The sequence below is a fragment of the Amycolatopsis methanolica 239 genome (genome assembly GCF_000739085.1).
GTDB classification, from domain to species: Bacteria; Actinomycetota; Actinomycetes; order Mycobacteriales; family Pseudonocardiaceae; genus Amycolatopsis_E; species Amycolatopsis_E methanolica.
Genome location: NZ_CP009110.1, coordinates 386971 through 498404, shown reverse-complemented (window position 1 = coordinate 498404; position 111434 = coordinate 386971). Strand labels below are relative to the sequence as shown.

The 111434-nt window shown below is 71.2% G+C and carries 118 protein-coding genes, 1 pseudogene and 1 riboswitch (2 of these 120 only partly in view); of the genes and pseudogenes, 31 read left to right on the top strand and 88 right to left on the bottom strand.

The window, feature by feature from the left end; genetic code table 11:
* From AMETH_RS02550 to ddaH, 9 genes are all read right to left on the bottom strand, one after another.
* Window positions 1-941, bottom strand: partial view of a polysaccharide pyruvyl transferase family protein gene (locus AMETH_RS02550; RefSeq protein ID WP_017986472.1) — the 5' portion only. Its footprint begins 238 nt before the window's first position; only the first 941 of its 1179 coding nucleotides appear in the window; its start codon is at window positions 939-941; its stop codon lies beyond the left edge, outside the window.
* Complete coding sequence (locus tag AMETH_RS02545; protein ID WP_017986471.1) at window positions 938-1795, bottom strand: glycosyltransferase family 2 protein; 858 nt, start codon at window positions 1793-1795, stop codon at window positions 938-940. The genes AMETH_RS02550 and AMETH_RS02545 overlap by 4 nt, the downstream gene beginning before the upstream one ends.
* Window positions 1792-3078 carry an MATE family efflux transporter gene (locus tag AMETH_RS02540; RefSeq protein WP_017986470.1) on the bottom strand — a complete coding sequence of 429 codons (1287 nt, stop codon included), beginning with the start codon at window positions 3076-3078 and terminating at the stop codon, window positions 1792-1794. Before AMETH_RS02540 ends, AMETH_RS02545 begins: the two co-directional genes overlap by 4 nt.
* Window positions 3079-3082: 4 nt before the next feature.
* Entirely contained in the window at window positions 3083-4336 is a 1254-nt protein-coding gene (locus tag AMETH_RS02535) for a DUF4910 domain-containing protein (RefSeq protein ID WP_020486761.1), read from the bottom strand.
* Window positions 4336-5358 (bottom strand): NAD-dependent epimerase/dehydratase family protein, encoded by a 1023-nt coding sequence (locus AMETH_RS02530; protein WP_017986468.1) that lies wholly within the window; start codon window positions 5356-5358, stop codon window positions 4336-4338. Before AMETH_RS02530 ends, AMETH_RS02535 begins: the two co-directional genes overlap by 1 nt.
* A 3-nt stretch (window positions 5359-5361) precedes the next feature.
* A complete protein-coding gene (locus AMETH_RS02525) occupies window positions 5362-6003 on the bottom strand; it encodes a PIG-L deacetylase family protein (protein WP_017986467.1) in 642 nt (213 codons plus the stop codon).
* Complete coding sequence (locus AMETH_RS02520; protein ID WP_017986466.1) at window positions 6000-6788, bottom strand: sugar phosphate nucleotidyltransferase; 789 nt, start codon at window positions 6786-6788, stop codon at window positions 6000-6002. The genes AMETH_RS02525 and AMETH_RS02520 overlap by 4 nt, the downstream gene beginning before the upstream one ends.
* On the bottom strand, window positions 6785-8023 hold the full coding sequence (locus AMETH_RS02515; RefSeq protein WP_026153733.1) for a class I SAM-dependent methyltransferase: 1239 nt from the start codon (window positions 8021-8023) through the stop codon (window positions 6785-6787). Before AMETH_RS02515 ends, AMETH_RS02520 begins: the two co-directional genes overlap by 4 nt.
* 84 nt (window positions 8024-8107) lie before the next feature.
* Window positions 8108-8938, bottom strand: coding sequence for a dimethylargininase (gene ddaH, locus AMETH_RS02510; protein WP_017986464.1), 831 nt, complete (start codon window positions 8936-8938; stop codon window positions 8108-8110).
* Between the two features lie 73 nt (window positions 8939-9011).
* On the opposite strand from ddaH, the gene AMETH_RS02505 reads away from it, so the two are divergent.
* From AMETH_RS02505 to AMETH_RS02490, 4 genes are all read left to right on the top strand, one after another.
* Complete coding sequence (locus AMETH_RS02505; RefSeq protein WP_020417436.1) at window positions 9012-9458, top strand: Lrp/AsnC family transcriptional regulator; 447 nt, start codon at window positions 9012-9014, stop codon at window positions 9456-9458.
* Window positions 9459-9466: 8 nt separating this feature from the next.
* A complete protein-coding gene (locus AMETH_RS02500) occupies window positions 9467-10231 on the top strand; it encodes an enoyl-CoA hydratase (protein ID WP_017986462.1) in 765 nt (254 codons plus the stop codon).
* Between the two features lie 148 nt (window positions 10232-10379).
* Window positions 10380-12281 (top strand): 2-oxoacid:acceptor oxidoreductase subunit alpha, encoded by a 1902-nt coding sequence (locus AMETH_RS02495; RefSeq protein WP_017986461.1) that lies wholly within the window; start codon window positions 10380-10382, stop codon window positions 12279-12281.
* Window positions 12278-13342 carry a 2-oxoacid:ferredoxin oxidoreductase subunit beta gene (locus AMETH_RS02490; protein WP_017986460.1) on the top strand — a complete coding sequence of 355 codons (1065 nt, stop codon included), beginning with the start codon at window positions 12278-12280 and terminating at the stop codon, window positions 13340-13342. Before AMETH_RS02495 ends, AMETH_RS02490 begins: the two co-directional genes overlap by 4 nt.
* Window positions 13343-13394: 52 nt before the next feature.
* On the opposite strand, the gene AMETH_RS39580 is transcribed toward AMETH_RS02490, so the two are convergent.
* Together AMETH_RS39580 and AMETH_RS02480 are read right to left on the bottom strand one after the other, a co-directional pair.
* The gene (locus tag AMETH_RS39580; RefSeq protein WP_017986459.1) at window positions 13395-14885 is read right to left on the bottom strand and encodes a sunset domain-containing protein; all 1491 of its coding nucleotides are present in this window, start codon (window positions 14883-14885) and stop codon (window positions 13395-13397) included.
* Between the two features lie 76 nt (window positions 14886-14961).
* Window positions 14962-15981, bottom strand: a complete 1020-nt coding sequence (locus tag AMETH_RS02480) for a polyprenyl synthetase family protein (RefSeq protein WP_017986458.1) — start codon at window positions 15979-15981, stop codon at window positions 14962-14964.
* 178 nt (window positions 15982-16159) lie between these two features.
* Here AMETH_RS02480 and AMETH_RS02475 point away from each other — a divergent pair, with 178 nt between their 5' ends.
* Together AMETH_RS02475 and AMETH_RS02470 are read left to right on the top strand one after the other, a co-directional pair.
* A complete protein-coding gene (locus AMETH_RS02475) occupies window positions 16160-18070 on the top strand; it encodes an MDR family MFS transporter (protein WP_017986457.1) in 1911 nt (636 codons plus the stop codon).
* A 151-nt stretch (window positions 18071-18221) separates the two neighbouring features.
* Window positions 18222-18425 (top strand): hypothetical protein, encoded by a 204-nt coding sequence (locus AMETH_RS02470; RefSeq protein ID WP_017986456.1) that lies wholly within the window; start codon window positions 18222-18224, stop codon window positions 18423-18425.
* Between the two features lie 62 nt (window positions 18426-18487).
* On the opposite strand, the gene nuoN is transcribed toward AMETH_RS02470, so the two are convergent.
* The 19 genes from nuoN to AMETH_RS02375 form a co-directional block, all read right to left on the bottom strand.
* Window positions 18488-20050 (bottom strand): NADH-quinone oxidoreductase subunit NuoN, encoded by a 1563-nt coding sequence (gene nuoN / locus AMETH_RS02465; RefSeq protein WP_017986455.1) that lies wholly within the window; start codon window positions 20048-20050, stop codon window positions 18488-18490.
* 1 nt (window position 20051) lies between these two features.
* Window positions 20052-21602 carry an NADH-quinone oxidoreductase subunit M gene (locus AMETH_RS02460; protein WP_017986454.1) on the bottom strand — a complete coding sequence of 517 codons (1551 nt, stop codon included), beginning with the start codon at window positions 21600-21602 and terminating at the stop codon, window positions 20052-20054.
* Window positions 21599-23494, bottom strand: coding sequence for an NADH-quinone oxidoreductase subunit L (nuoL, locus tag AMETH_RS02455; RefSeq protein ID WP_017986453.1), 1896 nt, complete (start codon window positions 23492-23494; stop codon window positions 21599-21601). The genes AMETH_RS02460 and nuoL overlap by 4 nt, the downstream gene beginning before the upstream one ends.
* Before the next feature lie 66 nt (window positions 23495-23560).
* Window positions 23561-23860 (bottom strand): NADH-quinone oxidoreductase subunit NuoK, encoded by a 300-nt coding sequence (nuoK, locus tag AMETH_RS02450; protein ID WP_017986452.1) that lies wholly within the window; start codon window positions 23858-23860, stop codon window positions 23561-23563.
* Window positions 23857-24654, bottom strand: coding sequence for an NADH-quinone oxidoreductase subunit J (locus AMETH_RS02445; RefSeq protein WP_017986451.1), 798 nt, complete (start codon window positions 24652-24654; stop codon window positions 23857-23859). The genes nuoK and AMETH_RS02445 overlap by 4 nt, the downstream gene beginning before the upstream one ends.
* 201 nt (window positions 24655-24855) lie before the next feature.
* Window positions 24856-25422: an NADH-quinone oxidoreductase subunit NuoI gene (gene nuoI / locus AMETH_RS02440; protein ID WP_017986450.1), complete on the bottom strand. Its 567-nt coding sequence runs from the start codon at window positions 25420-25422 to the stop codon at window positions 24856-24858.
* Window positions 25409-26749: an NADH-quinone oxidoreductase subunit NuoH gene (nuoH, locus tag AMETH_RS02435; RefSeq protein WP_017986449.1), complete on the bottom strand. Its 1341-nt coding sequence runs from the start codon at window positions 26747-26749 to the stop codon at window positions 25409-25411. The genes nuoI and nuoH overlap by 14 nt, the downstream gene beginning before the upstream one ends.
* Window positions 26746-29214 carry an NADH-quinone oxidoreductase subunit G gene (locus AMETH_RS02430; RefSeq protein ID WP_017986448.1) on the bottom strand — a complete coding sequence of 823 codons (2469 nt, stop codon included), beginning with the start codon at window positions 29212-29214 and terminating at the stop codon, window positions 26746-26748. The genes nuoH and AMETH_RS02430 overlap by 4 nt, the downstream gene beginning before the upstream one ends.
* On the bottom strand, window positions 29211-30503 hold the full coding sequence (gene nuoF / locus AMETH_RS02425; RefSeq protein WP_017986447.1) for an NADH-quinone oxidoreductase subunit NuoF: 1293 nt from the start codon (window positions 30501-30503) through the stop codon (window positions 29211-29213). The genes AMETH_RS02430 and nuoF overlap by 4 nt, the downstream gene beginning before the upstream one ends.
* On the bottom strand, window positions 30503-31237 hold the full coding sequence (nuoE, locus tag AMETH_RS02420; RefSeq protein ID WP_017986446.1) for an NADH-quinone oxidoreductase subunit NuoE: 735 nt from the start codon (window positions 31235-31237) through the stop codon (window positions 30503-30505). The genes nuoF and nuoE overlap by 1 nt, the downstream gene beginning before the upstream one ends.
* Complete coding sequence (locus AMETH_RS02415) at window positions 31234-32604, bottom strand: NADH-quinone oxidoreductase subunit D (RefSeq protein WP_017986445.1); 1371 nt, start codon at window positions 32602-32604, stop codon at window positions 31234-31236. Before AMETH_RS02415 ends, nuoE begins: the two co-directional genes overlap by 4 nt.
* Window positions 32601-33353, bottom strand: a complete 753-nt coding sequence (locus tag AMETH_RS02410) for an NADH-quinone oxidoreductase subunit C (RefSeq protein ID WP_017986444.1) — start codon at window positions 33351-33353, stop codon at window positions 32601-32603. Before AMETH_RS02410 ends, AMETH_RS02415 begins: the two co-directional genes overlap by 4 nt.
* 7 nt (window positions 33354-33360) lie before the next feature.
* Complete coding sequence (locus tag AMETH_RS02405) at window positions 33361-33903, bottom strand: NuoB/complex I 20 kDa subunit family protein (RefSeq protein WP_017986443.1); 543 nt, start codon at window positions 33901-33903, stop codon at window positions 33361-33363.
* 12 nt (window positions 33904-33915) lie between these two features.
* On the bottom strand, window positions 33916-34320 hold the full coding sequence (locus AMETH_RS02400) for an NADH-quinone oxidoreductase subunit A (protein ID WP_051079579.1): 405 nt from the start codon (window positions 34318-34320) through the stop codon (window positions 33916-33918).
* Window positions 34321-34766: 446 nt separating this feature from the next.
* Window positions 34767-35777 carry a fatty acid desaturase family protein gene (locus tag AMETH_RS02395; protein WP_017986441.1) on the bottom strand — a complete coding sequence of 337 codons (1011 nt, stop codon included), beginning with the start codon at window positions 35775-35777 and terminating at the stop codon, window positions 34767-34769.
* A gap of 75 nt (window positions 35778-35852) precedes the next feature.
* Window positions 35853-37124, bottom strand: a complete 1272-nt coding sequence (locus AMETH_RS02390; RefSeq protein ID WP_017986440.1) for a geranylgeranyl reductase family protein — start codon at window positions 37122-37124, stop codon at window positions 35853-35855.
* 42 nt (window positions 37125-37166) lie between these two features.
* Window positions 37167-37877, bottom strand: a complete 711-nt coding sequence (locus AMETH_RS02385) for a demethylmenaquinone methyltransferase (RefSeq protein ID WP_026153730.1) — start codon at window positions 37875-37877, stop codon at window positions 37167-37169.
* A gap of 1 nt (window position 37878) precedes the next feature.
* Window positions 37879-38985 carry a glycosyltransferase gene (locus AMETH_RS02380; RefSeq protein WP_017986438.1) on the bottom strand — a complete coding sequence of 369 codons (1107 nt, stop codon included), beginning with the start codon at window positions 38983-38985 and terminating at the stop codon, window positions 37879-37881.
* A 4-nt stretch (window positions 38986-38989) separates the two neighbouring features.
* Window positions 38990-40111: a glycosyltransferase family 4 protein gene (locus tag AMETH_RS02375; RefSeq protein ID WP_209436842.1), complete on the bottom strand. Its 1122-nt coding sequence runs from the start codon at window positions 40109-40111 to the stop codon at window positions 38990-38992.
* 143 nt (window positions 40112-40254) lie between these two features.
* Here AMETH_RS02375 and AMETH_RS02370 point away from each other — a divergent pair, with 143 nt between their 5' ends.
* Both AMETH_RS02370 and AMETH_RS02365 read left to right on the top strand, forming a co-directional pair.
* Entirely contained in the window at window positions 40255-41100 is an 846-nt protein-coding gene (locus AMETH_RS02370; RefSeq protein ID WP_026153729.1) for an inositol monophosphatase family protein, read from the top strand.
* 35 nt (window positions 41101-41135) lie between these two features.
* Window positions 41136-41489, top strand: a complete 354-nt coding sequence (locus AMETH_RS02365; RefSeq protein WP_017986435.1) for a zinc-ribbon domain-containing protein — start codon at window positions 41136-41138, stop codon at window positions 41487-41489.
* Here AMETH_RS02365 and AMETH_RS02360 read toward each other — a convergent pair.
* The 4 genes from AMETH_RS02360 to menD form a co-directional block, all read right to left on the bottom strand.
* Window positions 41486-42049: a dihydrofolate reductase family protein gene (locus AMETH_RS02360; protein ID WP_017986434.1), complete on the bottom strand. Its 564-nt coding sequence runs from the start codon at window positions 42047-42049 to the stop codon at window positions 41486-41488. The two genes, AMETH_RS02365 and AMETH_RS02360, sit on opposite strands and share 4 nt — an antisense overlap.
* A 22-nt stretch (window positions 42050-42071) precedes the next feature.
* Window positions 42072-42557, bottom strand: a complete 486-nt coding sequence (locus AMETH_RS02355; RefSeq protein ID WP_223843039.1) for a DUF3592 domain-containing protein — start codon at window positions 42555-42557, stop codon at window positions 42072-42074.
* 24 nt (window positions 42558-42581) lie between these two features.
* Window positions 42582-44081 carry a M1 family metallopeptidase gene (locus tag AMETH_RS02350; RefSeq protein WP_026153728.1) on the bottom strand — a complete coding sequence of 500 codons (1500 nt, stop codon included), beginning with the start codon at window positions 44079-44081 and terminating at the stop codon, window positions 42582-42584.
* Window positions 44082-44325: 244 nt separating this feature from the next.
* A complete protein-coding gene (gene menD, locus AMETH_RS02345; protein WP_017986431.1) occupies window positions 44326-45990 on the bottom strand; it encodes a 2-succinyl-5-enolpyruvyl-6-hydroxy-3-cyclohexene-1-carboxylic-acid synthase in 1665 nt (554 codons plus the stop codon).
* Between the two features lie 57 nt (window positions 45991-46047).
* Here menD and AMETH_RS02340 point away from each other — a divergent pair, with 57 nt between their 5' ends.
* From AMETH_RS02340 to AMETH_RS02330, 4 genes are read left to right on the top strand one after another with little or no spacing between them, the layout of a single operon-like run.
* Window positions 46048-46971 (top strand): 1,4-dihydroxy-2-naphthoyl-CoA synthase, encoded by a 924-nt coding sequence (locus AMETH_RS02340; RefSeq protein ID WP_017986430.1) that lies wholly within the window; start codon window positions 46048-46050, stop codon window positions 46969-46971.
* 7 nt (window positions 46972-46978) lie between these two features.
* A complete protein-coding gene (gene menE, locus AMETH_RS02335) occupies window positions 46979-48127 on the top strand; it encodes an o-succinylbenzoate--CoA ligase (protein ID WP_017986429.1) in 1149 nt (382 codons plus the stop codon).
* A gap of 31 nt (window positions 48128-48158) precedes the next feature.
* Window positions 48159-48299 carry a hypothetical protein gene (locus AMETH_RS38530; protein WP_017986428.1) on the top strand — a complete coding sequence of 47 codons (141 nt, stop codon included), beginning with the start codon at window positions 48159-48161 and terminating at the stop codon, window positions 48297-48299.
* Between the two features lie 23 nt (window positions 48300-48322).
* Window positions 48323-49195, top strand: coding sequence for a 1,4-dihydroxy-2-naphthoate polyprenyltransferase (locus tag AMETH_RS02330; protein ID WP_017986427.1), 873 nt, complete (start codon window positions 48323-48325; stop codon window positions 49193-49195).
* A 107-nt stretch (window positions 49196-49302) separates the two neighbouring features.
* On the opposite strand, the gene cds1 is transcribed toward AMETH_RS02330, so the two are convergent.
* Genes cds1 through AMETH_RS02315 form a run of 3 tightly spaced genes read right to left on the bottom strand, consistent with a single transcriptional unit; the run spans window position 49303 to window position 51126 of the window.
* Entirely contained in the window at window positions 49303-50376 is a 1074-nt protein-coding gene (cds1, locus tag AMETH_RS02325) for an L-cysteine desulfhydrase Cds1 (protein WP_038531812.1), read from the bottom strand.
* Window positions 50360-50641, bottom strand: coding sequence for a DUF4229 domain-containing protein (locus AMETH_RS02320; protein WP_017986425.1), 282 nt, complete (start codon window positions 50639-50641; stop codon window positions 50360-50362). Before AMETH_RS02320 ends, cds1 begins: the two co-directional genes overlap by 17 nt.
* A gap of 11 nt (window positions 50642-50652) precedes the next feature.
* Entirely contained in the window at window positions 50653-51126 is a 474-nt protein-coding gene (locus AMETH_RS02315) for an Lrp/AsnC family transcriptional regulator (protein WP_017986424.1), read from the bottom strand.
* Between the two features lie 212 nt (window positions 51127-51338).
* Here AMETH_RS02315 and AMETH_RS02310 point away from each other — a divergent pair, with 212 nt between their 5' ends.
* Window positions 51339-51548 (top strand): BldC family transcriptional regulator, encoded by a 210-nt coding sequence (locus tag AMETH_RS02310; RefSeq protein ID WP_017986423.1) that lies wholly within the window; start codon window positions 51339-51341, stop codon window positions 51546-51548.
* Between the two features lie 131 nt (window positions 51549-51679).
* The gene (locus tag AMETH_RS38525) at window positions 51680-51853 is read left to right on the top strand and encodes a hypothetical protein (RefSeq protein ID WP_017986422.1); all 174 of its coding nucleotides are present in this window, start codon (window positions 51680-51682) and stop codon (window positions 51851-51853) included.
* Window position 51854: 1 nt separating this feature from the next.
* Here the strand turns inward: AMETH_RS38525 and AMETH_RS02305 are convergent, their stop codons facing one another.
* The 4 genes from AMETH_RS02305 to AMETH_RS02290 are packed head-to-tail and all read right to left on the bottom strand — an operon-like array spanning window position 51855 to window position 56319.
* Window positions 51855-52955 (bottom strand): MinD/ParA family ATP-binding protein, encoded by a 1101-nt coding sequence (locus AMETH_RS02305; RefSeq protein ID WP_017986421.1) that lies wholly within the window; start codon window positions 52953-52955, stop codon window positions 51855-51857.
* On the bottom strand, window positions 52955-53944 hold the full coding sequence (ccsB, locus tag AMETH_RS02300; RefSeq protein ID WP_017986420.1) for a c-type cytochrome biogenesis protein CcsB: 990 nt from the start codon (window positions 53942-53944) through the stop codon (window positions 52955-52957). The genes AMETH_RS02305 and ccsB overlap by 1 nt, the downstream gene beginning before the upstream one ends.
* A 3-nt stretch (window positions 53945-53947) precedes the next feature.
* Complete coding sequence (gene resB / locus AMETH_RS02295) at window positions 53948-55549, bottom strand: cytochrome c biogenesis protein ResB (protein WP_017986419.1); 1602 nt, start codon at window positions 55547-55549, stop codon at window positions 53948-53950.
* Window positions 55546-56319 (bottom strand): cytochrome c biogenesis CcdA family protein, encoded by a 774-nt coding sequence (locus tag AMETH_RS02290; RefSeq protein ID WP_017986418.1) that lies wholly within the window; start codon window positions 56317-56319, stop codon window positions 55546-55548. Before AMETH_RS02290 ends, resB begins: the two co-directional genes overlap by 4 nt.
* Window positions 56320-56440: 121 nt before the next feature.
* Here AMETH_RS02290 and AMETH_RS02285 point away from each other — a divergent pair, with 121 nt between their 5' ends.
* Window positions 56441-57007: a hypothetical protein gene (locus tag AMETH_RS02285; protein ID WP_017986417.1), complete on the top strand. Its 567-nt coding sequence runs from the start codon at window positions 56441-56443 to the stop codon at window positions 57005-57007.
* Here the strand turns inward: AMETH_RS02285 and AMETH_RS02280 are convergent.
* The 14 genes from AMETH_RS02280 to AMETH_RS02215 all read right to left on the bottom strand — a co-directional run bounded on the left by AMETH_RS02280 (window position 56944) and on the right by AMETH_RS02215 (window position 69934).
* Complete coding sequence (locus AMETH_RS02280; protein WP_017986416.1) at window positions 56944-57519, bottom strand: TlpA family protein disulfide reductase; 576 nt, start codon at window positions 57517-57519, stop codon at window positions 56944-56946. The genes AMETH_RS02285 and AMETH_RS02280 overlap by 64 nt on opposite strands.
* Window positions 57516-58142 (bottom strand): histidine phosphatase family protein, encoded by a 627-nt coding sequence (locus tag AMETH_RS02275; protein WP_017986415.1) that lies wholly within the window; start codon window positions 58140-58142, stop codon window positions 57516-57518. Before AMETH_RS02275 ends, AMETH_RS02280 begins: the two co-directional genes overlap by 4 nt.
* Window positions 58139-59440 (bottom strand): glutamate-1-semialdehyde 2,1-aminomutase, encoded by a 1302-nt coding sequence (gene hemL / locus AMETH_RS02270; protein WP_026153727.1) that lies wholly within the window; start codon window positions 59438-59440, stop codon window positions 58139-58141. The genes AMETH_RS02275 and hemL overlap by 4 nt, the downstream gene beginning before the upstream one ends.
* Window positions 59441-59465: 25 nt before the next feature.
* Window positions 59466-59810: a hypothetical protein gene (locus AMETH_RS02265; RefSeq protein ID WP_017986413.1), complete on the bottom strand. Its 345-nt coding sequence runs from the start codon at window positions 59808-59810 to the stop codon at window positions 59466-59468.
* Window positions 59811-59822: 12 nt separating this feature from the next.
* Window positions 59823-60245: a DUF3093 family protein gene (locus AMETH_RS02260; RefSeq protein ID WP_017986412.1), complete on the bottom strand. Its 423-nt coding sequence runs from the start codon at window positions 60243-60245 to the stop codon at window positions 59823-59825.
* Window positions 60246-60248: 3 nt separating this feature from the next.
* The gene (locus tag AMETH_RS02255; protein WP_017986411.1) at window positions 60249-60710 is read right to left on the bottom strand and encodes a hypothetical protein; all 462 of its coding nucleotides are present in this window, start codon (window positions 60708-60710) and stop codon (window positions 60249-60251) included.
* Window positions 60711-60765: 55 nt separating this feature from the next.
* Window positions 60766-61737, bottom strand: coding sequence for a porphobilinogen synthase (hemB, locus tag AMETH_RS02250; RefSeq protein ID WP_081617648.1), 972 nt, complete (start codon window positions 61735-61737; stop codon window positions 60766-60768).
* Between the two features lie 79 nt (window positions 61738-61816).
* The gene (locus AMETH_RS02245) at window positions 61817-63352 is read right to left on the bottom strand and encodes a bifunctional uroporphyrinogen-III C-methyltransferase/uroporphyrinogen-III synthase (protein ID WP_017986409.1); all 1536 of its coding nucleotides are present in this window, start codon (window positions 63350-63352) and stop codon (window positions 61817-61819) included.
* Between the two features lie 55 nt (window positions 63353-63407).
* The gene (hemC, locus tag AMETH_RS02240; RefSeq protein WP_017986408.1) at window positions 63408-64364 is read right to left on the bottom strand and encodes a hydroxymethylbilane synthase; all 957 of its coding nucleotides are present in this window, start codon (window positions 64362-64364) and stop codon (window positions 63408-63410) included.
* Window positions 64361-65686, bottom strand: coding sequence for a glutamyl-tRNA reductase (locus tag AMETH_RS02235; protein ID WP_017986407.1), 1326 nt, complete (start codon window positions 65684-65686; stop codon window positions 64361-64363). Before AMETH_RS02235 ends, hemC begins: the two co-directional genes overlap by 4 nt.
* Window positions 65687-66469, bottom strand: a complete 783-nt coding sequence (locus tag AMETH_RS02230; protein ID WP_017986406.1) for a redox-sensing transcriptional repressor Rex — start codon at window positions 66467-66469, stop codon at window positions 65687-65689.
* Window positions 66470-66634: 165 nt separating this feature from the next.
* Window positions 66635-68149, bottom strand: coding sequence for a molybdopterin-dependent oxidoreductase (locus tag AMETH_RS02225; RefSeq protein WP_017986405.1), 1515 nt, complete (start codon window positions 68147-68149; stop codon window positions 66635-66637).
* A gap of 47 nt (window positions 68150-68196) precedes the next feature.
* Window positions 68197-68433 carry a glutaredoxin family protein gene (locus AMETH_RS02220; RefSeq protein ID WP_017986404.1) on the bottom strand — a complete coding sequence of 79 codons (237 nt, stop codon included), beginning with the start codon at window positions 68431-68433 and terminating at the stop codon, window positions 68197-68199.
* Between the two features lie 7 nt (window positions 68434-68440).
* On the bottom strand, window positions 68441-69934 hold the full coding sequence (locus tag AMETH_RS02215) for an AMP-binding protein (protein WP_017986403.1): 1494 nt from the start codon (window positions 69932-69934) through the stop codon (window positions 68441-68443).
* 212 nt (window positions 69935-70146) lie between these two features.
* On the opposite strand from AMETH_RS02215, the gene AMETH_RS02210 reads away from it, so the two are divergent.
* Both AMETH_RS02210 and AMETH_RS02205 read left to right on the top strand, forming a co-directional pair.
* Window positions 70147-70737 carry a sigma-70 family RNA polymerase sigma factor gene (locus AMETH_RS02210; protein WP_223843284.1) on the top strand — a complete coding sequence of 197 codons (591 nt, stop codon included), beginning with the start codon at window positions 70147-70149 and terminating at the stop codon, window positions 70735-70737.
* A gap of 39 nt (window positions 70738-70776) precedes the next feature.
* Window positions 70777-71775, top strand: coding sequence for a DUF5667 domain-containing protein (locus tag AMETH_RS02205; protein ID WP_017986401.1), 999 nt, complete (start codon window positions 70777-70779; stop codon window positions 71773-71775).
* Here the strand turns inward: AMETH_RS02205 and AMETH_RS02200 are convergent.
* Window positions 71772-72086 (bottom strand): DMT family transporter, encoded by a 315-nt coding sequence (locus AMETH_RS02200; RefSeq protein WP_017986400.1) that lies wholly within the window; start codon window positions 72084-72086, stop codon window positions 71772-71774. The two genes, AMETH_RS02205 and AMETH_RS02200, sit on opposite strands and share 4 nt — an antisense overlap.
* A 32-nt stretch (window positions 72087-72118) precedes the next feature.
* Window positions 72119-72181, bottom strand: a riboswitch (guanidine-III (ykkC-III) riboswitch).
* 466 nt (window positions 72182-72647) lie between these two features.
* Between AMETH_RS02200 and AMETH_RS02195 the strand changes: the two genes are divergently transcribed.
* Window positions 72648-73484, top strand: a complete 837-nt coding sequence (locus AMETH_RS02195; RefSeq protein ID WP_223843283.1) for an HAD family hydrolase — start codon at window positions 72648-72650, stop codon at window positions 73482-73484.
* Between the two features lie 80 nt (window positions 73485-73564).
* Here the strand turns inward: AMETH_RS02195 and AMETH_RS41285 are convergent, their stop codons facing one another.
* From AMETH_RS41285 to AMETH_RS02135, 14 genes are all read right to left on the bottom strand, one after another.
* A complete protein-coding gene (locus AMETH_RS41285; protein WP_017986397.1) occupies window positions 73565-73696 on the bottom strand; it encodes a hypothetical protein in 132 nt (43 codons plus the stop codon).
* Window positions 73697-73720: 24 nt separating this feature from the next.
* Window positions 73721-74713 (bottom strand): lysophospholipid acyltransferase family protein, encoded by a 993-nt coding sequence (locus tag AMETH_RS02190; protein ID WP_017986396.1) that lies wholly within the window; start codon window positions 74711-74713, stop codon window positions 73721-73723.
* Window positions 74714-74741: 28 nt separating this feature from the next.
* Entirely contained in the window at window positions 74742-75767 is a 1026-nt protein-coding gene (locus AMETH_RS02185; protein WP_017986395.1) for an NAD-dependent epimerase/dehydratase family protein, read from the bottom strand.
* Window positions 75768-75958: 191 nt separating this feature from the next.
* Window positions 75959-76060: a 30S ribosomal protein bS22 gene (locus AMETH_RS36295; RefSeq protein ID WP_017986394.1), complete on the bottom strand. Its 102-nt coding sequence runs from the start codon at window positions 76058-76060 to the stop codon at window positions 75959-75961.
* Between the two features lie 317 nt (window positions 76061-76377).
* Window positions 76378-76590: a helix-turn-helix domain-containing protein gene (locus AMETH_RS02180; protein ID WP_017986393.1), complete on the bottom strand. Its 213-nt coding sequence runs from the start codon at window positions 76588-76590 to the stop codon at window positions 76378-76380.
* A gap of 189 nt (window positions 76591-76779) precedes the next feature.
* Window positions 76780-77586, bottom strand: a complete 807-nt coding sequence (proC, locus tag AMETH_RS02175; protein ID WP_017986392.1) for a pyrroline-5-carboxylate reductase — start codon at window positions 77584-77586, stop codon at window positions 76780-76782.
* A 23-nt stretch (window positions 77587-77609) separates the two neighbouring features.
* The gene (locus tag AMETH_RS02170) at window positions 77610-78434 is read right to left on the bottom strand and encodes a thioesterase family protein (protein WP_017986391.1); all 825 of its coding nucleotides are present in this window, start codon (window positions 78432-78434) and stop codon (window positions 77610-77612) included.
* On the bottom strand, window positions 78431-79357 hold the full coding sequence (locus tag AMETH_RS02165; protein ID WP_017986390.1) for a proline dehydrogenase family protein: 927 nt from the start codon (window positions 79355-79357) through the stop codon (window positions 78431-78433). Before AMETH_RS02165 ends, AMETH_RS02170 begins: the two co-directional genes overlap by 4 nt.
* Window positions 79358-79440: 83 nt before the next feature.
* The gene (locus AMETH_RS02160; RefSeq protein ID WP_017986389.1) at window positions 79441-80214 is read right to left on the bottom strand and encodes a sugar phosphate isomerase/epimerase family protein; all 774 of its coding nucleotides are present in this window, start codon (window positions 80212-80214) and stop codon (window positions 79441-79443) included.
* 25 nt (window positions 80215-80239) lie between these two features.
* Window positions 80240-81916 carry a hypothetical protein gene (locus AMETH_RS02155; protein WP_026153725.1) on the bottom strand — a complete coding sequence of 559 codons (1677 nt, stop codon included), beginning with the start codon at window positions 81914-81916 and terminating at the stop codon, window positions 80240-80242.
* An 88-nt stretch (window positions 81917-82004) separates the two neighbouring features.
* Window positions 82005-83012 (bottom strand): Ppx/GppA family phosphatase, encoded by a 1008-nt coding sequence (locus AMETH_RS02150; RefSeq protein ID WP_017986388.1) that lies wholly within the window; start codon window positions 83010-83012, stop codon window positions 82005-82007.
* A 67-nt stretch (window positions 83013-83079) separates the two neighbouring features.
* Window positions 83080-83769, bottom strand: a complete 690-nt coding sequence (locus tag AMETH_RS02145) for a response regulator transcription factor (RefSeq protein WP_026153724.1) — start codon at window positions 83767-83769, stop codon at window positions 83080-83082.
* Entirely contained in the window at window positions 83769-84989 is a 1221-nt protein-coding gene (locus AMETH_RS02140; protein WP_017986386.1) for a sensor histidine kinase, read from the bottom strand. Before AMETH_RS02140 ends, AMETH_RS02145 begins: the two co-directional genes overlap by 1 nt.
* A gap of 107 nt (window positions 84990-85096) precedes the next feature.
* Window positions 85097-85987, bottom strand: coding sequence for an oxidoreductase (locus tag AMETH_RS02135; RefSeq protein ID WP_017986385.1), 891 nt, complete (start codon window positions 85985-85987; stop codon window positions 85097-85099).
* A gap of 67 nt (window positions 85988-86054) precedes the next feature.
* Between AMETH_RS02135 and AMETH_RS02130 the strand changes: the two genes are divergently transcribed.
* Window positions 86055-86684 (top strand): helix-turn-helix transcriptional regulator, encoded by a 630-nt coding sequence (locus AMETH_RS02130; RefSeq protein ID WP_017986384.1) that lies wholly within the window; start codon window positions 86055-86057, stop codon window positions 86682-86684.
* Here AMETH_RS02130 and AMETH_RS02125 read toward each other — a convergent pair.
* The gene (locus tag AMETH_RS02125; RefSeq protein WP_017986383.1) at window positions 86670-87269 is read right to left on the bottom strand and encodes a TetR/AcrR family transcriptional regulator; all 600 of its coding nucleotides are present in this window, start codon (window positions 87267-87269) and stop codon (window positions 86670-86672) included. The two genes, AMETH_RS02130 and AMETH_RS02125, sit on opposite strands and share 15 nt — an antisense overlap.
* 66 nt (window positions 87270-87335) lie before the next feature.
* Here AMETH_RS02125 and AMETH_RS02120 point away from each other — a divergent pair, with 66 nt between their 5' ends.
* A complete protein-coding gene (locus AMETH_RS02120) occupies window positions 87336-87515 on the top strand; it encodes a hypothetical protein (protein ID WP_017986382.1) in 180 nt (59 codons plus the stop codon).
* 51 nt (window positions 87516-87566) lie between these two features.
* On the opposite strand, the gene AMETH_RS02115 is transcribed toward AMETH_RS02120, so the two are convergent.
* The 4 genes from AMETH_RS02115 to AMETH_RS02100 form a co-directional block, all read right to left on the bottom strand.
* Window positions 87567-88307, bottom strand: a complete 741-nt coding sequence (locus tag AMETH_RS02115; RefSeq protein ID WP_017986381.1) for a phosphoglyceromutase — start codon at window positions 88305-88307, stop codon at window positions 87567-87569.
* Between the two features lie 556 nt (window positions 88308-88863).
* A complete protein-coding gene (locus AMETH_RS02110) occupies window positions 88864-89376 on the bottom strand; it encodes a type III secretion system chaperone family protein (RefSeq protein ID WP_017986380.1) in 513 nt (170 codons plus the stop codon).
* Window positions 89373-90668, bottom strand: a complete 1296-nt coding sequence (gene mshA, locus AMETH_RS02105) for a D-inositol-3-phosphate glycosyltransferase (RefSeq protein ID WP_223843282.1) — start codon at window positions 90666-90668, stop codon at window positions 89373-89375. The genes AMETH_RS02110 and mshA overlap by 4 nt, the downstream gene beginning before the upstream one ends.
* A 111-nt stretch (window positions 90669-90779) precedes the next feature.
* Window positions 90780-91949, bottom strand: coding sequence for a L,D-transpeptidase (locus tag AMETH_RS02100; protein WP_017986378.1), 1170 nt, complete (start codon window positions 91947-91949; stop codon window positions 90780-90782).
* Between the two features lie 94 nt (window positions 91950-92043).
* Between AMETH_RS02100 and AMETH_RS02095 the strand changes: the two genes are divergently transcribed.
* The gene (locus AMETH_RS02095) at window positions 92044-92778 is read left to right on the top strand and encodes an SDR family oxidoreductase (RefSeq protein WP_017986377.1); all 735 of its coding nucleotides are present in this window, start codon (window positions 92044-92046) and stop codon (window positions 92776-92778) included.
* On the opposite strand, the gene AMETH_RS02090 is transcribed toward AMETH_RS02095, so the two are convergent.
* On the bottom strand, window positions 92779-93801 hold the full coding sequence (locus AMETH_RS02090; protein WP_017986376.1) for a UDP-N-acetylmuramate dehydrogenase: 1023 nt from the start codon (window positions 93799-93801) through the stop codon (window positions 92779-92781).
* Between the two features lie 26 nt (window positions 93802-93827).
* On the opposite strand from AMETH_RS02090, the gene AMETH_RS02085 reads away from it, so the two are divergent.
* The 7 genes and pseudogenes from AMETH_RS02085 to purU all read left to right on the top strand — a co-directional run bounded on the left by AMETH_RS02085 (window position 93828) and on the right by purU (window position 98918).
* Window positions 93828-94331 (top strand): DUF2505 domain-containing protein, encoded by a 504-nt coding sequence (locus tag AMETH_RS02085; RefSeq protein ID WP_017986375.1) that lies wholly within the window; start codon window positions 93828-93830, stop codon window positions 94329-94331.
* Window positions 94307-95107, top strand: a complete 801-nt coding sequence (locus AMETH_RS02080; protein WP_017986374.1) for a class I SAM-dependent methyltransferase — start codon at window positions 94307-94309, stop codon at window positions 95105-95107. The genes AMETH_RS02085 and AMETH_RS02080 overlap by 25 nt, the downstream gene beginning before the upstream one ends.
* A gap of 112 nt (window positions 95108-95219) precedes the next feature.
* The gene (locus AMETH_RS02075) at window positions 95220-95942 is read left to right on the top strand and encodes a GNAT family N-acetyltransferase (RefSeq protein WP_017986373.1); all 723 of its coding nucleotides are present in this window, start codon (window positions 95220-95222) and stop codon (window positions 95940-95942) included.
* Window positions 95943-96019: 77 nt separating this feature from the next.
* A complete protein-coding gene (locus tag AMETH_RS02070) occupies window positions 96020-96703 on the top strand; it encodes a lysophospholipid acyltransferase family protein (protein ID WP_017986372.1) in 684 nt (227 codons plus the stop codon).
* Window positions 96696-97166, top strand: a pseudogene (locus AMETH_RS39575) (DedA family protein); the annotation flags it as partial. The gene AMETH_RS02070 and the pseudogene AMETH_RS39575, both read left to right, overlap by 8 nt.
* 124 nt (window positions 97167-97290) lie before the next feature.
* Window positions 97291-98031, top strand: a complete 741-nt coding sequence (locus AMETH_RS02060; RefSeq protein ID WP_323806979.1) for a maleylpyruvate isomerase family mycothiol-dependent enzyme — start codon at window positions 97291-97293, stop codon at window positions 98029-98031.
* Between the two features lie 26 nt (window positions 98032-98057).
* Window positions 98058-98918: a formyltetrahydrofolate deformylase gene (purU, locus tag AMETH_RS02055; protein WP_037322690.1), complete on the top strand. Its 861-nt coding sequence runs from the start codon at window positions 98058-98060 to the stop codon at window positions 98916-98918.
* 22 nt (window positions 98919-98940) lie between these two features.
* Here the strand turns inward: purU and AMETH_RS36290 are convergent, their stop codons facing one another.
* The 4 genes from AMETH_RS36290 to AMETH_RS02040 all read right to left on the bottom strand — a co-directional run bounded on the left by AMETH_RS36290 (window position 98941) and on the right by AMETH_RS02040 (window position 102129).
* Window positions 98941-99546, bottom strand: a complete 606-nt coding sequence (locus AMETH_RS36290) for a hypothetical protein (protein WP_223843038.1) — start codon at window positions 99544-99546, stop codon at window positions 98941-98943.
* 76 nt (window positions 99547-99622) lie between these two features.
* Window positions 99623-100630, bottom strand: a complete 1008-nt coding sequence (locus tag AMETH_RS02050; protein WP_017986367.1) for an NADP-dependent oxidoreductase — start codon at window positions 100628-100630, stop codon at window positions 99623-99625.
* 100 nt (window positions 100631-100730) lie between these two features.
* Complete coding sequence (locus tag AMETH_RS02045; protein ID WP_017986366.1) at window positions 100731-101165, bottom strand: SRPBCC family protein; 435 nt, start codon at window positions 101163-101165, stop codon at window positions 100731-100733.
* Window positions 101166-101211: 46 nt separating this feature from the next.
* Entirely contained in the window at window positions 101212-102129 is a 918-nt protein-coding gene (locus tag AMETH_RS02040) for an ABC transporter substrate-binding protein (RefSeq protein WP_017986365.1), read from the bottom strand.
* A 118-nt stretch (window positions 102130-102247) separates the two neighbouring features.
* Between AMETH_RS02040 and AMETH_RS02035 the strand changes: the two genes are divergently transcribed.
* Window positions 102248-102934 (top strand): ABC transporter permease, encoded by a 687-nt coding sequence (locus AMETH_RS02035; protein WP_017986364.1) that lies wholly within the window; start codon window positions 102248-102250, stop codon window positions 102932-102934.
* The gene (locus tag AMETH_RS02030; protein ID WP_017986363.1) at window positions 102907-103656 is read left to right on the top strand and encodes an ABC transporter permease; all 750 of its coding nucleotides are present in this window, start codon (window positions 102907-102909) and stop codon (window positions 103654-103656) included. Before AMETH_RS02035 ends, AMETH_RS02030 begins: the two co-directional genes overlap by 28 nt.
* Here the strand turns inward: AMETH_RS02030 and AMETH_RS02025 are convergent.
* The 4 genes from AMETH_RS02025 to AMETH_RS02010 all read right to left on the bottom strand — a co-directional run bounded on the left by AMETH_RS02025 (window position 103640) and on the right by AMETH_RS02010 (window position 106206).
* Window positions 103640-104191 (bottom strand): YbaK/EbsC family protein, encoded by a 552-nt coding sequence (locus tag AMETH_RS02025; protein ID WP_017986362.1) that lies wholly within the window; start codon window positions 104189-104191, stop codon window positions 103640-103642. The genes AMETH_RS02030 and AMETH_RS02025 overlap by 17 nt on opposite strands.
* A gap of 25 nt (window positions 104192-104216) precedes the next feature.
* Window positions 104217-104513: a DUF2516 family protein gene (locus AMETH_RS02020; RefSeq protein WP_017986361.1), complete on the bottom strand. Its 297-nt coding sequence runs from the start codon at window positions 104511-104513 to the stop codon at window positions 104217-104219.
* Between the two features lie 635 nt (window positions 104514-105148).
* The gene (locus tag AMETH_RS02015; protein ID WP_017986360.1) at window positions 105149-105769 is read right to left on the bottom strand and encodes a membrane protein; all 621 of its coding nucleotides are present in this window, start codon (window positions 105767-105769) and stop codon (window positions 105149-105151) included.
* A gap of 5 nt (window positions 105770-105774) precedes the next feature.
* Window positions 105775-106206 (bottom strand): helix-turn-helix domain-containing protein, encoded by a 432-nt coding sequence (locus AMETH_RS02010; RefSeq protein ID WP_017986359.1) that lies wholly within the window; start codon window positions 106204-106206, stop codon window positions 105775-105777.
* 111 nt (window positions 106207-106317) lie between these two features.
* On the opposite strand from AMETH_RS02010, the gene AMETH_RS02005 reads away from it, so the two are divergent.
* Window positions 106318-107451 carry a methyltransferase domain-containing protein gene (locus AMETH_RS02005; RefSeq protein ID WP_017986358.1) on the top strand — a complete coding sequence of 378 codons (1134 nt, stop codon included), beginning with the start codon at window positions 106318-106320 and terminating at the stop codon, window positions 107449-107451.
* 448 nt (window positions 107452-107899) lie between these two features.
* On the opposite strand, the gene AMETH_RS02000 is transcribed toward AMETH_RS02005, so the two are convergent.
* The 4 genes in view from AMETH_RS02000 to AMETH_RS01985 are tightly spaced (at most 49 nt apart) and all read right to left on the bottom strand, a layout consistent with a single transcriptional unit that may run on beyond the window.
* Window positions 107900-108523 carry an AAA family ATPase gene (locus AMETH_RS02000; RefSeq protein WP_026153720.1) on the bottom strand — a complete coding sequence of 208 codons (624 nt, stop codon included), beginning with the start codon at window positions 108521-108523 and terminating at the stop codon, window positions 107900-107902.
* A 15-nt stretch (window positions 108524-108538) separates the two neighbouring features.
* Entirely contained in the window at window positions 108539-108940 is a 402-nt protein-coding gene (locus AMETH_RS01995) for a TFIIB-type zinc ribbon-containing protein (protein ID WP_081617646.1), read from the bottom strand.
* A 49-nt stretch (window positions 108941-108989) separates the two neighbouring features.
* A complete protein-coding gene (locus tag AMETH_RS01990) occupies window positions 108990-111224 on the bottom strand; it encodes an FtsX-like permease family protein (RefSeq protein ID WP_017986355.1) in 2235 nt (744 codons plus the stop codon).
* A protein-coding gene (locus tag AMETH_RS01985) for an ABC transporter ATP-binding protein (RefSeq protein WP_017986354.1) crosses the window boundary here: on the bottom strand, window positions 111221-111434 show its final stretch. The gene runs 461 nt beyond the window's last position; only the last 214 of its 675 coding nucleotides appear in the window; its start codon lies beyond the right edge, outside the window; its stop codon occupies window positions 111221-111223. The genes AMETH_RS01990 and AMETH_RS01985 overlap by 4 nt, the downstream gene beginning before the upstream one ends.

Here is a 111434-nt window from a genome sequence, read left to right as displayed (position 1 = left end):
ATCGTCGGCTTCGCGGTCTTCAGTGCGCACAACACGTTGTGGTAGCGGGTGGCGACGACGACGTCGACCTCGGCCATCCGGCGCATGAGGTCCTGCAGCGAGGTCAGCGGTTCGGCGGTGATGTCCGCCCCCGGCACCGCGGCGATGATCTCCGCGGGCACGTCGTCGTCGGCGACGTCACCGGTGAACAGCCGGATCGGACGGCCCTCGTCGGCCAGCAGGCGCACGAACCGCTTCACCGTCGACAGGTACGCGCGGTTGATCTCGTCCGCGTGGGCCCGGTCGTCGTTGCCGCCGTGGAAGGCCATCACCCCGACCCCGACGGCCCCGGTCGAGGACCGCGGCTCCGGATCGGCCAGCCCGAACGCGAGGTCGGGGAAGACGGCGTCCGCGCTCACGTCGACACCCATGCGCGCCATGGCCTGGCGCGAGTGCTCATCCCGGTAGGAGCGGTAGTGCGCCAGCCGCGCGGCGCGCGTGATGACCCACCGGGTGGCGCGTTTGCGCACCACGTCGGCGCCGGCGCTGACAAGCGCGACCCTGGTGCCGGTGAGCCGCGCGGTGGCGCCGAGCCAGAACAGCGAGTACGGCAGTGCCCACGGCCGCAGCGGCAGCGTCGCCTCCAGCACGCCCATCCCGGGCACGATCACCACGTCGTAGTTCCGCACCCAGGCCAGGGTCCGGAACGGGTCCAGCAGCTTGCCCAGCACCTTCAGCCCCGCGGCCCGCAGCCCGGTCGCGTCACCCGCGTGCGGCTCGTACCACTGCAGGTGCGTCGCCGGCGCGCCGTACCGCGCGGTGAGCTGCTCGGGGCCCATCGCCAGGAAACCCAGCTCCGCGTCGGGATATCGCTCTCGCACGTGACTCAATACGGCGTCGAGCGACCCGTCGTTGCCCAGGTTGCCCGAACCGAGGATGCCGAAGAACCCGATACGCGTCACGAAAGCAGACCCACCTTCCGCAATGGCTTGCCACCAAGCCACTCGCCGAGCACGCCGTAGCAGCGCAGCCGCTCGCTCGACGACAGCGGCGCGCGCCGGATCGCGGTGACGTACCCGGCCAGGTATTCGGCGAACAACCGCGCCTTCGACTGCCCCGTGCGGCGCGGGTCCAGGTTCGCGCAGACCTTCTGCACCGAGCCCAGGTTGTCGCCGCGGCCGGGGTGCTCGCGACGGAAGAACATGACCTCCGGGACCTGCACGAACGTGCCGTGCAGGGCGAGTTCGCCGACCAGCTTCCGGCCGGCGTTGTGGTAACTCTCGTGCGGGGCGATCCGCCGCATCACCGAGGTGCGGATCACACCGTAGAAGTCGTCGCCGCCCTCGGTGAACATCAGGCTGCGGAACCGGACCGCCGCGTCCGGCGAATCGGTCGCCAGGCCGTAGTCGTAGTTCTCGATGACCTCACCCCGCTCGTCCACGATCGCCATGTACGAGTGCGCGAGCGCCGCTTCCGGGTGCCGGTCGAGCGCCTGGACGCACTTGGCCAGCAGCTCCGGCGCGAACAGGTCGTCGTGCGCCGCCCACTTGAAGAACTCGCCCCGCGCCGCCTGCACCACGAAGTTGTGGTTGGGCGCGGCGCCGATGTTGCGCGGCTGCCGCAGGTAGCGGATGCGCTCGTCCTTCGATGCGTACTTCTCGCAGATCTCCTGGGTGCCGTCCGTGGAGGCGTTGTCGGAGATGATCAGCTCGAAGTCGGCGAAGGTCTGGGCGAGCAGGTTGTCGACGGCTTCGGCGACGTAGTTCTCCCCGTTGTAGACGGGCAGGCCGATGCTCAGTCTCGGTGCGGTCGTCATGGGGTCCTCGCTTCCTCGGGAACGTGCTCGCGGACGGCGACGTGCAACTGGCTCCACCACACGAACGCACCGGCGAAGGTGGCGCACGCGACGCCCCAGCCGGACCCGACGGCGCCGCCGATCGCCGCGCCGGACAGGCCGCCGATCACGTAGAGCGTGGACGCCACGAGCTGGCACCGCATGCTGCGCTTGGCCGCGCCGAGCGCCCGCAGGCCGGTCGCGGCGCCGGTGATGAAGCTCGCGTTGAAGACGGACAGGGTGGCCGGGATGATCATCGCCTCGGCGGTGTGCCAGACGTCGCCGAGCAGGAGCTCGCCCAGCCGGTCGTTCAGCACGAGCAGCAGCGCACCGCCCCACAGCAATGCGGCGAGTGCCTGGCTCCCGCCCAGGACCAGGCAGAACGTCCTCAGCCGCCGCACGTTGCGGCGCACCACCCTGGCCGCCTCGGGCACCGCGACGAACGCCAGACCCATCAGCACCGCGAGGAACGGGCCGAGCAGCAGCTCGCCACCGCGCACGGTGCCGACCGCCGCCACCCCGGCGATCGCGCCGAGCCCGTACATCCGGATCTGCGAGCCACCGCTGTTGCTGACGTTCTCCACCAGGTAGCGCGGGCCGAGGTCACGCTGGTCGTGCAGCCACGACCGCACCCCGTCGAGGCTCGGCCGCAGACCCGTCTGCAGGTAGCCGTACCCGGCGGCGACCGCGGCCGCGCCGCCCCAGGCCAGCAGGAACGCGACGACGCTGCCGTGCAGGTCGGCCAGCACCATCGCGGGGATCAGCGCGACGCCCCACAGTGTGTCGTTGACGAACGCCTTCCGCCCCTCGCCGGAGGCGAAGAACGCGAACCGCCAGCTGTCCTGCAGCAGCAGCGCGGGCAGGATGACGCCGAGCGCGACGAACGCGGGCCCGAGGCTCCCGCGCACCACGATCCCGAACACCACGCTCAGCAGGCCCGCCAGCGCGCCCACGGCCAGCGCGGTCGCTGACGACCGGGCCACCGCCGCCCGCCACACGCCGGTGCCGACACCGCTGAAGCGCACCATCAGCGGATCGGTCGCCAAACCACGGGAGATGTTGATCAGCACGCCGTAGGTGACCCAGGCGAGGCTGAAGATGCCGAACGCCGTGACGCCCAGCTCGCGCGCGACGTAGATGCCGACCGCGAAGTTCGTCAGGCTCGACACGGCCTGGTCGCCAAGGCCCCAGGACAGCCGCCCGGCCATCGCGCGCAGCCCGGAAGGCTTCGCGCCGGATTTGCGGTGACGGCCGGTGGTCGTCATGCGATCACCCCGCCACCAGGCCGGCGTCCCGGAGGGCGTCGGCCGCCGCGGCGACGGCGTCGAACTCCAGGCCGGATCGGCGGGTGATGTCGAGCAGGTCGTGGTCGCCGTCGGAGAGGTTCAGCACCCACAGCATCGCCATCTGGGCCTGCTTGGCGTCGCTGCGGCCGCCGAGCGAGTCGTAGAGCCCGCGTTTGCCCAGCTGCGGCTCGCCGTACGGGCTCAGGTTCGTGTAACGGCGGTTGCGGTCCAGCACGGCGAACGCCTCGCGCAGCACGGCGAGCGTGTCCTCCATCGCCGCCGGTGACACGAAGTCCGGGTTGTCCGCCGACGTGTGGTACTCCGGGTAGCCGGCGTACGGGGTCCGGGTGAGCGAGCCGACGCCGAGGTTGAACCCGGGCGAGCAGAACTGGCGCTCGTCGTAGCCGTACGGCGAGAAGTCCAAGATCCGGTGTGGACGGTCCCGCAGCACGTGCTCCAGCACGCGGTCGATCTCCGCGTCGCCCCGGCGGCTGCGCTTGTACGTCAGGTCGCCCCGGTCGCCCGCGCAGGCGAGCACGACCCCGTGCTCGACCCGGTCGACGTCGTCGCGCGCCAGCCAGGTGATCGCGCCGATCGTGCCCGGCATGAACAGGAACCGGTAGGTGTACCAGGGGTTCACCAGCGCCTTGGCGACCGCGATCGCGACCGCGACGCCGGCCAGGTTGTCGTTGGCCAGCGACGGGTGGCAGATGTGGCAGGACACGATCACCTCGTCGGCGACCTGCCCCGGCACCACGTGCTCGCCGTAGCTGAGGTGCCCGTCGGCCAGCGTGGAGTCGATCCGGACCTCGTAGTCGCCCTCCGGCAGCGCGTCCAGCGTCTCCTGCGCGAGGCAGAAACCCCAGGCCGGCGAGTAGTAGCTGGTGCGGTACGGGACCCAGGACGGGCGATCCGGCAGGGTGTGCAGGTGCGGCCGCAGCTCCGCCAGGCTCATCGTCGCCGAGACCGGCACGCTGTAACCGACGACGTGCAGGTTCGACTCGGCGAAGTCGACCACGCGCTTGCCGTCGGCGTCGGCGATCCAGGCGTCCCGGATGTTCCACTCCTGCGGCACGGTCCAGTCGAAGACCTGCGTGCCGGTGGGCACCTCGTGCCGGTCCAGCGCGATGTGCTCGCCGATGATGTCCAGCGTGGCGCGGACGCCGTCGCCCGTGATGCTGCGGCAGAGCGGGTACAACCGCTCCACCAGCGCGTGCATCCAGGCTCCGTCGTGCATCACACGAACCGCAGGGTGTCGTCGACCGCGCCGGCCTCGCGGTGCTGCTTGAGCCGGGCGAGCCGGGTGAAGCTCTGCTCGAACGAGCGGTGGGTGAGCCCGTGCCGCTGGTAGGCCTCGACCAGCTCGACCGCGCCGGCCTTGACCGACCACTCGCAGGTGAAGCCGGGGACAGCCGCACGGAAGCGAGAGAAGTCGACCCGGTAGGAGCGCGGGTCGGCGCCGGCCTCGCCGGTGATCCGCGACCGCGAGCCGGGCACGGCCTCGACGACCTGCTCGGCGATCTCCGCGACGGTCACGTTGTTCAGCTCGGTGCCGATGTTGAAGGCCTTGTCGTGCACGGCTTCCCGGGGCGCGACGAGCGCGGCGGCGAAGGCCCGCGCGATGTCCTTCGCGTGCACCAGGGGCCGCCACGGCGTGCCGTCGGAGAGCACCAGCACCTCACCGGACAGGCACGCGTGCCCGACCAGGTTGTTCAGCACGATGTCCGCGCGCAACCGCGGGGAGAAGCCGAACGCGGTGGCGTTGCGCAGGTACACCGGGGAGAAGTCGTCGTCGGCCAGCTCGTGCAGGTCGTCCTCGACCAGCACCTTCGACTCCGCGTACGGCGTCACCGGCCGCAGCGGCGCGTCCTCGTTCACCAGGTCCGCGCCGCCGGAGGCGCCGTACACCGAGCAGGTCGACGCGTACAGGAAGCGGGACACCCCGGCGTCCTTCGCGAGCCGCGCCAGCCGGACGGCCGCCTTGTGGTTGATCTCGTAGGTCAGCTCGGGGGCGAGCGCGCCCAGCGGGTCGTTGGACAGCGCCGCCAGGTGGATCACAGCGTCCACACCGGACACCTGCGCGGGTGTGACGTCCCGCAGGTCCACCCGGTGCCCTGGCGGGTCCTGAGGCTTCGGGCCGAGCACGCACTCGTCGAACAGACCGGAGTCGAGCCCGGTCACCTCGTGACCCGCGGCGGTGAGCACCGGCGCCATCACCGTGCCCAGATACCCCTTGTGCCCGGTCAGCAGCACACGCATGACTCAACCCTCCACCCGGAGACACAGCTTCCTGACGTGGAAGGCCTCCGCGTACCGCGCCTGGCATTCGATCCCCCGAATGCGGGCCAGCCCGAGGAACGCCTCCCGGTCGTACCAAGGACGATGTCGCTGCGAGGCGTAGTGCTGTTGCAGCAATTCCACTTTTTTCTCGGCGAGTTCGTCACGCAGCGGGACGTAGGCCGACGGCGTGGTCAGGTCGCCGTCCCACTTGACGATCTCGTAGCCGAGGGTGAGGTGCCCGCGGAACGCGGTGGTCACGAGCTCGGCAAGGCCGCGGTGGTCCTGGTGGGCGTCGTCGGTGCGCGGCGCGAGGATCAGGTCCGGATCGGTGCGCGCCCGCAGCTCCTCCAGCGCGTTCTTGGCCTCGTCCCAGTGCGCGGGCAGCCGCCCGTCCGGCATCTTCAGCACGGTCACGTCGAGGTCCGCGCCGGGGCAGAACGCCGCGAGCGCTGCCCGTTCCTCGTCCTCGCGCTCGGTGCCGCCGCCGGAGAGCACCAGCGCGTCCACCCGCAGCCCGGGGCGGCTCAGCGTGAGCAGCGTGCCGCCCGCGCCGATCGCGATGTCGTCGCAGTGGGCGCCGAGCACCACGATCCGCTCGAGCCGTTCCGGAACCAGTCCGATCACGCCGGCACTCGGTCCTTCTCCCACAGCGCCCACGGGCGCACCCCGCGCGTGTAGGCCTCGTCCAGCGCGTAGCGCTCCTTGACGGTGTCCGTCGGCTTCCAGAAGCCGCGGTACGGGTAGGCCAGCAGGCGGCCGCGCTTGGCCAGTTCGGCGCACCCGTCGGCGACCAGGTCCCCGTTCTCCGGGATGTGGTCGAACACCTCCTGGCGCAGCACGAAGTAGCCGCCGTTCTCCCACAGCGGCATCTCGCTCACCGCGGTGATCGAACCGACCAGGCCGCCCTCGTCCATCTCCACGCAGTGGAACGACGACTGCGGCGGCACGACCATCATCGACGCGCCGGCCTCGGACTTCGCGAACCGCTCGATCATCGACGGCAGCGGCGCGTCGGTGAGCACGTCGGCGTAGTTGGCGAGGAACATCTCGTCACCGTCGAGGTGCTCGCGCACGCGGCGCAGCCGTTCCCCGATCGGGGACTCGATCCCGGTCTGCACGAACGAAATCGTCCAGTCGGCGATGTCGGTGGAGAGCAGTTCCGCCTTGCCGCCGCGCAGCACGAAGTCGTTGGACGTGGTCTCCTCGTAGTTGAGGAAGAAGTCCTTGATGTGGTGGGCGCCGTAGCCGAGGCACAGGATGAACTCGGTGTGCCCGAAGTGCGCGTAGTAGCGCATGACGTGCCAGATCAGGGGCCGGGGACCGACCATGGCCATGGGCTTGGGCACGTCGGAAGCGGTGCCGTTGCGCATCCGCATCCCGTACCCGCCGCAGAACAGGACGACCTTCACGTTGGGTTCACCTCGACGATTTCCAGGCGGGGGATGGGGAAGACGAGCTTGCCGCCCCACTCCCCGACGTAGGACAGCTGCTGGGTCAGTTCGTCCCGCAGGTTCCACGGCAGGACCAGTACGTAGTCGGGCCGGTCCGCGGCGATGCGCTCCGGCGGCAGGATCGCGATTCGCGTGCCCGGCGTGAACCGGCCGTGCTTGTACGGGTTGCGGTCGACCGTGTAGGCGAGCAGGTCCGGCCGGATGCCGCAGTGGTTGAGCAGCGTGTTGCCCTTGCCCGGCGCCCCGTAGCCGACCACGGTCAGGCCGTCGTCGGCGGCATCGACGAGGAAGCGCAGCAGGTCACGGCGCACCTTGGCGACCCGGGCGGCGAACTCGGTGTAGCCGGAGAGCTCGTGCAGCCCGGCGGCCTTCTCCCTGGCCAGCACATCGACCATGCGCTGGCTCGGCTCACCCGCGGCCTCCGCGGGCCGGGCCCACAGGCGGATCGACCCGCCGTGCGTCGGCAGTAGTTCGACGTCCACAAGGGACAGTCCGCCGGAGGCGAGCGCCCGCTGCGCCGAAGCCACCGTGTAGTACTGGAAGTGCTCATGGTAGATCGTGTCGTACTGGGTCTTCTCGATGAGCGTCAGCAGGTGCTGCACCTCGATCGACACCCAGCCGTCGTCGGCGACCAGCGCCCGCAGGCCCTTGGTGAAGCCGATGACGTCCGGGATGTGCGCGTAGACGTTGTTCGCCACCACCAGGTCCGCCGGCCCGTGCTCGGCCCGCACCGCCGCGCCGGTCTCCGGTCCGAGGAACGCGGTGAGGGTCGGCACGCCCGCGTCCCTCGCGGCCTGGCCGACGTTCACCGACGGCTCCACCCCCAGGCAGCGGACTCCCTGTGCCACAACGTGTTTGAGCAGATACCCGTCGTTGCTGGCGACCTCGACGACGAACGAGCCGCCGTCCAGGCCCAGCCGGTCCACCGCGCCCGCGACGAACCTGCCCGCGTGGTCCACCCAGGATTCCGAATACGACGAGAAATACGCGTATTCGGTGAATGTTTCCTCCGGCGTGATCAACGGCGGGATCTGCGCGAGCCAGCAATCCGTGCACACCCGCAGGTGCAACGGAAAGGTATTTTCCGACTCGTCGAGTTGCGCTTCGGTCAGGAACAACTCGCACGGCGGAGTCGCACCGAGATCGACGACACTCGCCAGCCGGGTCGAGCCACAGAGTCGGCAGGTGGTCATGCCCCCTGATTCGGGAGATGAGAAGGACCTGTTACAGACACTGCTGCCGGTTCCGCGCACCGATCTCGAAATGAGATACGGGAACTACTTGCGGATCTCCAGCGTGCAGCATTTCGGGCCGCCGCCCGCCTTGCGCAGTTCGGAGATGTCGACGAGCACCGGTTCGTAGCCGCGCACCACGAGCCGCTCGGCGAGGTCCGTGGCCTCCAGTGGCAGCACCACGTTGCGCCCGTCGGAGACCCCGTTGAGGCCGAAGCACTCCGCGTCCGCCGCGGTGGCGAGCACGGCGTCGGGGAACAGGCGCGCCAGGACGCGGCGCGAGCCGGCCGAGAACGCCTCCGGGTAGTAGGCGATGTGCGCCGGCGTCGTGTCGGTGGCCTCGCTGAGCACGAACAACGCGGTGTCCAGGTGGTAGTAGCGCGGGTCGGTCAGCCGCAGCGACAGCACCGGCACCCCGAGCACCTCCTGCGCTTCGGCGTGCGCGGCGGGGTCGGTGCGGAACCCGGTGCCGGCGAGCAGCATCCGCCCGGTCCACGCGAAGTCGCCCTCGGCCTCGTTGACGCAGGTCGGCATGACGACGTCGCGGTAACCGTGCTCGGTGAACCAGCGGCGGAAGTGCTCGGCCTCGGCGGCGCGCTGAGGGGCGCGGAAGCGGGCGCCGAGCACCCGGCCGTCGATCACGGTCCCGGAGTTGGCGGCGAAGACCATGTCCGGCAGCCCCGGCTGCGGCTCGATCTCCTCGACCGTGTGCCCCAGACGGCGGTAGGTGTCCCGCAGCTCGCGCCACTGCGTCATCGCCCGCTCGGCGCTGACCGGTTGCGTCGGGTCCATCCAGGGGTTGATCGCGTAGTCGACGGCGAAGAACCGGGGCGGGCACATGAGGTACCGCCGGGTGGTCGGAACCCGAGTCGTCATGACATCACGGTATGTCTCGATTCAGGGACAATCAATCGCTGTTTCTTGCTCATCCACCTGCTAAACATTGCGTGTGAACTCACTTGACCAGCAGATCGTTTCGTGTCTCGTGACGAACGCGCGCGCCAGCTACGCCGAGATCGGGAAGGTCGTCGGGCTGTCCGCGCCGGCGGTCAAGCGCCGTGTCGACCGGCTGCTCGAAACCGGGGTGCTGCGCGGCTTCACCGCGGTGGTCGACCCGGAGGCGCTGGGCCGGGGCACCGAGGCGTTCGTCGAGGTGCACTGCCGCGGCAACATCTCCCCGGCCCGGATCCGCGCGCGACTGGAACCGCTGCCCGAGGTCGTCGCCGCGTACACGGTCACCGGCGCGGCGGACGCCATCGTGCACCTGCGCGCCGCCGACATCCACCAGCTCGAAACGGCGCTGGAGCGGCTGCGCGGGCTGGAGATCGTCGACCGCACGGTGTCCACGGTCGTGCTGTCCCGGCTCCTTGAGCGCCCGCCCAACCCCGCGACATGATGGCGGGCATGACCGAACGCATCGTGACCGAGCGGCGCGGCAGGGTCGCGGTGATCACCGTCGACGCCCCGCAGCGGCGGAACTCGCTGACCCTGGCGCTTTCCACCGACCTCGCCGCGGCCGTGGCCGAGGCCGAGCAGGACGAGGGCGTGCACGCGCTGGTCGTCACCGGCACCCCGCCCGCGTTCTGCGCCGGGGCCGACCTGACGACGCTGGGCAGCGCGCAGGAGGAGGGTCTGCGCGCGGTGTACGAGGGCTTCCTCGCGGTAGCGCGGTCGCCGCTGCCGACGATCGCGGCGGTCGGCGGCGCGGCCGTTGGCGCCGGGCTGAACCTCGCGCTGGCCGCGGACGTCCGCCTCGCCGGCCCGCGCGCGAAGTTCATCCCGCGGTTCCTCGAACTCGGCCTGCACCCCGGCGGCGGTTTCACCTGGATGTTGCAGCGCGCGGTGGGTATCCAGCGGGCACGGGCGATGACCTTGTTCGGCCAGTCCCTCGACGCCGCGGCGGCGGAGGCGGCCGGGCTGGTGTTGCGCACCGTGGACGGCGACCACGACGATCTGCTGGAGGCGGCACTGGAACTGGCGGAACCGGCGGCGAACGCACCGCGCGAGGTCGTGCTGGCGACCAAGCTCTCGATGCGGCAAACCTCGACCATGGCCGAGCATTCCCGCGCAGTGGACACCGAGATCGAGCCGCAGCTGAAGTCCCTGAATTCCCCCGACTTCGCAGAACGGCTCGCGTCGATGCAGGCCACGATCACCACGCGGAAGTAGACGCTACCGTAAGTTACGGGTAACCGGTATCACACCGCCGATTCTCGTCACAGAACAACAAGTAAGGTGGAGGTATCGGCGGAAGTGTGCCCACCGGCCACGTGTCGACGAGGACGCAGCCTGTCGGGAGAGAGGGATTCTCTGACCCATGAGCACGAGCACGAACGGCAACGGTGTGCTGTCGGCGAGCCGGCCCACTGAAGTCGCCAAGCTGGACCGCGTGGTCATCCGGTTCGCGGGTGATTCCGGCGACGGTATGCAGCTCACCGGCGACCGCTTCACCTCGGAGGCCGCGGCCTTCGGCAACGACCTGGCCACGCTGCCGAACTTCCCCGCCGAGATCCGGGCGCCACAGGGCACGATCCCGGGCGTCTCGTCGTTCCAGGTGCACTTCGCCGACTACGACATCCTGACCCCCGGCGACCGCCCCGACGTCCTCGTCGTGATGAACCCGGCCGCGCTCAAGGCGAACCTGCGTGACGTGCCGGGCGGCGGCACGATCATCGTCAACACCGACGAGTTCACCAAGCGCAACCTGACCAAGGTCGGCTACGACGCGGATCCGCTGGAGGACGGCACGCTGTCGGCGTTCCAGGTGCACCGGGTCGCCATGTCGACCCTGACTCAGGGCGCGCTGGAGGGCACCGGGCTGGGCAAGAAGGACGCCGAGCGGTGCAAGAACATGTTCGCGCTCGGGCTGCTGTCGTGGATGTACCACCGGCCGACCGAGGGCACCGAGGCGTTCCTGCGCGAGAAGTTCGCCAAGAAGCCGGACATCGCCGAGGCCAACATCCTGGCCTTCCGCGCGGGCTGGAACTACGGCGAGACCACCGAGTCGTTCGCCACCACCTACGAGGTGGCGCCCGCGAAGCTGGACAAGGGCACCTACCGGCAGATCACCGGCAACACCGCGCTCGCCTACGGCATCGTCGCCGCCGGGCAGCGCGCCGGGCTGCCGGTCCTGCTGGGCACGTACCCGATCACGCCGGCGTCGGACATCCTGCACGAGCTGTCCCGGCACAAGAACTTCGGCGTGATCACCTTCCAGGCCGAGGACGAGATCGCCGGTATCGGCGCCGCGCTGGGCGCCTCCTACGGCGGTGCGCTCGGCGTGACCTCGACGTCCGGGCCCGGTGTGGCGCTGAAGTCGGAGACCATCGGCCTCGGCGTGATGCTGGAGCTGCCGCTGGTCGTGATCGACGTGCAGCGCGGTGGCCCCTCGACGGGTCTGCCGACCAAGACCGAGCAGGCCGACCTGCTGCAGGCGATGTTCGGCCGCAACAGCGAGTCGCCGCTGCCGGTCATCGCGCCGCAGTCCCCCGGCGACTGCTTCGCGGCGGCCATCGAGGCGGTGCGGATCGCGTTGAAGTACCGGACGCCGGTGATGATCCTGTCCGACGGCGCGAACGCCAACGGCTCGGAGCCGTGGCTGATCCCGAACGTCGAGGACCTGCCTGATCTGTCGGTGGAGTTCGCGTCGGAGCCGAACGCGGCCGACGGGTCCGGCGAGTTCTGGCCGTACGTGCGCGACCCGGAGACGCTGGCCCGCGCGTGGGCCGTGCCCGGCACGCCCGGTCTGGAGCACCGCATCGGTGGTCTGGAGAAGCAGGACGGCAAGGGCAACATCTCCTACGATCCGGACAACCACGACCACATGGTCCGGCTGCGGCAGGCCAAGATCGACGGCGTGGACGTGCCGGACCTGGAGGTCGACGACCCGTCCGGCGAGGCGCGGGTGCTGGCGCTGGGCTGGGGGTCGACGTTCGGCCCGATCGGCGCCGCGGCCCGCCGCGTGCGCAAGCAGGGCATGCCGATCGCGCAGGCGCACCTGCGGCACCTCAACCCGTTCCCGAAGAACCTGGGCGAGGTACTGGCCCGCTACGACAAGGTCGTGGTGCCCGAGATGAACCTCGGTCAGCTCGCCCTGCTGCTGCGCGCCAAGTACCTCGTGGACGTGCACTCCTACACGAAGGTCGCCGGCCTGCCGTTCAAGGCCGAGGAACTCCAGCACGTCTTCACCGACATCATCGAAGGAGCGCTGACCCGATGACCGCCACCGACTTGGGCCTGCCCACCCTGGGCGGTCTGGACCTGGTGCCGACCACGGACGAGACCCAGAAGGCGAAGGACTTCAAGTCCGACCAGGAAGTGCGCTGGTGCCCGGGCTGCGGGGACTACGTCGTGCTCAACACGGTGCAGTCGTTCCTGCCCACGCTCGGGTTGAAGCGCGAGAACATCGTGTTCGTCTCCGGCATCGGCTGCTCGTCGCGGTTCCCGTACTACCTCAACACCTACGGGATGCACTCGATCCACGGCCGCGCCCCGGCGATCGCGACCGGACTGGCGACCACGCGACCGGACCTGTCGGTGTGGGTGGTCACCGGTGACGGCGACGCGCTGTCCATCGGCGGCAACCACCTGATCCACGCGCTGCGCCGCAACGTCAACATCAAGATCCTGCTGTTCAACAACCGGATCTACGGCCTGACGAAGGGCCAGTACTCGCCGACGTCCGATCCGGGCACGATCACCAAGTCCACCCCGATGGGATCGGTGGACACGCCGTTCAACCCGATCTCGCTGGCGCTGGGCGCGGAGGCCACCTTCGTCGGCCGGGCGCTGGATTCCGACAAGAAGGGCCTGACCGAGGTGCTCACCGCGGCGGCCCAGCACCGCGGCTCGGCGCTGGTGGAGATCTACCAGAACTGCCCGATCTTCAACGACGGCGCGTTCGACGTCCTCAAGGACTCCGACGAAGCCGCGCACCGGATCATCCCGCTGCGCGCGGGCGAGCCGATCCGCTTCGGCCCGGAAGCCGAGTACGGCGTGGTGCCCAACCGCTGGGGCGGCTTCGAGATCGCCAAGGTGGCGGAGGTCGGCGAATCCGAGCTGATCGTCCACGACCCGGCGATCACCGACACCGCGTACGCCTTCGGGTTGTCCCGCATCGGCGACCAGCACCTCAACCACACGCCGACGGGCATCTTCCGCCAGGTGACCCGCCCCACCTACGACGACCAGGCCCGCGCCCAGGTCGAACAGGCCCGGTCCGCCAAGCCGGCCGACCTGCAGGCGCTGCTGACCGGCAGGGACACCTGGACGGTCGACTGATCGCACGAAGAAGCCCCGCACGAATCGTTCGTGCGGGGCTTCTTTCGTTGGTTCAGAGCGGCCGGAACCCGACCCGCTCGGCATCGTCGGCGGTGCGGAACCACACCTCGGCGATCATGCGGCCGTACTGCGGCGAGTCCTCGGTGCAGTAGCGCAGCGCGGTGACGCTGGCCTTGACCGTGAACTCCTCCGACGGCTTCCCGCCGCCGGGCCGCGGCATCGCCGAGCCGGGGCCGAACGGGCCCGGCGGCACCGAACCGTCCGCGCGCGTCCGCGGGGTCGGCTCGAACAGCGAACCGCTGCGGCCGCCCTCCTCGGGCCGGGGCTCGCGCCGCTCCACGGTCCGCATGGATGGCTGGACCGGCTTCGGCGGGTCGAAGGCGTGCGCGGACCGCCGCGGCTGCCGCTTGGGCAGGACCTGGGTGGTCTCGGTGGCCGTCTCCTCGGGCTGCGGCCGGTCCTCGAACGCGTAGGCCGGCGGCTCGGGCTCCGCCGCGGCGAACGGCGTGAAGGCCGACTCGTCCGCCCGCGCCGGTTCGGGCGCGTGGTCGGGGTCGAACAGCGACCCGCGCTCCGGCTCCAGAGCCCGGTCCCGCCCGAACAGCGAGCCACGCTCCTCCTGGCGAGTCTGGTCCGGCTCGAACGAGCCGCGCTCCTCACCCCGGAGCGCCGGATCCGGCTGGAACAACGTGGTCCGCTCAGCGGGCGACTCGTCGCGCTGGAACAACGACCCGGCAGGCTGCTCCTGCTCGAACGCGGCCTGCCCGGCCCGATCCTGCTCGAACAGCGAACCCGGCGCCTCGCCCTGCTCATGGCGCGGCTTCCGCTCGGCCCCGGCGTCATCCTGCTCAGCAACGTGGCCGTAGCCGGCTGCCTCGCCCTGCCCGTGGCGCGACTCCAGCTCGGACTCCTGCCGGTACCCGGCGTCATCCTGCTCAGCCACCTGGCCGTATCCGGCGGCCTCGCCCCGCTCGGACTCCTGCCCGTACCCGGCCTCATCCTGCTCAGCCGCCTGGCCGTGGCCGGCGGCCTCGCCCGGCTCGAACAGCGCGCCGCGCTCGGACTCCTCACGCCCGTACCCGGCGACCTGCTCCCGGCCGAGCCCGGTGTCGCCCACGTACAGCGCGCCACGCTCGGCGGCGTCGTCCCGCTCGCGGCCGAACGCGTTGAAGACCGTCGTTTCGTCGGCCTGCGGCTCCTCCGGCTCGAACAGCGAGTCGTCGTCGATCTCGGAGCCCGGCTGATACCCGGGCGACCGTCCGGCGAGGCTGTCGCGCTCCAGCCAGGACGGCGTGGCGTGGTGCTCCTCCGCCTCGGGCGTCTCGGCGCCGACCCGTTCCTTCCGCGCGACCGGCGCGGACACCGGGTCCCGCTCGATCGTGCGGGTCGGCTGCGCGGCGGGCGCGCTCTGCGCGGCCAGGAGCCTGCGCTCCAGGTGCCGGCTTCTCGCCTGGGCGGGCCGGGCCAGGAACAACCAGGTCAGCAGCACCCCGACCACGAATGCCGCCGCGCTCCACAGCCAGACCTGTCCGAAAATGGACATCCGTGCTGCCCTTCCTTTCCTACCGCGCGGTTACCACTCACAGTGACGCCGCAGCGGCTCACGCATGACGCGCGATCTACCTGGTCCGCGCGACGAGGTAGTCCGCGACGGACTCGCACGCGTCCCTCGCGGGCCCGGCCGGCAGGGGGGCCAGCTCCGTCCTCGCCCGCTGAGCGTAGTCCGACAGGGTGACCATGGCGCGGTCCAGCCCGGTGGACGCCCGCAGCAGGGTCAGGGCCTCCTCGACCAGGTCGTCGTCGGTGATCGGGCCCGCCAGCAGCTCGACCAGCCGCGGGTCGGTGTCCGGGTCGGCCAGCGCGTACAGCATCGGCAGCGTGCGCACGCCCTCCCGCAGGTCGGTGCCCGGCGTCTTGCCGGACTCGTGCGACGGCGAGGCGATGTCGATGATGTCGTCGGAGATCTGGAACGCGGTGCCGATGATCTCGCCGAACCGCTGCATCGCCCGGATCGCGTCCGGCTTGGCGCCGGAGACCATCGCGCCGAACCGGCCGGAGGTGGCGATCAGCGAGCCGGTCTTCTGCGCGATGACGGTGAGGTAGTGGTCGACCGGGTCCTCGCCCTCGCCCGGCCCGACGGTCTCCCGCATCTGGCCGGTGACCAGTTCGCTGAACGTCTCGGCGAGGATGCGGGCGGCGTCGGTGCCCAGGTCGGACACCAGCCGGGAGGCGTGCGCGAACAGGAAGTCGCCGGTGAGGATCGCGATGCTGTTGGTCCAGCGGGCGTTGACGCTGGGCGCCCCGCGCCGCATCGTGGCCTCGTCCATCACGTCGTCGTGGTACAGCGTGGCCAGGTGGACCAGCTCGACGGCCGCCGCGGCGATCACGACGTCGGCGTGGTTGCCGTCGCCGAACTCGCCCGCCAGCAGGGTCATCATCGGGCGAAAACGTTTGCCCCCCGCCTCGACCAGGTGCGACGCGGCGTCGTGGACGGCCTGCACTTCGCTGCGCGCGGTGTCGCGCAGCAGCTTTTCGACGTCGTCCAGTCCAGCGGCCAGCGTGCGCAGCAGCTGCTCGTCGGCGATCCGCAGGCCCACGCTCCCGCGCAGCTCCTCGATCGTGCTACCCCGGTGCCGCACTGACACGTTGTCCGCCCTCTCCGCACTTCACTGACCGGTCCTCACCAGCGTAATGGCTGCACCCGGGCTGTTCGTGCGCCCTCTGCGAACCACCCTGGTGATGCACGCGACAACGGGTCCGCACACCATCGGGTGAGCCGGCCCGCAAGCCCTTCTGACCAGCACTAACGTTCGCGAGGTGACCAGCAGGAGGACCCAGAACACCATCGTCGCGGCGATCATGCTCGGGATGCTGCTGGCGGCGCTGGACCAGACGATCGTGTCCACCGCCCTGCCGACCATCGTGGCGGACCTGGGCGGCGCGAACCACCTGTCGTGGGTGGTCACCTCGTACCTGCTCGCCGAAACGATCATGACGGTGCTGATCGGCAAGTTCGGCGACCTGTACGGGCGCAAGCGGGCGTGCCTGGCCAGCGTGGTCCTGTTCCTCGCCGGGTCGTTCCTGTGCGGGTGGGCCGACTCGATGGCCATGCTCGTCGCGTTCCGCGCGCTGCAGGGCCTCGGCGCGGGCGGGCTGATGGTGACCTCGGCCGCGGTCATCGCCGACGTCGTGCCGCTGCGCGAACGCGGCAAGTACCAGGGCGCGATCGGGGCGGTGTTCGGCGTCTCGACAGTGGCCGGCCCGCTGCTCGGCGGCCTGTTCGTAGACCACCTGAGCTGGCGGTGGGCGTTCTACGTGAACGTGCCGCTCGGCGTGCTGGTGGTCCTCGTTGCGGTGTTCGCGCTGCCCACGGTCAAGTCGGCGGTACAACCACGCATCGACTACCTGGGCATCGTCCTCGTCGCGCTCGCCTCGACCGGGCTGACGCTGGTGACCAGCTGGGGCGGCACCGAGTACGCCTGGACGTCGCCGGTGATCATCGCGATGGCGGTCGGTTCGGTCGTGCTGCTGGTGGCGTTCGTGCTGGTCGAGCTGCGGGCCGAGGAGCCGATGCTGCCGATGCGGCTGTTCCGCGGCCGGGTGTTCTCGGTGGCGGGCATCCTGAGTTTCGTCGTGGGGTTCGCGATGCTCGGCGGCATCACCTACCTGCCGACGTACCTGCAGCGCGTGCAGGGCGCGAGCGCGACCGAGTCCGGGCTGCGGATGCTGCCGCTGGTGGCCGGGATCATGATCACCTCGCTGGTCAGCGGCGTGGTGATCAGCCGCACCGGGCGGTATCGCGTCTTCCCGATCGCCGGATCGCTCGTGCTGGCGCTGGGCCTGTACCTGCTGTCGCACCTGGACGCCACCACGAGCTTCTGGGTCACCTCGGCGTACATGGTCGTGCTGGGCCTCGGGCTCGGCTGCACCATGCAGGTGCCCACGATCGTCGTGCAGAACACCGCGGACTACGCCGACCTCGGGGTGGCGACGTCCGGCGTGAGTTTCCTGCGCACGCTGGGGAGTTCCTTCGGGGTCGCGGTGTTCGGCTCCATCTACGCGAACAACCTGCCGCCGCAGCCGACCACAGAGTCCTATGTGGACGCGATCGGCACGATGTTCCTGATCGCCTCGCCGATCGGGTTGCTCGCGCTGGTGGTCGCGTTGTTCCTGAAGGAGGTTCCGCTGCGGGACACGTCGAAGACGCTGGCGTCGGGCAACAGCGGGGTCGGCGAGGGCTTCGCGGTGCCGGGCTCCGGGGATTCGCGGCAGGAGCTGGAAAAGGTCGTGGCGACGGTATGGTCGAAGCAGAAGACCGATCCGGGGCCGGAGATCCTGGCCCGGTCCGGCGTGCCGCTGAGCTACGCGCAGGCGTGGCTGATCGCGCGGATCTACCGCAACAGCGTCGACGACGGCGACGCCACGCTGCAGGAAATCGCCGCGCAGACCGGTGTTCCGGCCGGCATCTTCGAACCCACCGCGCGGCAGCTGGTGTCCGCCGGGCAGCTCGCCGAGGCCGACGGGCACTTCACGTTCACCGGGCACGGCAGCGACACCTTCGCCCGGCTGGTCGGCGCGTGGCGGTTGTGGGTGCTGGACAACGTGGCGGGTTCGGAGGCCGCGGCGGGCCGGGACTTCACAGCCTGCGTGGACGAGATCGCGACGCAGCTGATCAGCAACAGCCGCGCACTGACGCCGACGGGCCGGCACGCGACGCCGGTCGTCTAGCACACCCGGCCGACAAGAACGGCGCCACACCGGCGAAACGGCGCGACTTGTCCACATCGCCCTCAGCCATCCACAGAATCCCGTTCTGTTTCCTACTCCGCCGCCACACCGGGCATGCTCGAGACATCCCTCCCGAAAGGAGCCTCGAGAAATGACCGAGCAGACCGTCCCCGGCCGCCGCACCCGCAACCAGGCCCTCCGGCCCACCCTGGGCGAGGCGCGCGAGCGCGGGCTCGCTCAGCGGCACCTGCGCAAGCTGATGCGGCTGGCGCGCGAGCAGCCCTGCCGGTGCGGCGACGTGCACCGGCACGCGTGTTCCTATCCCGACGTCGTGCGCGCGCTCGATCCGACCTGACCCCGGACACGGAAGTGCCCCCCGGCCAGGGTGGACGGAGGGCACTTCCGGTGGCGCGGTCGTCAGAAGGCGAAGGCACCCGCTCCCGCCCAGTCCAGGGCGAAGGCGGGGGCGACGCCGAGCAGCAGGGTGATGATCACGCCGAGCGTGATCGCCGCCGTGGTGAACGCGCCCGGCACCGTCACGGTCGGCCCCTCCGGAGCCGGCTTGGAGAAGTACATGAGCACGACCACCCGCAGGTAGAAGAACGCCGCGACGGCGCTGAACACCAGCGCGATCACCACCAGGGGCGCCATGCCGTCCCGCAGCGCCGCCGAGAACACGACGAACTTGCCGACGAACCCGCTGGTCAACGGGATCCCGGCCAGAGCGAGCAGGAGGAAGGTGAACACCCCGGCCAGCACGGGCGACCGCTTGGCCAGGCCGGCCCACGCCGACAGGTGCGTGGCCTCGCCCTTGGCGTCACGCACGAGCGAGACCACGCCGAACGCGGCCAGGGTCGTGAAGCCGTAGGCCAGCAGGTAGAACAGGGTCCCGGACAGGCCCTGTTCGGTCATCGCGAGCGTGCCGACGAGCAGGAAGCCGGCGTGCGCGACGGAAGAGTACGCGATCATGCGCTTGACGTCGGTCTGGGTCAGGCCGAGCACGGCGCCGATCGCCATGGAGATGATCGCGACGGCCCACAGCACGCCGCGCCACTCCCAGCTGGTCGACTCGAACCCGACGGTCAGCACCCGCAGGATGCCGCCGAACGCGGCGACCTTGGTGCAGGCCGCCATGAACCCGGTCACCGGGGTCGGCGCGCCCTGGTAGACGTCCGGCGTCCAGGTGTGGAACGGGCCGACCGAACCCTTGAACAGCAACCCGACCACGAGGAGGCCCATGCCCGCGAACAACAGCATGTCCGACCGGTCCGAGCCGGCCGCGGCGTTGGCGATGTCGGCCAGCTTGACCGAACCCGCGTAGCCGTAGAGCAGCGCCAGGCCGTAGAGGAAGAACGCCGACGAGAAGGCCCCGAGGAGGAAGTACTTGACCGCCGCCTCTTGCGACAGCAGGCGCCGGCGCCGAGCCAGGCCGCACATCAGGTACAGCGGCAGGCTCAGCACCTCGAGCGCGATGAACATGGTGAGCAGGTCGTTGGCCGCGCAGAACGTCATCATCCCGCCCAGCGCGAACAGCGCCAGCGGGAAGACCTCGGTCTGCATGCCCGTCGACCCGACCTGGGCCCGGTCCTGCACGGTGCCCGGCCGGATCGCGGCCTGCGCGACGAAGGCGCCGCCCGGCTCGACCGAGCGGTCCGCGATCAGCAGGATCGCGGGCAGCGCGAGGGCGAGCAGCGTGCCCCACAGGAACAGGGCGGGCTTGTCGACCGACACGGCGCCGCTGAGGGTGGTCAGGCCCTTGACCGGCGAACCGCTGACGTACACGGCCAGCGCGACACCGGCGGCGGCCAGAGCGGTCAGGCTGAGCAGCACCTGCGACGGCCACCGCATGTGCCGGGGCAGGAACGCCTCGAACAGCACGCTCACGCATGCCGCGCCGAGCACGATCAGCACCGGCAGGATCGCGTCGTACGCGATCTCCGGTGCGGAGATTTGCCCTTGCTGGGCCAGAATCCCGAGCATTTCACTGGCCTCCGTTGAGTGCGGAAAGCGTCGCGTCGACCGACGGGGTCACCGTGTCCAGCACGGGTTGCGGATAGAAGCCAAGGCCGATGATCAGCACCACCATGGGCACCAGGATCGCGAGCTCCCGGCCGCCGAGGTCCCGGATCGACTTCCGGGCGCCCAGCTCGGGGGCGATCGCGGTGCCCGGGCCTCCCCCGGCGCCGACCAGCGCGGTCCCCCGCACCGGGCCGGTCATCAGGCGCTGGTACAGCCAGAGCACGTAGGCCGCGGCGAGCACCATGCCGACGGTGGCGAGGATCGCGTACACCGGCTGGGTCTCGAAAGCGCCCAGCAACACCAGGAACTCACTGACGAACGAGTTGGTACCCGGGAGGGACAAAGTGGACAGACCGGCGATGAGCAGCATCCCGCCGAGCAGCGGTGTCAGCTTGAACATGCCGCCGTAGTCGGAGATCCGCGTGGAGCCGCCGCGCGCGATCACCAGGCCCAGCACCACGATCAGCATGCCGGTCGCGAGGCTGTGGTTGAGCATGTAGGTCACCGCGCCGACGGTCGCCTGCTGGGTGAAGGCGAAGATGCCCAGCGCGATGAACCCGAAGTGGGCGATCGAGACGTAGGCGACGAAGCGTTTCATGTCCTGTTGCCCGGCGGCGAGGATCGAGCCGTAGAGCACGCCGATCACCGCCAGCACCAGCACCAGCGGCGCCAGGTCCTTGCTGGCTTCCGGGAACATCGGCAGGCAGTAGCGCAGGAACCCGAACGTGCCGACCTTGTCCAGTACACCGACCAGCAGCACGGCGACGCCGATGGGCGCCTCACCGGCGGCGTCGGGCAGCCAGGTGTGGAACGGCACCAGCGGCGCCTTGATGGCGAACGCCAGGAAGAACCCGAGGAACAGCCAGATCTGGGTGCTCGCCGGCGCGTCCCGGACCACCGTGACCAGCGTCGCCCAGTCGAACGTTCCGTTCCCCAGCTCGTCGGCGGCGAGCGAGTAGGCCCCGATCGCCGAGGCCAGCATGATCAGACCGCCGAGGAAGGAGTACAGGAAGAACTTGACCGCCGCGTACTGCCGGTTCGCGCCGCCGTAGCCGCCGATGAGGAAGTACATCGGGATCAGCATGATCTCGAACAGCACGTAGAACAGGAACACGTCGGTGGCGGCGAACACCGCGATGGTGATGGCCTCCTGCACCAGGATCAATGCGAGGAAACCACCCGCGCTGCGGTCCTGCGGCAGCTTGTCCGCCGTGCCCAGGGCGCCGATGACGATCGGCACCAGGAACGCGATCACGGCGATCATCACCAGCGCGATGCCGTCGATGCCGAAGGAGATGTGCACGCCGAAGGTCGGGATCCAGTCCATCGAGCTGGTGTGCTGCAGGCGGGCGCCGTTCGGCTCGTAGGTCGCCCACGTCGGGACGATCATCGCCAGCTCGACGATGGCGAACGCCACCGCGGTGAGGGTGGCGAGCCGGTCGTTGCGGCGCAGCCCGGTGACGACGCACGCGCCGATCAGCGGCCAGAGGATGAGGGCCAGTACCCAGGTCATGAGAACCTCACCATCAGCAGTGCGGCGACGAGGACGAACGAGCCGGCCAGCATCGACAGGGCGTACGAGCGGACGAAGCCGGTCTGCAGTCTGCGCAATCGCCCGGATCCGCCACCGAGAGCGGCGGCCAGTCCGTTGACGGCGCCGTCGACGCCCCGGCTGTCGAGGTAGACCGAGAACCGGGTGAGCCACATGCCCGGGGTCGCGACCAGTGCCTCGTTGACCGCGTTACCGTACAGGTCCTTGCGGGCCGCCTTGACGACGGCGGAGACGTTCTCCGGCCGCTCGACCGGGGTGTCCCGGCGCCCGACGACGAGCCAGGCGAGCAGCACGCCGAGCGCGGACAGGGCGACCGTGATCCACGGGATGAGCGAGTGCGGGATCGCGGTGTGCTCGGCCTCGCCGAGCTCACCCAGCGCCGGGGCGAGCCACTCGGAAAGGCGGTCGCCGAGGGCGAAGAACGCGCCGGCGCCGACCGAGCCGATGGCCAGCACGATCATCGGCGCGGTCATCACCGGCGGCGACTCGTGCGGGTGGAACTCCTTGCCCTCGGCGGTGCGCAGGTCCCGCCAGCGTTCCTTGCCGAAGAAGGTGAGCAGCATCAGGCGGGTCATGTAGAAGGCGGTCAGCGCGGCGCCGAGCATCGCGGCGAGGCCGAACACCCAGCCGCGCCAGCCCTCCTGGCCGAAGGCGGCCTCGATGATCGCGTCCTTGGAGAAGTAGCCCGACAGGAAGGGGAACCCGATGAGCGCCAGGTAGCCGAGCCCGAAGGTGACGAACGTGATCGGCATGTGCCGGTACAGGCCGCCGAACTTGCGCATGTCGACCTCGTCGTTCATGCCGTGCATGACCGAACCGGCGCCGAGGAACAGCCCGGCCTTGAAGAAGCCGTGGGTGAGGAGGTGCATGATGCCGAGCGCGTAGCCGAACGGCCCGAGCCCGACGGCGAGCATCATGTAGCCGATCTGGCTGACCGTCGAGTACGCGAGCACCTTCTTGATGTCGTCGTAGGCGCAGCCGATGATGCACCCGATCAGCAGGGTTATCGCGCCGACGAGGGTGACGATCAGCCTGCCCGTCTCGGTCTCGTTGTAGATCGGGTTGGCGCGCGCCACCAGGTACACGCCGGCGGTGACCATGGTTGCCGCGTGGATGAGGGCCGACACCGGGGTCGGGCCTTCCATCGCGTCCGGGAGCCACGCCTGGAGCGGGAACTGGCCGGACTTACCGCACGCGCCGAGCAGCAGCAGGATCGCGATCGCGGTGATCACGGCGGGCGGGGCGTCGCCGATGCGGTCGAACACGCCCGCGTAGGTGACGGTGCCGAGGTACTTGAACATCAGGAAGATCGCGAGGGCGAGGCCGACGTCGCCGACGCGGTTCATCAGGAACGCCTTCTTCGCGGCGGTCGCCGCGGACGGGCGGTCCGAGTACCAGCCGATGAGCAGGTACGACGCCAGGCCGACGCCCTCCCAGCCGAGGTAGAGCGTCACGAAGTTGTTGCCCAGCACCAGAACCAGCATGGAGGCCACGAACAGGTTCAGGTACCCGAAGAAGCGCCTGCGGTCGCGGTCCTCGGCCATGTAGCCGATCGAGTAGATGTGAATCAGCGCGCCCACACCGGTGATCAGCAGGACGAAGACGAGCGAGAGCGCGTCGATGCGGAGCCCGAAGTCGATCTGGAGGTCACCGACGCCGATCCAGGTGAACATCCTGGTGTCGGTCACGTGCCCGTCGCTGCGGAGGAACAGCACCAGGCCGTACACGAACGACGCGATGACCGTCGCGCACCCGAGGAGGTGACCCCAGCGGTCGGTGCGCCGTCCGCCGGCCAGCAGGACGAGCGCGCCGAGGGCCGGGAACGCGACCAGCAGCCACGATGATGCGATCACGCGGATCCTTTCTGCGGCGCGAAGCGCCTCCGTTGAGGGTGGTGGTGGGCCGGCGGGTGGGCCCTCTCAGTACTTGAGCAGGTTGGTGTCGTCGACCGAGGCCGAGCGGCGGGTGCGGAAGATGGCCATGATGATCGCCAGGCCGACGACGACCTCGGCGGCGGCGACGACCATCACGAAGAACGCCATGACCTGGCCGTCGAGCCCGCCGTTGATGCGGGAGAACGTGACCAGGGAGAGGTTCACGGCGTTGAGCATCAGCTCGATGCACATGAACACGACGATGGCGTTGCGCCGCACCAGCACCCCGACCGCGCCGATGGAGAACAAAAGGGCTGACAGCAGCAGGTAGTAGGTGGGGGTCATTCCTCGTCACCCTTCCCGACCAGCGCGTGGGCGTCGGGCTGCGGTTCGGTGCCCTCGACCTGCTTGCGCTCGGCTTCGAGCCGCGCCGTCGGCGTGGACTCGATGATGGTGGACAGCGACTCGGGCGCGACCGTGCCGTCGGGCAGGATCGCGGGGGTCGTCACCGAGTGGGACGTGGCGAACACGCCGGGCCCCGGCTTCGGCGAGATGCGTTCGTACTCGCCGCGGAACCGGGCCTCGACGAGTTCCTTCTGCGTGCGGCGGCCGCGTTTCTCGGTGAAGGCCAGCACCATCGCCCCGAGCGCGGCGGTGATCAGCAGCGCCGAGGTGAGCTCGAACGGGAACAGGTAGTCGGTGAAGATGAGGCGGCCGAGGCCGCCGGCGGTCCCGTCCGGCGCGGGCGCCGGGGTGACGTTGGCCAGCGCCCGGGTGAGCGCGGTGGCCATCAGCCCGGCGATGCCGATGCCGAGGATGCCGCCCCACAGGCGCTGCCCGCGCAGCACCTCGACGACCGAGTCGGAACTCTCCCGCCCGACGAGCATCAGCACGAACAGGAACAGCATCATGATCGCGCCGGTGTAGACGATGATCTGGGTGAACCCGAGGAACGGCGCCTGCTGGACCATGTAGAGGATGCCCAGCGAGAACATCGTGAGGGCCAGGAAGAGCGCCGAGTGGACGGCGTTGCGGGCGAAGATCAGCCCGAGGGCGCCCAGCAGGGCGATCGGGCCGAGGATCCAGAACGCGATGGCCTCCCCGGTGGAGACCGTCTCCGCGGCCTGTGCCAGCACCATCACCGCACCTCCTTATGGACGGCTCCCGCGGCGTCGCCGCGCGCGGGGCGGAGACCCCAGAAAAGGAATCGGTAGCGGCTCATCGGGCAGTCTCCTCACCGGAGTGACCCGAAACCGGGGCGCTGCCCCGGAACGAGGAGCGTCCCGCGGGCAGGTTCGTCCGGCTGTGGATCGACAGGACGCGCAGCGAGACCCGGGCCGTCATTGGATCGCCTCCTCGCGGGAGGTTTCCACCGTCTCGCCCGCTGGGATGCCGCGGCCGCGGGCCAGTTCGGGGCCGTGCACGTAGTAGTCCTGCTCGTCGTCGCCCAGGCGCATCGGGTGCGGGGGTTGCTCCATGCCCGGCAGCAGCGGCGCCAGCAGGTCCTCCTTGGTCCAGATCAGCTTCTGACGGTCGTCGTCCGCCATCTCGTAGAAGTTGATCATCGTCAGGGAGCGGGTGGGGCACGCTTCGACGCAGAGGCCGCAGCCGATGCACCTCAGGTAGTTGATCTGGTAGTCCTTGCCGTAGCGCTCGCCAGGCGAGTACCGGGCGTCCTCGGTGTTGTCGCCGCCCTCGACGAAGATCGCGTCCGCCGGGCAGGCCCACGCGCACAGCTCGCAGCCGACGCACTTCTCCAGCCCGTCCGGGTGCCGGTTGAGCTGGTGCCGCCCGTGGTACCGGGGCGCGGCGGGGGCGCCGATCTCCGGGTACTCCTCCGTCGCCACCTTCTTGAACATCGTGCCGAAGGTGACGCCGAAACCCTTGATGGGGTCAAACAGTCCCATCGGAACCCTCCTTCCCGGCGCCCACCTGGGCAGGCTCCGAAGTACGGCCGGCCGCCCGGCGCCTGCGCTTCCCGGCGCCCCGCTCGGGCACCTCGGGCACGCGCAGATCCAGTGGCGGCAACGGGAAACCGCCGCCGGTGACCGGCACCGAATCGCTGTCGGGCTGCTTCTTCTCCGGCACCAGCAGCGCGATCGCCACCGCGACCACCACCACGACCGCCCCGCCGATCAGGATCTGGCCCGTCGTCAGACCACCGTTGTTCCGGATCGCGCGGATCGACGAGATGATCACGATCCAGACCAGGTTGGCGGGCACCAGGACCTTCCAGCCCAGCTTCATGAACTGGTCGTACCGGAACCGCGGCAGTGTCCCGCGCAGCCAGATGAACCCGAACAGCAACGCGAACAGCTTCACCGCGAACCAGATCAGCGGCAGCCACCCCTGGTTCAGCGGCGAGTCCAGCCCGACGAACGGGAACATCCAGCCGCCGAGGAACAACGTCGTCGCGAACGCCGAGACGATCACCATGTTCACGTACTCGGCGAGGAAGAACATCGCGAACTTCATCGACGAGTACTCGGTGTGGAACCCGCCGACCAGCTCCGACTCGGCCTCCGGCAGGTCGAACGGCGCGCGGTTCGTCTCGCCGACCATCGAGATCAGGTAGATCACGAAACTCGGCAGCAGCAGGTAGAAGTACCAGCCGCGGGCCTGCGCGTCGACGATCGCGCCGGTCGCCATCGACTGCGAGTACAGCACCACCCCGACGATCGACAGGCCCATCGCGATCTCGTACGAGATCACCTGCGCCGCCGACCGCAGCCCGCCGAGCAGCGGGTACGGCGACCCGGACGACCACCCGGCCAGCACGATTCCGTACACACCGACCGACGAGCAGGCCAGGATCACCAGCACGCCGACCGGCAGGTCGACCAGCTGCAGCACGGTCTGCTCACCGAAGATCGACACCTGCGGCCCGAACGGGATCGCGGCCAGCGCGATCAACGCGGGCACCGCGGACAGCACCGGCGCCAGGAAGTACACCTTCCGGTCCGCGCCGTCCGGGATGATCTGCTCCTTGAACGGCAGCTTGATCGCGTCGGCCAGCGACTGGAAGTAGCCGCCGGGGCCGACGCGGTTCGGACCGGGCCGGTTCTGCATCCGGCCGATCGCCTTGCGCTCCCACACGATGAGGAAGATCGTCAGGAGCGGCCCGATCAGCAGCACCACGACGGTCTTCAGCAGGATCAGCCACCACGGGTCGTCCGCCAGCAGCTCGGCCCGGGTCATCTGGTCCGTGGCCTGCTGCGCGAAAAACGGTGTCATCGCCGCGCTCCCTCGATGTTGACGACCGCCCCGTGCCCGGCGGCGAGCGTTCTGCGCAGCCGCGAGCCGTCGGAGTTGCCGGGCAGCCACACGACGTCGTCGGGCAGGTCGGCCACTTCGACGGGCAGCGTGATCGCACCCCGCTCGGTCGACACGGTCACCACGTCACCGAGTTCCGCCGCGGTCTTCGCCGACACCCGGGCCACCACGCGCCGCGCGGTACCCGCCAGGTGCGGCTCGTCCACCTGCAGCGAGCCCTCGTCGAGCAGCTGCCGCCAGCTCGCCAGCCGCGCCTGCCCCGGCCCGACCTCGGCGGCGGCCCGCGCGGCGCCCGACTCCCAGAACCTGCCGTGCGACGCGCCCGACGAGCCCAGCCGGGCGAAGTCGCCGTACGCGGCGACCGGGGTCTGGGTGAACAGGTCCGCGTCCATCTCCACGGCCAGCGTGTCCAGCACCCGGCAGTCCGGCAGCGCGCCGGTGCCTTCGAGCGTCGCGTCGAACTCGCGGCGCCTGCCCTCCCAGTTGACGAAGCTGCCGGACTTCTCGACCACCGGCGCGATCGGCAGGACCACGTCCGCGTGCTCGGTGACCGTGCTGGCCCGCATCTCCAGGCTGACCACGAACTCCGCCCGCTCCAGCGCCTGCCGCGCCAGCGCCGGGTCGGGCAGGTCGTCCAGGTCGACGCCGCCGACCACCACGCCGGACAGGTACCCGCCCGCCAATGCGCCGATGATGTCGTTCGTGTCGCGGCCCGGCTCGGCGGGCACCGGCACACCCCACGCCGCCTCGACCTCAGCGCGGGCGGCCTCGTCGGTCACCGGCCGTCCGCCGGGCAGCAGCGTCGGCGCCGCACCAGCCTCCAGCGCGCCGCGCTCGCCTGCCCGGCGCGGGATCCAGGCGACCTTCGCTCCGGTGCGAGCGGCCAGCCGCCGCACCGCGGCGAACAGGCCCGGCACCTCGGCCGCCCGCTCGCCGACCAGCACGACCGCGCCGTCCGCTCCCAGCGCCGACTCGACATCCGGTGCGTACTCGGGAATCCCGTCCAGTGCGGCGGCCTCCGACCCGGGCACGCAGGCCAGCAGCTCGCCGAAGGTCTTGCGCACCGACGGCGTCGTCCACTGTCCCAAGTGGACCACGCGGGTTCGCTTCTTGCGGGCGGCCTTGCGCAGCCGGAGGAAGACGATCGGCGCCTCCTCCTCGGGCTCGAACGCGACGCACAGCACCGTCGGTGCGTTCTCGATCGCGCCGAAGGTGACGCCGTACTCCGGCGTCGTGCCGGCCACCTCGGCGGCGAGGAAGTCCAGCTCCTCCGGCGAATGCGCCCGCGCGCGGAAGTCGACGTCGTTGGTGCGCAACGCGACCCGCGCGAACTTCGCGTAGGCGTAAGCGTCCTCCAGGGTCAGCCGGCCACCGGCGAGCACCGCGGCGCCGCGGCTGTCGCGGGCCTTGGCCAGGCCCTCCGCGGCGACGCGCAGCGCCTCCGTCCACGGCGCTTCACGCAGCTCGCCGGAGGCGTCGCGGACCAGCGGCCGCCGGATCCGGTCGGCCGCCGTCGCGTACCGGAACGCGAAGCGGCCCTTGTCGCAGATCCACTCCTCGTTGACCTCCGGATCGTTGGCGGCCAGCTTGCGCATCACCTTGCCGCGCCGGTAGTCGGTGCGCTCGGCGCAGCCGGACGAGCAGTGCTCGCACACGCTCGGCGCGGACACCAGGTCGAACGGCCGCGACCGGAACCGGTACTGCGCGCTGGTCAGCGCGCCCACCGGGCAGATCTGGATGGTGTTGCCGGAGAAGTACGACTGGAACGGCGCACCCGACGACGTGCGGGACGCCAGGTCGAACACGTCCGCCGTCTCCGCCGTGCCGATCTGCTGGTGCGCGCCGCGCTCCAGCAGGTCGATGAACGGGTCACCGGCGATCTGCGCGGAGAACCGGGTGCAGCGCTGGCACAGCACGCACCGCTCGCGGTCGAGCAGCACCTGCGTGGAGATCGGCAGCGGCTTCGGGAACGTGCGCTTGGTGTCGCGGAACCGCGAGTCGGCGCGGCCGTGGGCCATCGCCTGGTTCTGCAGCGGGCACTCGCCGCCCTTGTCGCACACCGGGCAGTCCAGCGGGTGGTTGATGAGCAGCAGCTCCATCACGCCCTGCTGGGCCTTGTCCGCGACGGGCGAGGTCAGCTGCGTCTTCACCACCATCCCGTCCGCGACGGTCATCGTGCACGAGGCCTGCGGTTTCGGCATCGGCCGCCCGCCCATCTCGACCTCGACGAGGCACTGGCGGCAGGCCCCGGCCGGGTCGAGCAGCGGGTGGTCGCAGAACCGCGGGATCACCGTGCCGAGCCGCTCCGCCGTGCGGATCAGCAGCTCGCCCTTGGGCGCGATGACCTCTTCGCCATCGATGGTCAGTTTCACGTGACCTTCGGGGACCGGCGTCTCGGTCTTGGGTTCTTCCGGCGCGATCGTCATGCCTGTGCTCCCACCAACTCGCGCTTGTTGCTCTCGCACAGGGCGAGGAATTCGTCGCGGAAGTACTTGATCCCGCTGGTGATCGGGCTGACCGCGCCGTCACCCAGCGCGCAGAACGACCGGCCGAGGATGTTGTCGCAGACGTCCAGTAGCGTGTCGATGTCCTCGGCGGTGCCCCGCCCGTCGACCATCCGCTCCAGGATCTGCGCCAGCCAGTACGTGCCCTCCCGGCACGGCGTGCACTTGCCGCACGACTCGTGCTCGTAGAACTGGGTCCACTTCATCACGGCCCACGGCACCGACACGGTTTCGTTGAACACCTGGACCGCGGTGGTGCCGAGCATCGACCCGGCCTCCGCGGCGCCCTCGAAGTCGAGGGGGATGTCGAGGTGCTCGGCGGTGAACATCGGCGTGGACGACCCGCCCGGCGTCCAGAACTTGAGCGGGATGCCGTCCTTCATGCCGCCGCACAGCTCCAGCAGCTCCCGCAGGGTCGTGCCGAGTGGCGCCTCGTACTGGCCGGGCCTCTCGACGTGCCCGGAGATCGAGTAGATCTTCGGGCCGGGCGACTTCTCCCGGCCCATCTTGCGGAACCAGTCCGCGCCGCCGTTGACGATGAACGGGACGCTCGCGATGGTCTCGACGTTGTTCACCGTGGTCGGCGCCGCGTAGAGACCGGCGGCCGCGGGGAACGGCGGCTTGAGCCGCGGCTGACCGCGGCGGCCTTCGAGCGAATCGAGCAGCGCGGTTTCCTCACCGCAGATGTAGGCACCCGCCCCGGCGTGCACCGTGATGTCCAGGTCGAACCCGGAGCCCAGGATGTCCTTGCCGAGGTACCCGGCGCGGTAGGCCTCGCGCACCGCCGCGTTGAGCCGACGGTACGGGTGCAGCGCCTCGCCGCGCACGTAGATGAAGCAGTGGTGCGACCGCATCGCGTAGGCGGCGATGATGCAGCCCTCGATGAGCGAGTGCGGGTCGGCCATCATCAGCGGGATGTCCTTGCAGGTCCCCGGTTCGCCCTCGTCGGCGTTGATGACGAGATAATGAGGCTTGGCAGTGCGTCCATTCACGTTGGGCGGCATGAACGACCACTTCACGCCGGCCGGGAAGCCCGCGCCGCCGCGGCCGCGCAGACCGGAGTCCTTCACCAGCTGCACGAGCTGCTCGGGCGTGCCGCTCAGCGCCTTGCGCAGCGCGGTGTAGCCCTCCAGCTGCTCGTAGGTGGACAGCCGCCAGGAGTTGGGGGACAGCCAGCGTTTGGTGAGCACCGGGGTGATGGGATCAGCCATTACTTCTTCTCCACTTCCGGCAGCGGGGCGTCCGCCATGGCCGGGGCCGTCCAGCCCCGCTCCTGGGCGATCCGCACACCCATCAGGGTCTCCGGGGCCTGGGACGGTCCGTCCACTTGCGACCGGTAGGTCTGCTCGTCCTCCGGGAAGAACCCGGCCAGCTGCAGCTCGGCGCTCTTGAAGTCGCCCAGCGGCGCCCCGCGCGTCGGCTGCGGCTTCTCACCGCGCCGCAGGGCGTCAACCAGTTCGACCGCGCTGTCCGGCGTCTGCTTGTCGTAGTACTCGTAGTTGACCTGCAGCACCGGCGCGAGGTCGCAGGCGGCGAGGCACTCGGCGTGCTCCAGCGTGATCGACCCCGGCTCGCCCGGAGTACCCGCGGTTTCCTCGTGCCCCAGCGGTTTCCCGTCCTCGCCCAGGTGCTCCTGCAGCGTGCGGTAGATCGCGTCCCCGCCCAGCGCCGCGCACAGCGTGTTCGTGCACACGCTCACCAGGTGCTCACCGCACGGCTTGCGCTTGTACATGGTGTAGAACGTGACGACCGCGCTGACCTCGGCCTCGGACAGTCCCAGCTGCTGCGCGCAGAACGTCACGCCCTCCTGGCTGACGAACCCCTGCACCGACTGGACCAGGTGCAGCATCGGCAGCAGCGCCGACCGGGACTGCGGGTAGCGGGCCATCAGCTCCTGCGCCTTGGCCACCGTGTCCGCGTCGAACAGCTCTTTCGCTTGGGTCATCGATCCACTCCGCCCATGACCGGGTCCACGGACGCGACCGCCGCGATCACGTCCGCCACCAGGCCGCCCTCTGACATCGCCGGCAGGGACTGCAGGTTGACGAAACTCGGTTCCCGCACGTGCACGCGCACCGGGCGGGTGCCGCCGTCGGAGACGAGGTGGAAGCCCAGCTCGCCGCGCGGCGACTCGATCGGCGAGTACACCTGGCCCGCCGGCACCTTGAAGCCCTCGGTGACCAGCTTGAAGTGGTGGATCAGGGACTCCATCGACTGGCCCATGATCTTGCGGACGTGCTCGAGCGAGTTGCCCATGCCGTCGCTGGAGATCGACAGCTGCGCGGGCCACGCGATCTTGCGGTCCTCCACCATCACCGGGCCCGGCTCGATCTTCTTCAGGCACTGCCGGATGATCCGCAGCGACTGGTGCATCTCCTCCACCCGGCACAGGTACCGGCCCCAGCAGTCGGCCTCGGTCGAGGTCGGCACGTCGAACTCGAACTCGTCGTAGCACGAGTACGGCTCGATCTTGCGCAGGTCCCACGGCAGGCCGGCGGAGCGCAGCACCGGCCCGGTGACGCCGAGCGCGAGGCACGCGTCGACCGGCAGGTACCCGACGCCCTTGAGCCGGTTGCGCCAGATCGGCTGACCGGTGAACAGCTTGTCGTACAAGGGAAGGCGCTCGTCCATCGTCGTGACGAACTCGCTCACCTTCTCCTTCCAGTCGGTCGGCAGGTCCTGCGCGACGCCGCCGGGGCGGATGAACGCGTGGTTCATGCGCAGCCCGGTCAGGTACTCCAGCAGGTGCAGGACCTCTTCCCGCTCGCGGAACCCGAAGGTCATCGCGGTGGTTGCGCCCAGCTCCATGCCGCCGGTGGCGATGTAGACCAGGTGCGAGCCGATGCGGTTGATCTCGCACAGCATGACGCGGATCAGCTCGGCCCGGCGCGGGGCGCGGATGCCGAGCAGCTTCTCCACACCGAGGCAGTAGCCCAGCTCGTTGAACAGCGGGGACAGGTAGTCCATGCGCGTCACGAACGTGACGCCCTGGGTCCAGGTCCGGTACTCGCAGTTCTTCTCGATGCCGGTGTGCAGGTAGCCGATGACCGAGCGGAGCTGGGTGACGGTCTCGCCCTCCAGCTCCAGCACGAGCCGGAGCACGCCGTGCGTGGACGGGTGCTGCGGGCCCATGTTGATGACGATCCGCTCGTCGTGCTGAGCGTCCTCCAGCACGTCGTCCCAGTCGCCGCCACTGACGTGGTAGATGCGGCCTTCGGTGGTGTCGCGCGATTCGGCGTAGTCGACGCTGTCGCGGCCGGCGTCGCTCGTGTCGGTGCCGGTGCTGACGTCCGCGAGTCGATCGGTAGTCACGAGTACGACCTCCGCTGATCGGGGGGCGGGATCTCCGCGCCCTTGTACTCCACCGGGATCCCGCCGAGCGGGTAGTCCTTGCGCTGCGGGTGGCCGTCCCAGTCGTCCGGCATCAGGATCCGCGTCAGGGCCGGGTGGCCGTCGTAGACGATGCCGAACAGGTCCCACGCCTCGCGTTCCTGCCAGTCCGCCGTCGGGTAGACCGCCACGATGGACGGGATGTGCGCGTCCTGGACGTCGACGGCGACCTCCAGCCGGATGCGCCGCCGGTAGGTCATCGACGTCAGGTGGTACACCGAGTGCAGCCGCTGCGGCACATCCGGCCCGTAGTCCACACCGGACACCGAGCTGCACAGCTCGAACCGCAACCCGGCGTCGTCGCGCAAGATGCGGCACATCGCGACGAGGTGCGCGCGGTCGACGTAGAGGGTGATCTCGCCGCGGTCGACGGTCACCTGGTGCACCGCGTCGGCGGGCACGCCGTTCTCCGCCAGCGCGGCGAAGAACTGGTCGGCGAACTCGTCGAACCAACCGCCGTAGGGCCGTTCCGCCGGTGGCGGCAGGTACGCGGGCAGCCGCAGGCCGCCGTAACCGGATGTGTCCCCGCTGTCGGAGACACCGAACATCCCGCGGCGCTCACGGCCCGCGACGATCGGCTGCGCCGGGCGCGGCCCACGCGGCTCCAAGCCGGTGTCCGGGCGCTGGGCGCTGGACTGTTCCCCGCCGGGTTCGGGCTTTTCCTCGGTCATGAGCGCATCACTTCTTCGCGTACTTGATCGACGACGGGATCAGCTCGGTATGGTGCCCGGCCAGCGCGGCGGCCCGGCGCGGCCCGAGCGGCTCGTCCTGGATCTTGGCGTGCAGCTTGAGGATCGCGTCGAGGAGCATCTCCGGGCGCGGCGGGCAGCCCGGCAGGTACATGTCGACCGGCACGATGTGGTCCACGCCCTGCACCACGGCGTAGTTGTTGAACATGCCGCCGGAGGACGCGCAGACGCCCATGGCCAGCACCCACTTCGGCTCGGCCATCTGGTCGTAGATCTGGCGCAGGACCGGGGCCATCTTCTGCGTGACCCGCCCTGCGACGATCATCAGGTCGGCCTGGCGCGGGGTGGCGGAGAACCGCTCCATGCCGAAGCGCGCGATGTCGTAGCGCGAACCGCCGACGGTCATCATCTCGATCGCACAGCAGGCGAGCCCGAAGGTGGCCGGCCACAGCGAGTTCTTGCGCGCCCAGTTGACCAGCTTCTCCAGGCTGGCCAGCATGATGCCGTTGGGGAGCTGCTCTTCGAGTCCCATGACGTCCCTCCCCTAGTTCCAGTCGAGCCCGCCGCGACGCCAGACGTAGGCGTAGGCGAAGCCGACGGTCGCGATGAACAAGACGATCTCCACCAGGCCGAACAGGCCGAGCGCGTCCGCCGAGACGGCGAACGGGTAGAGGAAGACCATTTCGATGTCGAACAGGATGAACAGCATCGCGGTGATGTAGTAGGCGACCGGCATGCGGCCGCCGCCGACCAGCGGCTGCGGGGACGGTTCGATCCCGCACTCGTAGGCCATCTGCTTCGCCCGGTTGTACCGGCGCGGGCCCACCAGCGGGCCGAGCAGCACGGAGAACACCGCGAAGGCCGCGGCGAGGACGAACAGGAGGACCAGCGGCAGGTACATCTCGAGGCCGGGCCCCGAGGCGGCCTGCGCGAGGTGGAACTGCGACATCAGCACGGTGAATGCCGTCCTTTCCGCGCCGTTGCGAACGTGCCGCTTGTGAAACTGTTCACAATCTGCCTTGCGGGGTTGTGAAGCGGTTCACAAAGCATAGGGGCAGTGTAGGACGTGGCTCACATTGTTGTCGCGGGGTGTTTCGGGTAAGGCGAACCTAACCAAAGGATGCCCTGGTGGACGGCCATAAGCCCGAGACCAGCACGAAAAGGATCATCCCGATCACGCAACGCAGAACTGGTGTGACGTAACCCACGGTGAGCGGGGCCGACCTTCGCCGGTTGCGGGCAAGATCACGCCGCCGCAGGTGTGACCGAGGTCTCCAGCGGCACCGCAGAACTCGCGCCCGGGAAGGTGGGACTCGCGGCTGGCGCGAGTTCTGCGCTCGAGCGCGCGAGTTCTGCGGTTGGGGCGTGCGAGGCCTGCGGTCGGGAGCGTGGGGGCTAGTGGCGGAGTGGGGTGCTGGCCTCGTGGAGGTGCCGCAGCGCCTGCGCCCAGGAGTCGACCAGGCCGGTCTCGGAGTACGGCACCCCGATTTCGGCGCAGTACCGCCGCACGATCGGCTGCGCCAGCCGCAGGTGCGGGGTCGGCATGCTGGGGAACAGGTGGTGCTCGATCTGGTAGTTCAGGCCGCCCATCGCGACGTCGACGAACCGGCCGCCGCGGACGTTGCGGGAGGTCAGCACCTGCCGCCGCAGGAAGTCCGGCCGCTCCCCGCCGATCAGCGTCGGCATGCCCTTGTGGTTCGGTGCGAAGATCGAGCCCAGGTACACGCCCCACAGGCCCTGGTGCACGGCGATGAACACCAGCGCCTTGACCGGCGACAGCACCAGGAACACCGCGCCCAGGTAGACCGCGAAGTGGGTGAACAGCAGCGCGGCTTCCAGCCACCGCTGCTTCAGCCCCGGCCTGAGCACCGCGCGGATGCTCGACCAGTGCAGGTTCAGACCTTCCAGCGTGAGCAGCGGGAAGAACAGGACCGCCTGGTGGCGTCCGATGAACCGGGGCAGGCCGCGGCTGGCCCTGGCCTGGCCCTGCGACCACACGAGGATGTCCGGCGCGACGTCCGGATCGAGTTCCTCGTGGTTGGGGTTGGCGTGGTGGCGCGTGTGCTTGTCCATCCACCAGCCGTAGCTCAGGCCGATGCCGAGGTTGCCCGCGATCCGGCCGGCGACCTCGCTCGGGCGGCGCGTGCGGAACACCTGCCGGTGCGCGAGGTCGTGCGACAGCAGGGCGATCTGACCGAACAGGACGGCCAGCAGCACGGCGACGACCAGGGCCGCCCAGGAGTCGCCGATCCAGGCGAACAACGCCCAGGAGTAGGCGAACAGGGCGGTGACCAGTCCGGCGCGCAGGGCGTAGTAGCCGGGGCGCCGGTTCAGCAGGCCGGCCTGCTTGACGCGGCCGGCCAGGCGGGCGAAGTCGCTGCCGGTTTCGGCTTGTGTGGTGGGCACGTCCCGAGTCTGTTGCGCCGCGCGAAGATCCGGCAGCCGGTGCGCACCCGGGTCCGCGGTGGGGCAGGCCCCACCTCAGGCGCTGGGCATCAACCGCGCGGCGAGCGAGATCATCCGGTCCACCGCGTCGCCGCCCTTGGCGTCGTAGCAGCCGGACAGGCCCTTGTAGATCAGCGGGATCAGCGGGTTGATCCGCAGCCCGTACTTGGTCGCCGCGCGCATGACCTTCGGGTTGCCGATCGCCTTCGCGAAGACGTTGCCGAGGCGGTAGTAGCCGCCCATCAGCTCCTTCAGCGCCAGCGGGTAGCCACGCAGCGCGCGCTCCCGCGACGAGCCCTCGGGCCGGGCCAGCGCATGCACCACGAACTGCGCCGCGAGCTGCGCCGACTCCATCGCCGCCGAGATGCCCTCCCCGTTGAACGGGCTCACCATGCCGCCCGCATCGCCGAGCAACAGCAGGCCGTCGCGGTAGTGCGGGGTCCGGTTGAAGCCCATCGGGAGACCGGCGCCGCCGATCCGGCCGATCGCGTTCTCCTCGCGGTAGCCCCACTCCTCCGGCGTCGAGTCCAGCCACTGCCGCATCAGGGCGCGGTAGTCCATGTTCCGGAACGACTTCGACGTGGACAGCATCCCCAGCCCGACGTTCACCGTGCCGTCACCGAGCGGGAACGCCCAGCCGTACCCGGGCAGCAGCTGCGGGTTGCGCGGGTCCTTGCGGTCCCACAGCTCCAGGTGGCCCTCGATGAACGGGTCGTCGTGCCGCGGGCTCTTGTAGTACCGGCGCACGGCGACGCCCATCGGGCGCTTCTCGTCGGTCTCGATGCCGATCGACCGGGCCAGCCGCGCGGACACGCCGTCACACGCGAGGACCAGCGGCGCGTGGTAGCGGACCGGGGTCTTCTCGGGCCCCTGCTTCCCCTCGACACCGATCACGCGGCCGGTGCGCTCGTCGGTGATCGCGCCGGTCACCGTGGTCCGCTCCAGCAGCCGCGCGCCCGCCTTGACCGCGGTCTTGGCCAGCAGGTCGTCGAAGTCCTGGCGGGTGCGCGAGACGCCGTAAGGCGGGTAGCTGGTCAGCTCCGGCCAGTCCAGCTCCAGCGTCAGCTCCGCGGTGAGGATCCGCAGGCCGCGGCTGTGCACCCAGCCGGCCTCCTGGCTGGTGTCGATGCCCAGGTCGATGAGCTGCTTCACGCCGCGCGGGGTGAGGCCGTCGCCGCACACCTTCTCGCGGGGGAACTCGGTCTTCTCCAGCACCAGGACGTCGACCCCCGCGCGCGCCAGGTACGTCGCGACGGTGGATCCGGCCGGGCCCGCGCCGACGACGATTACCTGTGCGTCCTGGGTCATGCCCCGGAGTTTACGGGAGCACTGCGACGCGAAGCGTCTCCATCAGGGGTGGTGGTCGGGCTGGCGGGTGGGCTTCCACGCGCGGTGGATGGCGACGACGCCGAAGGTCAGGTTCAGCCACTCCACCTTCGACCAGCCCGCGCTGGCGATGATCTGCGCCAGGCTGCGCTGGTCGTGCCACGCGGCCATCGATTCGGCCAGGTAGGAGTAGGCTTCGGGGTTGGTCGAGGAGAACCGGCCGAGCAGCGTCATTGCCCGCAGGATGAACTTCTTGTAGACGAACCGGATCGGCGGGAATGTGGGGGTCGACACCTCGCAGATCACCAGCCGGCCGCCCGGCTTGACCACGCGCGCGATCTCTTCGAGCGCGGCCTTGGTGTTGACGAAGTTGCGGATGCCGAAGCTGATCGTCGCGGCGTCGAAGCTGTCGTCGGCGAAGGGCAGGTGCAGCGCGTCGGCGGCGACCATCGGGACGCGGCGGTGCTTGCCGCTGCGCAGCATGCCGAGGGAGAAGTCCGCGGCCAGGCACCACGCGCCGCCGCGGGCGTACTCGGCGGTGGACACCCCGGTGCCCGCGGCGAGGTCGAGCACCTTCTCGCCGCGGCGGGCGTCCAGGACGCGGGACGTCGTCGTACGCCATCGCCGGTCGAACCCGAACGTCATGACCGAGTTCGCCCGGTCGTAGCCCTCCGAGACGCCGTCGAACATGGCGGCGACCTCGTGTGGATCCTTGTCCAGACTGGCTCGCGACATGTCAGGAGCGTAAGGCAGTGAGCATCCCCCGCACGCTCGCGGGCCAGGCGAATTCCTCCGCCCGGGCGCGCGAAGCCGCACGTCGCAGGTCCTCCGGGCTCTCCAGCAGGCCGGTCACGGCGGACGCGAACTCCCGCGGCACGTCCGGAACCGCGGCCCCGCAGCCGGGCCGGACGATCTCCCGCAGTGCCGAGGACTGCGACACCACCACCGGCGTCCCGGACGCCAGCGCCTCCAGCGCCGCGAGCCCGAACGTCTCGTGCGGGCCGGGCGCCAGCGAGACGTCGGCGCTGGCCAGCAACCGGGCGACGGCGGTCCGGTCGGACACGAACCCGAGGAACGTCACCGGCAACCCGCGCGCCCGTCGTTCCAACGCCCGGCGGCGCGGCCCGTCCCCGGCGATCACCAGCCGCACCCGGTCCCCCGCCTCGGTCAGCTCGGCGACCGTGTCCACGCTGCGCTCCACGTGCTTCTCCGGCGACAGCCGTCCACAGTGGACCAGCAATGCGTCCGCGCCGGAGGCCAGCTCGTGCCGCAGGCCGGGATCGTGGTGCGCGGGACGGAAGGTCGCGAGGTCCACCCCGAGCGGGACCTGGCGGACGTTGGAGACATCGATCCGGTCGAACTCCTCACGGGCGAACGACGTGGTGCAGACGACCGTGTCGTAGTTGCCCGCCATGCGCCGGTTGGCGGCGTCGGCGACGCGGCGGGCCAGCGGACGGGGCACCAGGAACTGCTCCAGCAGCCGGTCCAGCCGCTCGTGCGAGATCACCACACTGGGCACGTCACGCCGGTGCGCCCACACCCCCATCCCGCGCAGCGTCAGCCGGTCCGACACCTCCAGCCGGTCCGGGCGCAGCGCCGACAGCAACGCGCGCACCCGGTACGGGTCGACCGCGCGGTAGCCGCCGGTGCCGGGGATCTTCGGTGCCGGCAGGCTGATCCGGCGCACCCCGGTCGGCAGCTGCTCCTCGGCGTGCCGGGGCCCCGGCACGACCAGCGTCACGCGGTGGCCGCTCGCCACGTAACCGGCGCCGAGGTGGTGCAGCGCCGTGCGCAGACCGCCGGATCGTGGCCCGTAGAAGTTCGCCAGCTGGACGATGTGCATGGCATCAGGCGGCTCGCGCGACGCGGCCGGTGACCACCTCGTAGTGGTTCACCAGCTCCGCGCACACCGCGGGCCACGTCCGGCCGAGGACGACCTTGCGGGCCTTGGTCCCCAGCCGGTCCCGCAGCGCCGGGTCACGCAGGTCGCGCACGCGCCGCACCAGCTCCTCGGCGAAGCCCGCCGGGTCGGGCGGCAGCAGGAAACCGGTGCGGCCGGGCAGGACGAGGTCCCGCGGGCCGCCCGCGTCCGGCGCGAGCACCGGCAGCCCGGACGCCATCGCCTCCTGCACCGCCTGGCAGAACGTCTCGTGCGGGCCGGTGTGGACGAACACGTCGAGGCTCGCGTAGGCCGCGGACAGCTCGTCGCCGTAACGGGCGCCGAGGAACGCGGCGCCAGGGAGACGTTCCCGCAGCTCCTCGCGATCCGGCCCGTCACCCACGATCACCAGCCGCAGGCCGTCCACCCCGGTCAGCGCGGCGAGCCTGCCGACCTCCTTCTCCGGCGCCAGCCGCCCGACGAACCCGACCAGCAGCTCCCCGTTCGGCGCGAGCCGGGCACGCAGGTCCGGGTCCACGTGCTCGGGCGAGAACCGCTCGACGTCCACCCCACGACCCCACCGGTGCACGCGGGGCACGCCGTGCGCGCGGAGGTCCTCCACGGACTGGGTGGACGGCGCGAGCGTCCGGTCGGCCTTGGTGTGCAGCCGCCGCACCCACCGCCACGCGGCCCGCGCGCCGAGGCCGAGCCCGTACGCGGTGGCGAACCCGGCGATGTCGGTCTGGAACACCGCGATCGACGGCACCCGAAGCCGCCGGGCCGCGGCCAGGCCGCGGGCGCCGACCACGAACGGCGACGCGAGGTGCACCACGTCCGGCCCGAACGCGGCCAACGCGGTCAGCACCGTGCGGGTGGGCAGGCCGATCGGCAGCGAGTTCACCACCGGCAAGTCCAGCGCCGGGATCCGCACCACGGGCGCGCCCCGGTAGTGCGTCGGCCCGGTGAGGCCGGGCGCGACCACCATCACGTCGTGGCCGGTGCCGGTGAGGTGCTCGATGATCCGCAGCACGGAATTGGCCACGCCGTTCACCTGCGGGAGGAAGCTTTCGGTGACGATGGCGACGCGCACGATCCCCACCGTGGCAGCCGGTCCGGTTCGCCGAGAAAAGCCCGCGTGACGACGGGACCAACGGTGCCCGAACTTCACGAAGCTTTCTCCGCTTCACCTGGGTGTCGCGTCCCGGACATCTGCTGCCGCCACACTCGGCTGGCGTGACCCTCCTCTCCGCCCGTCCACCCCACCCGGTCGAACCGGGCTTGCTGTCGCGAGCGCTCGAGGTCGCCGGGCGACTGGCCAACGACGCCACCGACGTGATCACGGCGACCGCGGGCCGGGGCGCCCACCCGGACGTGGCGGACTCGCCGTTCGACTGGGTCACCGACACCGACCGCATCCTGGAGCGGCACACCCGCCGCGTGCTGACCGCCGAGTTCCCCGGCATCCCCGTCGTCGGCGGCGAATTCGGCGCCGACACCGGCGCGGACTCGGCGGCCTACCGATGGGTGGTGGACCCGGTCGACGGGACGGCCAACTACGTCGCCGGGGTGCCGTGGTGCGCCTACAGCCTCGCGCTGGTCGACGCGTCCGGACCGGTCGTCGGCGTGGTCGCCGACCCCTACCGCGCGCAGATCTACGCCGCCGCCCGCGGCCGCGGCACGCGTGCCAACGGCAAGCCGGTGAAGCTGGTCGACCGGGACCGCATCACCGGGTCGATCGTGTGCACCGAACTGGCCCGCAAGGGTCCGTGGCCGGGCATGGGCTCGTTCATCGAACGCGCCGCGGAGGCGCGCGCCGGGGTCCGCGTGCTCGGCTCGGCCGCGCTGTCGATCGCGCAGGTCGCGCTCGGGCACGCCATCGCCGCGGTGCTGCACAGCTACCACGAGTGGGACGTCGCCGGGTCGGTCGCGCTGGCCATCGAGGCCGGCGCCGTCGTGCTCGACCGGCGCGGGTCGGACAGCCCGCTGCCCACCGACGGCCTGCTCGTCGCCGCGCCCAGCGCCGCCGAGGAAGTCCTGTCCTGGTGGCAGGAAACCGAACGGGGCATCCGCGCGTCCTAGGTCCGGACAAGATCACGGACCCGGGAGAACACCACATGCTGATCTACGGCTGGCGCAAGAGCGTCCAGGAGCTGGCCACCGCGACCTACCTGTGCGGGAACTGCCAGAACCCGAGCGCGCACGCGCTGCGCCGCGCCGTCACGAGGTTCACGCTGTTCTTCATCCCGCTGTTCCCGATCAGCTCGAAGTACTTCACGGTGTGCACGTTCTGCGGCATGACGAACAAGCTGACCAAGGACGAGGCGCAGCAGGTCCAGGCCATGCAGCAGCAGGCGCCGCAGCCCATGCCGCAGCAGCCGCCCGTGCCGCAGGCCGGATACCCGCAGCCGGGTCACGCGCCGCAGCAGTACCCGCAGCAGCAGATCCAGCCGCCGCGCCAGGGGTTCTAACGCGCCACGCGGTAGCGGAGAAAGGCGACCTTGTCGCTGAGGATGCGATTCTCGACGAGTTCGAGGTCCACCCGGCGCTCCTGGCGCGCGAAGAACGGGGTGCCACCGCCGACGAGCACCGGGTAGACCCGCACCCGGTACTCGTCGATCAGCCCGGCCGCGGCCACCTCGGCGGCGAGGGTCGCGCCGCCGATCGCGATGTCGCCGTCCCCCGGCTCGGCACGCAGCCGCTCGACCTCCTCGGCCGGGCTGCCGGAAGCCAGCCGCGCATTGCCCTCGACCGCGGTCAGCGTGGTGGAGAACACGACTTTGGGGGTCGCCTTCCAGATCGCGGTGAATTCGAGCTCCGCCTCGTCCAGGTTCTGGTCCTGATCGGCGGTCTCCCAGTACACCATCGTCTCGTACAGCCGCCGCCCCATCACGTGGACGTCGACGCCGCGAACCTCCTCGACGGCGAAGCGGAAGACCTCCTCGGTGGGCGCCGACCAACCGAACCGGCCATCCGGCCCGACGATGTAGCCGTCCAGCGAGACGGACATCGAGTAGATGACGCTGCGCATCGGATCCCCCTCGCTGCCGGAGTCAACCGGACTTCACCGGGGTGTCCGCCTCGACGACGGCGACCTCCGGCTCGGTCACCTCCGGCTCGCGGCGCAGCCGCTGGCGGATCAGCCAGGCCACCGCGCCCGCGACCACCCAGGTGATCAGAATCGTGGTGCCCAGCGGCAGCAGCGTCAAGGTGGCCGTGCGCCCCGCGACGCGGGCCAGGTCCGGGTCGGTCGCGTCGTACTCGATGCGCACCAGGTCGCCCGCGACGAGGCCGGCCGGATAGAGCACGCCGTTGGACGGGCTGTGCACGATGCCGTCCGGCGTCTCGAACCGGATGATCGTCCGGTCCCAGGCCACCGCGTCCACTTCGGCCGTCGCCGTGCCCAGGTTGCCGGTGATCGCCTGGTCGTTGCGGATCGCGGCGAGCAGCAGGCCGGCGCACAGCACGGTGATCACGACGGCGACGGCGAGCACGCATCGACGGCCGATCTTCAGCCACCACAGAGTTCTCGCCGTCACTCCTCCGAGCATAGAAGGTGCGGGTTAACGGCTGTCTCCGGCCGCCAGCAGCTGGTGGGTGCGCTGGATGGCGGGGTAGGACCGCGGCTGGGCGGCGGCACGCAGGGTGGCCGCGCCGTTCGGGCCGGTGGCCGGCTTGCCCGCGGTGAACAGCCAGGTCTGGAACAGCTGCTGCAGCGGCTTGCCGGAGACCTCCTCGGCCAGCGCGACGAAGTCGCCGATGCGGGCGTCGTCACCCCGGTGCCGGGCGACCCAGGTGCGCAGGATCGTGAAGAACGCGTCGTCGCCGACGGCTGTCCGCAGCGCCTGCACGGCCAGCGCGCCGCGGTCGTACACGGCGTCGTCGAACTGGTTGGCCGCGCCCGGGTCGCCGGGCAGGACCTGCCAGAACGGGTCGTCGGCCGGGTAGGAGTCGTAGACGTACTGGGCGAGCTCGGCCGCCGTGCCCTCGCGCTGGTGCTCCGACCACAGGTACTCGGCGTAACTGGCGAAGCCCTCGTTGAGCCAGATGTCGCTCCAGCGGCCCAGCGAGACGGAGTCGCCGAACCACTGGTGCGCGTTCTCGTGCGCGACGACCGAGGTGTTCGTCCCGGCGACGAAGAACTTGTTGCTGTACACCGGCCGCGTCTGGGCCTCCAGTGCGAAGGTCAGGCCGGTGCTGACGACCCCGCCCTGCGCCTCGAACGGGTACTCGCCGAACTGGCTCGCGAGGAACTCGATGATCTCCGGGGTGCGCTCGACGCTGGCCTTCGCCGCGCCGAGGGACTCGCCGGTGGCCGGGTCGTACGCGGTGACGAACGGCTGCCCGCCGGGGGTGGTGGCCTGGTTGACCTCGAACTTCCCGACTTCGAGGGTGGTGGCGTAGGTGTTCTGCGACTGGGTGCTGCGCCAGTTCCAGCGCGTCCAGCCTGCCCGCTGCTTGGTCTTGCGGACCAGCGTGCCGTTGGACAGGGCGGCGACGTCGTCCGGCACCTCGACGGAGACGTCGTAGGTGGCCTTGTCGGTCGGGTGGTCGCTGGCCGGGTACCACCACTGCGAGTTCTGCGGCTCGTCGACGGCGAGCGCGCCGTCCGGGGTCTTCTTCCACGCGGTGTAGCCGTCGATGACGACCTTGGACGGGGTGTCCGCGTAGGTGACGACGACGGTGACCGGCTGGTTCTTCGCGAGCGGCTTGGCCGGGGTGACCTCCAGCTCGCCCTCGCGGACGGTCCGGAAGGCAGCGGGCACGTTGTCGACCCGGATCGCGCTCACGTGGAGCCCGAAGTCGAGGTCGAAGCTGGACAGCTCCTGCGTGGTCCTGGCGAGGATCGTCGTGGTGCCGGCGAGCTGGTCGGTGGCCGGCTGGTAGGTGAGGCGGATGTCGTAGTGGGCGACGTCGTAGCCGCCGTTGCCGGCGTACGGGTAGTAGGGGTCGCCGGCTCCGGGAGCGCCCGGGGCGGGCGCGGCGGAGGCGGTCGAAGCGAGGAGCACGATCGCGATTCCGGTGGTCACGGCCCCCAGGCCGGCGCGAGTTCGTAGACGCATGGCGCGGACGCTAGCGGGAAAACTTCCCACCGGACACGTCCGAAAGGTGGTTCCCGCTAACTGGACTGGCCATTCCCGACAAGTCGCCCACCAGCGCTTTCACGACTGGGCCAACTCACCGCCCGGAACAGCAAACACAGCGCGCCAACAAGCAAACACGCCGCCTCCCGGCGTGTTTGCCGCTCCCAGCGGCGTGTTTGCCGCTGCGGACGGTGAGTTTGCTGCTGCGGGGCGGGTGCGGGCGTCAGGAGAGAGCGGTGGACACCGCCGAGCGGATGCGGGCGTGCAGGTCGCGGTGGCGCGACCGGTCCACCTGCACCTCGACCACCCGCAGACCGGGCGCCGGGCGCAGCGACTCGCGGAACTCCTCGATCGTTCCGGCGCGCACGTGCGGGATGCCGAACCCGGCGCACAGCGCCGAAAGATCCGCGCCGTGCGGGGTGCCGAACACGTGCTCGAACGCGTCCCGGTGCTCGGGCGCCCCCTGCTCCAGCAGCGAGAAGATCCCGCCGCCGTCGTCGTTGAGCACCACGATCGTCAGGTCCGGGCGCGTCTCCGGCGGGCCGGCCAGCAGACCGTTCACGTCGTGCAGGAACGTCAGGTCGCCGAGCAGCGCGTACGACTGCCCGCGGTGCACCGCCGCCGCGCCGATCGCCGTCGACACCGTGCCGTCGATGCCCGCCACGCCGCGGTTGCGGTGCACCAGCACGTCCGGTCGCATCCGCCCGGCCAGCGCCACGTCCCGCGCCGGGTTGGACGAGCCGACCACCAGCAGCGCGTCCGGCGGCAGGGCGTCGACCAGCTCCGACGCCAGCCGCAGCCCGCTCGGCCACTGCTCGCGCCGCAACGCCGTGCCGACCGCCTCGTTGGCCAGCGCGTCCGCCCGCTGCCACGCGGCCAGCCACTCCGGATCGGCCGGCTTGGTCGGCGAGTCGAACCACTGCCCGACCTGCCGCACGTTGTGGGCGGGCGCCGGCCAGTCCGAGTCCGGGCGCACCAGCAGCACCTCGACGTCGGAGTCCGACAGCAGCTGCTGGATCTGCCGGAACACCGTCGGCCTGCCGAGGCACAGCACCTGCTCCGGCTTGTGCCGCCGGATGAACTCCTCGGCGCCGAGCAGCCACACGCCGGACGAGATCGCCGACGACCCGAGCAGGCCGAGCCCGCCGGTCTCCGAGATCACCGGCCAGCCGTGCTGCTCACCCCACTCACCGGCGGCCCGCACCCCGCTGTCGCACGCGATGACCAGACCGCAGCGCGCCGACGGGACCACGAACGACGGCAGCGCGCCGAAGTCCGGCAGCTCGGTCCAGCGCTCCCCGCCGGGGCGGCCCTCCAGCGACTCGTACCACTCGTCGTCGCCGTCGGGCACCAGCGGCTCGCGGAACGGGACGTTCAGGTGGACCGGACCACACCGCCACTCGCCGTACGCCGCGTTCCACGCCCGGCAGATCTGGCTGCGCCAGTACGCGTTCTGACCGCCGCGGCGCTCGGCGACGGCCAGCTCGTCGAAGTACCGCACCGCGCCGCCGTAGAGCCGCTGCTGCTCGATGACCTGGTTCGCGCCCGCGGCCCGCAGCTCCGGCGGGCGGTCGGCGGTGAGCACGATCAGCGGGACACCGGCGCGGTCGGCCTCCAGGACGGCCGGGTGGAAGTTGGCCGCCGCGGTGCCGCTGGTGCAAACCACGGCGACCGGGCGCCCGGTGCGCGCCGCGATGCCCAGCGCGAGGAAGCCCGCGCCCCGCTCGTCGATGCGGACGTGCAGCTGGAGGCGCCCGGCGGCGGCCGCGTCGTATAGCGCCAGCGACAACGGCGCGTTGCGGGAACCGGGGCAGAGCACCACGTGCGAGACGGTGTTGCGGACGAGTTCGTCCACGATCACCTTGGCCTGGGCGGTCGACGGATTCACCGGGGACCCCCCGGCGTGTCACCCGTCACCACAGTCACACGGCCTATTCTCCCAAACGTGCATGACGCCCAGGTTTCCGAGCTGTTCGACCCGTCCGCCTGGACCGAAATCGAGGGTTTCGGTTTCACCGACATCACCTATCACCGTTCCGTCGAGGCCCGCTCCGGCAAACGCGTCGTGCGCGTCGCGTTCGACCGCCCCGAGGTGCGCAACGCCTTCCGCCCGCACACCGTCGACGAGCTGTACCGCGCTCTCGACCACGCGCGGATGAGCTCAGATGTCGGCTGCGTCCTCCTGACGGGGAACGGTCCCTCGCCGAAGGACGGTGGGTGGGCGTTCTGTTCCGGTGGTGACCAGCGTATTCGCGGTCGGTCCGGGTATCAGTACGCCAGCGGCGAGACCTCGGACACGGTGGACCCCGCGCGGGCGGGCCGTCTGCACATCCTCGAGGTCCAGCGGCTGATCAGGTTCATGCCGAAGGTCGTGATCGCGGTGGTCCCGGGCTGGGCCGCGGGCGGCGGGCACTCGCTGCACGTGGTGTGCGATCTCACCCTCGCCTCGGCGGAGCACGCGCGGTTCAAGCAGACGGACGCCGACGTCGGCTCGTTCGACGGCGGGTTCGGGTCGGCCTACCTCGCGCGCGAGGTCGGGCAGAAGTTCGCGCGGGAGATCTTCTTCCTCGGCCGCGAGTACACCGCCGAGCAGATGCACCGGATGGGCGCGGTCAACGCGGTCGTCCCGCACGCCGAGCTGGAGGCCGAGGCGCTGCGGTGGGGCTGGGAGATCCTCGGCAAGTCGCCGACGGCCCAGCGGATGTTGAAGTACTCGTTCAACCTGATCGACGACGGGCTCGTCGGGCAGCAGGTGTTCGCGGGCGAGACCACCCGGTTGGCCTACATGCAGGACGAGGCCGTCGAGGGGCGAGACGCGTTCCTGCAGAAGCGGGACCCCGACTGGTCGGCCTTCCCCTACTACTACTGAGGTGAGCGTGCGCGAGGTCTGGCTGCGGGGTCCGGAGTCGGTCGACGAGCTGGCCGGTGCCGTGGCGGCGGCGCTCGACGGGGGCGAGGCGGTGCTGCCACTGGACGGCGGCGACCCCAAGGCCGCCGGGCTGCTGGCGGGCATGCGGCCGGAGGAGCCGGTGGAACCGGGCACCGCGGTGATCATCGCGACCTCCGGGTCCACCGGTGAGCCCAAGGGCGTCCTGCTGTCCGCCGCGGCGCTGCAGGCCTCGGCGGCGGCCACCCACGCCCGGCTCGGCGGGCCCGGCCGCTGGCTGCTCGCCACGCCCGCGAACTACATCGGCGGCCTGCAGGTGCTGGTCCGGTCCATGCTGGCCGGACAGCCGTTCGCGGTGCTGCCGCCAGGGCCGTTCCGTGCGGAGCGCTTCGCCGAGGCCGCGCGGCCGGTGCTCGCCGGGGACGGGCCGCGCTACACCGCGATGGTCCCGACCCAGCTGACCCGGCTGCTCGACGCGGGCGGCCCCGGCCTGGACGCGGCGAAGGCGTTCGACGCGATCATCCTCGGCGCCGCCGCGACCACCCCGGCCCTGCGCGCCCGCGCCGCCGAGGCCGGGGTGCGGATCGTCCCGTCCTATGGGATGAGCGAGACCGCGAGCGGCTGCGTCTACGACGGCGTGCCGCTGGACGGGGTCGACGTGCGGATCGCCGAGGACGGCCGGATCCTCATCGCCGGGCCGGTACTCACCCACGGCTACCGGCTGCGGCCCGACCTCACTGCGGCGGCGTTCGACGGCGGCTGGTTCCGCACCGGGGACCGCGGGCAGCTGCGCGACGGGCGCCTGGAAGTCCTCGGCCGCCTCGACGACGTGATCAACACCGGCGGGGTGAAGGTGTCCGCGGCGGCGGTGGAACGCCTGATCACGGCCCTGCCCGGGGTGCGGGAGACGTGCGTCGTCGGGCTGCCGGACGCCGAGTGGGGCCAGGTCGTGGCGGCCGCGGTCGTGCCAGAGGGCGAGGCGCCGGACGTGGACGAGCTGCGGGCCGCGGTGCGTTCGGCGGCCGGCGCCGCGGCTGTGCCGAAGCGGGTCGAGTTCGTTACCACACTCCCGCTGCGCGGGCCCGGCAAAATCGACCGAACAGCGGTCGCGGAGCAGATTTTTCCCCCGGTTGGTTGACATCCGGCGCGGACCGTTTTTCAGTTAGCCAATGATCTCGCTGAAACGTCTCCTGGTCGCGGCCGTCGGTGCCGCGTTCGCCGTCCTCGCGGTGGCCGGCACGGCGGCGGCCGATCCGCCCCTCCCGGACTCCGGCACGCTCACCTGGTCCGTCCCGGTCGCCGGGGAGTAGGCGCGCTCGACGAGAATGCAGTCATGGCGACTGTGACGGAGTGGATCGAGGGTGCCCGGCCGCGGACGCTGCCCAACGCGGTGGCACCGGTCGTGGCAGGCGTGGGGGCGACGATCCAGCTGGGGGCGTTCACCTGGTGGCAGTCGCTGCTGGCGCTCCTCGTGGCACTCGCGCTGATCATCGGCGTCAACTTCGCCAACGACTACTCCGACGGCGTCCGCGGCACCGACGCCGACCGGGTGGGGCCGTTGCGCCTGGTCGGCTCCGGTGCCGCGGCGCCGAAGCTCGTGCTCACCGCCGCGCTGACCTGCTTCGGCGTGGCCGGGGTGCTCGGGCTGGTGCTGGTGGCGGCCACCGGGCGGTGGTGGCTGCTCGCGATGGGCGCCGCGTGCATCCTCGGCGCCTGGTTCTACACCGGCGGCCGGAAGCCCTACGGGTACGCGGGGCTCGGCGAGGTCGCGGTGTTCATCTTCTTCGGCCTGGCCGCGGTGCTGGGCACCGTGTACGTGCAGGCAGGCCGGATCAGCTGGGAGGCGCTGGGGGTCGCGGTGGCTGTCGGGTGCTTCTCGATGGCCGTGCTGGTGGCCAACAACCTGCGCGACATCCCGACGGACCGGGTGGCCGGGAAGGTGACCCTCGCCGTTCGCCTGGGTGATGCCGGCACGCGGCGGTTCTACCTGGCGCTGATCGCGGTGCCGTACGTGGTGACGGTGCTGCTCGCCGTGTGGCACCCCTGGCTGTTGATCGCGCTGGTGACGGCGCCGCTGCTGCGGACCCCAGTGCGGGTGATCACCGGCGGGGGGAACGGGCCGGGGCTGATTCCGGTGCTGAAGGACACGGGGTTGGCGATGCTGGCCTGGTCGGTTCTTGCTTGTGTGGGGCTTTCGCTGAGCTAGCCGCTACGCGGGTGGTTAGGGCACCGGCTTCGCTTCGCTACGCCCGGGTTTGCCCCTCCCGAACCCGATCTTTCAGTGTTCGGTTGCGTTTCGTTGCCGGGTGGCGGTTAGGTGGTCCACTTGCCTGTCGCCAGGAAGTGCTCCATGCGTTGGGTGTGGGGAGTCAGGTCGAAGCCTTGTTCGGCGATCCACTCGTCGTTGTAGTACGTGTGCGCGTACCGCTCGCCGCCGTCGCAGATGAGGGTTACCACACTGCCCACCTGGCCCGCTTCGAGCATTCCCGCGATGATCTCGAAGGCGGCGTACAGCGCGGTGCCCGTCGAGCCGCCGGCCCAGTGGCCGGTGCGCTCCCGCAGCAACCTGATCGCCGCCATCGACGCGGCGTCCGGGACCTGGATCATGTGGTCGATGACCGTCGGCACGAAGGACGGCTCCACCCGCGGCCGTCCGATGCCTTCGATCCGCGACGGCATGCCCGTGGTGTAGTCCATCGCGCCGGTCTGCCACGCCCCGTAGAACGACGAGTTCTCCGGGTCGGCCACCGCGATCTTCGTGGTGTGCCGCCGGTAACGCACGTACCGGCCGAACGTCGCGCTCGTCCCGCCGGTGCCCGCACCCACCACGATCCACGACGGCACCGGATGCCGTTCGGCGCGCATCTGGGCGAACACCGACTCCGCGATGTTGTTGTTGCCGCGCCAGTCCGTCGCCCGCTCGGCGTAGGTGAACTGATCGAGATAATGCCCGCCGCACTCCGCGGCCAGCCGCTCGGCCTCGCTGTACATCGCGGACGGCACGTCCACGAAGTGGCACCGGCCGCCGTAGAACTCGATCAGCTCGATCTTCTCCTGGCTGGTCTTGCGCGGCACCACCGTCACGAAGTCCAGCCCGAGCATCCGCGCGAAGTACGCCTCCGACACGGCAGTCGAGCCGCTGGACGCCTCGATCAACGTCGTTTCCGGGCCGATCTGCCCATTGACCAGCGCATACAGCAGCAGGGACCGGGCCAGCCGGTGCTTGAGCGAGCCGGTCGGGTGCACCGACTCGTCTTTCAGGTACAGGTCCACGCCCCACTCGGGCGGCAGCGGGAAGCAGTGCAGATGAGTATCGGCGCTACGGTTGGCGTCGGCCTCGATGAGGCGGATCGCCTCGCGCACCCACGCCCTATTCGTCGGCGGCATCCTCGCCCCGCAGCTGGGCCCGCAGCTTCGCCCGCTCCCGCGCCCGGTGCTCGTTCCGCTCCGCGAGACCGGCGGTGACCCGCGCGTTCAGCTTGCGGAACACGAGTAACCCGACCGGCAGGCCGACCACCACACCGACGGCGACGGCCACCAGCAGCGGCACCTTCACCAGGACGAGCACGGCCGCCACGACGACGATCAGCCCGAACCGCGCGAGCAGGTAAAGCGTCAGGTCACGGCCCAGATGAGTACGGGTCTCGCTCACGTTTGACGAGCCTACGCGCCGGTCGGCGGCGGGTCTTCCAGCACCGTGTTGTTCGGCCTGCCCTCGAACCGCGTGGACAGCACCACCGTGGTCCGCGTGCGCGCCACCCCCGCGATCCGGCGCAACCTGCCCAGCGTGTGCTCCAGGTCGTCGACCGTCGGCACCCGCACCTTCACCACGAATGCCTCGTCCCCGGCGACCGCGTAACAGCTCTCGACCTCGGGCAGCGCGCCCAGCTCCTCGGCCACGTCGTTGTCCTCGGCCGTGTCGGTCGGCTGGATGCCGACCAGCGCCGTCACGCCGAGACCGACCGTGCTCGGGTTGACGGTCGCGTGGTACCCGGTGATCACCCCGGCCGCCTCCAGCTTGCCGACCCGCTCGTGCACGGACGACGCGGACAGCCCCACGGTTCTGCCCAGCTCCGCGTACGTGGCACGACCGTTCAGGCGCAGCGCGGCGATGATCTTGCGGTCCAGGGCATCCACGCGGACCAGCCTAGGCGGCCTTTACCCCCGGCCCGCGACCGCTGCCTGCACAGTTGCTTAGCGTCCACAAGCTGGGCGTTTTGTCCATTACTTACCCTTTACTGTTCGACAACCGTTCGAGTACCTGGCGGGTGAGATGCCACGATTGCCGTGTTGATCGAACCGGGGCTTCGAGCTCCGGTTTAGCAGTTTGGTCGTGAAGGAGGCGGAAAATGACCGCTAGCACGGGAGGGCGCCTGCTGACGCCCGGCGAAGTCGCCGCGTTGTTCCGGGTGGACCCGAAGACCGTGACCCGGTGGGCGACCGCGGGCCGCATCGGCTCGATCCGCACCCCCGGTGGGCACCGGCGCTTCCGGGAGTCCGAGGTCAACGCCCTGCTGGCCGAGCTCACCACGGACGCGAGCGAGCCCGCCCGCGTCTGAGCAGGTGGCGAGAACCCCGCGGACCGGCCAGGCCGGCCCCGCGGGGCCCGAGCGCGTCAACCGGAACTCACGCCGGAGGGGTTACCCTCGGTGGAGCAGTTCCGCGCCAACGCACTCGGAAGGGAGCGGGGATGATCTACCTGCTCGCAGCGATCGGAGCGCTCACCATCGCTGTCCTGTTGTGGCGAGCCTTCGGCCCCGAGCACGTCGGGGTGTCGTCGCGAGCGACCGTCCCACCGGACGACGACCCCGAATTCCTGCGCAAGCTCGGCGAGCAGAAGCCGCCGAAGTCCGAGGAGGACTGACCTACCGCTTACCGGGGAAGGCGTCGGCCATCGTGGCCGCCAGTTCGAGGAGCGCCATGCGGGTCTCCGGCGTCAGGCGCTCCAACTCGATCTCCGCGCCCTCTTCGAGGTGCGGGTCGAACGGGATCCGGCACACCGCGCGGGTCCGCGCCGCGAAGTGCGCGGCTAGCTTGTCCAGGTCCACCGAACCGGCCTTCGGGCGGACCGAGTTGATCACGGTCACCGAGCGCTTCACCAGGTCGCCGTAACCGTGGGCGTCCAGCCAGTCCAGCGTCGCCGAGGCGCTGCGCGAACCGTCGACCGAGCCCGACGACACCACCACCAGCGCGTCGGCCGCGTCCAGCACGCCCTTCATCGCCGAGTGCATCAGGCCGGTGCCGCAGTCGGTGAGCACGATGTTGTAGAAGTGCTCCAGTAGGTTGACCGTGCGCAGGTAGTCGCTCTCGGAGAACGCCTCCGACACCGCCGGGTCCTGCTCGCTGGCGAGGATCTCCAGCCGGCTCGAGCCCTGTGACGTGTAGGCCCGGACGTCGCTGTAGCGCGTGATCTTGTCCGCGTCCCGCAGCAGGTGCCGCACCGTCGCCGTGGTCTCGATCGGGATCTTCTGCGACAGCGTGCCGCGGTCCGGGTTCGCGTCGACCGCGATCACCCGGTCACCGCGCAGCGCCGCGAACGTCGAGCCCAGCGTGGTGGTGATCGTGGTCTTGCCGACCCCACCCTTGAGGCTCAGCATCGCGATCCGGAAGCACCCGCGCAGCGGCTGGTTCACCCGCGCGACCAGCTCGCGCTGCCGCTGCTCCTGCGGGCTCTCCCCCGGGTTGATCAGCTTGCCGGAGGCGACGTAGACCACCTTGCGCCAGCCCGACTGGGGCACGCGCTTCGGCGGCCGCACCGGCCGGTCGGGCGACGCGTGACGCGGCCGCGACGGCTGCGGCAACGGCGGGTACGGGTACTGCGGCTGCCCGTACTGCTGCTGTTGCAGCGGAGGCAGGTTCGGGTCGTAACCGGGCTGCTGGTGCCGCGGCGGCGGAGGAGCCGGGTGCGAGGTGGAGTCGGTTCGTTCGTCGGAGAAGTAGGACTCGGGTTCGCGCGGCTCGGTCATCAGCCGACCCCGGCGTAGGAATGCAGGCCCGTGGTGACGAGGTTGACGAAGAACAGGTTGAACACCGTCACCGCGAAGCCGACGGTGTTGATGACCGCCGCGCGGGTGCCGCGCCAGCCCGCCGTGGCCCGCGAGTGCAGGTAGGCGGCGTAGACGATCCACGCGATGAACGCGGTGGTCTCCTTCGGGTCCCAGCCCCAGAACCGGCCCCACGCGGCCTCGGCCCACACCGCGCCGCACAGCACGCCGAACGTGAACAGCGGGAACGCGAACACCGTGGTGCGGTAGGCGATTCGGTCGAGCACGTCGGCCGAGGGCAGCCGCGACCCGAACCGGGCGAACCGCTTCGGGTCGCGCTCGTGCGCCGAGCGGATCAGGTACAGGATGCTGGCGACACCGGGCACCAGGAAGATGCCGGACGACGCGGCCGCCGCGGAGACGTGGATGACCAGCCAGTACGACTGCAGCGCGGGCTGGACCGGCGCGGCGACGGTGTAGAGCATCGTGCCGCCGACGAACATCAGGATGACGACCGGCAGCAGCAGGAAACCGGACAGGTGGCGGGCCGGGAACTTGCGGATCACCACGAGCCAGGTCACCACGGCGATGAACGTCACCGCCATGATGTATTCATACATGTTTCCCCACGGCACGCGGTGGGTCGCCAGACCACGCAACACCAGCGCGGTCAGGTGCAGCAGCACGCCCAGGACGGTCAGCGCAGCGCCCATGCGGCCGATCCGCTCGGCGCGGCCGCGGGCGGCGCGGGCCGCGGGAGTTTCAGCCGGAGGGGTGACCGTCTCGGTGCTGTCCGGGCCGCCGGCGCCGACGAGTTCACGCGCCCGCTCCCGGGTGCGCTCGGCCGCGCGGCGCCCCTTGGCGCCGAAGGACTGTTCGATGAGGAAGAAGACCAGCGCCAGTACGTAGATCGCGGTCGCCGTCGTGTAGGACCAGTCGCTGTACTGGGACAACGTCTCGTTGACCGGCATTACCTACCTCTTCTTCTTGCCTGTGAGCAGCTCTTCCGCGATCCGGGTGAACTCCTCGCCGTAGCCCGCCTGGTCGGTGCGGGCGAGCCCGCCCACCTCGACCACGGTACCGGTCCCGCCCTCGCCGGCCGGGACGACCCGCACCCACAGCCTGCGACGTTTGATCAGCAACGACAACCCGAGGCCGAGGAACATCGCGACGGCGAACCCGAGCACGTAGGTCTGGGTCGGGTCGTGCGAGATCTGCAGCGACACGAAGCGCTGCACCCCGTCGAACCGCACCACGGTGCCGTCGTCGAGGGTGACCGACTGGCCCACGTTCAGGTTCGAGCGGGCCACGCGCGCCAGCCGCCCGTCGTCCACCATGGACTGGTCGATGGAGAAGATCGACTGGCTCTGCCCGGAGTCGAGTCCGAGGTCGCCGCGCATCACGTCGACCGCGACCATCGGGTTGGTCATCTCCGGGCCGCCGCCGGTCAGCACCCCGCCGTGCAACAGGCCGTCCGGCGCGAACAGACCGGTGATCGCGAGCTGCTTGGTACGCCGCTCGAACGGGTCGGTGATGTTCGGCGGGTCGAACTTGGTCGCGCCCTCGTTGAGCGTCCCGGTGCCGTCGGTCGGGCGCCACTGCGTGGCCTGCGTGCGGGTGGTGCCGTCCGGCCAGGTGATCGTGAAGATCGGCGAGTAGCCGTTGCCGAGCAGGTAGACGCGGTCGCCAGCCAGGCGCAGCGGCGAGTTGACCTCGAGCAGGTAGTCCCGCCAGGTGCCGGTCTCCAGGTCCGCGCCGGCCTGGTACTGGACGTTCGACTTGTACTGGATGGGCTGGCCCGCCTCGGTGAACTCGGCGGTGAAGTCGTTCACCTTGACGCAGAACGGGTTCAGGTCGGTGCCGTCGACGCGCAGGCCCGGGGTGAACGAGTCGTAGGCGTAGATCCCGGAGTTGCAGAACTGGGACCCGTTGGCCTGGACGATCACCTGGCCCTCGTAGGTGTACATCTTGCCGAGCGCGAACGCGATGATCAGCCCGAGCATCCCGAAGTGGAAGACCAGGTTGCCGGCCTCGCGCAGGTACCCGCGCTCGGCGCTGATCGTGCGGGCGCCGTCCTCCTCCTCGCGCTCGACGCTGCGCCAGCCCTTGAGCCGGGCGCGGGCGGCGGCGACGACCTCGTCCGGGTCGCGCGGGGTGGTGGCCTTCGCGAAGTGCGGCAGCCGGGACAGGTTGCGCGGGGTCAGCACCGGCTTGGCCCGCATCGACTTCAGGTACTCGACGCTGCGCGGCAGCAGGCAGCCGATGAGCGAGATCATCAGCAGCAGGTAGATCGCCGAGAACCAGACGCTGGAGTAGACGTTGAAGAACTGCAGGCGGTCCAGCAGTGTGCCCCACCAGCCGTGGTCGGCGATGTACTGCTCGGTCTTCGGGGCGTTGAGCGTGCGCTGCGGCAGCAGGGCGCCGGGCAGCGCGGCGAGCGCGAGCAGGAAGAGCAGGATCAGCGCCGTGCGCATCGCCGTGAGCCCGCGCCAGGTGTTGCGCAGGAACGCCAGGACGCGCTTGGCGGGCGAGTCGCGGTACGGCTTGGGGGCCGGGGGCGCTTCGGTCGTGGTCACAGCGGCAGCACCGTGTCCGTGACGAAGGCGTCGCGCAACCAGCTGACCAGCTCGCCCCACAGGCCGGTGACCAGCAGGACCCCGACGACGAGGAGCAGCCCGCCGCCGAAGATCTGCACCCGGCGGCCGTTGCGGCGCAGCCAGTCGGTGGCGCGCACGGCCCAGCGCGCGCCGAACGCGATGAGCAGGAACGGCAGGCCGAGGCCTAGGCAGTAGACCAGGACCAGGAGGAACCCGCGGGCACCGCTGGAGCCGGTGCCCGCGGCCAGCGCGAGCACGCCGGACAGCGTCGGGCCGATGCACGGCGTCCAGCCGAGCCCGAACACCGCGCCCAGCAGCGGCGCGCCGAGCAGGCCGCCGCGCGGCACGCGGTGCGACCGGACGTCGCGCTGCAGCGCCGGGATGAGACCGAGGAACACCAGGGCCATCGCGATCGTCACCACGCCGCCGACGCGCTGCAGCAGGTCCTGGTTGACCAGCAGGGCGTCGGCGAGCCACACCAGGCTGCCGACCCCCGCGGCGAACACGACGGTGAAGCCGAGCACGAACAGACCGGCCGCGCCGACGACGGCGTAGCGGCCCTTCTTGCGGTCCTCGTCCGCGGTCACGGCGGGTGCGTCGGCGCCGACCAGCGCGGCGAGGTAGGCGAGGTAACCCGGCACGAGCGGGACGACGCACGGCGAGGCGAACGAGATGGCGCCGGCGAGCAGGGCGACCCCGGCTGCGAGCAGCAGCGGCCCGGAGGTCGCCAGCTCGGTCACGGAGTTCACGGTTCGAGGGTAAGCAGTGAGTTCGGTGTGAGTTCACCGGGATGGTCTCGGCCGATCGGCCGAGGACGGCGAGCTCTTCGACCGAAGCCGGTGCCGTGGGCCACACCATACCTTTTCGCCCATGACGATTCCGCTGCGTGTCCACGCGTCGCTGTCCGTGCTGGTCGGAGCCCCGCTGGTGTGGGAAATCACGCGCGCCGAACTCGCCTGGCGCTCGGTCCCGTTCCTGCTGTGCTGCGCGTTGACGGCCGCCGCGCCGTGGGCCGCGCTGCACCTGCGGTGGTGGGCCGGGGCGCTGATGGCCTCCGCGGGCGTGCTCGGCTCGACCGGCGCGCAGCTCGCGATGGACCACCTCGTCGTGCGGCCGGAGGTGGTGAACCTGCCCGCCGTGCAGGTCGCCGGCGTGCTCGCGGTGCTGGTGATCGTCCTGCGCGGCGCCGGGAAGTGGGGCGCCGCCCTCGGCGCCGCCGGACTGACGGCCTCCGCCGCCGCGGCCGCCGTCGCGATCCAGCAGTGGGCGCGGGTCTCGCCCCAGCTCGCGACGCCGCACCCGCCGACGGTCGCCGGGACCGCGTTCCTGCTGTTCGGCGGCGCGCTGGCGCTCGGGGTCTTCCTGCGGTCGGGTTACTCGGCGGCGAGCCGCTGGACCACCGGCTCGATGTCGCTGGCCAGGATCGACCGCAGGTAGACCGCGGCCACCCGCTGCTGCTTGTCCAGGATGATCGTGGACGGCACGACGTTGCGCGGGTAGCCGGACAGCTGCAGCAGGCTGCGGCCCGGCGGGTCGTAGATCGACGGATAGGTCAGCTGCCGGTTGCGCACGAAGTCCTGCGGCGCCGAGCGGTCGTCGTCGCGGACGTCGAGGCCGAGCACCTGCACGCCGTTGGCCTGGTGCGCCAGGTAGAGCTTCTCCAGCTCCGGCGCCTCGGTGCGGCACGGCGCGCACCACTGGCCCCAGATGTTGATCACGACGACCTTGCCCGCGTAGTCCGCGACCGAGATGGTCTTGCCCTCGGTCATCAGGTCGTCGCCGGACAGGTTCGGGATCGGCTGCCGGTCGGCGCCCTCGTAGAGGATGTCGGTCTTGCCGCCCGGCGCGACGAACTCGAAGTTGCTGCCCTGCGACACCGCGTCGTTCCCGGTGCTGCACCCGGCGAGCACGCACACGCTCGCCAGGACCGCCGCGAGGATGCGCTTCATGCTCCGGTCACCTTCGGGTCGGTGGCGCCGGCCGGCTCGCTGTAGACGATCTTCACCAGCTCCTCGCCGTCGAACACGAGGCTGGTCAGCGAGGCGAGCGAGCACTGGCGGCGGCGCGGGTCGTGCCACAGCGGCTTGGCCTCCAGGAACCGGCGCAGCGTCCAGATCGGCAGCTGGTGCGACACGCACAACGCCTCGTGGCCCTCGGCCTTCGAGCGGGCCCGCAGGACCGCGCCGAGCATCCGGTGCGCGATCTCCACGTACGGCTCGCCCCACGAGGGCAGGAACGGGTTGCGCAGCTTCGTCCAGTGCCGCGGCTGGCGCAGTGCGCCGTCGCCGACCGCGACCTTCTGGCCCTCGAACACGTTGCCCGCCTCGATCAGCCGCTCGTCGGTCTGCACGTCGAGCCGGTGCGCCGCGGCGATCGGGGCCGCGGTCTCCTGCGCGCGCTGCAGCGGGGAGGCGACCACGTGGGTGATGTCGTGGGCGGCGACGGCCTCGGCGACCGTCAGTGCCTGGCGGCGCCCGCGCTCGGACAGGTGGAAGCCGGGCAGGCGGCCGTAGAGGATCCCCTCCGGGTTGTGCACTTCGCCGTGCCGGAGGAGGTGCACGATGGTCGTCACTGACGGGCCTCCGCAGCGGCCTTCGCGGCCGCGGGCAGCGCGGCCTCGATGACCTCGAACGCCGCGTCGTCCATCGCGGAGTTGACGAACCAGGCCTCGAACGCGCTCGGCGGCCCGTACACGCCGCGCTCCAGCAGCGTGTGGAAGAACGGCGGGAAACGCCAGGTGTCCGCGCTGGTGGCGTCGTGGTAGTTACGCACCGGCTCCTCGCGGAAGAACACACTGAGCAGGTTCCCGGCGTAGGCCACGTGGTGCGGCACCCCGGCCTTGGTCAGCGCCTCGGTGAACAGCGCGCCCAAGCGCTGCGAGTTGGCGTCGAGGCGGCGGTACACCTCGTCGTCGGCCGTGCGCAGGGTTGCCAGGCCCGTGGCGACCGCGACCGGGTTCCCGGACAGCGTGCCGGCCTGGTAGACCGGGCCGGTCGGGGCGAGCCGGGCCATCACGTCGGAGCGGCCGCCGAACGCCGCGGCGGGCAGCCCGCCGGACATGACCTTGCCGAACGTGTAGAGATCGCCGGGCACGCCCTCGATGCCGAACCAGCCGGACCGGGACACCCGGAAGCCGGTCATGACCTCGTCCATGATCAGCAGCGCGCCGTGCTCGTGCGCGATGTCCCGCAGCTGGGCGTTGAAGTCCACGTCCGGCGCGACGGCGCCCATGTTGCCCGCGGCGGCCTCGGTGATGATCGCCGCGATCGAGTCCGGGTTCTCCGCGAACGACTGCCGCACGGCCTCGATGTCGTTGTAGGGCAGCACGATCGTGTCCGCGGCCTGCGCCCCGGTCACCCCGGGCGAGGTCGGCAGGCCGAGCGTGGCGACGCCGGAGCCGGCCTGGGCGAGCAGCGCGTCGACGTGCCCGTGGTAGCAGCCGGCGAACTTGATGATCTTGCCGCGGCCGGTGAACCCGCGGGCCAGCCGGATCGCGCTCATCGTCGCCTCGGTGCCGGAGTTGACCAGCCGCACCTGGTGCACCGGGTCGACCCGGTCAATGATCTCCTCGGCCAGCTCGACCTCGCCGATCGTCGGCGTGCCGAAGGACAGGCCCGAACTCGCGGCCGCGCGGGCCGCGTCGACGACCGCCGGGTGCGCGTGCCCGAGGATCATCGGACCCCACGAGGACACCAGGTCCACGTAGCGGTTGCCGTCCGCGTCCCACAGGTACGGACCCTCGCCGCGCACCATGAACCGCGGCGTGCCGCCCACCGAGTTGAACGCCCGCACCGGGGAGTTCACCCCACCCGGTGTCACAGCGGCGGCCCGGTCGAACCATGCCCTGGACTTGTCGACTGCTTGCGTCACAGACCCCAGTCTTGCAAAGGTCCCGTCAGGCCTGGTTCAGGTGTCCGGTGAAGTAGCCGAAGTCGTCCTCGTCATGATCGGCTTCGCGGCTTTTCCGGCGGCGCTTGACGCGCACCGCGAGCAGGACCTCGCGGACGGCGTCGACCAGCAGGATCCCGGCGACCACGCCGAGGCCGATCGCGCCGGACATCCAGCTCCCGACCCAGCGCGTGCTGGTCAGAACGGTGCCGTCGGTGAGGGTCACCACGACCGTGTGCACGCCCTGCTGCCACAACTGGAAGGCGCCCCACACGGCCACCGCCGCCAGCAGCACCTCGGCCAGCGCGACCACCGCGCGCACGGGCTGGTTGAGGCGAGCCTGTTCAGTCACGTGAGCAGCCTCTCATGCCGTCCGCGCCTCCTGCAGCACGGTCCGCAGCGCCTCGACGTCCTTGGCCCAGGCGAGCACGACGGTGCCGTCGGTGAGCCGGATGGGCAGCGAGTCGTACTTGTTCGGGGTGGTCCAGCCGCCGCCGAGCACCCGCGCCCCGGTCGGCGCGCCGACGTCGGCGACCTCGGCGATGTCGGTCAGCGGCAGCCGTTCGCGGCCCTGCCACAACGCTTCGCCGGTGACGCGGACGGTCAGGAACCGCCGCCGCGCGTACACCCAGGGAGCGGTGATCGCGGCCAGCCCGAGACCGACGATCACCCACGCGACGGTGTGCGTGGCGCCGGTGAGCAGCTCGGCCAGGAACCCGAGCAGGGCGAAGCCGGGCCCGTACGCGAGGGCCGTCCAGCTCGCTCCGCGCTCGACGTACCGGTCCACGGCTTACCGGCGGCTGACCTTCGGGAAGTACGGCTGCACCGACGGGATGTACATCAGCGCCAGCGCGACCAGACCGAGCAGCGTCGCGACCAGCGAGATGCCGGTGTAGGCCTGCATCACGAACTGGAAGACCAGCGTGATCGCCACCAGGACCGTCAGGACGGTGCGGGCGGAGCGGGTGCCCTGGCGCGCCTTCCAGGCGAACAGCACGAAGAAAGCCGCGAACGACACCGAGCCGACCAGCAGCATCGCGAACAGCACCGTGGTGCCGGACGCGATCTTGTCCGGGGTGATCTGCGTGTTCGTGTTGGCCTTGACCAGGGTGTCGATGACCTGCTGGCGGGCCAGGAACACCACCAGGTAGGCGATGACGAGGACCACCGCGGAGGCGACCCACAGCCAGAACGACACTTGCACCGGCTTCGGCGGGTCCGGCCGTTCGACCAGGTCGTCCGATTCACTCACCCGTCAGAGACTACTGTGCCGCCGTCGCCGCCGACCCGGCCGGGCGGCCGCTGGCTCAGTCGAGCCAGGCCGCCGCTTCCGTCGCCCAGTAGGTCAGGATCATGTCCGCACCCGCGCGGCGGATCGAGGTCAGCACCTCAAGGATCGTGCGCTCGCGGTCCAGCCAGCCGTTCGCCGCGGCCGCCTCGACCATCGCGTATTCGCCGGAGATGTTGTACGCCGCCACCGGGACCGGGGACGCGTCGGCCGCCAGGCGGATCACGTCCAGGTACGACAGTGCCGGCTTGACCATGATCGCGTCGGCGCCCTCTTCGACGTCCAGCTCGATCTCGCGCAGCGCCTCGCGCGCGTTGCCCGGGTCCTGCTGGTACGTCTTGCGGTCGCCCTTGAGCTGGGAGTCCACCGCCTCGCGGAACGGGCCGTAGAAAGCGCTCGCGTATTTGGCGGAGTAGGCCAGGATGCCGGTCTCGGTGTGGCCTGCCTCGTCGAGCGCCCGGCGGATCACGCCGACCTGGCCGTCCATCATGCCGCTCGGCCCGAGCAGGTGCGCCCCGGCGTCGGCCTGGGCCACGGCCATGTCCGCGTATACCGACAGCGTCGCGTCGTTGTCCACGCCTCCGCGGTCGTCCAGCACGCCGCAGTGGCCGTGGTCGGTGAACTCGTCCAGGCACGTGTCGGCCATCAGGACGGTCGAGTCGCCGAGCTCCGAGCTCAGGTCGCGCAGGGCGACGTTGAGGATGCCGTTCTCGTCGACCGCGCCGGAGCCGGTCGCGTCCCGGTTCGCGGGCACACCGAAGAGCATCAGCCCGCCCACGCCGGCCTGCACCGCCTCGACGGCCGCCTTGCGCAGCGTGTCCCGGGTGTGCTGGACGACGCCAGGCATGCTCGAGATGGGCCGCGGCGCCGTGGCGCCCTCGGCGACGAACATGGGCAGGATCAGCTGGCGCGGCCGGAGGGTGGTCTCACTGACGAGGCGCCGCAGCGCCGCCGTGCTCCGCAACCGGCGGGGACGATGCTCGGGAAACACTCCATCGACGGTACTCCGGCCACGGAACACGCTCGGGGCCGCCCGTGACATCTCACGGACGGCCCCGAGGGACGGACGATCAGGAAGAACGCCGGGTGCGCTTCGCCTTCCGCGGCGGCGGCAGGGCGCCCTCCGCGCGCAGCTTGGCGGCGTGCGCGGCGAGCGCGTCGACCAGGTGCGGCACGTCGGCCACCTCCGGCTGCACGTCCACCCGCAGGCCGAACTCGACCGCGGTCTCCGCGGTCTTCGGCCCGATGCACGCGACCAGCGTGCGTGTGTGCGGCTTGCCCGCGATGCCGACCAGGTTCCGCACGGTCGACGACGAGGTGAAGCACACCGCGTCGAACCCGCCGGTCTTGATCATCTCGCGGGTCTCGGCAGGCGGCGGCGCGGCGCGGACGGTCCGGTAGGCCGTCACGTCGTCGACCTCCCAGCCGCGGTCGACCAGGCCGGCGGACAGGGTCTCGGTGGCGATGTCGGCCCGCGGCAGCAGCACGCGGTTCACCGGGTCCAGCACGTCGTCGTACGGCGGGAACTCGGCCAGCAGACCCTCGCTGGACTGCTCGCCCTGCGGGATCATCTCCGGGTTGATGCCGAACGCGCGCACGCGGGCCGCGGTGGCCTCGCCGACGCAGGCGATCTTCACACCGGAGAAGGCGCGGGCGTCGAGGCCGAACTCCTCGAACTTCTCCCACACCGCCTTCACCGCGTTGGCCGAGGTGAACACGATCCACTGGTAGCGGCCGTCGACCAGGCCCTTGACCGCGCGCTCCATCTGGGCGGGGCTGCGCGGCGGCTCGACCGAGATGGTCGGGACCTCGTGCGACGTGGCGCCGTGGATGCGCAGCCGCTCGGCCATCTCGCCGGCCTGCTCCTTGGTGCGGGGCACCAGGACCTTCCAGCCGTAGAGGGCGCGCGACTCCCACCAGGACAGCTTCGACCGCTGCCCGGCCTGCTCGCCGACGGTCACCACGAGCGGGCCGACCAGTTCACCGGCGTCCTGCGACAGGCTCGCCAGCGTGGTGTCGACCGTGCGCTGGGTGTTGATCGTGCCGTTGGCGGTGACGGCGACCGGGGTGGTGCCTGCCAGGCCGTGTTCGGTCAGCGCGCCGGCGGCCTCGGCCAGCTGGCCGGAAGTCGCGTGCAGCACGATCGGGCCGGGGGCGGCGGCCACCTTCGCCCAGTCGACGTCGCCGCGGACGTCGACGTCGGTGTAGCTGCCGCCGAGCGCGATGCCGGCGTAGGCGGGCACGGCCGAACCCGGCGTGATGCCCGGCACGACCTCGAAGACCGCGCTGGTCTTCGCGACGGCCTGCACCTCGGCGACGGCGGCGGCGCTGGTCAGCGGGTCGCCGCTGGACAGGCGCAGCACGAGCCGTCCGCCCTTGGCCTCGTTGGCGAGGTCCTTCGCGACCTCGGCGGGCTCGCCGACGGCGGGCCTGACCTCGGCGTCCGCGCTGGCGCCCGCGAGCACGCCGGCGGGCACGTCCGGGTCGGTCACCACGACCTCGGCCTTCGCCAGGAGCTCCTGGGCACGTACGGTCAGCAGTCCGGCGTCGCCGGGGCCGGAGCCCACGAAGGCGACGCGCCCAGCGGTTGTCCGCGCGGGGGTCATCGTGTCTTTCTCCTATGAGTCGGCGCGAGCGCGCCGAACCGTTCGAGGAACTGTTTCACCGTGATTCGCGGCCCGGGCCGGACAGCGCGCCGGCTCCGAGGTCGAGCAGCTCCGCGGCCAGGTCGCGGCCGAGTTGCTCCGCTTCGCTCTTGCCGGCGACCGCCGAGGCGCGCAGCAGCTGCACACCCTCGTCGTCGAGGCCGGCGGCGGCGACCCCGCGCAGCGACACGTTCTCGATGACCGAGCCGTCCGCGTCAAGATCCTCCACCACCTCGGCGAGTGCGCCGACGGGCGCGCTGCAGCCGGCTTCGAGCGCGGCCAGCATGGCCCGCTCCGCCGTCACCGCGGCCCGTGTCGCTTCGTCGTCCACAATGGACCGAAGAAGGTGTTCGATGTCCACGTCGTCGACGCGGCACTCCACCGCCAGCGCGCCCTGTGCGGGCGCGGGCAGCATCTGGATCGGGTCCAGGGTCTCGGTGATCACGTCGGCCCGGCCGAGACGGGCCAGGCCGGCGCGCGCGAGCACGACGGCGTCCAGCTCGCCGTCGAAGACCTTGTTCAGCCGGGTGTCGATGTTGCCCCGGATGGGCACGACCTCGAAGCCGAGGCCGAGCGCGCGCAGCTGCGCCGTGCGGCGCGGCGAACCGGTGCCGATGCGCGCGCCCGGGGGCAGCTCGCCCAGCGTCAGCCCGTCGCGGGCGATCAGCGCGTCACGCGGGTCCTCCCGCGGCGGCACGGCGGCCAGCACGATGCCGCGCTCGGGCGCCGTCGGCAGGTCCTTGTACGAGTGCACCGCGACGTCGACCTGCTTGTTCAGCAGGGCCTCGCGCAGCGCGGAGGTGAACACGCCGACGCCGATCTCCGCGATCGGCGCGCTGGAGCGGTCACCCGGCGTCGAGACCTTCACGATCTCGACCTCCTGGCCCGCCTTGCGCAGCGCGTCGGCGACCGTGCCGGTCTGGGTCAGGGCGAGGGCGCTGCCCCGCGTCCCGATCCGAATGGTCCTCGTCACTTGCTTTCACCGTCTGTCCTGGGCAGGCGCTCGGTGGTCGGGCTCGACACGACGGCAGGCGATGCCGGGTCGAGCTCGAACAGCTCCCGCAGCGCGTTGGCGTAGTCCGTGCCCTGGGTTTCCGCGGCGAGCTGCTTCACACGCACCGTCGGCGCGTGCAGCAGCTTGTCCACGACCCGGCGCACGGTCCGGTTGAACTCGTCGCGGACCTCGGCGTCGAGGCCGGGCAGCCGGTTGTCCAGCCGCAGCATCTCGGCGTCGACGACCTCGGCGGCCCGCTTGCGCAGCGCGGTGACGGTCGGGGTGACCGCGGCGCTGCGCTGGGCGGCGAGGTACTCGCGCACCTCGTCCAGCACGATGCCGTTGGCCTTGGCGATCTGCTTGGCGCTGCCCGCCGAGCCCAGCGAGTCCATCCGCTTGCGGACGGTCTCCAGGTCGACGAGGCGGACGCCGGGCAGGCTGTCCACGTCGGGGTGGACGTCCCGCGGCAGGCCGAGGTCGCACACCACGACCGGGCGCTCGCCGCGGCCGGCAAGGTGCGCGGGCGTGATGACGACGTCCTGCGCGCCGGTGCAGGCGACCACGACGTCGGCGTCGGCGAGGCGGGCGGTCAGCTCGTCCATGCCGGCGGCCACCGCGGGCACGCCCTGCTCGGTGACGTTGGCCGCGAGCCGCTCGGCGTTGGCCAGGGTGCGGTTGACGACCGTGATGCGGCCTATGCCGCTCTTGCGCAGCTGGCTCGCGGACAGCGCGCCCATCGAACCGGCGCCGACGATCACCGCGTGCTGGCCTGCCAGGTCGGGCGCCTCGCCGAGGGCTTCGGACACCACGGACGCGCCGAGGTGGTCCAGCCCGGTCTCGGTGTGCACGCGCTTGCCGACGCGCAGCGTGGTCTGGATCAACTCGTGCAGGGTGCGGCCGACGGTGCCGGCCTCGCGCGCGGCGGCGTAGTAGTTGCGCACCTGGCCGAGGATCTGCGTCTCACCGACGACCATCGAGTCCAGGCCGGAGGCCACGGAGAAGATGTGCTCGACGGCGGCGCCCGCGTAGTGCACGTAGAAGTTGTCGTAGAGGTCGGCGGCGTCGCAGCCGGCCTGGCGCGCGAGCACCTCGGAGATGTCGGCCAGACCGCCGTGGAACGCCTCGACCACCGAGTAGACCTCGATGCGGTTGCACGTCGAGACGAGCATGACCTCGTTCACGTGCGGCGACTGCTGGAGCTCGTGCAGCACCTTCTCCAGCTCCGTCGCAGGCACCGCGACCTTCTCCAGCGTCCGGAGATCGGCAGTGCGGTACGACAGCCCGACGGCCAGGACACTCACTTAGCGCACCACCATTCCGTTACCACCCACGTTCTCCGCTCGCCGGGCGACGTGGAACGACAGGATCTGCAGCTCCACGGCCAGGTCGACCTTGCGCACCTCGACGTGGTCGGGCACCTGGAGGACCACCGGCGCGAAGTTCAGGATGCACTGCACCCCGCCCTGCACCAGCCGGTCGGCGACCGTCTGGGCCGCGGGCGGCGGCGTCGCGATGACGCCGATCGAGACCCCCCGCTCCGAGCACACCTCGGGGATGTCGTTGAGGTGCGACACTGGGATCCCGCCGACCGGAACGCCGATCAGGTCGGGGTCGATGTCGAACAGCGCCTCGACCGGGAACCCACGGCCGGGGAAGCCTCCGTAATTGGCCAACGCATGACCGAGGTTACCGATTCCGACGACGGCGACCTTGTGCTGTCGCGTGAGTCCCAGAATGCGCTCGAGCTGGGCCACCAGCACGGCGACCTCGTAGCCGACACCGCGGGTGCCGTACGAGCCGAGGTAGGACAGGTCCTTGCGCAGCTTGGCGGAGTTCACGCCGGCGGCGGTGGCGAGCTCCTCGCTGGCCACGGTGGTCGCGCCCTGCTCGGACATGGCGGACAGGACGCGCAGGTACACGGCGAGACGGGCGACGGCGGCCTCCGGGATCGCGCGGACCCTGGCCTCCTCGGCGCCGTTCTCGGTGACCGCGGGCATCTCCGCGGTGGGGGCGTTGTCGGCGTCCGGGGTGGACAGCTTCCGGGCGACGGCCGAACCGTTTCGCCGGCCACGCTGTGACACCACGCCGGCCTCCTCGTTCCACGCCCTCGATGAGCTTCGAAATCCCTCTTGACCCGGGCCGCGAAGTCGGGTTTGATGCACGGCCGCCGCGAGGGGTACCGGCAATACGGTAGCCACTTGTGAACGCAGGCACAAAGTGGCTGGTCAACGGCATGACCGAAAGCACATCTAGCGCGCCGTGAAGGTGATCGTGTGCCAGCCGGTGGCGCCGTCCGGGACGACATCGGCGAGCTGATCGGTCTGCGTGTAACCGCTGCGGTCGGTCGCCCGCACCCGCACCGCGTGGCTGCCGCGCGCGACCGGCACGTCCACCCACCACATGCGCCAGGCGTCCACCGTCACCTCGGTGGACAGCTCCGCCGTCGCCCACGGGCCGTCGTCCACGCTCACCTCGACCCGGTCGATCCCGGTGTGCTGCGCCCACGCGATCCCGGCGATGCGCACCTGCCCGGCGGCGACCGGACCGCGCGGAGCGTCGATGCGCGACTCCGTCTTCACCGGCGCCTGCCGCGCCCAGCCGCGCTGCAGCCAGTACGGCTTGCGCGCGGCCCAGGTGGTGACCTCCAGGTCGGTCACCCACTTCGTCGCCGAGACGTAGCCGTAGAGCCCGGGCACGACCAGCCGCGCCGGGAAACCGTGCTCGATCGGCAGCGGCTCGCCGTTCATGCCGATCGCGAGCATCGCGCCGACGGACGGATCGATCATCGCGGCCACCGGCGTGCCCGCGGTCCAGCCGTCCGCGCTGGTGGAGAACACCTGCTCGGCGCCGGGCCGGAGACCGGCTTCGGCCAGCAGCTCGGCGAGGTCGACGCCGATGAACCGCGCGGTGGAGATGTAGGGCCCGCCGACCGGGTTGGACACGCAGCACAGGGTCACGATCCGCTCGACCAGTGGCCGGTCGCGGATGTCGGACCAGGAGTAGGTGATCTCGCGGTCCACCATGCCGTGGATCCGCAGCGACCAGTCCTCAGTGCGGACCTGCGGCACCACGAGCGCGGTGTCGATGCGGTAGAAGTCCGCGTTGGGCGTGAGGAACGACGGCGTGCCGAACTTCGCGAAGTCCGCGCCGGCGGGCACCGGTGGCGCGGTCCGCGTGGCGACCAGCGGGCCTACGGCCGCCCGGGAGCCCTCGGCGTCCCTGCTCGTGCCGACCAGCTGTCCGACGACCCCGGCCACGCCGGCGCCAGCCACGGCGATCAGGAAGTTCCGCCGCGCGGCCGACGAGTACTGCCCGTCCAGCGCGGTCCGGTGCAGCCACGCGAACACCGCGAGCCCGGCGACCAGGCTGGCCACCGGCGCGAGCAACGCGATCTGCCCCAGGTCGGGGCGGGTGAACACGGCGGCCCCGCCGAGCACGCCGACCGCGGACACGAACACCAGCCCGGGCGCGGCCCGGCGGCGGGAGGCGAGCCCGGCGGCCACTGCGAGCGCCAGCGCGGCAACGGCCATACCGGTCAGCAGCACGGCCTTGTCCGCGGTGCCGAACGCCCGCACCGCGAAGTCCTTGAGCCAGGCCGGGGTCAGGTCGATCGCCGCGTTGCCGACCGCCACGAACGGCGAAGCGCCCGCCCCGACGAACCCGGCGACCAGGTGCCCGGCCCCGAGCGCGGCGATCAGGGCGATCACACCGATCAGCCCGGCGACGGGCGCGGACAGCCGCGGCGACTCGAGGTTCGTGCTCACGCCACCAGTCTGGCCCCGGCGGGGCGCCCAGCGGGGTTACCGAACGCTTACGCCAGCGCGGCGCGGAGCCGGTCCTCCTCGACCTTCCAGTAGCCGTGCTCGGCGCCGTCGACCAGGATCACCGGCACCCGGTCGCCGTACTCGGCCTGCCACTCCCGGTCGCTGTCGACGTCCTCGGCGCGCCACGGCACGCCCAGCTCGGCGCAGATCCGCTCGACGTCCCGCTCCGCCTGGACGCACGACGAGCAGCCCTGGCGGGTCATCACGGTCACTTCGTGGGCCATGGGCAAATCATCCCCGCAACTGCACCCGGCGCAGCTTCCCGGTCGGCGAATGCGGCAGCCGCTCGGCGAACTCGACCGTGTGCGGCACCTTGTACCCGGCCAGCCGCTCCGCGCAGGCCTCGACGACCTGCTGCTCGGACAGCGACGCACCGGGCGCGGGAACCACGACCGCCTTGACCGCCTCGCCGCTGCGCTCGTCGAGCACCCCGACCACGGCCACCTCGGCCACCTCCGGCAGCCCGGCGATGACCTCCTCGACCTCGTGCGGGTACACGTTGAAGCCGTTCACGATGATCAGGTCGTTGGCACGGTCCACCAGGTGCAGGTCGCCGTCGCTGTCCAGGAACCCGATGTCGCCGGTGCGGAACCAGCCGTCGGCGTCCGGCCCGTGCGCGCCGTCCGGCCAGTAGCCGGAGAACAGGTTCGCGCCGCGGATCGCGACCAGGCCGGTGCCGTCGCCGTCCTCCTCGAACACGTCCTCCGGGTCGTCCGGGTCGAGCGGCACCGGCTCGCCCGAGCCGTCCGGCCCCACCAGCCGGATCTCCACGCCGGGCAGCGGGCGGCCCGTCGAGCCGGGCTTCGGGTAGCCGGTGACCAGCGTCGACGTCACCACCGGCGCGGTCTCGGTCAGCCCGTAGCCCTCGAACACGCCCAGCCCGGTCTTCTCCCGGATCGCGGCGAGGACCTTCGGGTGCAGCGGCGCCGCGCCCGACGTGAGCAGGCGGACCGTGCCCAGGCCGGCCGCGAGTTCGTCCCGCTCAAACATGGCCAGTTCGGCGTACATCGCCGGGACCCCGCCGATCACGGTCACCCGGTGGTCCGCGCACGCCCGCAGCGCCCGCCGCGCGTGGAACCGCTCGGCCAGCACGGCCGTCGCGCCCACCGCCGTGCTGAGCAGCAGGCCGGGGCCGAGCCCGTAGACGTGGAACAGCGGGATCGCGATCAGCACCCGGTCCGGGTGCCCGACCGGCGGCGGGTCGATCCGGCCCAGCTGTTCGAGGTTGGCCAACAGCGCGCGGTGCGACAGCATCACCCCGCGCGGCGGTCCGGTGGTGCCCGAGGTGTAGGAGAGCACGGCGATGTCCTCACCGCCGCCGTGGACGGGGAAATTCGCACCTGGACCGATTTCCGGCCGCAGCACCGGCACGTCGTCCGTCCCGTCGCCGGGGTTCCGGCTGATCACCAGGCGCGCGCCGCTGTGCGCGAGCACGGTGTCCAGTTCCGGGCGCGGGGACAGCGGCGAGACGGGCACCGCGATCGCACCGCAGCGGGTGACGCCGAACAGCGTGACGGCGAAGTCCGCCGAGGTGGGGAGCCGCAGCGCGACGCTGTCACCGGCCCCGACGCCCCGGTCCGCCAGGCGTTGCGCGAGCCCGCCCGCGGCCGCGTCCAGCTGCGACCAGGTCAGGCTGACGCCGGCGGCGGTGTCGATCACCGCGACGGCGTCCGGCCACTGCTCCGCGGCGCTGGTGAGCAGGTCGGCGATGTTGCCGGTTTTCATGGGGTCAGTGTGGCACCAGCTCCCCCGTCATGGGGAAGCTCGGCGATCGTCGCTCTTCCGAGACCCCCGCCACTACCTACTTCCGGGTAACTACCCGTATGCTGCTTCTCGCGTCGTAGTGGTGATGATCACTCGGGTCGGACGAAGGAGTCGCCGTGACGAACTGGCTTGCCGCCCGCCCTGCGGGTCTGCACGTCGGCACGGTCACCCGCGTGCACGAGGTGCCGGACGAGCAGGCGGGGCCGTGGGCCCTGGTCCGCGCTGCCCAGCAGGGTGACACCGCCGCCTTCGGCGCGCTCTACGACCAGTACGTCGACGTCGTGTACCGCTACGTGTACTTCCGCCTCAGCGACCGCGAACTCGCCGAGGACATCACGAGCGAGACGTTCCTGCGGGCGCTGCGGCGCATCTCGTCGGTCAGCTACCAGGGCCGCGACGTGGGCGCCTGGTTCGTCACCATCGCCCGCAACATCGTGCTCGACCACCTCAAGTCCAGCCGGTACAAGCTCGAGGTGGTCACCGACGAGGTGACCGGCTCGGGCACCGCGCCGTTCGCCGCGCCCTCGGGCGCCGATCCGGGACCGGAGCAGCAGGCGGTCACCAGCGCGACGCGCGACGCGCTGCTGTCCGCGATCGCCGGACTGGGCGACGACCAGCGGGAATGCATCGTCCTGCGCTTCATCCAGGGGCTGTCGCTGGCCGAAACGGCGCAGATCATGAAGCGCAACGAGGGCGCCATCAAGGCGTTGCAGCACCGCGCGGTGCGCAAGCTCGCCCAGCTCCTCCCGAACGCGTGGCGCTGAACGCGTAACAACCGGACGGTTTGCGTCGTTGCAGCAGGTGTGGACGAGCACCGGTGGACGGCGCGCGAGCTGGAAGTCATCTCCGGGCTCCGCGGGCTCGGTCGCGCCGCCGAACCGGACGACGACACGAAGGCGCGGATCCGCGCCGAGATCTCGCGGAAGCTGGAGCCGGAACCCAGCAGGCGGCGCCGCGCGCTGGCGACCGTCCTCGCCGCCGCGGCCGCGCTGATCGTCTTCGTCGGCGGGGTCGGCCTGCTGCTCTCCCGCGGCTCGCTGCCCGGCGACCCGCTCTACGGCATGAAGCTGGCGAGCGAGGACGCCGAGCTGCAACTCACCTTCGACGAGGCCGCGCGCGGGGCCAAGCACCTGCAGTTCGCGTCGAACCGGCTGGACGAACTCGCCGCGATGCCGTCGGCGAACACCAGCGGCTTTCTGACATTGTTGTCGGCATTCGCCGCGGAGGCGACGGCCGGGACGGCGCAGCTCACGGTGCTCGGCGTACAGGGCGACACGGCCCGGCTGGACCAGCTGCGGACGTGGGCGAGCGAGCAGGCGGACAAGCTCGCCGCCCTCGACGTGCCGGACGGCGCCCGCAACGGGTTCACGCAGGCCGGGACGCTGCTCAACCGCATCGACGCACGGGCGGCGGCACTGACCGCGCGGCTGTCCTGCTACCGCATCACCACCGGCGAGGCGGACGACCTGGGCGCGGTCCCGGCCACCGGCGAGTGCGTCGTGCCGCCGGACGCGCTGCTCGGGGTCCCGTCGGGCGCGCCGCTGCCGCCGGTGAGCACGGTGTCCCCGCCGCCGGTGGAGATCGCCACGACGCCGACCGCTCCCGGCAGCAGCGCACCGGTCGTGCCCAGCGCGACCGGCCCGCTGCCCCCGTCGAGCACCGGATCTACGCCGACGGTCCTGCCGCCGCCGATCAGCGCGCCGACCAGCACCCGGCTCCCCACGCCGTCGACCACGACGCCACCGCCGCCGATCTCGATCCCGCCGCTGATCCCCGGCCTGCCGGGGCTCGGCATCGGCTAGTGCAGGACCTTCAGGCCGACCACGCCGGCGACGATCAGCCCGAGGCACACCAGGCGGGCCGCGGTGGCCGGTTCGCCGAGCGCGACCATGCCGTACACGGCGGTGCCGACCGCGCCGATGCCCACCCACACGGCGTACCCGGTGCCGATCGGGATCGACCGCATCGCGTAGGAGAGCCCGGCCATGCTGGCGACCAGCGCGACGACGAACAACACGCTCGGTCCGACCCTGGTGAAGCCGCGCGCCGCGTTCAACGCCGCGGCCCAGACGGTTTCCAGGATTCCGGACACGATGAGCACGATCCACGCCACGACAGAAACCTCCGAACGAAAACCGACGTCCTCCCACGTCGTCTTGTCCTGCCGGGTACGACGGCTCGTCCGGGGTGGCGCGCCACCGCCACCGAGGTTACCCCGGCCCGCCCCGCTGGGCGCGGAACACCACGAACGGCAGCCGCAACCCCCGCGGCGCGCTGACCACCAGCAGGTTGTGGCCGAACAGCTGGTTCAACGTCGGCTCGCGGGCCCCGCGGCCCGCAGGTCCCCGTGAGCAGCAGCACCTCGTGCAGCATGCCGAAGACCACCGCGCGGTCACACCCGGCACCCGGCACCCGGCGCGAAGCGACCACGCGCGGCCACCGCATCAGGACATGCACGGGCACGCTGAGCAGCCCGAGTAGTGCTGCTGGCAAGGTGGTTTCCCCCGGTGCGCGGTCAGTGCCCCGATCGAAGCCCACCGGTGTCCGTTCCGGAGGGATCGCCTGATCCCGATCCCCGACGTCCTCGCTACGCTGACCCCAGGGACGAGCGCAGGAGGCGGTGTGCGTGTGGCGCAGCAGGGGTGACGGCCCGGAACGCGAGCGGCTCGCCGAGATGGCCGGCGAGGCGTCGGCCGACGCCGCCGTGGCCATGGAGTCCCAGCTCGACGTGCCGCCGGCCCCGCCGGACCTGACCGCGGCCGCGTTCTTCGACGTCGACAACACGATGATGATGGGCGCGTCGATCTTCCACTTCGCCCGCGGTCTCGCCGCGCGCAAGTACTTCACGACCTCCGATCTCGCCGGGTTCGCCTGGCAGCAGATCAAGTTCCGGGTCGGCGGGCGCGAGTCGCACAGCGGCGTGCAGTCCAGCCGGGAGCAGGCGCTGTCGTTCGTCGCCGGCAAGACGGTCGCCGAGATGAACCAGGTCGGCGAAGAGATCTACGACGAGCTGATGGCCGACAAGATCTGGTCGGGCACGCGCGCGCTCGCCGAGATGCACCTCAATGCGGGCCAGCGGGTGTGGCTGGTGACGGCGACGCCGGTCGAACTCGCGGCGATCATCTCCCGGCGGCTCGGGCTGACCGGCGCGCTGGGCACGGTGGCCGAGCACGTGGACGGCGTCTACACCGGTCGCCTGGTGGGCGACCTGCTGCACGGCCGGGCGAAGGCGCACGCGGTGCGGGCGCTGGCCGCGCGGGAGGGCCTGAACCTGCGGCGCTGCACGGCGTACTCGGACTCGTCGAACGACATCCCGATGCTGTCGGTGTGCGGCACGGCCGTGGCGGTCAACCCGGACGCCGGCCTGCGCGAGGTGGCGCGCGCCCGTGGCTGGGAGATCCGCGACTTCCGGACCGGCCGCAAGGCCGCGAAAATCGGGGTGCCGTCGGTGCTGGGCGCGGGCGCACTGGCCGGCGCCGTGGCAGCCGGAATGGCCTACCGCCGCCGCTGAGCCCAGCAGGGACCGACGCCCGAAGCTGGCGTGTTGACCGCTCCGGTGAAAATCGGCTCGCCGAAGCGGGTGTGGCGAACCTACGGCCGTCGCTGGGCGCGCCGGTTCTGCGTCGACCCACCGGCTGGGATGCCGGTGACCAGGTTCGCCAGCTTCAGCACCTCGCCGACGGCGCGGCCCACCACGTACCCGATCCGCTTGATCAACCCCATGCCACCAGGATGGCACGGATCCGCTCAGTCCTTGAACGCGCTCCGCCGGTGCGCCAGCCTCCGGTACAGCGTCGTCTGGATGGACTCGCGCACCTGGTCGGTCAGCGAGAACACCAGCATCGGGTCGTCGAGGTCCTCATCGGCGAAACCGTCGGTCCGGATGGGCTCCCCGAACTCGATGTGCCACTTCGTCGGCAGCGGGATCGCGCCCAGCGGCCCGAGCAGCGGGAAGAACGGCGTCACCGGGAAGTACGGCAGCCCGAGCAGGCGGGCCAGCGGCTTCAGGTCGCCGATCTTCGGGTAGATCTCCTCAGCCCCGACGATCGAGCACGGGATGATCGGCACCCGCGTCCGCAGCGCCGCCGACACGAACCCGCCACGCCCGAACCGCTGCAGCCGGTACCGCGCCGAGAACGGCTTGCCGATGCCCTTGTAGCCCTCCGGCCACACACCGACCAGCTCACCCGAGCACAGCAGCCGCTCCGCGTCGGCCGTGCACGCCAGCGTCTGGCCGGTCTTGCGCGCCAGCGCCCCGAGCAGCGGCGTCTGGAACACCAGGTCCGCGCCGAGCATGCGCAGGTGCCGGTGCCCCGGCGTCTCGTCGTGCACGGCGACCGCCGTCATCACCGCGTCCAGCGGCACCGTGCCGGAGTGGTTGCACACGATGAGCGCGCCACCGTCGGCGGGGAGGTTCTCCGCGCCGTGCGTGGTCACCCGGAAGTACTTCTCGTACAGCAGCCGCAACGGCGGCAGCAGCAGGTTGTCGGTCAGTTCCGGGTCGAACCCGAACTCGTCGACGTCGTAATCACCGGTCAGCCGGTGCCGCAGGAACCCGAGGAACCTGCTCAGCGCGTCCCGTTCCGGCGCAGGCGGCTCCTCGGCCGGCGCGCTCCTCGTCGGGAACGCCACGACGGGCGCGTCGGCGGGGGCTTCCCCGGCGTGCGCCTCGACGTCGGCCGGCTTCTCGCGTCCGGGTGCGTGCAGGGGGATGACCTGGGCTTGCGCGCTGGTCGTCACTTGTCTTGCCCCGCTTTCCTCTCTTCGTTCATCGGACTGCCGCCAGCACCTTCCCGGCCGCTTCGGCCAGCTGCCCACCGTCCAGCACGGGCCGCAGACCGCGCCCGGTGACGTAGTCGTCGAAGGCCGCCTCCGTGGACCACCGCGGCCGGTAACCGAACACCTCGGCCAGCCGCGTCGTGTCGACGACCCGCCCGTAGTTGAGCAGGCGCACCTGGTCCGGCGAGAAGTCCACCCTCGCGCCACGCAGCATCTTGGCCACCGTGCCCACCATGGCCCGCGGCACCGGCAGCTCGACCCGGCCCGCGCGCCGGATCGCTTGAGACAATGTGAGTACCCCGTCGCCGCCGGCGTTGAACACGCCCGGCTTGTCTTCCAGGGTCGCCTTCTCCAGGATCGCCAGCGCGTCCGACGAATGGAGCAGCTGCAGGCGCGCGTCGTAGCCGAGCACGGTCGGCACGGCCGGGAGCGCGAAGTAGCGGGCCAGCACGGTGTCGACGTCCGGCCCGATGACGTTGGTGAAGCGGGTGGTGGTGATGGTGAGGTCGGGCCTGCGGCGGGCCAGGCCCCGCACGTAGCCCTCCATCTCGACGGCGTCCTTGGCGTAGCCGCTCGACGAGGTCGGGATCAGGTCGGAGTCCTCGGTGAAGACGGCCGGGGAGCGGGGCCCGGCGCCGTACACGGCGGCGGTGGACTTCACGACGAGCTTGCGCACCCGGGGCGCGCGCTGGCAGGCGGCGAGCAGGCGCATCGTGCCGATGACGTTGACTTCCTTGATCGCCGTGCGGCGGGCCGGGCCCGCCGGGTGCACGGTGGTCGAGCACTGCACGACCGTGTCGACGCCTGCGGTGTCGATGACCTTGGCGATCAGCGGGTTGCGGATGTCGGCCCGGACGAACTCGGCGTGACCGAGGCGCTGCAGGACCTTGCGGGGCGGTGGCGCCGTGTCGACGCCGATGACCCGCTCCAGGTCCGGGTTGTTGCCAAGCCGTACCAGTAGCCTGCCTCCGAGTTCGCCGCCGACCCCGGTGACCAGCACGACATTGGACGCCATGAAACCCCCTGACAAGGGTGTGGGATGTGGAGTTCGCGGCAGTGGCCGATGCTACCCCGGACCCGGGCCGGAGTCAGGAGGCCTAACACGCTATTAACCCAGGTCAGGGACTTTGGTCACTGATCGCCGGAAAAAGCGCACGGCCCGCCCAGGATCTGGACGGGCCGCGTGAAGAGGCGTTCGCGCAGGATTTACTTGCCCTGCTTGCGGCGCTGCATCCGCGTCCGGCGCAGCAGCTTGCGGTGCTTCTTCTTGGACATGCGCTTGCGGCGCTTCTTGATCACCGAGCCCACAGGTGCTCCTTCACGTTTCGTCTGCTTCACACGCTGCCCAGCGCAACGTCCAAAGAGTTGAAGCGCTACAGGCACGAGCGGCCTTTAAGGTTACCGGGCGGGCCCGCGCACCAGCGCGGGCCCCCGGCCTAATGGACGGATCGAGGCAGCTTGCTCAACGGTGCGGGAGCGGAACCTGAGGCGGCCCCTCGCTGTGGGATCGCCTCCTCATGAACGCCAGTTCACCACGTCGGCGCTGTCCTTGCGAGGAACCACCTCAGAACCCGCGGCGGTGCCGGTTGCCCGCGTGCAAGAGCAACGGCTCCGCCGCTTCCCGCCTAGCCCACATCGAAGTAGGCGCTCTCCAGGTATTCGTGGACTGCCTTCTCGGGCACCCGGAACGACTTGCCGACGCGAACGGCCGGTAGCTCGCCCGAGTGCACGAGCCGGTAGACGGTCATCTTGGAGACCCGCATCAGCGAGGCCACCTCGGCGACCGTCAGGAACTGGACCTGCCCGACGGCGGGCACGTCCTTGTTGTTCGACGGCATACGTCACCGTGCCCTTCGACACGTGCCGTGCCGCTCGGCTTCCCCACCGGGCGGTACCGACACGCACGTGCTTCACCCTTGAGGGTAGCGGGACACCTGGGGCCAATGCGACGCCCGGCCGGTACTTTCCCGCGAAAGAGCCCACTCGGCGGAGCCCGTTCGGCCTAGTCAGACGCGGTGCGAGCGGTCTTATTCGTGGGCTTTGCCGAGTTCGACGGACCGGTCCCGGGCCGCCTCGATGGCCGCCAGCAGCGCGGCCCGCACGCCGTGCTTCTCCAGTTCGCGGATCGCGTTGATCGTGGTGCCCGCGGGGGACGTGACGGCCTCGCGCAGGATCACCGGGTGCTCGTCGGTCTCGGCGAGCATCTTCGCGGCGCCCACGGCGGACTGGATGATCAGCTTCTCCGCCACCGCGCGGGGCAGTCCGAGCAGGATGCCGGCGTCGATCATGGCCTCGACCAGGAAGAAGAAGTACGCGGGCCCGGACCCGGACAGCGCGGTGACGGCGTCCTGCTGCGCCTCGGGCACCTCGACGACCTGACCGACGGTGGCGAGCATCTCCTTCACCAGGGCGACGTGCTCGGGGGTGGCGTGCTTGCCGGGCGACACGGCGCTCATCGCCTCGCCGACGACCATCGGCGTGTTGGGCATGACCCGCACGACCGGCACGCCGTCCGGCAGCCGCCGTTCGTAGAGGCTGGTGGGCAGGCCCGCGCACAGCGACACGACCAGCGAGCCCGGCCCGACCAGCGGCGCCAGCTCGGCCAGTACGGGCTCGATGTCCTGCGGCTTGACGGCGACGACGAGCACGTCGGCGCGCTTGGCCGCCTCGGCGACCTCCACCCCGGCGATGCCGTAGCGCTCGGTCAGCTCGGCGGCGCGTTCCGGGTGGCGTTCGGTGAACAGCAGCTCCTCGGCACTGCGACCGCCCTGCAGCAGGCCCGCCAGCAGCGCCTCACCGATCTTCCCCGCCCCGAGAACCGCGATAACCGTCATGGCACCAGCGTGCCAAAGCCCGCTCAGGGGGCCGGTGCCAGGGCCAGTTGCCGCGCCTGGCAGACCAGCCGCCCGGCCGAGTCGATCACCGTGGCGTCCGAGTCGAACCACGCCTCCTGCACCGTGCGGCAGTCGACCTGCACGCGGAGCCACCCCGGCGCGGGCCGGGCGCGCACGAGCGCCGTCAGCTGGGCCGTCGGCGCCCACCCCATCCGCCCGAGGTTGAACACGACCGGCGGGTTGATGTCGCCCGCGAGCAGCGCGAAGTACGTGTCCGGGACCGAGTAGCGCGGCTTCACCCACAGCCGCAGCCGCGGGTCACCGCTGCGGCCTGCCAGGTACCCGGCGGTCGCCGGGTCGATCCGCACGTCGCAGCCCTTCGCCAGGTTGAACACGCCCTCCGACGTCTCCCCGGCCAGGTGGATCGCCCGCGGCGGCGGTTCGACCGGCATCTGCGGCAGGTCCGCCCAGTCCGCCCGCCGCACCGGCAGCCGCCCGGTGGTGACCGTCGCTTCGACGCAGCTGCGTCCCCGCTGCTCCAGCCGCACCGCGACGACTGTCGCCCGGCGGCCGACCTTGCGGATGTCGGTCCGCAGCAGCGCCGGGCCGATCGCGGGCGGCCGGAGGAACTCGGCGCTCACGGCCAGCGGATCGGTCGAGGGCTCGCCCCGTTCGGACAGCACGGCCAGCGCCGCGCGGGCCATCAACGCGATCAGGAACCCCCCGTGCGGGTGGGTGCCGATGGACCATTCGTGTCGCAGGTCGGCTGTCAGCGTGCCGTCGCCCAGCGACCGGACCGCGCACGCGGCCTCGAAGGACGCGGGGTCCGGAACCTCTGCCGCGCTCACGAACGGCTTACCAGCGCGCGCAGGAAGAACATCAGGTTCGCGGGGCGCTCGGCGAGCCGCCGCATCAGGTAGGGGTACCAGTGCTCCCCGAACGGGACGTAGACGCGCACCGTTTCCCCCTCGCCCGCGAGGCGCCGCTGCTCGTCGGGGCGGACCCCGTACAGCATCTGGTACTCGTAGCTGCCCTGCTTGCGGCCGTACCAGCGGGCACGCTCGGCCAGGATGGCGATCAACCGTGGGTCGTGCGTGGCGAACATGGGGTAACCGTCACCGGCCAGCAGCGAGTTCGCACAGCGGACATAACCGAGGTCGACCTCGTGCGCCCGCGTGAACGCCACCTCCTCCGGCTCGGCGTAGGCCCCCTTGCACAACCGGATCCGCGAGTCCGCCACCGCCAGCGCGCGCACGTCGTCCTCGGTGCGGCGCAGGTACGCCTGCAGCACGCCGCCCACCCACGGCCAGGTGCGGCGCAGCTCGGCCAGCACGCGCAGCGTCGCGTCCGTCGTGGTGTGGTCCTCCATGTCGAGCGTGACGGTGGTGCCGCACTGCTCGGCCGCCGCGCACACCCGGTACGCGTTGTCCAGCGCGAGCCGCTCGTCCAGCCGAAGGCCCAGCGCGGACAGCTTGACGCCCACCTCGACCCGCGCGGCCAGCCCCTCGGCGTAGAGCCGGTCCAGCAGCGCGAGGTAGGTCTGGACCGTCCGCTCCGCCTGCCCGGTTTCGGTGACGTCCTCGCCGAGGTGGTCCAGCGTCACCCACAGGCCGTCGTCCACCAGCCGGGCCACGCGCGTCACGGCGTCCGCGATGGTGTTCCCGGCGACGAACCGCTCGACCACTCCCGAGGTTCCCGGGGTTGTCGCCACGAGGTGGCGGACCACCTCGCTTCCGGCAGCGGCGAGGATCAGCGAGCGCAGCGGGTTCACAGCGGAAACTTTACGTGTTCATCTATCGGAAGCCCATGATCTGCGCCGCCCCCCAACCCGAGAAGTTGATCTTGTAATATGCCTCACTGGCCCAGGTGGAAGCGCGCGAACAGCAGGGCCTCGGCAAGATCGCGGGCGCGGTCCGCGGCGCTCACCGCGCGCCGCGTGTTGACCTCCAGAACCACCTGACCGGTGAACGACGCCGCGACCAGCTTCTCCAGCAGCTCCGCGCACGGCTGGTTCCCACGGCCCGGGACGAGGTGCTCGTCCTTCGGGACACCCGTCCCGTCCGCGAGGTGCACGTGCGTCAGGCCACGGCCCATCCGCTCGGCGAGCTCCATCGCGTCCATGCCCGCCGCGGCGCTGTGCGACAGGTCGAGCGTGTAGTGGCGGTACCCGACTTCCGTGGGGTCGATCGACGGCCGGAACGCGGACACCCTGGCGTCCCGGCGGCCACCCGGCGGCCGGACCTTGAACATGTTCTCGATCGCGATCTCGACCCCGGTCTCGTCCTCCAGCTCGGCCACCAGGTCGGCGAACATGTCGCCGTAGCGGCGCTGCCACCGGAACGGCGGGTGCACGACGACGGTGCGCGCGTCCAGCTCGATGGCCGCCTCGACGCTGCGCCGCAGCCGGACCGCCGGGTCCGGCGACCAGACTCGCTGCGTGATGAGCAGCGACGGCGAGTGCACGGACAGCACCGGCACCCCGGTCTGCCGCGACAACCGCCGCAACGCCCCGACGTCCTGGCTGAGCGGGTCGACCCAGACCATCACCTCGACCCCGTCGTAACCCAGCCGCTGGGCCAGCTCGAAACCGGCGCCGGCCCGCAACGGCCAGACCGACGCGGTGGACATCCCGACCGGTACCGGCACGTTCGCGCTACCTCGACAAGAGCAACAACGCCGCGGGCGAGACGGTCACCACGAGACCGACCAGCACCGCGAGCACCGTGGTCTGGATGTCGTCCGCGCGGCGGATGCGCCGCACGATCCACACCAGTCCGACGATCACGACCAGCGCGGCGATCAGCGCGGCGGCCGGGATCTGGCCCCACAGCCAGTTGAAGCCCAGCCACACGGCCGCGCCACCGACCACGCCACCGGCCAGCTGGCCGGCCATCGACAGCCACTGCTTGGCAGGCGACGGCTCCGCCTCCCGCTTCTTCGCGCGGGCCGGCTCGTCGGCGTCCGCCGCGGGCTCGTCGTCGTAGTCGTAGGGCTGCTCGGCGGCCTCCTCGGCGGGGCCGAAGTCGCCGAACTCGTTGACGTCGTCGTCATCGTCGGCGAACGGGTCGTGGAATCCGGTGGCCTCGAGCGCCTCGCCGGGGTCGTCCTGGGGCGGACGGCCGGGCAGATGCGGCGGCGCGTGGAACCCGGTGGGCTCGTCGGCGTCCGGCGCGTCCCGCACCGGCGGCATCAGACCGACCTCGGTCTCCTCCTCCGCCGGGGTCTCTTCGCGGCCACGGCGCCAGCGCTGCAACCCCGCCGGCGGCGCGGACAGCCCGGCGGGCGGCGCGTCCGGAGCGGGTTCCTCGGCCGGCTTGACCTCGCCGACCGGCTCGAACTGCTCGGTGCTCGGGTCCGGCGGCGGGGTGGCGCGAGCCGGCGCGCGACGCGGACGACGCGGCGGCGGGAACGTGCCGGTGGCCCGGCCCCCGGCAGGCGGCGCGTCCGGGTCGACCGGGGCGTCGAGACCGTCCAGGCGGGCGGCCAGCCCGGTGCTGGTCTCCTCGCCCGGCGGGCGGCGGCGCAGCGGCGGCACGGCCTCCGCCGGCGGCACGGGCAGCGCGCCGGACTCCTGCGGGGGCAGCGGCAGCGCCCCCGACTCCTGGGGCGGACGGCGCACGAAACCGGAGTCCTGCGGGTGCGGGCGCCGCAGCGGCATCGAGTCCTGCGGCGGTGGCGGCAGCGCGCCGGTTTTCGGGCGCGCGAACCCGCCCGAGTCCTGCTGACCGCGGCGCGGCGGGGCGCCCGGGCCGGGCGGCTCCGGGGTGACCGGCCGCGGCAGGGCAGCCGAGCTCTGCTGACCGGGAGGAACTGGCTGACCGGGGGCAACGGGCGGCTCGGGCGTCACCGGCCGCGGCAGGGCCGCGGAGCTCTGTTGTCCGGGCGGCACGGGCTGCCCGGGGTTGTCCGGCAGGACCGGTCGCGGCATCGCCGCCGAACTCTGCTGTCCAGGCGGCCCGGGAGGGCCGGCGTGACCCGGCGGAACCTGCTGTCCGGGCGGAGCGGGCGGTCCCGGCGGCGGGCCCTGTTCGGGGCGGCGGAACCCACCCGAGTCCTGGCGGCCGGGCGAGTCGGGCATGGCACGACGGCCGCCGTTGCGCCCGGGCGGCGCGCCGTTGGGTCCCGCACCGTCGGCGCGGACCCGGTCGATGATCGCCTGCGGGCCGGTCTCCGTCGGGTCCTGGGCGCGGCGCGGGCCCTCGTTCTCCTCCGGCGCGTCGTCGTCGGCCGCGCGCCGGCGGCGCCGCCTGCCCTCGATGTTGCCGCCGTGCAGGGCGAGCAACTCGGCGACGGTCTTCTGCGAGCGGTCTTCTCGGCTCTCTCGGCTCATCGTGTCATCCCAAACAGCGCGTAGGGCCACAAGACGCGGGCTCGTGTACTGCACACGCCCACCACCGCCTTACGCATCCTTCCGCCTTTCACCGTGCCTGATCGAGCTCACCGAGGTCCAGCCGGTTGCTGTCACCGGTGGTTCTGCCGCGGCGAACAGTCGCCTCGTCACCGTTGGAGTGATCAAGTCGCCGCAGGATGACGCCCTCTCGCAGCGCCCAGGGACAGATCTCCAGTTCTTCCAGCGACAGCGCCCGCATCGCGGCCTGCGCCACCAGAGCCCCACCGGCGAGCTGGTGCGCGCGGCTCGCGCTGACCCCTTCCAGCTCGGCGATGTCAGCCGCCTCCATCCGGGAGATGAACGCGATGAGCTGCCGCAGTGCGGTCTGGGACAGGGTACGGCGTACCCGCGGACCGGCTGCCGAGGGAGCCGCCCCGGTCAGCCTGGCCAGGGACCGGAAGGTCTTCGAGGTGGCCACCACGCGGTCCGGCACACCGAGTTTGGCGACCCGTTTCGCCAGCGGCGCCAGCTGGTCCTCCAGCCACGCCGACGTCGAGACCAGCTCGGACCGGGTCGGCGGGTCGTGGGCGAACCGGGTGCGGGTGATGCGGCCCGCGCCGAGCGGCAGCGACTCCGCGAGCGCCGGCTCCTCGTCGATCCCCATCGCGACTTCCAGCGAACCGCCCCCGATGTCGAGCACCAGCAACTGACCGGCCGACCAGCCGAACCACCGGCGCACCGCGAGGAAAGTCAACCGCGCTTCGTCAACACCGGACAGGACGGTCAGCTCGACACCGGTCTCGTCCGCGACCTTCCGCAGCACGTCGGAGCTGTTGTCCGCCTCGCGCACCGCCGACGTGGCGAACGCCATCAGCTCCTCGCACCCGAGCCTCGCCGCGGCGGCCTTCGCGTTCTCGATGGCCTCGACCAGCGCCTGCGCGCCCTGCTTGGACAGGTGGTTGTTCTTGGTGATCTGCTCGGCCAGCCGCAGCACGGTCTTCTCGGAGTGCATCGGCGTCGGGTGCGCGCCACGGTGCGCGTCCACCACGAGCAGGTGGACGGTGTTGGAACCGACGTCGAGGACCCCTAGGCGCACAAAGCCCTACGGTACCGGTCCCCACCGTGTGCGGCCGCAAAGTGCCGGATAGGCCACCTCTGCTTGCTCAGGACTCGAACTTGTACCCGAGCCCGCGGACGGTGACCAGATGCCGCGGCGAGCCCGGGTCCGGTTCGATCTTCGACCGCAGGCGCTTGACGTGGACGTCCAGCGTCTTGGTGTCGCCGACGTAGTCCGCGCCCCACACCCGGTCGATCAGCTGACCGCGCGTGAGCACCCGGCCGACGTTGCGCAGCAGGTATTCGAGCAGGTCGAACTCCTTGAGCGGCAGCGACACCTCGCCGCCGTCGACGGTGACCACGTGCCGTTCCACGTCCATCCGCACCGGGCCGGCCGCGAGCACCAGCGGCGCCAGCTCGCCGTCCCCGCCGGTCTCGCCGCCGCGGCGGAGCACCGCGCGGATGCGGGCGATGAGCTCGCGCGCCGAGTACGGCTTGGTCACGTAGTCGTCGGCGCCCAGCTCCAGGCCCACGACCTTGTCGATCTCGCTGTCCCGGGCGGTCACCATGATCACCGGGACCGCCGAGCGCTGCCGCAGCTGCTTGCACACGTCGGTGCCGCTCATGCCGGGCAGCATCAGGTCGAGCAGGACGATGTCGGCGCCGTTGCGGTCGAACTCGTCCAGGGCCTGCTGGCCGTTGGTGGCGACCGCGGCCGTGAACCCCTCCTTGCGCAGCAGGAAGGCCAACGGGTCGGCGAAGGACTCCTCGTCCTCGACGATGAGCACTCTCGTCACTACTTTCCTCCCTGGTTCCGGCCGTCCTTGGCCGCGGTCACGACGAGCCGCGACAGCTGCGCGGGGGTCTGTCCGTCCGGGGCCGCGGGGGTTCCGTCCCCGTTGCGCCCGGACTGGTGCATCGGGATCCGCAGCGTGAACGTCGATCCCGTGCCCGGCATGCTCCATAGCTTGACCTCGCCGCCGTGGTTGGCGGCGACGTGCTTGACGATGGCCAGCCCGAGGCCGGTGCCACCGGTGGCGCGCGAGCGCGCCTTGTCCGCGCGGTAGAAGCGTTCGAAGACGCGCTGCTGGTCCTCCTCGGCGATGCCGATGCCGCGGTCGGTGACCGCGATCTCGACCATGCCGCCGGACAGGCGCCTGCTGATCGACACCGGGCTGCCCTGCGGCGAGTAGTTCACCGCGTTGTCGAGCAGATTCGACAACGCCGTGACCAGCAGCGTCCGGTCGCCCTCGACGAGCAGGCCGCTCGGCTCGTCGGTGGTGATCTCGATTTCGCGGGACTCCGCGGACAGGCGGGTGCGGCCGAGCGCCTCCCGCACGACGGCGTCCACCTCGACCACGTTCAGGTCGGGCAGCCGCTCGGCGCCCTGCAGCCGGGACAGCGCGATGAGCTCGCTGACGAGCGTGCCCAGCCGGGTCGACTCGTGCAGGATCTTGCCGCCGAAGCGGCGCACCTCCTCGACGTCGTCCGCCGCGTCCAGCACCGCCTCGGCGAGCAGCGCGATCGCGCCGACCGGGGTCTTCAGCTCGTGGCTGACGTTCGCGACGAAGTCCCGCCGGACGGCCTCCAGCCGGGCGGCCTCGGAGTGGTCCACCGCCTCGACGACGGTGAACCCCTCACCGAGCGGGCGGATCTCGGCGACCACGGCCTCCGGCTGGCGGCCGCGGGCCTCCAGCGGCGACAGGTCGATCTCCATCGGGTCGCCGGTCTCCTCGACCTGCTCGGCCGCGACCCGCGCACGCGGGTCGGCGCGATTGGCCTGGACCAGTCCGAGCGCCTCGGCGCGGCGGTTGAACAGCACCAGGTCGCCGAAGCGGTTCAGCACCAGGATCCCGTTGTTCGACGAGCGCACCAGCCTGAGCAGCAGTTCCGCCACGGTGGGGCCCACCGGCCGCCGCTGGGCCCGCCTGCGGTTGAGCCGCGGAACGAGGAAACCGGCGATCAGGCCGACCAGCAGACAGCCGACGGCCAGCAGGACCGCACCGGGTGCACTCACGGGTGAATCGTAAGCATGGAGGTGGCCGTTTGGCCTAGTCCTGGCTGCCTTCTCGTGATGGCTGTGACACCTTCACAACGCGTGTTCGCAACTGGTTCAACCTGCGTTTACTCACCTCGTCCCGGCTCGTGACCATTCACCCCGTCGAGCCGCGCGAGTTCCGCTTCGGACAGCCGCAGCGACGCCGCCGCGATGTTCTCCTCGAGGTGCTCGACACTGCCCGTGCCCGGGATGGCGAGCACGTTGAGCCCCTGGTGGAGCGTCCAGGCGAGCCGGACCTGCGCCGGGCTGACACCGTGGTCCCGCGCGATCGCGGTGACGGTCTCGTCTTCCGCGCCGCTGGCGATGGCGAAGAACGGGACGAACGCCACCTTCTGGTCGGCGCACAGGCGGACGAAGTCGTCGTCCTCGCGCCGGACGGTGAGGCCGTACTGGTTCTGCACGCACACCACCGGCGCGATGGCCTGCGCCTCGGCCAGGTGCTCCGGGCCGACGTTGGAGATGCCCAGGTGCCGGATCAGACCCTCCTGCCGCAGTTCGGCGAGCGCGCCGAACCGGTCGGCGAGCGAGCCGGCGCCGCGGTCCAGGGTGCTGCCGATGCGCAGGTTGACGACGTCGAGGTGGTCCCGGCCGAGCTGCCCGATGTTCTCCTCCACCTGCAGCCGCAGCTGCTCCGGGGTCGCCTCCGGCAGGAACGAGCCGTCGAGCGCGCGGCCCGGCCCGACCTTGGTGGTGATCACCAGGTCGTCCGGGTAGGGGTTGAGCGCGGTGCTGATCAGCTCGTTGGCCGAACGCAGCGGGGAGAAGTAGAAGGCGGCGGTGTCGATGTGGTTGACGCCCAGTTCGACGGCCCGGCGCAGGACGGCGATGGCCTGGTCGCGGTCGAGCCGGCCGTCGCCGGAGATGGCCAGGCGCATGGCGCCGTAGCCCATGCGGTTCACGGTGAGGTCGCCGAGCTGCCAGGTGCCTGCCGTACCGGCGTTGATCGTTTCGGTCATGGCTCCAGGTTGGTCCGGCGCTCGCGGACGCGCCGCAGCTTGGCAACTTGCTGCCACACTGGTCGTCATGGACGTGCTGGTGCGCGGTGAGGCCGAGTTGTTCGCGCGGACGGCCCACCTGTTCTCCTCGGCGCGGGAGATCTTCTGCGCCGCGAACGACCTGCACACGTGGGCGACGGCGCACCAGGTGCCGCACAGCCGGCAGCAGGACATGGCCGGCCGGACCGTGCGGAAGCTGTACCGGCCCGCGTCGCTGCTGCAGCCGGGCGGGGTGGCGCACCTGCGCGAGCGGGAGCGGCTGGGCGCGCGGATCCGGATCACGCTCGACGAGATCAACGAGACGATCGTGCTGGACCGGAAGGTGGCGATCCTGGCGGGCGACGCGGCGAGCGGCGAGCGCGGCTACACGGTCGTCACCAGCCCCGAGGTGATCGGCAGCGTGACGAGCCTCTTCAACGCCGCCTGGCGGGCAGGCACCGAGCTGGCGATCTACGAGACGGAGTTCGCCGAGGTCAGGGCGCTGGCGCCACGGATACTCGACGAGCTGGCCGCGGGCAGCAAGGACGAGACGGCCGCGCGGGCGCTGGGGCTGAGCGTGCGCACCTACCGGCGGCGGGTGGCGGAGCTGATGGACGCGCTGGGCGCGACGTCCCGCTTCCAGGCCGGGGTGCGGGCCCGGCAGCTAGGACTGGTCTAGCGCGTCGAGGTGGGTCCGGAGCGCCGACAGCGCCGCCGCGGGTGACCACAGGTCCGGGTGCAGGACCCCGTTCAGGCTCAGGCCGTCGATCAGCGCCGTGAGCCGCCGCACCTCGGTGTCGAGATCGTCGAGGTCCAGCGCGGCGAGGACGCGGCGAACCAGTGCCCGCGTCCCGGACGCCGCCTCGCGCGCCAGGTCCGCCAGCCGCTCGTCGGTGCGTGAAGCCACCGCGAACTCGAGGAACACCGTCACCTCGGCCCGCCGGGCGTCGTCGAGCGGCAGCAGTTCGGCCAGCAGTTCGGTCCGCGCCGCGCGACGCTCGGCCGGGGACAGCCGGCCGACGTCACCGAGGGCTTCGACCTTCTCGGTCAGCCGGGCGGACACGCGGTCGATGACCGTCCGCATCGCGAAACGCATCAGCTCAGCCTGGCCGTCGAAGTAGTGCCGGACGGAGCCGACGTTCAGGCCGGCCTCGGCCGCCACCGTCCGCAGCGACACCCGGTGCAGCCCCTCACGCACGGCCAGCCGGAACAGCGCGTCGGCCACCTCCGCCCGCCTGCTCTCCGGATCCACGATCTTCGGCACCTGGCCTTTGTATCACAGCTGTGCTAACTTCTTTTTATCACAGTTGGGATATAAAGGAGGGTTGCTGTGGAAACCGTGCTCACCGTGCTGCTGGTCCGGTTCGCGCTGATCGCGGCGGTGGTCGTGGCGCTCGCGCTCGTCGTCCTCGCGGTCGTGCTCGTGCTGCACCGGCGGGGCAAGGGCGATCAGGCACGCCGGGTGGCGCACACCGCGGCCGAGTTGGCCCAGCGCCGGATCGGACGCTGAACGCAAAACGCCGGCTCCCGAGGGGGGAGCCGGCGTTTCGGCGGACTGGCGTCAGCGGCCCTGGTTGGCGACCGCGGCGGCGGCCGCGGCCGCGGCCTCCGGGTCGAGGTAGGTGCCGCCCGGGTTGGCCGGCTTCAGGTTCTCGTCCAGGTCGTAGCGCAGCGGGATGCCGGTCGGGATGTTCAGGCCGGCGATGGCGTCGTCGGAAATCCCGTCCAGGTGCTTCACCAGGGCGCGCAGCGAGTTGCCGTGCGCGGCGACCAGCACCGTCTTGCCCGCGCGCAGGTCCGGCACGATGGCCGAATCCCAGTACGGCAGCAGCCGCGCGACGACGTCCTTCAAGCACTCCGTCAGCGGCGCGTCGGGGCCGTAGCGGACGTCGGTGTCCTGACTGAACTCGCTGCCACGCTCGATCGGCGGCGGCGGCACGTCGTAGGAGCGGCGCCAGAGCATGAACTGCTCCTCGCCGAACTCGTCCCGGACCTGCTTCTTGTTCTTGCCCTGGAGCGCGCCGTAGTGCCGCTCGTTGAGCCGCCAGTCGCGGCGCACCGGGATCCAGTGCCGGTCGGCGATGTCCAGCGCGATGTTGGCGGTCGAGATCGCCCGGCGCAGCAGCGACGTGTGGACGACGTCGGGCAGCAGACCGCTCTCCGCGAGCAGCTCACCGCCCTTGCGGGCCTCCTGCTGCCCGAGCTCGGACAGGGGCACGTCGACCCAGCCGGTGAACAGGTTCTCGGCGTTCCAGGTGCTCTGCCCGTGGCGGAGCAGCACCAGCGTCCCAAGTTCGGCCATACCCGCTAGCCTGCCAGAACACGGCGAGCGACCGGATGACGCCCAGAGCTTTCTACAGACAGTGTGTTACCACTCGGTAGAGGTTCGCCCGACTGCTCTTTGGTCGATTGGACACCGGTCATGAAAGTGACACTTGCTGCATACCGTTAACACAGACAGTGAGAATCACTCGAACGGAGTAACCAGTAGTCTTGTGATTACTGGTGGACATCTGACAAGTTGGCTTACGTCCCGCTCGGCTGGAATTCCACGCACTCCCCAGCCGGACGCGGGGTACGACCGCAGCCTGTCTCCCCCCTGCCGGGCTGCGGCCCCGCCGGCCCCGTTGGCACTCCCCCTCGCCACCGGGTCCAGAAGCGGCGGGAGCGTTCGCGGGGCGGCTTGAGTTCGCGACTCCCCCTCCCTCAAGCCGCTCCGCCCGCTCTTCCGCGTGCTCGCTTCGCTCGCCGCGGGGCGGGCGTTCGCACATTGCCGCTGGGGGCGCCCCCAGACCCCCACGGTGCGAGATTCTTGCGTTGGCGGGCGGCGGGCGCGTTGGGCTTGGACCAGCGTTGGTTTACTCCGTGAGGGTGCCGGGTTCGTGGGCTTGGTCGGGCTCTACCAGGTGTTTGAAGGCTTGTAGGTTGGCCAGGCTTTCGCCTCGGCTCACACGCCAGTCCCACTCGCGTTTGATGGACGTGGCGAAGCCCAGTTCGAGGATCGTGTTGAAGTCGCCGTCCGCGGCTTCCAGCACCTGGCCCAGGATCTTGTCCAGCTCCTGCTCGGTCACCGCGTCCTTGCCGAAGCGGCCCACCAGGTAGATGTCGCCGAGAGCGTCCACGGTGTAGTGGACGCCGTAGAGCTTTGCGTTGCGGCGCAGCAGGAAGCGGTAGACCTGCTCGTGGTTCTCGTCGGGGCGGCGGCAGACGAAGGCCTCTACGGCGAAGGCGTGTTCGCGCTCGATCAGCCAAACGTTGGTCTGGAGCTTCTTGGTGCCGGGGAGGGTGACGAAGTACTTGCCCTCGGCCTTGCGGTCGTACTTCAGGTCTGCCTGGTCCAGCGTTGTCCGGACGACCTTGTCGAGCGTCATACCGCGATCTCCTCATGCAGCGCGGCCAGCGTCCGCGAAGCCGCCGCGTAGGTCTCCAGCAGGGCGTCCGTGGTGCGCGCCCACGAGAACCGCCGCGCGTGCACCAGCGCGTTCTCCGCAAGCTCCGCCCGCCGGTCCGGCCGCAACGCCACACTGGCCAGCGCCCCGGCCCAGTCCCGCGCCGCGTGCGACGGCACCAGCAGCCCGGACACGCCGTGCGCGACCGCCACCGGCAGCCCGCCGACCTCGGCCGCCACCACGGGCGTCCCGCAGGCCTGCGCCTCCAGCGCGACCAGGCCGAACGACTCGTTGTAGCTCGGTACCGCCACCACGTCCGCGGCGCGGTACACCTCCGCCAGCCGCTCACCCGGCTGCGGCGGCAGGAACCGCACCACCTCCTGGATACCCAGCGATACCGCGAGCTCACGCAGGGCCTGCGGCTGCTCCAGCCCGGTGCCCGAGGGACCACCCACGACCAGCACGACCAGCCGCTCCCGCAGCTCCGGCTGCCGCTGGAGCAGGTGCGCGGCCGCGTGCAGCAGCACGTCCGGCGCCTTCAACGGCTGGATCCGGCCGGCGAACGCCAGCACCACGGCATCGCGCGGCAACCCCAGCCGCCGCCGGGCACCCGCCTGCGAACCGGGGACGAACCGGTTCAGGTCCACCCCGGGCGCGACCGTGTGCACCCGCTCCGGGGCCGCGCCGTAGAGGTCCACCAGCTGCCGCGCCTCCACCGGCGTGTTCGCCACCAGCCGGTCGGACTCGGCGACCACCTGCTCCTCCCCGATGACCCGGGTGCGCGGCTCGGGCTTGTCACCCTCGGCGAGCGCGGCGTTCTTGACCTTCGCCAGCGTGTGCGCGGTGTGCACCAGCGGCACGCCCCACCGGTCCCGCGCGAGCCACCCGACCTGGCCGGACAGCCAGTAGTGCGAGTGGATCAGGTCGTAGTAGCCGGGCTCGTGGAAGGCCTCCGCACGCAGCACGCCCGACGTGAACGCGCACAGCTGGGCAGGCAGCTCGTCGCGGCCGAGCGGTTCGAACGGGCCTGCCGGGATGTGCCGCACCAGCACGCCGGGCGCCAGCTCGGCAACCGGGGGCTGCTCGGACGAGGTCGCGCGCGTGAACACCTCGACGGCGACCCCGCGCCGCGCCATCTCGACCGCGGTGTGCGTGATGTAGACGTTCATCCCGCCGGCGTCACCGGTGCCGGGCTGCTCCAGGGGTGACGTGTGCACCGACAGCACCGCGACCCTGCGCGGCCAAATCGTCTGCGTCCGTCGTGATCCGCGCAGCGAGATCGTCACCTGGTTCAACTCCCGTGTCAGTCTCTTTCCGCATCAGGGCGGAGCCCGTGAACGACAACGCCCACGGGCACCCGTCATCTTCCCAGCGGTGCGAAACCGTCACAGGGCGGACTTGGCCTGCCAGGCGCTCCAGCTGACCAGCCAGTCCATGACGTCCGAGGTGACGACCGGCCCGAGCTTCGAGCCGGTGATCTCAACGGGGTCGCCGATCAGGGCCGAGTCGAAGTAGTCCTTCGCGTCGGCTTCCAGCAGGTTGACGCAGCCGTGCGAGGTGTTGGCCCGCCCGATGTTGGCCGCGTTGTCCTGGTTTTCGTGGATGAACTCGCCGTGGTTGGAGAACCGGCACGCCCACTTCTTGTTGACGTTGGTGTAGCCGTAGCGCGCGTTGTCGAAGATCGCGCTCGGCTCCTTCGTCATGATGATGTAGGTGCCGTTCGGTGTGTTCAGGTTCACGTCCGAGTCCTTGCCGTTGCTGCACGGGTAGCTCTTGTGCAGGGACCCGCCCCGGTACACGTTCATCTTGTGGTCCGGGGTGTGGATCTTCACGACCTGGTTGCGGCCGATCTTGAACTCGGTGGTGACGTCGGCTCGCGGGTAGGCCCCGCCGCCGAGGTCAATGCCGTAGAGCTTCGCCTCGACCTTGACCGTGGTGTTGGCGGGCCAGTACTCCTTCGGCCGCCAGTCCACCTGCTGGTCGGACAGCCAGCCCCAGGAGCCCTCGACGTCGGTGGACGTCTCGATCTTCAGCGCCCGCTCCACGGCGGCCTTGTTCTTCACGGCGCTGGTGAACTTCACGCTCACCGGCATCGCGACGCCGACGGTCACGTCGTCGGCCGGGTTCAGCGTGACGCGCACGGTGGAGGCCGGCTTGAGCGTCGAGAAGCTGCCGGTCAGCGTCACCGGCTTGCCGTCTGTGCCGGTGGCGGTCGCGTTGTAGGTGTAGGTCTTGTCGTAACCGAGGGACTCGCTGCTGGTCCAGGTGGTCTTGTCGTCGCTGAGCTTGCCCTCGACGGCCTTGCCGTCGGCGTTGGTCAGCTTGACCTCGGTGAGCGTGCCCTTGGCGACCTTCACAGTGACGGGCTGCAGCACGGGGACGTTCTTCGCGTCCGCGGCGGGCTCGGCGGTGATGACCGCGGCAGGCGGCGCCTCGGTCGTCGCCCCGCCCCCGGTCTGCGCGCCGCCGTCGTCCCCGCCGCTGGTGCACGCCGCGGCCATGGTCGCCGCACCCGCGGCGAGCGCGGCCTTGAACACCGTGCGCCTCTCGATCACCTGTTACCTCCGCACTCCGTACTTCTCCCGGACGTCAAGCGACGCCCGGCCCTGCCGCGTTACCGGCATGTCCCCCGCTGGGAGTATGTGCGGTATGACGACCAAGCGAACCGCAGTGATCACCGGCGCCAGCGCGGGTATCGGCGAGGCGACCGCCCGCGCCCTCGCCGAGGCCGGATTCCACGTCGTGCTCGGGGCTCGGCGCCTCGACCGCCTGGAGAAGCTGGCCGCCGAGTTGTCCGGAACCGCACACGTACTGGACGTCACCGACCCCGGTTCGGTTGCCGCATTCGTCCAGCAGGTTCCAGATTGCCACGTTCTCGTCAACAACGCGGGCGGCGCACGGGGCCTGGAGCGCGTGGAAGACGCCGACGAGGACCACTGGCGCTGGATGTGGGAGGTCAACGTCCTCGGCACCCTGCGCATGACGAAGGCGTTGCTGCCGAAGCTGATCGCCTCCGGTGACGGCCACGTGGTGACCGTCACGTCGATCGCCGGGCACGAGGTGTACGACGGCGGTTCCGGCTACACGTCGGCGAAGCACGCCCAGTCGGCCCTGCACCGCACGCTGCGCTCGGAGCACCTCGGCGACCCGGTGCGGATCACCGAGATCGTGCCCGGCATGGTCGAGACCGACTTCTCCGCCAACCGGTTCGACGGCGACACCGAGCGCGCCGCGAAGGTCTACCAGGGCCTCACCCCGCTGACCGCGGAGGACGTGGCCGACGTGATCGCGTTCGCCGTGACCCGGCCGGCGCACGTGAACCTGGACACCATCGTCATGAAGCCGCGCGCACAGCTCAACGGCAGCCGCGCCCACCGCGAGTGACTACAGGGCGCAGTTGATCAGCAGTGGTTCGGGACGCAGCGTGACGCCGAAGCGGGCGTGCACGCCGTCCCGGACCTCGCGCGCCAGCGCCAGCAGGTCCGCGGTGCTGGCCGAACCCCGGTTGGTCAGGGCCAGGGTGTGCTTGGTGGACAAGGACACCCGCCCACCCGGCCCCGGGTGGCCCTTGCCGAACCCGGCCCGCTCGATCAGCCAGGCCGCGGACAGCTTCACCCCGCCGTCGGCCGGGTAACGCGGCATCTCCACACCCTCCAGCGCCGGCGGGATCTCCGCGACGATCGGATTGGTGAAGAACGAGCCCGCGCTCCACGTGTCGTGGTCGGAGGCGTCCAGCACCATGCCCTTGCCCTGCCGCAGCTTCAGCACGGCCTCGCGCGCCTGCGCCGCCGGCACCCGCGCGCCCTGCTCGACGCCCAGCGTGCGGGCCAGTTCGGCGTAGCGGATCGGCGCGGACAGCCCGTCGGCGCGCAGCGCGAACCGGACACTGAGGACGATCCCCCAGCTCTCCCCCTTGAGCACGCTGGTGCGGTAGCCGAAGCCGAGCTCGTCCGCGGTCATCGTGCGCACCTCGCCGGTGCGCCGGTCGTAGCACTCGATCGAGGTGAGCAGGTCGGCCACCTCGCAGCCGTACGCGCCGACGTTCTGGATCGGCGTCGCGCCCACCGAGCCGGGGATGCCCGACAGGCACTCAAGGCCGCCGAACCCGGCCTCGACGGTCGCCGCGACGAACTCGTCCCAGTTCTGGCCGGCCGCGACCTCGACCTCGTCACCGTCGATCCGCCAGCCGCCGGTCGCGATCTTGACCACGGTGCCGGGGAAGCCGTCGTCGCCGACGACGAGGTTCGACCCGCCGCCGAGCAGCAGCACCGGTCCCTCGATCGACCGCACCGCGGCGAGCAGTTCGTCGGTGGTCCCGGCCACCACGAACGCGCGGGCCGGCCCGCCGAGGCGCAGCGTGGTGTGTTCGGCCAGGGTCGTCTGGGTCGGTGTGTCAAGACGGCTCACGAGGACAAACGGTACTGTCTGGCCTCATGGCATCCCGTATCGAGCACCGCGCGGAGTACCCCAACGGCGTCTCCGAGGTGTTCCGGGCCGAGACGAGCGAGGAGGCACTGACGGCCCGCCTCGCCGAGATCGGCGGCAAGAACAGCGCCCTGCTCAGCCATTCCGCGGACGACGACGGCGCCCGGTACACGCTGCGCCAGGGCATCGAGGCGGACAAGCTCCCGCAGATCGTCCGCAAGCTGCAGCCCGGCGACCTCTACGTCGACCGCGAGCACACCTTCACTCGCGACGGGGACGGCTACACGGGCACGGCGCGGGCCACGGTGAGCGGGATGCCCGGCGAGATCACCGCCCGCACCGAGCTGCGTCCCCGTGGCGACGGCTCGGTGGTCGAGACCCGCGGTGAGGTCAAGGTCAGGATCCCGCTGGTCGGCGGCAAGCTGGAGAGCTTCGTCGCGGGCGAGCTGACCAAGCTGCTGGCCCGCGAGGCCCAGTTCAGCCGCGAATGGCTGGGGCGCGCGGCCCGGTAGGCGCGCCGACCCGAGGAACCACGAACCCCAACCGCCTGCGCCGCGTCGACCGCTGGCTGGCCGGCGCCCCCGAGGTGTCGGCCGCGCTGCGCCGCGCGCCGGACCCGCTCGTCGTGGACCTCGGGTACGGCGCGTCCCCGGTGACCACGGTCGAGATGGCCGCGCGGCTGCGGCGGGTCCACCCGCGGGTCCGGGTGCTCGGGCTGGAGATCGACCCGGAGCGCGTCGCGGTCGCGAAACCCGCCGCGCGGCCCCCGTGGCTGGACTTCCGCCAGGGCGGTTTCGAACTCGCCGGGGCCCGGCCGAACCTGGTGCGCGCGTTCAACGTGCTGCGGCAGTACCCGGAGGACGAGGTCGAGGGCGCGTGGAAGCTGGTCCTCGACCGCCTCGCCCCGGGTGGGCTGCTCGTCGAGGGCACCTGCGACGAGATCGGCCGACTGTCCACCTGGGTCACGCTGGACGCGGACGGCCCGCGTACGCTCACCTTGTCCTGCCACCTGGATTCGCTCGACGAGCCGTCCACTTTGGCCGAACGACTGCCGAAGGCGCTGATCCACCGCAACGTGCCTGGCGAGCGGATCCACGACCTCGTGTCCACATTGGACATCTGCTGGGCGACCGCCGCGCCGCACCAGGCATTCGGCGCCCGCGCCCGCTGGCTGGAGAGCGTGCGGCTGCTCGCCGCGCGCGGCTGGCCGGTGCTGACCCGGCCACGGCGGATCCGGCTCGGCGAGCTGACCGTGCCGTGGGCGACGGTGGCACCCGGAGGCAGGTAAGGACAACCCCACCAAAGCAGCGGGGGCGGCACGCACGGGGGTTCCCCGGGATGTCCCTGATCTTGCCGGAAGTCCCTGGCTCAGGCGGTGTGCGCGGCGACACGATCGCCCCATGACCGCAACCCTCAGCAGGCAGTACGAGGCCGTCATCGCGACGGACTCCGAGATCGTCCAGGCGTGCCAGCGACTGCGGCACCGCGTGTTCACCACCGAGTTCGGCGCGGCGGCGCACCCCAGCGGGCTGGACGCCGACGAGTTCGACGACGTGTGCGAGCACCTCGCCGTGATGCACGGGGGCGAGGTCGTCGGCACCTACCGGCTGCTGCCGCCCGGCCGGTCGGCGCGGCTGTACTCGCAGTCGGAGTTCGACCTGGACGCGCTGGCGCCGCTGCGGCCGCACCTGGTCGAGACCGGCCGGTCGTGCGCGCACCCGGACCACCGTTCCGGCGGCGTGATCAACCTGATGTGGTCGGCGATGGCGCGTTACGTCGTCGGCCACGGCTACCGCTACCTCGCCGGGTGCGCGTCGGTGTCGCTTGCCGACGGCGGCGCCTCGGCGGCCGCCACGTGGGCGCTCGCGCAAGCCAAGCACCGCCCGCCGGGCGAGCTGCGGGTCGAGCCGCACCGGCCGTGGATCCCGCTGCCCCGCACCGAGCGCCCGCCCAGCTACGCCCAGATTCCGCCGTTGCTGCGCGGCTACCTGCGCCTTGGCGCGTGGGTCGGCGGGCCGCCCGCGCACGACCCGTACTTCGCGGTCGCCGACTTCTTCACCGTGCTGGCGGTCGACGAGATCGGCGAGCGCTACCGCAGATTCTTCCTCGGCGAGAATTCATGAACCCGTGGGACGTGACTTCACCTTGTACCCCTCGCTGCGTCACCCACCGGCTGCCTGAGATCAGCACACTGCTGACCGTGCGACGGTGGCTGGCGCTGGGCTCGGTCCTCGCCGGGGTGCGGCGGGGGGACCTGCGGCCGCACGCCCGCGGGGTGCTCGACGCCCTCGGCATCACGCTGGGCGGGAACACCGACCTGCTGCGGGTGCCGGCGGGCACCGGCACGCTGATCGTGTCCAACCACGTGTCGTGGCTGGACATCGTCGCGCTGCTGGCCGTCGACCCGGTGGGGTTCCTGGCCAAGCGCGAGGTGCGCTCGTGGCCGGTCATCGGATCGCTCGCGCGGTCCTGCGGCACCCGGTTCATCGCCCGGCGCGAGCTGCGGGAACTGCCCGCCGTGGTGGCCGGGCTGGCGGACGCGCTCCGCGCCGGCGAGTCGGTCGTCGTGTTCCCCGAGGGCACGACGTGGTGCGGCAGCCGGGGCGGGACGTTCCGGCGCGCCGCGTTCCAGGCGGCGATCGACGCCGGCGCGCCGGTGCGGCCGGTGACCTTCGCGTACTCGCAGGGCGGGCAGCCGAGCACGGTCGCGGCCTTCGTCGGCGACGACGCGCTCCTGCCGTCGCTGGGCCGGGTCGCGCGCGCCCGCGACCTGCGGATCGAGCTGACCGCGCACCCGCAGCTGGAGCCCCTCGGCGACCGGCGAGAGCTCGCCGCACGCGCCCAGGACATCGTCCGGTCCACCCGGGTCCCGGCGCATGCTTGACTTCCTGAACCACCTCGGTGAGCTGGTCCAGGGCACCCTGTCCTCGCCCTGGCTGTGGCTGATCGTGTTCGCGGTGGCGGCGCTGGACGCGCTGCTGCCGTTCATGCCGAGCGAGACGACGGTGATCACGGTCGCCGTGCTGCTCGGCACGGACGTCCCGAAGCTGGCGCTGCTGGCGCTGCTCGCGGCCGCCGGAGCGCTCGCCGGCGACTGCCTGTCGCACGCGGTCGGCCGGGGCGCCGCGCCCGCGCTGACCCGGTGGCTGCGCGCCGGGAAGCAGGACCGCTACGAATGGGCGCGCGGCCAGGTCGAACGCCACGCCGGGCTGCTGATCGTGGCGGGCCGGTACCTCCCCGGCGGCCGGGTCGCGAGCGGACTGGCCACGGGCAGCATGGGCGTGCCGTGGGCGCGGTTCGTCGCGCTCGACGCTGTGGGGACCGGGATCTGGGCCGTCTACAGCGTGGTCATCGGCGCGATCGGCGGCGCGAGCTTCGACGGGCAGCCAGCCAAGGGGCTGCTGTTGTCGTTCGGCATCGGGTTGATCATGGTCGGTGTCATCGACGTGGTGCGGCGGTTACGCTCACGGCATGCAGCACGCCGAGTACCTCGCGATGATCGAGGCGCAGTGCCGGGCCCTGCGCGCGGCCGCGGTGCGGACGGGGCCGGAGGCGCCGGTGCCGACCTGTCCGAAGTGGACTGTCCAGCGCCTCGTCGACCACCTGGCGAAGGTCCACTCGTGGGTCCGGGCCGCGATCGCCGATCCGAGCGGCGAGAACGTGACGCGCGGACAGCCACCCGCCGACTGGACTGAACTGCTGTCCTGGTGGGACGAGCAGCTGCAGGGGATGCTGGGCGAACTCGCCGATCCCGCGGCGCCGGCGTGGCTGCCGTGGACCCGCTACGAGCAGACCACGCGGTCCTGGGCGCGGCGGCAGGCGCACGAGACAGCGATCCACCGGCTGGACGCCGAGCACGCGCTGGCAGGCAGCGCGGATGCGTCCGCGGTCCCGTCGCTCGTGTTCGACCCGGAGTTCGCCGCGGACGGCGTCGACGAGCTGCTCGCCTGGATGCTGCCGACGCGCGCGAAGTGGGACCAGTTCGCCCTGTCCGGTTCGGTGCTGGTGCACGCGGCGGACGCCGGTCGCATGTGGCGGGTCGTGCTGCACCCGGGGCAGCCCGGGACGATCGAGCCGGTGACGGCCGCGTTCGAGGCCGACGTGACGGTCGCGGGCACCGCCGACGCGGTGTACCGGCGGGTGTGGGGGCGGCCCAGTCCCGCCTCGGTGACCGGTGACGTGCGTCTCCTGGAGCCCCTGGCCGCGCCGTGACCGGGTGCGGCGGGGAAGATGGGGCCGTGTCCGAACGACGTTATGTGATCACCTTCGGCTGTCCCGACCGCACCGGCATCGTCGCGCGCGTGTCGTCCTTCCTCGCCGACGCGGGCGGCTGGATCGTCGAGGCCGCCTACCACACCGACCCGGACACCGGCTGGTTCTTCACCCGCCAGGAGGTCCGGGCGGACTCGCTGCCGTTCGGAGTGGACGAACTGCGGTCGCGCTTCGCCGAGGTGGCGACGTCGCTGTCGGCCGAGTCGAACTGGCGCGTCGAGGACACGTCCGAGCGGCGGCGCGTGGTGATCCTGGTGTCGAAGGAGGGGCACTGCCTCTACGACATCCTGGGCCGGGTCGCGGCCGGCGAGCTGGACGTCGACGTGCGGGCGGTGATCGGCAACCACGACAACCTCGCGGACATCACGCGGGCGCACGGGATCCCGTTCCACCACGTGCCCTTTCCGGCGGGTGACAAGGCGGAGGCGTTCGCCGAGGTGCGCAAGCTGGTCGACGAGCACGACCCGCACGCCGTGGTGCTCGCGCGGTTCATGCAGATCCTGCCGCCGGAGCTGTGCCAGGCGTGGTCCGGCCGGGCGATCAACATCCACCACAGCTTCCTGCCGTCGTTCATCGGCGCGCGGCCCTACCACCAGGCGCACCGCCGCGGGGTGAAGCTGGTCGGCGCGACGTGCCACTACGTGACCGCCGACCTGGACGCCGGGCCGATCATCGAGCAGGACGTGATCCGCGTCGACCACGGCGACACCGTGCCCGACCTGGTGCGCAAGGGCCGCGACATCGAGAAGATCACGCTCGCCCGCGGCCTGCGGTGGCACCTGGAGAGCCGGGTGCTGGTGCACGGCAACCGCACGGTGGTGTTCTAGCTCGCGAGCACCGCTCCCACGATCAGCAGCGTGTAGACACCGACGGCGACGTGAACCGCCTTGGTGCGGCGTGCGTTCCGGCGCGTGCCGCAGCAGCCAGGCCAGCCCAGGGACCACGAGGACCGCGTGCATCGTGACCGCGTGCACGAGCTTCAGCGAACCCGCGGTCGTGTAGGCCAGCTGCGGTTGTCCGCTGCGGGCGAGGGTGACGCCGTCGGCGACCATGATGGCGCCGACGACCATGGCCGCGGACAGCACCACGAGCCCGAACCGCAGGGCCAGCGACATGCTCGGGCTGAGGTTCGTGGTCCGCCAGGCCGCCACGGTGCAACGTCACCAGGGCGACCTCGACGATGCTCACCGCGGTGAGCGCGCCGAGCAGGAGGTTCCGCCGCCGGACCGCAATGAAGCCGGTGGCCCAGGTGACGCTGGCCAGGGTAAGGCCGAAGGACAGGCCGAACGTCATGGCCTTGCTGTAGGACAGCGGACCCTCCCACGTGGTGCCGCTCGCCACGAAGACCACCAGGTGCACGAGGCCGCTGGCGAACAGGACGGCGGCCACCACGTAGGCGACGCGTTCGACGGGCCGGGCGCGGGTCCAGAGGCTGTCGCGGGGTGCGAGGGTCATGCCGACGATGGTCGGCGTTCGTGCCGGTCGCGGCGTCTGCCCGGCGACGTCTCTTCGCCGTACGTCGGCGGGCGTATCAGACGCGGACGAGCATCTTGCCGGTGTTCGCGCCCGCGAGGAGGTCCAGGAAGGCCTGCGGGGCGTTGCGCAGCCCCTCGACGATGGTCTCCTCGTACTTGATCTCGCCGGAGCGCACCAGCGGCGCGACCTCCTCGAGGAACTTCGCCTGTAGGTCGTAGTGGTCGCTGACCAGGAACCCGCGGATGTCCAGCCGCTTGCCGATGATCTGCGCCAGGTTCCGCGGCGCGGCGGGCGGCTCGGTGGCGTTGTAGATCGAGATCATCCCGCACACGGCGATCCGGGCGTGCACGTTCGCCGAGTCGATCGCGGCCTCCAGGTGCTCGCCGCCGACGTTGTCGAAGTAGACGTCGATGCCCTCCGGCGCGGCATTTGCCAGCTGCTTCGCGACCGGCGCGTCCTTGTAGTTGAACGCGGCGTCGAAGCCCAGGTCCTCGACGAGGTGCCGGACCTTCCCGGCCGAGCCGGCGCTGCCGATGACCCGCTTGGCGCCCTTCAGCTTCGCGAGCTGGCCGACGACGGACCCGACCGCGCCGGCCGCGCCCGAGACGAACACGGTGTCGCCCGGCTGGAACCGCGCGATCTCGGTCAGCCCGGCGTACGCGGTGAGGCCGGTCATGCCGAGCACGCCGAGGTACGCCTCGCGCGGCGCCGCGCCCGCGTCGATCTTGGCCGCCTGCTTGGGGGTGACCACGGCGTGCGACCGCCAGCCGAATCCGTGCAGCACCAGGTCGCCCGGCCGCAGGGCGTCGGTGTTCGACTCGACGACCTCGCCGACCGCGCCGCCCAGCATCACCTTGCCGACCTCGTACGGCGGCGCGTACGACTTGGCGGAGCTCATCCGGCCGCGCATGTACGGGTCGACGCTGATCTCCAGGTTGCGGACCAGGGCCTCGCCCTCGCCGGGCCGCGGCACCTCGACGTCGACCACGTCGAAGTTGGCCAGCGTCGGCGCGCCGTGCGGACGGGAGGCGAGCCGGATCTCGATCGCGGTGGTGCTCATCATGCGCTCCAGGGGTGTCGGAAGTGTGTCCACGGCTGCCAACACGCTAACCGGGGCGCTGATTCCGCTTTGTGGCTGAGGCTACAGCCACCCCGCCGAGCGGCTAGACCAGTTCGGCCAGCTTGCCGAGCACACCGTCGTAGATCCGGCGGAGCCCGCCCGGCGCGAAGGTCTTCTCGAAGAAGCCCCCGATGCCGCCCGCGCCCTGCCAGGTGGTCTCGATCCGGACGACGCTGCGCTCGCCCGCGGGCCGCACCGTCCAGGTCGTGACCATGCTGGAGTTGGCGTCCGTCTCGACGAGGGTGCCCGCTTCCGGCTCGGACACACTCGCCGCGACGTCGCGCACCCGCTTGGAGGTGGCCTGCAGCTTCCACTTCGCCTTCGTGCCGGCGCCGGTGCCGCCCTCGACCACCTCGTAGTCGCGGTAGTGCTCGGTCAGGATCTTGGGCCGGGTCTCGGCGTAGTCCGCGACCAGCGCGCGCACCTTGTCGGCCGGTGCGTCGATCGTCCGTTCCGCGCTTGCGGTGACCTTCGCCATAACCCCTCCTGATCTGCTCGAACGCTGTCGCCCGCGACTCTATCGATCAGAGGAGACCCTGCTGCGACAGCCAGTCCTTGGCGACGTCCGCCACCTGGTCGCCGTCCTCGTCGACCTGCTTGTTCAGATCGCGCAGCTGGTCAGTGGTCAGCTTCGCGCTCACCGCGTTGACCGCCGCGGCGAAGCCGGGGCCGCGCTCATCGAGCACCTTCTGGTTCACCGCGGGCACGACGTTCTCGGTCGCGACGATCTTCTGGTCGTCCTCCAGCGCGGTGAAGTCCGGGTTGCCCACCAGCGGGTTCACCGAGTCCAGCGGGATCACCGTGACCGCGCCCGAGCGCAGCTGCTCGACCCGCGGGCCGGACTCCTGGATGCTCGAGAACGTGACGTTCAGCTTGTAGACGTCACGGAAACCGATGAAGCAGTTGGCCCGGGTGCCGCACTCCGGCGGGCCGCCCAGCACGACCTTGTCCAGCTTCTTCAGGTCGCTGATCGTCCGCAGGCCCTGCTGCTGCGCGAGGTCGGACTTCACCACGTAGGTGTTCTTGTTCTCCGCCGGCGCGTAGTCCAGCAGCCCGACGCCGGACTGCTTGAACAGCTCGGCGAGCTTCGCGTGCTCGGACGCCGCGTCGTTCGGCGCCTGCTCGTTGAACCCGGAGCTGATCGCCGCGCCCTGATACTCGGGGATGAACTGCAGCTCGCCCGACTTGAGCGACGGGTACACCAGCTCCCGCGAACCGATGTTGAACTTCCGCTGGACCGGGTAGCCCTTCGCCTCCAGCGCCTGCGCGTACACCTCCGCCAGGATCTGGCTGTCCGTGAAGTTGAACGACGCCACCACGATCGGCGCGCCGCCCTTCCCCGGCGCCGCAGTGCCGCCGTCGTCCCCGCCGCCGCAGGCCGTGAGCCCGAGGACCGCCACCGCGAGCACCCCGGCCGCCCGCAGGCTCCGTGTCCACCGCATACCTGTTCACCCTCCCAGTGCAGTCAGTCGCCAGCGACCCTATCCGCGGGCACCGACAGAAACCACATAGTGAGATCGTCCGCCCGTCAGTGTCGGTCACCGCCCGTATGCTCGCCCGGTGAGCGAGTACGTCCTGGCCGCCACCGACCGGCCGCTGTTCGAGTGGCGGTGGGTGGAGCGCAACGCGGACGAAATCGTCCGGCGCCTCGGCGAGCATCTGGCGCTGACGGCGGCCGCACTCGCGATCGGGCTCGTCCTGGCGGTCGCGCTGGCCGTGCTGTCGCTGCGCTGGCGCTGGTTCTACGCGGTCGCGCTGGGCGCGGCCGGCGCGCTGTACGTGATCCCGAGCCTCGGGGCGTTCGCGCTGCTGGTGCCGTTCTTCGGGCTGTCGTTCACCGCGGCCGTGATCCCGCTCGCCACGTACACGCTGCTGATCCTGCTGCGCAACATCGTGACCGGCATCCAGCAGGTGCCCGCGGAGGTCCGGGAGGCCGCGATCGGCATGGGCTTCACGCGGCTGCGCCTGTTGCTGCAGGTCGAGCTCCCGCTGGCGCTGCCGGTGGTGATCGCCGGGCTGCGGGTCGCGGCCGTGACGACGATCGGGCTGGTCACGGTCACCGCGATGCTCGGCATGGGCGGGCTGGGCTTCTTCATCCGGCAGGGCATCCAGACGACCACGCCGAACCCGACGGCGATCATCGTCGGGATCGGGTTGTCGATCGTGCTCGCGGTGCTGGTGGACGCGCTGTTGTGGCTGAGCGAGCGGGCACTGGCCCCGTGGGCGCGGAAGGCGGGGCGGGCGTGAACGCGTTCGAGCAGGCGCTGGACTGGCTGGGGCAGCCGGGCCGGTGGAGCTGGACCGCCCCGGCCGGCATCCCGTACCGCACGCTGGAGCACCTGGGCTTTTCGGCGTTGTCACTGGTGATCGCCGCCGCGCTGGCCGTGCCGCCCGCTCTCGTGCTGGCCCACTACCGCCGGGGCGCGTTCCTGGCCAGCAGCGCGGTGAACATCGGCCGGGCCATCCCGAGCTTCGGGTTGATCATCCTGTTCTGGTACCTGGCGAGCCGGTGGGAGGTGGACACGTCGTTCTGGCCGCTGCTGCTCGCGCTGGTGGCGCTGGCCCTGCCGCCGTTGTTCACCAACACCTACGCCGGGGTGGTGTCGCTGGCGCCGGAGGCCGTGGACGCGGCGCGCGGCATCGGGCACACCGAGGGGCAGATCATGCTGCGCATCGAGCTGCCGCTGGCGTTGCCGGTGATCCTGGCGGGCGCGCGAGTGGCGTTCCTGCAGCTGGTGGCGACGGTCGCGATCGGCGCGATCGTCAACGATGGCGGCGGGCTGGGCCGGTTCATCGTGGACGGGTTCGCGCAGGGCGCAGGCGGTTACGGCGAGATCCTGGCGGGCGGGCTCGCGGTCATCGTGCTGGCCCTGGTGTGCGAGGGCGTGTTCGCGCTGCTGGAGCGGTTCGCCGTGCCGCGGGGCCTGACGTTGTCGCGCCGGGCGACGTTGTCTACGCGACCGGTTTAGCCAGGCCGTCGATGACCTCGGCGCCGGGCAGCGACGCGAGCAGTTCGCCGGTGACCAGGAGTTTCCCGCCGCGGATGCCGCTGCCAATGACGAGTTCCGGCGAGTCGGCGACGGCCTTGTCGACGAGGATCGGCCAGTCCGCGGGCAGCCCGACGGGCGTGATGCCGCCGTAGGCCATGCCGGTGAGGGCGACGGCCTCGTCCATCGGGGCGAAGGAGGCTTTGCGCACGTCCAGGCGGCGCTTGATGACGCCGTTGACGTCGGCGCGGGTGGTCGCGAGCACCAGCGCGGCGGCGAACCGGACCTCGCCTGCCCGCTTCCCGGCGACGACGACGCAGTTCGCGGAGGCGTTCAGCGGTGAGCCGTAGGCCTCGCAGAACGCGGCGGTGTCGGCGAGTTCGGGATCGATCTCGACGGCGCCCACGCCGTCGGCGTCGAGGGCGGCCAGCGCCTTGGCGACGGGCTCGGCGAGCAGGTCGGTGCGTTCGGCGGCCGGGTGGACGGTCAGCGTCCCGGCGATGCTCCAGGTCCTCACGCCATTAGGATAGGGAATCGCCGGCTCACCAGTTCTTGCCGCCGCGCTGAACCTCGATCAGCCGCGGCCGCACGTCGACGAGGTAGACGAGGACGGCGACGATGCCGGCTAGCCAGAAGAGGCTGCCCGCGCCCCCGAAGCCGAACAGCCCCATAGCGGCCGTGCCGGCGCCGGTGATGGCGAGCCAGATGGGCTTGGTCTTGCGGTCCGCGGCGTGGTAGGCGTCCGCGCGCTGGAGAAGGGCGTGCACGAACGCGCCGAGGCCCACCAGCGTGCCTGCCCAGCTGATGACCTGCATGATCCAGTACGCGATGAACGGCACGTCCCTAGCCTACGTCCCTTCGCCCCCGCCGTCGGATCCCGTGCGTCCAGAATGCCACGAACGCCCGGGACCGTCACCGCCGTCCAGGGCTGCAGGCCCGGCCCGCGCCACCGATGCCGTGCAGGGCTGGGGGTCCGGTCCGCGCACCGATGCCGTCCAGGGCTGGAGGCCTGGCCCAGGAACCGATGCCGTCCCGCTTCCCGACAGCGGTGGTCGGCCCGAACACCTCCGTGCCGCTCACCCCGCGCAGCCTCGCGGCACCGGCCCACCCGCCCGGCCCCCGACAAGCCGACCGACGGACCCCACCCGTCATGCCGAGCCTCCGGCAAGCCCCCTTGGCGCGGCAGCCCGACACGACAAAGCCCACCGGCCGCGCCGAGCGTTGCTCGACACGGCCGGTGGGCATGTGCATTGCCTACGGTGCACGTGCGCCTTGGCTACCTTCAGCGCGACCTGCACTACGGGGGCCGCCTACCGTCGGCGTGCGCCTTGCCTCCACTGGCTGCCTAGGCATGCACCTCGCGCACGGCGACCGCCCAACGTCGGCACCCACCACGCCGCCACCGGCCGCCCAGGCATGCGCCTCGCACATGGTGGCCGCCGCTGTCGGCGTCCGCCTTGGCCTACTTGCTGGCCTACTTGGTCGTCTTCGGCGTGGTCGCGTTCGCCGGGCGCTCGGCCGGCGTCGTGCTCCGGCGGGCGGCCGGGGCCTTCGTCGTGGTGGTCTTGGGGGCGGTCTTGGCCTGCTCCTCCTTGACCTCGTCCTCGATCTTGTCCGCGACGTCGTCCGCCGCCTCGGCGACCTTCTCGCCACCGGCGCGCGTCCGCTTCGCGACCAGGCCGAGCACATCCTCGACCTTCTCGCGCGCCTCTGTGCTCACCTCGCCGACCCGCTCCTGCGCGGTGGTCAGCGCCTCCTCGACCTGCTCGACCACGCTCTTCACGCGCGGCTCGGCCAGGAACTTGTCCCACGCCTGCTCACCGGTCTCGGCCAGCTTGTTGTACAGCTTCAGCGCGGCCTCGGTGTACTCGTCGATCAGCTTGCGCAGCTCGGCCGGGTCGAGCTTCTCCCGCAGGGTGGTCACCTCGGTCGGCAGCTCCTCGATGTTCTTCCGCGCCACCTCGCTGCCCTCGACGACCCGCTCGCGGGCCTTGCCCACGGCGTCGACCACGGCCTGGCCGGCCAGGTTGCCGGCGCCCAGGGCGGCCAGCAGCGGTGTGCGGAGCTGTTCGATGGCGGTCTTGGTGCTGGGCATTGTGCTCACTCCTTGGCGATGACGGTTGTTTGTCCTCGATCGCCGCCCGCCGCCGCGTTCTCCCGGCGGAACGACTCGTACACGTCGAGCAGGACCTGCTTCTGCCGCTCGGTGAGCTCGGCGTCCGCGCGGATCGCGTCGGTCACCGGTCCACCGTTGGGCAGGTCGAGGATTCCGGCCTGCACGTAGAGCGCTTCCGCGGAAATCCGCAGCCCCTTGGCGATCTGCTGCAGGATCTCCGCGCTGGGCTTGCGCACCCCGCGCTCGATCTGGCTCAGGTACGGATTGGACACTCCGGCGAGCTTTGCCAGCTGTCGCAAGGAGATCTTCGCGTTGTTGCGCTGCTGGCGGATGTACTCACCGATCCCGGAGGCGATGTCGGCGACCTTCTCCACCGGTCCGCCCGCCGAGTTCTCGTAGCCGTTGTCCTCCGACATGTCAGTCCATCTCCTCGCGACGATTCCAACGGTACGCGCGGGTGCTAGCTATTGCAAGCACCCTGCTTGCAACCATCGGGTGTTACTTGAGTCACCCATTACGGTGGGGGTGTGCACAGCACGGCACGTCGCCGGCGCCAGCTGGCCGAGTCGCTGCGCCGGGACGGCATGATCACCGATCCGGCCTGGCTGGACGCGTTCCGGCGGGTGCCGCGGCATGCCTTCGTGCCCCGGTACTTCCTATCCCAGCCCGGTGGGTGGCGCGCCGTCGACCGGACGGATGAGGACTGGCTCGACCACGTCTACGCCGACCAGGTCCTGGTGACGCAACTCGACGGCGACCCGCTCGCATGGGAGCGCGCACGCAGGCACGGTGTGGTGCGCGGCAACCCGACGTGTTCGTCGAGCATGCCGGGGATCATGGCGGTGATGCTCGAGGAGCTGTCGGTGCACAGCGGGCACCGGGTGCTGGAGATCGGCACCGGCACCGGTTACAACGCCGCCCTGCTCTCCGAACGGCTCGGCTCGTCATTGGTGTCCACTGTGGATGTGGACGAGCAGCTGGTGCGGCTCGCTTCGGAACGCCTGTCGCTGTGCGGGTACCACCCGGCGGTCGAGGTCCAGGACGGCGCGGACGGTTTCCCGGCGGGCGCGCCGTACGGCCGCGTGCTATGCACGTGCGCGGTGTCGGAGGTACCGATCGCGTGGCTGGAGCAGGCGACGCACGGGGCGATCGTGGTGACCACCCTGAACCGTCCGATCGGCGCCGGCCTGGTGCGGCTGATCGTGATGCCCGGACCGATCGCCCGGGGCCGCGTGCTGAGCCGCGACGGCCGGTTCATGCCGTTGCGGGCGCACCGTCTCCCGGATCCGGCGTCGCTGCCGGAGATCTCTGGACCCGTGCGTGCCACGGACCTGTCCGCCGAGGTGGTCCTGCACCCGTCGAGCCGGTTCGAGTTCTTCGCCGGGCTGGCGCTGCCGGGGGTGGTGCCGGTGTTCCGCGGCGAGGACGCGTTCCTCCTGCACAGCGACGGTTCCTGGGCGCGGGTGACAACGCACGCCGACCGGACGACAGTGACGCAGGGCGGCCCGCGGCGGCTGTGGGACCTGACGGAGGCCGCCCACCGGCAGTGGATCACGCTCGGAAAGCCCGCCCGGCAGCGGTTCGGGATGACCGTGACGCCCCAGCACCAGGAATTCTGGCTGGACGACCCCGACGGCGACCACCGCTGGCCACTGCACTAGACCCCGCGGCGCCCAGCACCCCAACCGGCGACCCCGCTGGCCACCAGCCCAGCCGGCATCCGACGCCCTTGATGGCGAGTACGGCCGGCCGACACTCCGTGCACCCGACCAGCGACCGACCGCCCGGCGCCCGCCAACGACTGCCGCTGGGCGGCAGGAGGCCCCCGCGCCAGCGGCCACCCTGATTGCTCCCGACGCACTCCCCGACGGCAACCACGGATGCCCAGCACCCCGCGCACAACGCCAGCAACCCACCGACGGCCAGCACCCCGCGCACCGAGCCAGCAACCACCGGATTGCCAGCGCTCGGCACACCGCGCGCCGCCCACCAGCCCCCTGCCCAGCGGTGTGCGCGCCGTCGCCAGCGCCTACATCCGAGCGCCGCAACACAGCGCCCCCGGTCACCCGCACACAGCCCGCCCGCCGCGAGCCACCGTCGGTCGTCGCGCTAAGGCAGCCGGCTTTCGACCCAGCTCGCGACGTGCTCGACGCTCGCGTCGAGTGGCGCGGTCGTCGTGTCGAAGAGGGTGACCGGCGGGTCTAGCGTGTCGGCGTTCTTGTGCAGCCACGTGTTGAACTCGAGCATCTCGGCGATGCGGGGTTCGTCCCAGCCGCGCCAGGCTGGGCGGGCCCGAAGCCGCCGGGCGAGCACCTCCGGCTCGGCGACGAGCGCGAGGTAGTGGATCTCGCTGAACAGCGCACGTTCGGGCAACGTCTCGAACTCCGGGGGCACCACGGTGCCGCACAGCACGACCGGCCGGCCGTTCTGGTGCACCATCGCGGCCATTCGCAGCCAGGTGCCCCGGAACGTCGGGTGCCCGTTCACGTCGTCGCGGAGGCCGGCCACCCACAGCACGTCCTGCTCCAGCACCGTGACCCGCCCGCCGAGCCGCTCGACCAGCGCCGGACCGACCGTCGACTTCCCCGCCCCGCTCGGCCCGGTCAGCGCGAACAGCGGCAACCGGCGGAAGGGCCAGCGGTGACCACACCGGTGGCACAACCGGATGTCGCCCTCCACGGCCGGGGCCTCAGCCAGGTCCCCGCATCGAGGGCAGATGCGGGGATCCAGCATCGCTTCGGGCATGTGTCAGTCGAAGAGCTGCTCGAGGAAGCTCCGCTTGCGGTGACCACGGTGCCCGTACGGGCGCGGCGAATCCGAGTAGTAGCCACCGCCCTGGTACGGCCGGGGCGAATCGGAGTAGCCGTGCCCACCCCGGTACGGCCGGGGCGAGTCGGTGTGCCCGTGGCCGCCGTACGGGCGGGGCGAATCCCGGTACGGCGCGGTGTGCCCCGCCCCCTGGTACGGCGGCGGAGCAGCGGCGGGTCCGCCGTAGTAAGCGCTCTCCGCGCCCACGATCTGCTCCAGCTCGCCACGGTCCAGGAAGATGCCGCGGCAGCCTTCACACTGCTCGATGTGGATGCCGTTCTTGTTGACGGTCCGCATCACGTTTTGACACTTCGGACAAATCACGTATGCCACCCTACGCATGATCCGGCCGGTCGGGGGTGACGTACACCGGTTTGCCGCCCGGAGCTCGTCATTCCGATCGCAGCGCCTCCACTCTGGTGACCGCCCGGAGCGCGGGCAACGCCGCGCCGGTCACCGCGCACACCAGGACCACCGCCGTCGCGGCGGTGACACCGATGAAGCCCGCGTCCACGTGCAGGCTGATGTCCGCGCCCAGCAGCCGCACGAGGAGGGCGCCGGTGCCGATCGCCACCGCCACAGCGACCACGACCCCGAACGCCAGCGGAATCGCGTTCTGCCAGAGCAGTGACCGTCCCAGAACCGGCAGTGGCACACCGGACGCGTGCATCGCGGCGAAGGCCCTCCGTCGTTCGCTCAGCTGCCCGGCCAGCAGCACCAGCAGACTGACCGCCGCGATGACGAGTCCCAGCAGTCCGCCTGTGTAGAGCAGGCCGTTGACCGCGGTGAGGAAATCGTTTCCCCTGCCGTAGTACTCGTCCTCGCTGTAAGCCGTCGCCTGCCACCCGAGCGGCCCGAGCGCGGCCCTGATCCGGTCCAGTGCACCCGGCTCTGCTGGAGCGAGCAGGAGCTCGATCATCCGCCCGCCGTCCGGCAGGTGCTGCGCGCTCGCGGCCGACGGTGTGACCGCCACACCGACACCGTGGGCGACGCCCGCGGTACCGGGAGAGGCGGTCGCCGCATCCGCGGGGACCGTGAACCGCACCTCGTCCACCCTCATGGTCGAACCCGGCTGGACGCCCGCCCCGGCCACGACGTACACGGCACCGTCGACACACCCTGATGTTCCGAAGAGGTGCTCCAGCACCGGACACGGCGCGACGAGCAACTCCACCGGCCTGCCGGTCCCGGGACTCGCCGCCAGCCGTTGGATCGGGTACGCGCCGACCAGCCCGGGCGTCCCGTCGAGCAGGAGCATCGCCTCCGCTTCGGCGTTGTCGGTGACGCTGAGGTTCCCGGTCCCGGTCGTGACCCGAGGGCGATCCGCGTCCGAGGCGGCCGAACCGATCATCGTCTGCAGCGTGATGACCCCGGCCAGCACGACCACCACTCCTGCAACGACACGGTTCGGCGTACCGCTGTCGAGCTGCAGCCGTCGGACGGCCAGTTGCCACGCCGGGCTCCCACCCCGGATCCGCCGCACCACGAAGTCGGTGATCCAGGGCATGACCGCAGGCACGCCGATCAGCAGGAACGTCGATCCGGCGAGCAGAAACGGCAGGGTGCTACCCGTACGGGACGACACCCCCAGGAGCTTGTCCGGCAGCAGCAGCACGACGCCGAGCGCGATCAGGACCAACCGCCACCACAGCCTTCTGCGCTCCGGCTTCGCGTTGCGCAGAACCGCGAGCGGTTCGACGACCAGCCGCCGCAACCCGAACCAGGCCGGTCCGATCGCGAGCACGGGGACGAGCAGGGCCACCACCACCCCCAGTGGCCAGCCCGGCACGAAGTCCGGGCGGAAGACGGTGATCCCCTCGAACTCCAGCCCCGCGGCCGACCCGCGCACCGCGAGGTAGATGGCCACACCCAGCGCACCGCCGGCCAAGGCGCCGGCCAGTGACTCACCGGCGGCGATCCGGTGCACCTGCCCGCGTCGCGCGCCCGCGAGGCGGAGCGTGGACAGCCGGCGCTCGCGCTCCGCACCGCCGATCCGACCCGCGGCGCTGAGCAGGACGAGCATCGGGATCAGCAGCACGACGACGCCGACGATCAGCAGGAAGATCAGCTGCGGGGACGAGGCGTCCGGTGCCGGGTCCGCCCCGAAACCGGTGACCGCGACTCCCCCGTTCGCGGCTCGGATGCCGGTGGCGCCGACGTAGGCGAACAACTCGTCCGGCCCGGCGAGCCCGTCCGGCGCGATGGCGCCGACCACCCGCCCTGGGAACCGCTGCTGCAGCAACGGGTCCACCGCGATCCGCTCCGCGAGCGCCGGCGACAGAACTGTTTCACCGGCTTGCGGGATCGTGGCCAGACCGGGTGGAACCGGCGCATCCGGGCCGACAGGCTCCAGCCAGGCGATCGTCAACGTCCGGTCTCCCACCGGGGTGACGTCGGAGGACAGGTACAGCGACGCGGGCCCGTCCACCGTCGCCGGTTCGCGCCCGGCGATGCGATCGCTCCGCTCGCCCAAGGCTTTGGTGGTGCTCGCGAGCAGCAGGAGCATCGCCACCGACAGACCGATGCCGATCGTGGTCAGCACCAGGCGGGGCAAGTTGGCACGGAACGTCCGGCCGCCCCCGACGGCCAGCCGGAAGCCCAGTGCGAAGTCGTTGAGCCAGCTCACGGAACGGCCACCCGCTCCGGTGTCCGGCCGTCCCGGACGATGACCTCGCGGTCGGAGTACGCCGCGACCCGCACGTCGTGCGTGACCAGCACTACCGCGGTGCTCAGCTCCTTCGCCGCCGCCACGAGCAGGCGCATCACGCGTTCGCCGTTGAGGGAGTCCAGCGCTCCCGTGGGCTCGTCGGCGAAAACGACCTTCGGCGTGGTGATC

Excerpts from the sequence above, each read along its gene's own strand:
- AMETH_RS02545 (WP_017986471.1), bottom strand. The coding sequence starts at position 1,795 with ATGACGACCGCACCGAGACTGAGCATCGGCCTGCCCGTCTACAACGGG.
- AMETH_RS02540 (WP_017986470.1), bottom strand. The coding sequence starts at position 3,078 with ATGACGACCACCGGCCGTCACCGCAAATCCGGCGCGAAGCCTTCCGGG.
- AMETH_RS02535 (WP_020486761.1), bottom strand. The coding sequence starts at position 4,336 with ATGCACGACGGAGCCTGGATGCACGCGCTGGTGGAGCGGTTGTACCCG.
- AMETH_RS02530 (WP_017986468.1), bottom strand. The coding sequence starts at position 5,358 with ATGCGTGTGCTGCTGACCGGGCACAAGGGGTATCTGGGCACGGTGATG.
- AMETH_RS02515 (WP_026153733.1), bottom strand. The coding sequence starts at position 8,023 with ATGACCACCTGCCGACTCTGTGGCTCGACCCGGCTGGCGAGTGTCGTC.
- ddaH (WP_017986464.1), bottom strand. The coding sequence starts at position 8,938 with ATGACGACTCGGGTTCCGACCACCCGGCGGTACCTCATGTGCCCGCCC.
- AMETH_RS02500 (WP_017986462.1), top strand. The coding sequence starts at position 9,467 with ATGACCGAACGCATCGTGACCGAGCGGCGCGGCAGGGTCGCGGTGATC.
- AMETH_RS02495 (WP_017986461.1), top strand. The coding sequence starts at position 10,380 with ATGAGCACGAGCACGAACGGCAACGGTGTGCTGTCGGCGAGCCGGCCC.
- AMETH_RS02490 (WP_017986460.1), top strand. The coding sequence starts at position 12,278 with ATGACCGCCACCGACTTGGGCCTGCCCACCCTGGGCGGTCTGGACCTG.
- AMETH_RS39580 (WP_017986459.1), bottom strand. The coding sequence starts at position 14,885 with ATGTCCATTTTCGGACAGGTCTGGCTGTGGAGCGCGGCGGCATTCGTG.
- AMETH_RS02470 (WP_017986456.1), top strand. The coding sequence starts at position 18,222 with ATGACCGAGCAGACCGTCCCCGGCCGCCGCACCCGCAACCAGGCCCTC.
- nuoN (WP_017986455.1), bottom strand. The coding sequence starts at position 20,050 with ATGCTCGGGATTCTGGCCCAGCAAGGGCAAATCTCCGCACCGGAGATC.
- AMETH_RS02460 (WP_017986454.1), bottom strand. The coding sequence starts at position 21,602 with ATGACCTGGGTACTGGCCCTCATCCTCTGGCCGCTGATCGGCGCGTGC.
- nuoK (WP_017986452.1), bottom strand. The coding sequence starts at position 23,860 with ATGACCCCCACCTACTACCTGCTGCTGTCAGCCCTTTTGTTCTCCATC.
- AMETH_RS02445 (WP_017986451.1), bottom strand. The coding sequence starts at position 24,654 with ATGGTGCTGGCACAGGCCGCGGAGACGGTCTCCACCGGGGAGGCCATC.
- nuoI (WP_017986450.1), bottom strand. The coding sequence starts at position 25,422 with ATGGGACTGTTTGACCCCATCAAGGGTTTCGGCGTCACCTTCGGCACG.
- nuoH (WP_017986449.1), bottom strand. The coding sequence starts at position 26,749 with ATGACACCGTTTTTCGCGCAGCAGGCCACGGACCAGATGACCCGGGCC.
- AMETH_RS02430 (WP_017986448.1), bottom strand. The coding sequence starts at position 29,214 with ATGACGATCGCGCCGGAAGAACCCAAGACCGAGACGCCGGTCCCCGAA.
- nuoF (WP_017986447.1), bottom strand. The coding sequence starts at position 30,503 with ATGGCTGATCCCATCACCCCGGTGCTCACCAAACGCTGGCTGTCCCCC.
- nuoE (WP_017986446.1), bottom strand. The coding sequence starts at position 31,237 with ATGACCCAAGCGAAAGAGCTGTTCGACGCGGACACGGTGGCCAAGGCG.
- AMETH_RS02410 (WP_017986444.1), bottom strand. The coding sequence starts at position 33,353 with ATGACCGAGGAAAAGCCCGAACCCGGCGGGGAACAGTCCAGCGCCCAG.
- AMETH_RS02405 (WP_017986443.1), bottom strand. The coding sequence starts at position 33,903 with ATGGGACTCGAAGAGCAGCTCCCCAACGGCATCATGCTGGCCAGCCTG.
- AMETH_RS02400 (WP_051079579.1), bottom strand. The coding sequence starts at position 34,320 with ATGTCGCAGTTCCACCTCGCGCAGGCCGCCTCGGGGCCCGGCCTCGAG.
- AMETH_RS02390 (WP_017986440.1), bottom strand. The coding sequence starts at position 37,124 with ATGACCCAGGACGCACAGGTAATCGTCGTCGGCGCGGGCCCGGCCGGA.
- AMETH_RS02385 (WP_026153730.1), bottom strand. The coding sequence starts at position 37,877 with ATGTCGCGAGCCAGTCTGGACAAGGATCCACACGAGGTCGCCGCCATG.
- AMETH_RS02380 (WP_017986438.1), bottom strand. The coding sequence starts at position 38,985 with ATGCACATCGTCCAGCTGGCGAACTTCTACGGGCCACGATCCGGCGGT.
- AMETH_RS02365 (WP_017986435.1), top strand. The coding sequence starts at position 41,136 with ATGCTGATCTACGGCTGGCGCAAGAGCGTCCAGGAGCTGGCCACCGCG.
- AMETH_RS02360 (WP_017986434.1), bottom strand. The coding sequence starts at position 42,049 with ATGCGCAGCGTCATCTACTCGATGTCCGTCTCGCTGGACGGCTACATC.
- AMETH_RS02350 (WP_026153728.1), bottom strand. The coding sequence starts at position 44,081 with ATGCGTCTACGAACTCGCGCCGGCCTGGGGGCCGTGACCACCGGAATC.
- AMETH_RS38530 (WP_017986428.1), top strand. The coding sequence starts at position 48,159 with ATGATCTCGCTGAAACGTCTCCTGGTCGCGGCCGTCGGTGCCGCGTTC.
- AMETH_RS02330 (WP_017986427.1), top strand. The coding sequence starts at position 48,323 with ATGGCGACTGTGACGGAGTGGATCGAGGGTGCCCGGCCGCGGACGCTG.
- cds1 (WP_038531812.1), bottom strand. The coding sequence starts at position 50,376 with ATGCCGCCGACGAATAGGGCGTGGGTGCGCGAGGCGATCCGCCTCATC.
- AMETH_RS02310 (WP_017986423.1), top strand. The coding sequence starts at position 51,339 with ATGACCGCTAGCACGGGAGGGCGCCTGCTGACGCCCGGCGAAGTCGCC.
- AMETH_RS38525 (WP_017986422.1), top strand. The coding sequence starts at position 51,680 with ATGATCTACCTGCTCGCAGCGATCGGAGCGCTCACCATCGCTGTCCTG.
- AMETH_RS02305 (WP_017986421.1), bottom strand. The coding sequence starts at position 52,955 with ATGACCGAGCCGCGCGAACCCGAGTCCTACTTCTCCGACGAACGAACC.
- ccsB (WP_017986420.1), bottom strand. The coding sequence starts at position 53,944 with ATGCCGGTCAACGAGACGTTGTCCCAGTACAGCGACTGGTCCTACACG.
- AMETH_RS02285 (WP_017986417.1), top strand. The coding sequence starts at position 56,441 with ATGACGATTCCGCTGCGTGTCCACGCGTCGCTGTCCGTGCTGGTCGGA.
- AMETH_RS02280 (WP_017986416.1), bottom strand. The coding sequence starts at position 57,519 with ATGAAGCGCATCCTCGCGGCGGTCCTGGCGAGCGTGTGCGTGCTCGCC.
- AMETH_RS02245 (WP_017986409.1), bottom strand. The coding sequence starts at position 63,352 with ATGACCCCCGCGCGGACAACCGCTGGGCGCGTCGCCTTCGTGGGCTCC.
- AMETH_RS02220 (WP_017986404.1), bottom strand. The coding sequence starts at position 68,433 with ATGGCCCACGAAGTGACCGTGATGACCCGCCAGGGCTGCTCGTCGTGC.
- AMETH_RS02215 (WP_017986403.1), bottom strand. The coding sequence starts at position 69,934 with ATGAAAACCGGCAACATCGCCGACCTGCTCACCAGCGCCGCGGAGCAG.
- AMETH_RS02195 (WP_223843283.1), top strand. The coding sequence starts at position 72,648 with ATGGCCGGCGAGGCGTCGGCCGACGCCGCCGTGGCCATGGAGTCCCAG.
- AMETH_RS41285 (WP_017986397.1), bottom strand. The coding sequence starts at position 73,696 with ATGGGGTTGATCAAGCGGATCGGGTACGTGGTGGGCCGCGCCGTCGGC.
- AMETH_RS02185 (WP_017986395.1), bottom strand. The coding sequence starts at position 75,767 with ATGGCGTCCAATGTCGTGCTGGTCACCGGGGTCGGCGGCGAACTCGGA.
- AMETH_RS02180 (WP_017986393.1), bottom strand. The coding sequence starts at position 76,590 with ATGCCGTCGAACAACAAGGACGTGCCCGCCGTCGGGCAGGTCCAGTTC.
- proC (WP_017986392.1), bottom strand. The coding sequence starts at position 77,586 with ATGACGGTTATCGCGGTTCTCGGGGCGGGGAAGATCGGTGAGGCGCTG.
- AMETH_RS02160 (WP_017986389.1), bottom strand. The coding sequence starts at position 80,214 with ATGTCCACCGCGTCGGTCTGGCCGTTGCGGGCCGGCGCCGGTTTCGAG.
- AMETH_RS02155 (WP_026153725.1), bottom strand. The coding sequence starts at position 81,916 with ATGAGCCGAGAGAGCCGAGAAGACCGCTCGCAGAAGACCGTCGCCGAG.
- AMETH_RS02135 (WP_017986385.1), bottom strand. The coding sequence starts at position 85,987 with ATGACCGAAACGATCAACGCCGGTACGGCAGGCACCTGGCAGCTCGGC.
- AMETH_RS02130 (WP_017986384.1), top strand. The coding sequence starts at position 86,055 with ATGGACGTGCTGGTGCGCGGTGAGGCCGAGTTGTTCGCGCGGACGGCC.
- AMETH_RS02115 (WP_017986381.1), bottom strand. The coding sequence starts at position 88,307 with ATGGCCGAACTTGGGACGCTGGTGCTGCTCCGCCACGGGCAGAGCACC.
- AMETH_RS02110 (WP_017986380.1), bottom strand. The coding sequence starts at position 89,376 with ATGACGCTCGACAAGGTCGTCCGGACAACGCTGGACCAGGCAGACCTG.
- AMETH_RS02095 (WP_017986377.1), top strand. The coding sequence starts at position 92,044 with ATGACGACCAAGCGAACCGCAGTGATCACCGGCGCCAGCGCGGGTATC.
- AMETH_RS02085 (WP_017986375.1), top strand. The coding sequence starts at position 93,828 with ATGGCATCCCGTATCGAGCACCGCGCGGAGTACCCCAACGGCGTCTCC.
- AMETH_RS02080 (WP_017986374.1), top strand. The coding sequence starts at position 94,307 with ATGGCTGGGGCGCGCGGCCCGGTAGGCGCGCCGACCCGAGGAACCACG.
- AMETH_RS02075 (WP_017986373.1), top strand. The coding sequence starts at position 95,220 with ATGACCGCAACCCTCAGCAGGCAGTACGAGGCCGTCATCGCGACGGAC.
- AMETH_RS02060 (WP_323806979.1), top strand. The coding sequence starts at position 97,291 with ATGCAGCACGCCGAGTACCTCGCGATGATCGAGGCGCAGTGCCGGGCC.
- AMETH_RS36290 (WP_223843038.1), bottom strand. The coding sequence starts at position 99,546 with ATGACCCTCGCACCCCGCGACAGCCTCTGGACCCGCGCCCGGCCCGTC.
- AMETH_RS02050 (WP_017986367.1), bottom strand. The coding sequence starts at position 100,630 with ATGATGAGCACCACCGCGATCGAGATCCGGCTCGCCTCCCGTCCGCAC.
- AMETH_RS02045 (WP_017986366.1), bottom strand. The coding sequence starts at position 101,165 with ATGGCGAAGGTCACCGCAAGCGCGGAACGGACGATCGACGCACCGGCC.
- AMETH_RS02040 (WP_017986365.1), bottom strand. The coding sequence starts at position 102,129 with ATGCGGTGGACACGGAGCCTGCGGGCGGCCGGGGTGCTCGCGGTGGCG.
- AMETH_RS02015 (WP_017986360.1), bottom strand. The coding sequence starts at position 105,769 with ATGCCCAGCACCAAGACCGCCATCGAACAGCTCCGCACACCGCTGCTG.
- AMETH_RS02010 (WP_017986359.1), bottom strand. The coding sequence starts at position 106,206 with ATGTCGGAGGACAACGGCTACGAGAACTCGGCGGGCGGACCGGTGGAG.
- AMETH_RS02000 (WP_026153720.1), bottom strand. The coding sequence starts at position 108,523 with ATGCTGGATCCCCGCATCTGCCCTCGATGCGGGGACCTGGCTGAGGCC.
- AMETH_RS01995 (WP_081617646.1), bottom strand. The coding sequence starts at position 108,940 with ATGCGTAGGGTGGCATACGTGATTTGTCCGAAGTGTCAAAACGTGATG.